Raw genomic sequence first — 113665 nt, forward strand, 5'->3', positions numbered from 1 at the left:
ACGCGTTACTCACCCGTCTGCCGCTGACGTATTGCTACGCCCGCTCGACTTGCATGTGTTAAGCCTGCCGCCAGCGTTCGCTCTGAGCCAGGATCAAACTCTCAAGTTGGACTTGAAACTTTAAACCGGCTGATCACAACGTTTGACGAGGTCCCACCATTTTTTGCCAGCCGAAGCTGACAGCCACCTGCGATTCACATCGCGGGCAACGATGGTGTAACCTTTAAAACGTGTACCGCCGAAGTCTTTCGTCCGACCCCGAAAACCTGAAAGCCGAAGCCTTCAAATATTCCGAGATCCGCAAGGACTCCGCCGTCCACGTTTCTCTTTCTTCATCTTCACTTGTCAAACAGCCCGGGGTCCGAGAACCCCTCTCCCTTGTCGGGGAGCCTCAAAGTCCGAACCCTTCCAAGGAAGCGTTCGAACATCCCCATCCGACGACGAATGACAACCGGTTGCTACCGGCTGTTGAATCACTCATCTCAGTGAGGAGCTTTGCTGGCACGAAAACCTGCTTTGGCCGTGGGCCAATGCAGCGCCGCGCTCAGTGGGCGGTTTATAGTCCCGCCCAATCGGCGTTGTCAACGCCTGATGTCAACAAATCGTCGCAACGAGTCGAGAATTTTGAGTCGGCCGCAAGCCCTGATTATTAGGGCCAAAACGCCGTACTTGAGCCACAATCCTCCGCCGTTCTGGCATACTTAGGTACTGAATCGCTTGATACCAGTGGGGGTCGAAGGCGGTGAAATACCAGCAGAGAGGCGAAGTTCACCTGTGAGCCAGTCGCCTCTTTCACGCGGACGGATGATTTCGAAGAGATTTCCACGCTATCAACAGCCGTGATGTTGGCCGCGCTTTCGGCTCTGTATCACGGACATCGGTGCGGCACCCCGCGCTCCCGTTCCCTGCTTGGGGAATGCGGATTTAAGGACGGCGCAGGACTTCGTCGAATGTCGATGGAATTTGGGGGGATGGTGGTTTGAACCACAGAACGTCACGCGGGGGCGGATACGGGCGCGACACCGGGGTCATCGACCTCGGTCACGAGCCGCCGCTTTCGGTTGACGGTTCTGAGGCTGCGGTGATCGACCGCCGCCGCGTCTCGGTACAGTGGTTTAGCGGTACCATTCTGACTGGTCTGTGCGGCGCAGCCTTGATCGGCGGCGCCGTTTTCGCTTCCCTCGACGGCGAAATGACCTTCGCCAAGGTTCCGGAACGCGTCGAGGGCGCGCTCCGCGGGGCATTCGGCGCCAACGACCGCGCGGCAACCCTACACAAGAGCGACCGCCTGCCGCCGCCCGGCGAATCCAGCGCGGCGCGCAATGTGGTGCGGGTCTCCACGGTCACGCGGGTCGGCAACCGCGACGTGATGCGGGTGCGGCCGTTCGTCCGCATCTCCGGCAACCTGTCGATGACCACCAGCGACCTCTCCGCCAAGATCCCGCCCTTCAACGCCCAGCGCATGCTGGCCGACGTCGGCACCAGCGCGCCAGCGGCTTCCGACGACCCAAGCAATTCCGACGCCGCCGAACCCGATGCCGAAGTCTCCTTCGTCACCAAGGATCTCGGGCCGATCCTGCCCAAAGCCAAGCTTGCCGCGGTCATCGCGCTTGACGAGATCATGCTGCGGGTGCGCGACGCCTCGAACTGGCACGGCAATGGCGGCGTGAAATATGCCGCACTCGCCAATGCCACCGCCGATGTCAGCGGCACCACTGGCGGCCTCAAACTGGCTTACGCCACCGAAGGCAATGTGTCCGACCCCTATGCCGGTTTTGAAACCCGGGTCGTGCCTGAAAACGTCACCCTGCTGCCGAAGACCAAGGACCAGATCACCGGCGGCAACCCGACCGGCGAGCGCGTCCATGTCGTGAAGAAGGGCGACAGCGTCACCGCGATCATGCGCGATCAGGGCGCCACGCCCGAAGAGGCCAAAGCGATCGCCACCACGCTCGGTGCCCGCGGCCGCGACGGCGGTCTGAAGGAAGGCGAGAAGCTTCGTATCCTGATGGCGCCGGCCGGTCCCGGCCAACGGCTTCAGCCCTCCCGCGTCATCGTCGCCAACGATTCCGCCGTCGAAGCCGTCGCAGCCCTGTCCGACCTCGGCAAATACGTCGCCGTCGACGTCACCAGCATCAACACCGTCACCGACACCGCCGACAGCGCCAGCAAAGACGACGATGACGATGACGACGGAACCGGCGTCCGGCTCTATCAGAGCATTTACGAGACCGCGCTGCGCAACAAGGTGCCGGCAAACGTCATCGAGGACATGATCCGCATCTATTCCTACGACGTCGACTTCCAGCGCAAGGTGCAGCCCGGCGATTCCTTCGACGTGTTCTTTGCCGGCGAAGACGAAGGCACGGCCAACAGCGAAAAACCCGAAGTGCTGTTCGCTTCCCTCACCGTCGCCGGCGAGACCAAGAAGTATTATCGATTCCAGACCCCTGACGACGCGGTGGTCGATTTCTACGACGAGACCGGCAAGAGCGCGAAGAAGTTCCTGGTCCGCAAACCCGTCAACAACGCCATCATGCGCTCCGGCTTCGGCAGCCGCCGCCATCCGATCCTCGGCTACGTCAAGATGCACACCGGCGTCGATTGGGCGACCGCCTACGGCACGCCGATCTTCGCGTCCGGCAACGGCGTGGTCGAAACCGCGGGCTGGGAAGGCGGCTACGGCAAATACGTCAAGCTCAAGCACAATAACGGCTACGAGACCGCCTACGGCCACATGTCGGCCTTCGCCAAGGGCCTGGAACCCGGCAAGCGGGTCCGCCAGGGCCAGGTCATCGGCTTCGTCGGTTCGACCGGGCAGTCGACCGGCGCCCACGTCCACTACGAAATCCTGGTCAACGGCCGCTTCGTCGACCCCATGCGCATCAAGCTGCCGCGCGGCCGCTCGCTGGAAGGCACGATGCTGACAGGATTCGAGAAAGAGCGCGACCGACTCGACGTGATGATGGCCGGCCGCGGCGCCCGCATCTCGGATGCGAGCAACGGCCCGGTGCAACTCACCAACCGCTAACTGCAACCCGAACAAAAACGGACTCGGGTTTCTGATCCGCCTCCGTTTTTTTGCTTGGTACTAAGCTCTTTGGTTGAGCATGATCTTTTCGGAAAACCGCTACACACTTTTCCGGATCATGCTCGACCTTCCGCTCAGTTCAGCTTTCGCTTCGGCACCGGCGTCTCGAACTGGGCGATCTCTGCGGTCTGGCGCGCCTTGCCGTTGAAGGTCAGGACATTGCCTTCCGCCGAGATGGCGACGTGATCGCCGTCGTGAACCTCGCCGGCCAGGATCATCTCGGCCAGCGGATCCTGCAGATTGCGCTGGATCACCCGCTTCAACGGACGCGCGCCATAGGCCGGGTCCCAGCCCTTGGCCGCGAGCCAGTCGCGCGCCGCCGCATCCAGCGTCAGCGTGATCTTGCGCTCCTCCAGAAGCCTCGACAGCCGGGTGAACTGGATCTCCACGATCCGACCCATCTCGCTCTTCTGCAGCCGATGGAACAGGATGATCTCGTCGACACGATTGAGGAATTCGGGGCGGAAATGCGCACGCACCGCGCCCATCACCAGTTCGCGAACAACCGAGGTATCCTCGCCTTCCGGCTGGTTGACCAGGAATTCCGAGCCGAGATTTGACGTCATGATGATCAGCGTGTTGCGGAAATCCACGGTGCGGCCCTGACCATCGGTCAGGCGGCCGTCATCGAGGACCTGCAACAGCACGTTGAACACATCCGGATGGGCCTTTTCGATCTCGTCGAACAGCACGACCTGATAGGGCCTTCGCCGTACCGCTTCGGTGAGCGCCCCGCCCTCGTCGTAGCCGACATAGCCGGGCGGCGCGCCGATCAGCCGCGATACCGAGTGCTTCTCCATGTATTCCGACATGTCGAGGCGCACCATCGCGGTCTCGTCGTTGAAGAGATACTCCGCCAAGGCTTTGGTCAGCTCGGTCTTGCCGACGCCTGTGGGGCCCAGGAACATGAACGAGCCCATCGGCCGGTTCGGATCCTGCAAGCCCGCACGCGACCGGCGCACGGCGGTTGCGACCGCATGCACGGCTTCGGCCTGTCCGACCACGCGCTGGCCAAGGCTCGCCTCCATCTTCAGGAGCTTGTCCTTTTCGCCTTCCAGCATCTTGTCGACGGGCACACCGGTCCAGCGCGAGACCACCTGCGCGATGTGGTTGGCGGTGACCGCCTCCTCCATCATTTCGCCGGCGTTTTCCTTGGCTTCGATATCGGTGAGCCGCTTCTCAAGCTCGGGAATCCGGCCATAGGCCAGTTCGCCCGCGCGCTGGAATTCGCCGCGGCGCTGGGCTTCGGCGAGTTCGATGCGAAGCGCGTCGAGCTCGCTCTTGAGCTTCTGCGCATTCGACAGCTTGTTCTTCTCCGCGCTCCAGCGCGAGGTCAGCGCCGCCGACTTCTCCTCGAGTTCGGCAAGCTCCTTCTCCAGCGTCTTCAGGCGGCTCTTGGAGCCGGCATCGGTTTCCTTTTTCAGGGCTTCCTGCTCGATCTTGAGCCGGATGATTTCCCGGTCCATCGAATCGAGCTCTTCCGGCTTGGAATCGACCTGCATCTTCAACCGCGCCGCCGCCTCGTCCATCAGGTCGATGGCCTTGTCGGGCAGGAAGCGGTCGGTGATGTAACGGTTCGACAGCGTGGTCGCGGCCACCAGCGCGGAATCCGTGATCCGCACGCCGTGATGCTGCTCGTATTTGTCCTTCAGGCCGCGCAAAATGGAGATCGTATCCTCGACCGTGGGCTCGGAGACGAAAATCGGCTGGAACCGCCGCGCCAGCGCGGCATCCTTCTCGACATGCTTGCGGTATTCATCGAGCGTGGTCGCGCCGATGCAATGCAATTCGCCCCGCGCCAGCGCGGGCTTCAAGAGATTGGACGCGTCCATCGCGCCATCGGCCTTGCCGGCACCGATCAGCGTGTGCATCTCGTCGATGAATAGGATGATCGAGCCTTCCGCCGAGGTGACCTCGGACAGCACGGCCTTCAACCGCTCTTCGAACTCGCCGCGGTATTTGGCGCCTGCGATCAGAGCGCCCATATCGAGCGACAACAGCTTTTTGTCCTTCAGGCTCTCCGGCACGTCGCCGTTGAGGATGCGCAGCGCCAGGCCCTCGACGATCGCGGTTTTACCGACGCCGGGCTCGCCGATCAGGACCGGATTGTTCTTGGTGCGGCGGGAGAGCACCTGGATGGTGCGGCGGATTTCCTCGTCGCGCCCGATCACGGGGTCGAGCTTGCCGTCGCGCGCTGCCTGGGTGAGATCGCGCGAATATTTCTTCAAGGCGTCATAGCCGTTCTCGGCCGTGGCGCTGTCGGCTGTGCGGCCCTTGCGCAAGGTCTCGATCGCGGTGTTGAGATTTTGCGGCGTCAGGCCGCCTTTGCGCAGGATCGTGCCCGCCTCACCTTCCTTGGTGAGCGCAAGCCCCAGCAACAGCCGCTCGACGGTGACAAAGCTGTCGCCGGCTTTGTCCGCAGCCTTCTCGGCCGCATCGAAAGCGCGCGCCAGATCCGGCGCCAGATAGACCTGGCCGGCACCGCTGCCGGAAACCTTCGGTAATTTGTTGAGCGCCTCTTCGGTCGCTTTCAGGATCGCGCGGGAGTTGCCTCCGGCACGGTCGATCAGACCGCTTGCCAGGCCTTCATTGTCGTCCAGCAGCACTTTGAGCATATGCAGGGATGAGAACTGCTGATGCCCCTCGCGCACGGCGAGCGATTGCGCCGACTGGATAAAACCCCTCGCGCGCTCGGTATATTTTTCGATATTCATGTTGTTCCCTCAGCCTGCCGGCATCGCCCCGCAGGCGCGATAGCGGCATCTTCATTGGGGTTCCGCGCGCCGCATTGACATTCCTCAACCGGGCGCAGCCGTCGCCAACGCTCGTGGGGACACTCGCGTCGGCTTGGGGCAAATGTGGGAAGGGGATTAACGAAACGGAAGAGGCGATTTCACAAATTCGTGTGCGGCGGAGGCCTCCTCGGAATCCCTGGCCCGGGCCACTTCCCATCCCTGGCCTAGGCCTCCCCGTCATTGCGAGGAGCGCAGGCGACGAAGCAATCCAGTATGCCGCGACATGGATTGCTTCGCTGCGCTCGCAATGACGTGGAGGGTGTGGTCCTCAGTTCGGCATCACATAAGCGTAGATCCGGCCGCGCGAGATCGGGGCTTCCTTGACCCGGTTGCCGTTATTGCCGGAGATCATGATCGGATTGCCGTTCGCGTCGATGCCGGTGATGATGCCGACATGGCCGCCGCCGCGCCGGCCCATCACCGCGATCGCGCCGACCTGAGGCCCGGAGATGCGCTGACCGTAGCCGGCGAACGAACTTGCCATGTCCGAACCCGTGCCGCGATGACCGGTGCGCTGGAGCACCAGGTTCATGAAACGCGCGCACCACAGGCTGCCGCGACCTGTCGGATTGCCGCCGAGGTAATGGCGCGCTTCTGAGACCAGTTCGGATGAGCCGGATGAACCGAATCCACTCTGCATCGCCGCGCCGCCGGAATCTTCATCCGGCCCAACGCTCGCATAGGCGTTCCTGAGGCGAGGCGTCCTCAGTGCAGTAACGTTGTCATCCCATCGCGACCGGCGCGCCAGGTGGCGAATGCCATGAGTGGCACGGTGATAGGCGAAGTGGCGCCGCGTGTGATGACCGGCCTCATGGGCGTGGGCCTGTCGCCGCGAGCCATGATGCGACCGTGCCGCAGCGGGCGTGACTGAGAAAGCGAAAGCCGTCGAACACAAAGCCAACGCGACTAGCGAACGTCGAAACGTAGATGAGTCAAGCATACGCAACTGATCCTTTTAGTTTTTGCCACCCCCATTAGTTCCCCACCGGCTTTAGAGCTGACCGGCATCCGGGCGCGTTATGAAAATCCAGCTGTGACGAGAGCAAGACGAGATGCGGCGGCGCGCGATCCGTTCGAAGGTGATTCCGCGTGTATTTGATGACGAAAAGAAGCGCTCTTGCCTCATTGCGGCCGCGAGCATTAACTGCGAATTTGACGCACCAGCGATGGTCCGCAGGCCATCGCGTTTTCGAGCGAAGGAAACGCGCCAAACAAAGGCCGCGCAAGAACAACAGGAGAAGGAAGCAATGCCGCACGCCCTCACCAAGGACAAAGTAAAACTCTATTTCGAGGAAGCCGGCACCGGCACGCCGATCCTGTTCCTGCATGAATTCGCGGCCGATTACACCAATTGGGAGCCGCAGATGCGCTACTTCTCGCGCGGCCATCGCGTCATCGGCTATTCGGCGCGCGGCTATACACCGTCGGACGTGCCGCCGTCAGCGGAGGACTACAGCTACAAGCATTTCTATACCGACGCACTCGCGGTGCTCGACCATCTCTCCATCGCCAAAGCGCATTTCGTCGGCCTGTCGATGGGCTCCTATTCCTCATTGCAAGTGGCGCTGAACGCGCCCGAGCGCCTGCTGTCGATGACGCTGGCCGGCGTCGGCTCGGGCTCGAGCCTCGAGAACCTGGACGCGTTCCGCAAGAACTGCGGCGACACCGCCGACCAGTTCGACAAGGTCGGCTCAGTGGAGGTGGCAAAAGTCACCCGCGAAGCGCCGGGGCGGATTCCCTTTCTGGTCAAGGACCCGCGCGGCCATGCCGATTTCTATGCCGCGCTCGCCCGGCACGACTCGAAAGGCTCGGCCAACACCATGCGCGGCTTTCAGGGCGGACGGCCCTCGATCTACACCCTGACGGAAGCGATCAGAGGCTCGACCACGCCGGCGCTGATCATCTGCGGCGACGAGGATGACGCCTGCGTCGAACCGAGTTTATTTTTGAAGAAACATCTTCCCGCATCGGGCCTGACCTTCTTTCCCAAGTCGGGCCATGTGCTCAATCTGGAAGAGCCTTCGCTGTTCAATGAAGCGGTGGAGCGCTTCATCGCCCTGGTCGAAGCCAATCGCTGGGGCAAGCGCGATCCGAGGTCGGTGTTGGCGGGGTAAATCTCTCCCGCGTCATTGCCGAATCCATTCATCCGCAGAGACCGAGACCCGATCAATTCCGGGCTCGCGCATTTTCATAAAATCAAAGGAGAGAAGCGATGGACCTGAAGGGCGCGATGGCACTGGTGACGGGCGGCAACGGTGGGCTGGGGCAGCGCATCTGCCACGCCCTCGCGAAGGAGGGCGCACATGTCGCTATCATGTACGCGCGCAGCCGCGACCAGGCGGAAAGCGTCGCCGGCGAACTGACGTCGCGTTATCACATCAAGGCTCAGGCGTTCGCCTGCGACATCACGGACGGCGCGGCTGTGGACCGGCTGGTCGGCGAAGTAACCCGGGCCTTCGGCCGCCTCGATATTCTGGTCAATGACGCCGCTTACAACCACGCGATTCCGTTCGCCGATCTCGACAACCTGACGCCGGACGTATGGAACAGGATCATGGCCACCAACCTGACGGGACCGATGCTTCTGACCAAGGCGGTAGCCCCCATCATGAAGGCTCAGGGGCGTGGCCGCATCGTCAACATCGCTTCAGTCGCAGGGCTAAGCCCTATCGGCTCTTCCATCGCTTATGCCGTATCGAAGGCGGGGCTCATTCATCTGACGCGCTGCATGGCGGTGGCGCTGGCGCCCGAGACGCTGGTCAACTGCGTGGCACCGGGTCTGCTGGACGGCACCCGCGCGACCGCTAACCTCCGGTCCGAGCAGATCCAGAATTCCGCCGCGAGTTCGCTCCTGAAGAAACCGGCCGACAAGGACGACTGCGCCGACATGGTGGTCACCATGTGCCGCACGGAAACGATGACCGGCCAGACCGTCGTCATCGACTCCGGACGCATCTTCCACTGAGACGGCGTGCGGCGGCGAAGACGATGCGAGCGTCGAACCGAGCCTGTTTCTGAAAAAGCACCTTCCGACTTCGGGCTGACATTCTTTCCGAAGTCGGGCCATGCGCTCAATCCAGTGCCCCTTAGTTTCCCGTTAACTCTCATTGAGGACGGACGCGGCCGGGCTTTAAAAAATTTTTGCGGCCCCCTTGAAATCAAAAATCGTTTTTTTTATTTTTCCGATGCCGCCGATAGGTGGTGTCCCCGATGCCTTAACGGGTCAGGGACTTAGAGCGGGCACCGGTTGTGTCCGGTGTCTCATACCCATCTTGCTCTTTGGAGGATTTGGCTATGCGCACTTATGACTTCTCTCCCCTGTTTCGATCGACCATTGGTTTCGATCGCCTGTTTGACCTTGTCGAGACAGCCCAGCGGGCCACGGACGAAGGTTATCCGCCCTATAACATCGAAAGATTGGCCGAGGACCGCTACCAAATTACGCTTGCTGTGGCAGGTTTCTCGCCCGACGAAGTCTCGGTCACGGCCGAGCATAACGTCGTCACGATCGAAGGCGGCAAGAGCGAAAAGACCGAGCGCGAGTTCCTCTACAGGGGTATCTCGACCCGTCATTTCAAGCGGCAATTCAGCCTAGCCGACTATGTTCAGGTGAAGGGCGCGACGTTTGACAACGGCTTGCTCAAGATCGAGTTGGTCCGGGAGATCCCCGAGGCCATGAAGCCGAGGCGGATCGCCATCAATGGCGCATCGGCCAGCAACGTGCATCAGCTCGAAGGCAAAGCCGCGTAGATTTAATTTCGAAAGGGACAAGCATTCCCGCCCGAGATCCGGGCGGGAATGCACCCTCTCATCCTATCTCGCGAAAACACCGGCGGTATCGGAAAGAAGGAGGACATCCGATGATCGAACATGCTGACAATATCGTTGATCTGAACGCTATTTTGCATCCCGGTTCTGTCTACGACCATCCGCGCGACGTCTTGGCGGACGAGACGATATCGACCGGTGAGAAGCGGGCGATCCTCGCATCCTGGGCGTCGGATGCGGCTGCCGTGATGTCGAACCCGGCGCTAAGGGAGCTGCCCGGATCGCGCCAAATCGTGACGATCGATGAGGTGCTCGAGGCGTTATCTGCGCTCGACCCCGGACCCAAAGAGCCGCCCGGCGGCAAACCAGCCCGCACGAAGTCGGCCGCCCGGGTCGGCATGGCTGCATAGAACCTCGGGGGACGAAATGATGATTGACGAAAAGCTTGCGCGTTTGCGAACGCACGGCAACAACATCGGCCGCTACCGTCGCTTGCTCAGCACCCAGCTGACTGATTGTGAACGCGAGTTCATCGAGAAACGGCTGTCCGAGGAGCGTTCCGCGATGGAAAGCCTTGCCGCTTCCACATTCCCTTTCACCCTCCAAACGCCGGCGCGGGGAGGTTATGCGACGCCGACGGCTGAAGCCGTTAGGTGATCGTCAGGTGGTTCGCAGGATCTTAATGTCCAGTCGATTTCCGACTTTTGAAATCGTCCTGAAGAAGGGCCGGCGAACGACGTGGCGGTGGTGCATATGCACAAGCGAAGGGACTGTCGTCATGCGTGGATCGGAAACGACTAGGCCCGAAGCCAGATACCAGGCTGGAAGAGCGCTCTTCCTCTTGTTGCTGTCCGCACCGTATCACCCCACCACTAGTCGCCGACCCGCCTTCTACGGCTAAGTCCTCGTATGCAACGTCAACCGTGCAGCTCGCCGTGACCGTACGCGGCCCATTGCCTCGACGAGGGGCATTTCGATCGTCACGGACGTTGGCCCGGGATGCGGTGGACGCGGAGTGTCGCGAGACGGGAGGCGCCGATCCGCCTTCGCTAAAGCTTCGGCGGACGGGTCGGCTAACCTACGCTGCGGGCAATACCTTTGCGTTTGCGCCAACGGCCGCGCCTATAGATGCGCCGCAGCCGCACGAATGCCGGGCCCGGGAGCAAAGATTTCTATGCTGGAAATTTCACCGAGAATCTCGAAGCGCATTGGTGGGAGCCATGCCGGGCACCTTCGGAGGGGTCAATAGCCCGGGGACCAGGATGCTCCGAGCATAACCCCAACCGCGCTCATGGATTGCTTCGCGGAGCCTGGCATCGGGCGCGCGTTCGCGCGACCCGTTGGCTCGCAATCACGGACGAAGTCCTCTTAGCCTTGCGCCAATCAGCGAATTTGTCGAACCCGATCAGGCTGATGCTACCTGTCCAGTCGTTGCTGCAAAAAAAATCCCTTCGCGTTTTGCCCAAATCAAATCCATAAACCGCGCCATCCCGCGCCCTTGAACGAGGGGCGTTTCGCGATCGTCACGAACGTTGGGCGCGGGATGCGGTGGACGCTTTCAATGCGAAAGACGAACGCATGCCGAAAGCGGACGGCGAAGTCGTAGCGTCCTGAGACCCCGATGCTGGTATCAAGTTGCGCGAACAAGTTTCGCTCGACGACGGAGACAAAAAGCCGGTCTCCGGGGAGACTACGAAGGAAACCGTTAAAACCATTCGCGTGCGGGAATGCCGGGTGATCCGGCGTGTACCTGCGGCGACTAACTCGCGTGTTTTCTATTTTCCACGCGAGGCTTCTGCGGGTGCGCTTGCCACGCGGCATTCCCCACGCCCTCTTTGGGCGAAGGATGGATCAACAACTCGGACGGAATGCGTCGCGGGGATGTGAAGGCGTGCGTTTACTCAACACTGTCGTCCCTGCGAACGCAGGGACGACAGGGGAGATCGCGTACTGGCTGTTTGAAAAGTTGAATTGATACAGCGGCGGCCGCGGTTCGCCGGGACGACTTAGTGAGCCAAACATCGTCACATCATGGACTGCGGGTCCGGCGCAGTCGTGAAGCTCAACCGCTATTTCGCCTTCTCCGCCCGGCTCAGCAGGAACACGCCCTGCTCGCCGAACATGTTCCAGAACCACCAGGGCGCGCTGAGCCGCAACGGCCGTCCGTAAAGATCGAGCGCGACCGCGCGCTCCATCTTGACGTTGATCTCGTCGCAGAGCTGCACGAAATCCTTGATCGTGCAGAAATGAATGTTCGGCGTGTCGTACCACGTCGCCGGCAGGTTCTCCGTGCGCGGCATGTGGCCGCCGATCAGAAGCTGAAGCCGCATCCGCCAGAAGCCGAAATTCGGAAACGACACGATGGCGCGGCGGCCGATCCGCAGCAGGTTTTCCAGCACCACCCTCGGCTGCCGCGTCGCCTGCAGGGTCTGCGACAGGATCACATAGTCGAAGGCATCGTCGGGGTAGTTGACGAGATCGGTGTCGGCGTCGCCCTGCACTACCGCCAGCCCCTTGGCGACACAGCGGTTGACACCCTCACGCGACAATTCGATGCCGCGGCCGTCGATGCCGCGGCCCTCCAACAGCCGCAACAGATCGCCGTCGCCGCAGCCGACATCGAGCACCTTCGAGCCCGGCTCAACCATTTCGGCGACGAGAAGATGGTCACCGCGATGACTGACGCCATCCTGGTTGATCGCCGGGTTCAGCGGCAAAACCTGCTGCTGGAGGGTCATACGTCGCCCACCCCGGAAAGCCCGCGGGCCTTCGCCGCCGATTGCAGGAAGGCGCGGGAGATGTCGAAGAATTCCGGCACGTCGAGCAGGAAGGCGTCATGCCCGCGATCGGTTTCGATTTCCGCGAAACTCACCCGCGCGCTGGAGGCATTGAGCGCATGAACGAGCGCGCGCGACTCCGAGGTCGGAAACAGCCAGTCGCTGGTGAAGGAGACCACGCAGAAGCGGGTCTCGATCCCTCGGAATGCCTGCGCGAGCACGCCATTATGGTCGGCGGCGATGTCGAAATAGTCCATCGCGCGCGTCAGATAGAGATAGCTGTTAGCATCGAACCGCTCGACAAAGGACGAGCCCTGATAGCGCAGATAGCTCTCGACCTGGAAATCCGCGTCAAAGGAAAAGGTCGGCAACTCGCGATCCTGCATCCGCCGGCCGAACTTGCGATGAAGTGCCGCGTCCGACAGGTAAGTGATGTGCGCGGCCATGCGGGCGACGCCGAGGCCGCGATGCGGCTGGGTGCCTTTTTCGAAGTAGCGGCCGTTGTGCCATTCGGGATCGGCCATCACCGCCTGGCGGCCGAGTTCGTGGAAGGCGATGTTCTGTGCCGAATGCCGCGTCGAGCAGGCGATCGCCAGCGTCGAGAACACCCGCTTCGGAAATGCCGCGGTCCATTGCAGCGCCTGCATGCCGCCCATCGAACCGCCGACCACAGAGAATAGCGTCTCGATGCCGAGGCGATCGAGCAGCATCGCCTGCGCCCGCACCATGTCCGGAATCGTGATGATCGGAAAATCCAGCCCCCACAATTGGCCGGTCGCTGGATTGGTCGAAGCCGGTCCCGTCGACCCCATGCAGCCACCGATCACGTTCGAACAGATGATGAAGTAGCGCTCGGTATCGAGCGGACGGCCGGGGCCGACAAGAGTTTCCCACCAGCCGGGCTTGCCGGTCACGGGATGGACGTTGGCGACGTGCTGATCGCCGGTCAGCGCATGACACACCAGAATGGCGTTGGAGCGCGCGGCGTTCAGTTCGCCATAGGTCTGATAGGCGATCTGAAACGGCGCGAGATCGATGCCGCAATCAAGCCGCAGCGGCTGCTCAGTGCCGAACTTGGCGACCGCTGAGCTCGGATGATCCGCTTCCTGCGAGCGTTCTTCCGTGTGGACCGCGCTAGTGCCCACTTTTCGGAGCTCGTGTTCCATTGCAGCACCCACCTTTCACGAACTCCGAAAAGTCATGGGCACTAGCAAACCTATGATTCCAGTGCCGCTTTCACATTTGAAATTCCTGAACAGAACCTGCCGCTTGTGGCGCAGGAATTTCAAATGGGCGGCGCTGGGTACTGACTGTACTTTGACCATCGTGCTACCGATCCCTCAGGGCAGCTCTTTCGAGCCTCCGGAAATCAGGCCATAAAAAATCCGGCCTGAACGATAAGTTCGGCCGGGATCCAACTGTCCCCGGCCTGTTTAGCGAGTTGTTTAACGTGGCTGCAAGCCGGCCGGCTCAAATGACCACGGAGTGACATAAAATTAGTCACTTGCCCCCGCATCGTCAAGGCAAGGCCATGGTTAACCGGCACTGACGGCCTACGGCGAGGACGCCCGTGCGCTGCCGCAATCCATGAGCCTTGCGCTGCCGCAATCCATGAGCCTTGCGCTGCCGCAATCCATGAGAGAGAACGAGCCGAGATTTCGCTGGATTTCCAAAATGTCCAAGCCGCCCCCCTCCCCGCCATCGCTCGCCAACCTGCGCCAGGAAATCGATACGATCGATGCCCAGATGCACAGCCTGCTGATGCAGCGCGGCGATATCATCGACCGCCTGATCCAGGTGAAGCAGACCCAGGAAGTAGGTTCCGCCTTCCGTCCGGCGCGCGAGGCCGACATGATGCGCCGCCTGGTGCAGCGCCATCGCGGCATCCTACCGCTCGACACCGTCGAGAGCATCTGGCGGGTCATCATCTCGACCTTCACCTATGTCCAGGCGCCGTTCTCCGTGCATGCCGACATCTCCATCGGCGAATCCTTGATGCGGGATTCGGCGCGGTTTCATTTCGGCTTCACGGTGCCTTACGTGTCGCATTTCAGTGCGCCGGCGGCCGTCGAGGCGGTCGCCAAATCCAAGGGCGATCTGGCGCTGGTATCGGCGACATCAAGCACCACGCCATGGTGGATCGCGCTGGAGGCGGAAGGCGTGCCGAAGATCATTGCGCGGCTGCCCTTTGTCGAGCGCGCCGACCATCCGGCGGCACTGCCGGTTTTTGTGGTGTCGCGGGTTGCCGACAGCGCCATGGTGACCGAGGTCGAGATGTGGAGCGTGCGCGTCTCCGGCTGGAATGCCGACATCGCGCTGGCGCTGTCGCCACTGGCGGAGATCGTCGCGGTGCCCGACACGGCTATCGACGGCGCGGCCCTTCTGGTGTCGGTCGCCGCAGGTCACCTTGAGAAAATCGAGGCGGCGCTGGTCGAGGCCGGCGCCTCGGTCCGCTCATCGGCCCTCGTCGGCAGCCACGCAACGCGCTATACGGTCCCTAGCGGGACCGCGAAATAGAGCCGTCCCGATATTCCGGAGCTAAAAATGTCCCGACCCGTGCCGAATCCCGGCATCCTCGATATTGCGCCCTACACGCCCGGCAAAAGCCCGAAGGCGGAAGCCGGCCGCAAGGTGTTCAAACTGTCGGCCAACGAGACGCCGTTCGGCCCCTCGCCGAAGGCGATCGAAGCCTACAAGAGCGTCGCCGCGCATCTGGAGGACTATCCGGAAGGTACCTCGCGGATTCTGCGCGAGGCGATCGGGCGCGCCTTCGGTCTCGACCCCGACCGCATCATCTGCGGCGCGGGTTCCGACGAGCTTCTCAACCTGCTGGCGCACGTCTATCTCGGCCGGGGTGACGAAGCGATTTCGACCACCCACGGCTTTCTGGTCTACCCGATCGCGACGATGGCAAGCGGCGCCACGATTATGGTGGCGCCCGAGACCGAATACACGGCCGATGTCGATGCTATGCTCAAGCTCGTCACGCCGCGGACCAAGCTCGTCTGGCTTGCCAATCCGAACAACCCGACCGGAACCTATCTGCCGTTCGACGAGGTGAAGCGGCTGCGCGCCGGATTGCCGTCGCATGTGCTGCTGGTGCTCGACGCGGCGTATGCAGACTATGTGTCGCGCAACGATTACGAGATGGGCATCGAACTGGTGGCGACCACCGAAAACACGGTGATGACGCACACGTTTTCGAAAATTCACGGCCTTGCGGCGTTGCGTGTGGGGTGGATGTTCGGGCCGGCACACATCGTGGACGCGGTCAATCGCATCCGCGGGCCGTTCAACGTCTCGACGCCGGCGATGTTGGCGGCGATCGCGGCGATCGAAGACACCGCACACCAGGAGATGTCGAGGACCCACACCGTTACGTGGCGCAACTGGCTCACCGAAGAACTGAGCAAGCTCGGCCTGAAGGTGACGCCGAGCGTTGCCAATTTCGTGCTGATCCATTTTCCGCTTCAAGCGGGCAAGACGGCGGCGGACGCGGACGCTTTCCTCACCAACCGCGGCCTCGTATTGCGCGGCTTGAAAAATTACAAGCTGCCGCATGCACTGCGGCTGACGATCGGCACCGAGGAAGCCAACCGGCTGGTCGTCGACTGCTTGGGCGACTTCATGGGGTCGAAGTGAGTACCACGCCGCATTTCGATCGGATCGCGCTGATCGGCTTCGGCCTGATCGGCGGCTCCATCGCGCGCGCCGCGCGTGAGCAGGGACTGGCGAAGGAGATCGTCACCACCGCGCGCTCGGCGAAGACCCGCGCCCGCGTGATGGAACTCGGCATCGTCGATCGCGTCGTCGAATCCAATGCGGAAGCAGCCAGCGGCGCCGACCTTGTGATCCTCTGTATTCCGGTCGGTGCCTGCGGTCCGGTCGCGGCCGAGATCGCAGGCCATCTCAAGCCGGGTGCGATCATCTCCGACGTCGGCTCGGTCAAGGCCGCGGTGGTCAAGGACATGGCGCCGCATCTGCCCGCAAGCGTGCATTTTGTGCCGGCGCATCCGGTGGCCGGCACCGAACATTCCGGACCTGACTCGGGCTTTGCGGAGCTCTTCATCAACCGCTGGTGCATCCTCACCCCGCCGGAGGGTACTGACGCCAGTGCAACCGAAAAACTGCGCGCGTTCTGGGCCGCGCTCGGCGCCAAGGTCGAGATCATGACGCCCGAGCATCATGACCTTGTGCTCGCGATCACGAGCCACCTGCCGCATCTGATCGCCTATACGATTGTCGGCACCGCCGATGAACTCGCGCAGGTCACTTCCTCCGAGGTGATCAAGTTCTCGGCCGGCGGCTTCCGCGACTTCACCCGCATCGCTGCGTCCGATCCCACTATGTGGCGCGACGTGTTTCTCGCCAACAAGGAGGCGGTGCTGGAAATGCTCGGCACCTTCAACGAGGACCTCTCGAAACTCACCCGCGCGATCCGGCGCAACGACGGCGAGGCGCTGTTTGAGCATTTCACCCGCACCCGCGCGATCCGGCGCGGCATTGTCGAGACCGGCCAGGATTCGGCGGCGCCCGATTTCGGCCGCCCGCACGAACAACTGACGAAGAAGCCGTGATTTTTTAAAACAGCGGCGGGACCTGGCCTACTTTCAGCGGCCCGAGATAGACCGCGCCATCGGCAAAGCGCAGCGGGAAGGTACGCGCCGGTCTACCTTCCAGCGTCGCCTGTTTGCCGAGCGCGTTGATGCCGGCGGCGACGCCGACATTCGCGTTCTGCTTGACGACCTTGCCGAGGCCGGGAATCGCCTTGTCGAGCGCTCCGAGCAGATTATTGACATCCTGCGTCTTGACGCCCGGCGCCATGCGATCGAGCGTGGACTGCGGCACGCCCTCCTCCAGCATCTTCTCGATGCCGAGCGCGGGAATGATTTTCTCGATCCCCGTCACCGTCATCTCGAGCTCGCCGTCGATACGGCCCTGCGCATTCAGCGCGAGGGTGCCCGCGGCAACCGCGATCAGATCGTCCTGTTGAATACGAGACTGAACGATTTCGACATGACCGCCGGTCGCCTGCAATTCTCGAAAACGTTCCGGCCATGGCTTTGGCGTGAGGTCCTTGAGGCCGGTCAGCTTGGCGTGGATCTCCGCGCCGAACGGCCGCGCCAACACAGGATGAATGTCCTGCACGCTGCCGGACTCGATCCGAAACACGCTTTCGATCACGGGATCTTCAAGCGTCGAACCTTCCGCCAGGCGGCCGTGCAGTTCGACATGCTTGGCGCGCGCCACCGGCACCTGCACGACATTGTTGCTGCGATCGATCGCAACGTCGTCGAACACGATCGAGGCGCGTTGTGGAACTGCGGGCAGTCCCACCACGCTTGCGCGCGCCGTGCTCCAGTTCACCTGCATCGCGGGCGCGTTCGACGATTCGGAAACGCTCGCCGGCGCCTTGAATTCCGCGATCAGCAATTTCGGATCGTAGATCTGCGCGACCGCCAGGATCTCGCCGAGATTGATCGTGACCGGCGTGGGCGCCGCAGCTGCCGTTTGCGAGGTCAGTGTAACGCGCGCGCCGTCGCAGCGGACTTCGAGGCGGAACGGATAGCCTGACATCGACTGCTTTGCGCAGTCGTAGCTTCGGCCCGATCGGGCCTCCTGCGCACGCCAGGCATCGGCCTTCACCTCGGCCTGCGAGACGGCATAAAACCAGAACGCACTCCATGCCACAGCGGCAATCAGGAGCAGGATCGGCATCACGAAGAGCGGCCAGCGCGAGCGACGGCGCGGAGTATCAGTGGGCAAGGTCATGGTGGTCATAAACGGACTATTGGCCGTCAATTTTGTCAAATATAAGCAGCCACTTGCCGGAACTATATTTGAAGAATTTACACTTCGTTTCGCAATTATGTTCTGGTAGCGATCTGGTAGATGTCTGACACAAAACCCCACACACCTGCGTCCTCTCACGAAGATCTCTGGGTCTTCGGCTATGGCTCGCTGATGTGGCGGCCGGGTTTCGAATTCATCGAACAAGTCCCGGCGCGACTGATCGGCGAACATCGTGCCTTGTGTGTCTACTCATTCGACCATCGTGGCACGCCTGAAAAGCCCGGCCTCGTGCTTGGCCTCGACCGTGGCGGCGCCTGCCGCGGCATCGCGTTCCGCGTCGCGGCAACACAACGCGACGAGGTCATCAATTATCTGCGCGGCCGCGAACAGACCACCCACGTCTATCGCGAGGTCATGCGCTCGGTCTGGCTGGAGAACGAAGCACGCGAGCGCGTCTCGGCTCTCGCCTATATTGTCGACCGCGGCCACGTCCAATATGCTGGACGACTCTCGCTGCATGAACAACTGCGTTACGTACGGCAAGGCCACGGCCGTTCCGGCAATAATCGCGACTATGTGCTCGAGACCGTAAGATCAATCGAAGCACAGGGGTTCCGCGACGCCCCGCTGCATCAGCTCGCGCTGCTGCTGCGCGATGAGGCGCCGCTGCATCGCTAAATCAGCGGCTTTACGCGTTGGCCGAGGCAGAATTCCGCGCGCGGCCGAACAACTGTTCCTGTTCCCGCCGCGCCACCTCGACGAGCCGCACCGTCGCATCCTCGATCGCGGTGGAAATACGCGTCAGAAACTCATCGCGCGCCAGACCCGGTGGTACCGGATCGAGGAACTCCACCACGAGCGTGCCGGGATAACGCATGAAGGTCCGGCGCGGCCAGAACAAGCCGGAATTGAGCGCGACCGGCAGACAGTCCACGCGGCAGCTCGCATAGAGCTGCGCGACGCCGGGCTTATATTGCGGCGGGGCACCGACCGGCCTGCGGGTTCCTTCCGGAAAGATGATCAACTGGCGGCCACCATGCCGTACTTCCTCGCTGGCCTGCCGCACCATTTTCAGAAGCGCACGACCGCCGGCGCTCCGATCAACCGAGATCATGCCGGCCTTGATCAGATACCAGCCGAAAAACGGGATCCGCGTCAGTTCGCGCTTGAGAATGTAAAGCGGCTGATCGAACCGTTGCAGCAGCGCGAAGGTTTCCCACATCGACTGATGCTTGGAGGCGACGAGCAGCGGACCTTTCGGGATTTTCTCGAGGCCGCGATATTCCACCTTCACGTTGCACACCACGCGCAACAGCCAGGTGTTTTGGCGCGACCAAAGCTGAGCGACCCTCATGATCGCCGTGCGCGGCATCAGGAAGGTGGGGACAATCGCGAGCAGCCAGCAGACCAACAGCAAATAGAACAGCACGTTGTAGATCAGCGAGCGCAGGAAAATGGAAAACATCATGGAACCGGTTAGTTCGCTTGCGCCGTTGCCGGCCGGCGCGGCGCGAGAGAATCAGAATCGGTGGTTTCGCGCATGAAATCCAGACCAGCATCCGCCAGACGCACCCGCACCTCGGCGGCAACGTATTTGACATACTCCGATAGCAGGAGCCGTACCGTTGCGCCATTGGCCCACCACGGTTCCTCGCGCCATTTGTCGCCGACCACCGCGAAGGGAATGAGGGCGATGTCGGGCATCGCGTGGGACAATTCGACGATCGCCCGCGGCATATGGTAATTCGACGTGACGACGATCAGCGATTTGAAACCGCGCTCATGCGCCCAGCGCCGCGTCTCGGCAGCGTTGCTGCGGGTGTTGACCGCCGAGCGGTCGAGATCGACGCAGCAACTCAGCAGCGATTGATTATCGGTCAGCGAGCGCGAGATGTCGCTGGCGCCGCTCGCCGGATGCACGCCGGAAATCAGAAGCCGCTGGCCATAACCATCCGCCAACAACTCCATCGCGTCGGAAACCCGCGACGATCCGCCGGTGAGCACGACGATGCCGTCGGCGCTGCGTGACGGCCTGGCCTCAGTTTCGTGCAACTGCGAAAGAAACCCGACGAAGCCGGCCGCAATCGCAACAACGACCGCGACTACGCCGACGATCACGGCACGCCCCTTCTTCCGCGGCGCGGCGGAAGCGGATGCGTTGGGTTCATGGGCAGGCGTGCGGCTCATAGCGAATGTCAAATCCGATCCAACGACCCAATTCTAAGGCATGATCCGGAAAAACGGGAACCGGTTTTCACGTCTTGGCAATATTTCGCAGCCTCATTCGATATCGTTGAGGGTGGCAAACAGCGTCCGCCGTGACGCCCAGGCCGTGATCGCGGCGATCACCACCGCCTGCACCGCCAGGATCAGGTAACCCGAAGGGCGCAGCGAAAACGTCCCCAACAAAGCGGCGAACTGATCCCCGACCGGAGTGCCTGAGAACCAGTTCGCGATCGACTCCGAAAAGCCGAAAACGAGCATCGCGATGCCACCGCCGGTCACCCCGCCTTCGAGACCAAGCCTGAGGAAATGCCGAAGGAAGCGGTTGGCGATGTAGCGGTCGCCGGCACCCACAAAATGCAGCACTTCCACGATCGGGCGGTTCGCAGCCATTGCGCCACGGGTGGCGAATGAGACCGAGATGATGGTGGCGACGATCACCAGCATCAGAATGCCGATACCCGCGACCACGGTCGCGCCGGTCATCGAACGCATCCGCTCGATCCAGGCCCGGTGGTCGTCGACGCTCGCGGTGGGCGCGGCCTGCGTCACGCGCCGGCGCAGCATTTCAAGATCGATCGTCGATCCCGGCTGGACCCGAGCGACAAGAACGCGCGGCACCGGCAAATCGTCGAGCGAAAGCCCGCTGCCGAGCCACGGCTCCAGCAATTTGGCGGACTCTTCCCGCGAAAAAGGTCTGACCTCCAAAATGCCGGACTGCGTCCGCACCGCTTCGGCCACGGCCGTTGCGTCGCGATCAACGTCACGACTGGGCGTCGGGCGAACCTGGATCGTGATCTCGCTTGCGACCTCCGACTGCCATTCAGCCGCCGATGCGCTCACGAGCAACACCGTGCCGGTCGTGATCGAGGCCAGAAAGGTCATGATGGCGACGACCGCCACCAGCGCGCTGCCGACGATCGATCCGCGCGGCACGATCGGCGACATGTTGCGCGCCCGCGCCGACACCTGCGGGCGCTCGCGCCCGAGATCAACCAACGGTCCGTGATCGGTCCTACTCATAGATGTGCAGCCGTCCCTCGTGCAGCACCAGCCGCCGGGCATCATACTGATCCATCAAGGTCATATCATGGGTGGCGATCACGACCGCGGTCCCCGACTTGTTCAATTCGATGAACAGCCGCAGCAAGCGCCGCCCGAGCGTCGGATCGACGTTGCCGGTCGGCTCGTCGGCCAACAACAAGAGTGGCCGCGAGATCACCGCGCGCGCGATCGCCGCCCGCTGCTTTTCCCCGCCCGACAAAACCGGCGGCAGGGCGTCCATGCGTTCGCCCAGGCCCACCCATTTCAGCAGATCGATGACCTCCTTGCGATAGCTCGATTCTTCCCGGCCCATCACACGGAACGGCAACGCGACGTTCTCATAGGTCGTCATGTGATCCAGCAGTCGGAAATCCTGCAACACGATTCCGATCCGCTTGCGCAGGTCCGCGACCTGATCCTTGCTGAGCAGCGAGACGTCATTGCCAAACAGGTTGACCAGGCCGCGGGTCGGCCGCAGCGAAAGGAACAACAGCCTCAGGAGCGAGGTCTTGCCGGCCCCCGAAGGGCCGGTGAGAAACTGGAATGAATGGGCCGGAATGGCGAAACTAAGGTCCCGCAAAATCTCCGGGCCGAGCCCGTAGCGCAATCCAACATTTTCGAACCGAACCAAGTTCAGCTCCGTTCGGTGAAGGGGGAGACCGGAAACCCCCGAAAACCGGCGGCCTCAGCCCACGGGCCCGGTTGTTGCCGGGAACCAAACGAAAGAAGTTTTGCTTCGTTTATGGTTTCCGATTCGTTAACGGTCGCCTTGTAGCATTCTGGGGCCCTGCTTCCGAAGTCAATTGCCCCGAGGCAGTTCCCTTCAGGCACCGACCTTGGAAAACGAGGGGCACCGGCACCCCAGACTTCCGGTACCGCTTTTTCGATTTGAGTATCCCCAAAGGGCGCAGGCACGGGCACCCCGGGGGTTCAAATCAACGGCACTGGCCAGCGCTCTTGCGGAGACCTGCTCCATGCAGATCATTTGTCCCCATTGTTCGACCTCCTACGGCATTGATCCGGCAAAGCTGGGCGAAGCCGGCCGCAGCGTGCGCTGCTCCCGCTGCAAGGAAGTATGGCTGGCACGGCCCGAAGATGCCGTCGAATTCGCGCCGACGCCGGCGATGGCGGGGGCAGGCGACGAAGCCGAAGGCCAGGACGCCGCCGCCGAATGGGACGCGCTTGCCCGTGAGGGCGAAGCGGACAGCGAAGCCCCGCATGTCGACAGTCCCTCGATCGCCGGTGGCTGGCAGAACTCCACCGACTGGCCGGCGGAGCAAAACGATGAGCACGGCGAGGAAAGCTCACGCTCCGGACGCTTCCCATGGCTCGGCAACCTCTCGAATGCCCTCCCTCGCGCGCCTCAGTTCAGGGCGCCTTTCGGCCTGCCCACGGCATGTGCGGCGATGGGGGCGTTGGTGCTGGCACTTGTGATCTGGCGCGCCGACCTGGTGCGGCTGCTGCCGCAAACGGCCGCCTTCTACAAATTGGTGGGTCTCGACGTCAATTTGCGGGGACTCCGCTTCAAGGACGTCAGGGTCTCCTCCGAAATGGTCGAAGGCAAGCCTGTGCTCATCATCGAGGGCTCGATCACCGGCGAATCCAACAAACCGCTGGAGATTCCTCGGCTGCGCTTCAGCGTGCGCGATGCACAAGGCGCCGAAATCTACGCCTGGAATTCCGTGCTGGAGCAATCGATTTTGAGGCCGGGCGAGAGAGCCCAGTTCAAGTCGCGTCTTGCCTCTCCGCCGCCAGAAGGCCGCAATATCGACGTGCGCTTCTTCAACAAGCGAGATCTTACCGGCGGCCACGCCTGAATCGCTTTCGCAGGTGGTTAAAATGTCACGTGTGCTGATCGTCGACGACGAGGAACCGATGCGCCTTCTGGTCGCGCGCGCGATCGCGATGGACGGTCACGATATCGCCACCGCTGCCGACGGCGCCGAGGCGCTCGACATCTTGCTAAGCGGCAAATACGGCTCGTTCGACCTGCTGTTGACCGATGTCCAGATGCCGGTGATGGACGGGATTGCACTCGCGCTGACGGCCGCGCGCGATTTTCCCGAATTGACGATTTTGCTAATGACCGGATTTGCCGATCAGCGCGAGCGCGCCTCCGGCCTCAATGCCATCGCCTACGATGTCATCAGCAAGCCGTTCGCGGTGGCTGACCTCCGCACCGCGGTCGCGGACGCGCTGGCGTCCAGATCCTGACATTCGTATTTTGCCTCGGAGGGTTCGTTTACGAATGTCGGGATCGAAAGGACGCCAGCAAATATAAGCTTCCAGCGCGGGTAGGATTTGACATTCGCTCTTGAGGACTCGCGGCAATACTGAAGCGAATGTCAAATCCACCGCGCTGGCTTCACGCAAGGCTATCTAGCTCAATAATCCTTCAGCAGCCGCTCGATGTAATCGAGCTCGATCTGGGGCCGTTGCGTATCACCCAGGCGCCGGCGAAGCTCTTCGAGAATCCGGCGGACCCGCTGTACATCGATCTCACCGGGAATCTTCACCGTCAGATCGTCGCCGAAATCCTTCCCATGCAACGGCCTTCCCAAGGGATCGCTCTGGGTGCCGTCGCCCGCCTGACGGCCGGCGCGGGTACCGCCGGGGCCGTTGCCCTGGCCGTCGCCGTCCTGCTGTTGCATGGCCTGGGCGAGGCTCTGCGCTCCCTTGCGCAAGGCATCCAGCGCCTTACCCTGAGAATCGACGGCGCCATCGGCGTTACCCTCGCCGAGCTTGCCGCCGGCATCGCCCATCGCATTATCGGCTGCGCCAAGCCCATCCTCGTCATCGCCGGCTTGCGGGTCGCCATCCTGTCCCGGTTGCTGGCCCTGTTGACCCTGCTGGCCGCGCTGATTCGGTCCCATGCCGCGCTTGGCCAAGTCGTCCTGCAACTTCTTCAGCCGGTCGCGCAGGCCCTGCTGGTCCTGCTGGAGATCGCCCATGGCCTGATCGCCCTGCTTGCCGCGCTGGCGATCGCGGCGCGAATCCTGGCCCTGCTTGAACGTCTTGTCGCGCAATTGCTGCTGCTTGCGGATCATGTCGCCGAGTTCGTTCAGCGCCTGCTCCATGTCGCCGTCGCCGGATTGGCCGGGCTGGGCGAGTTGCAGATTCTCAAGCATCTGCTGCAACTGGTCGAGCAACTGCTTCGCCGCGTCCTTGTCGCCGGAGCGCGACAGCCGCTCCAGGCGGTCGAGCATGTTGTTGAGATCCTGCTGACGCATGACCTTGGCGCTGGGGTCCAGCGGCCGGGCCAAGGCTTGCGGATTGTTGCGGAACTGCTCGGCAAGCTGGCGCATGAAGTTATCGAGCGCCGCGCGCAGATCCTGGGTGAGCTTCTTGATTTCCTCGTCGCTGGCGCCTCGCTCCAGGGCCTCCTTGAGCGCGTCCTGCGCCGCACGGAGCGCCTTGTCGACATCGGTGATGTTGCCATCCTCGATGGTGACCGCAAGTGCCCATAGGCTCGCCACCGCCTCGCGCATCGTGTCGTCGGTTCGCGCCAGTTCGATTTCCCGCGCCACGCTGCGCAGGCCGAGATAGTGACCCGTCTGTTCCGCCATGAACAGTTCGGGTGCAATCATCAACGCTTCCAGCGCCTCGCCGACCTGCGGACGCTGATTGGCATCAAGCGCGAGCGCACGGCGCTGCTCGATCAGCGCGCGCGCCAGGGGCTTGGTGAAGAGACGTTCGGGCAGGCGCATATCGAACGGCTCGCTGCGTCCCTCATTGCCGGCCTGGTCCTTGGCTGTCAGCGTGAGCGTGACGTCGGCGCCGGCATAGGGATCTTCGCTGAGGTCCTTGACGGTCTGACCGACGCCGTTGCGGGTCCGGACATTCGGCAGCACCAGCGGGAACTGCGGCGGATCGAACAGCGGCCGTGCCTCGGTTCCGTCGGCCGCCTTGCGGGGCGCAAACTGCGCGTGCGCTTCGGTAACGCCGTAGTCGTCCTCGATCTTGTAGGACAGTTGCAGCGAGCCGCGCGCCTGACGTTCCGGATCCTTGGCGAGCGCAATGGTCGGTGGATGGTCAGCCAACGCGCTGAAGCGCCACTGCGGCTGTCCGGACGGCGCGCGGACGTGCGCGGTGCCATCGCCGGTGATGGTGAAATGCTTTTCGCTGGTGCCCTTGGGCGCCTGCTCGGTCGGCGCCGCCTCGCTGACGCCGCCACCCACGACGACGTCGAGCGCACCGCCGCTGGAGCGCACGATCAGCTTGCTGCCAGCCGGCACCGCCAACGGCCCCGAAGGCGGAAGTGCTGCCTCCTTGCTCGCCGCCGACAGGATGATCGGCGGCTTGCCGGTATAAAGCGGCGGCGTCACCCAGGCGTCGACCCTGACATTGTCGGCCGCGAACACCCCGTTCCAGTCGAAGGCGGCGGAGATGCGAATCCTTCTTTCGTCGCCGGCCGCGATATAGGTCGCGACCATCAGCACGGCGATCAGCGCGCGAAGCGCCCAGGGATCGTGAATCGCAAGCCGCGGCGAAGGAAGCCCGGCGCGGATACGCTTGATCGAAGCCAGCGTGCGCTCACGTTGCGCCTGCCACAGCGCCAGCGCGAACGGGTCCTGCGTCGTCAGTGTATCGGTCAGAGTTGTCGCGGGGCGGTGACGGATGCCGGTGCCGCGATCAAGCCGGGTCAGCGCGTCCTGGCGGCTCGGCCAGCGAAACCGGGATAAGGGGAACAAGGCCGCGAGCGCCACGGCCAGAAAAAGGCCAAGCCCCACAGCGCGGGCGACGAAGGGGAGGACCAGCCACAGGCCGGCCCAGGACAGCACAAGAAACAGCCCGACAACGGTCAGAAATCGCGCCAGATGCGGCCAGCTTCGTTCCCAGGCGATCGCCAATTCGGCCCGGCGCAAGGCTTGCGCGATCCGCAGCTGCGAGGCCGCCTCAGGACTGCGTTCCGGCTCCGGCGAATCGGGGGTGGGTCCGCTCAACAATCTCTCCAGGTTGCCCTGCAGCATTGGTAGCACAAAAGCGGCCGTGAGACACCCTCGCAAGTCGGATATCCCACACTCCGATCAGGGCATAACACGCATAACACGAAGGCGTGACTATACGGCCACGACCGCCTAACGTCGTTTTTTAGCTACGAAATCCCAAAAAACCTGCCGGGAAACAACATGGACAAGACTACACACGACAAGGGATTGGAAATCAGAAAAGCCGTAATGGGAGAGGCCTTTGTCACCAACGCGCTGAAAAACGTCGACGACTTCAACAAGCCGTTTCAGGAACTGGTCACCGAATATTGCTGGGGCGCGATCTGGGGCCGCGAAGAACTGCCGCGCAGGACCCGCAGCATGCTCAATCTCGCGATGCTCTCGATCCTGAACCGGCCGAACGAATTGCGGGCCCATCTCAGGGGCGCGCTGACCAACGGGGTCACCCGCTCCGAAATCCGCGAAGTCCTGATGCGGGTCGCGATCTACGCCGGCGTTCCCGCAGGCGTCGACAGTTTCCGTATCGCGCGCGAAGTCTTCGCCGAACTCGACAAGGCCTAACAAACATGGGCATTGGATTTATCGGCCTCGGCAACATGGGCTTCCCGATGGCGCGGCGCCTGATTGAGGCCAAGCACCAGCTTTTCATCTTCGATCAGCGCAAGGAGGTCATGGACAAGCTGGTTGCGCTCGGCGCGAAAGCCAACTCTTCACCCAGGGATGTCGCCGATCACGCCGAAACCGTGATGGTAAGCCTGCCCTCGCTTCAGGCTTCGCTGGAGGTCGCAACCGGCAAGGACGGCGTGATCGAAGGCAAACGCGTGAAGCGCTTTGTCGATCTTTCTACTGTCGGCTCGCAAATGGCGGTGCGGATTCACGACATTCTGGCCAAACGCAACATCGTCCAGATCGACAGCCCCGTCTCCGGCGGTGTCGGTGGCGCCGAGAAAGGCACGCTGGCGGTGATGGTCTCAGGGCCGCGCGCCGATTTCGACGCGATCAAGCCGGCGCTGGACGTGATCGGCAAGGTGTTCTTCATCGGCGAAAAGCCCGGCTCCGGGCAGACCATGAAACTCGCCAATAACCTGCTATCGGCGACCGCGATGGTGGCGACGTCGGAAGCCGTGGTCATGGGCGTCAAAGCCGGCCTCGATCCGACCGTCATGGTCGACGTGCTCAATTCAGGTTCGGGCATGAACACGGCAAGCCGCGACAAGTTTCCCCGCGCGATCCTGCCGCGCAGCTTCGACTTCGGCTTTGCCACCGGGTTGATGGTCAAGGACGTGCGGCTGGCACTGGATGAGATGAAGGCGCTCGGCCTGTCGATGGAGGTCGCCGAGGCCGTCGGCCGGCTGTGGGAAGTCGTGATCCGCGAAACCGGCGCGGACTCCGACTTCACCTCGGCGATCAAACCAATCGAGAAGAAGGCCGGCGTGGTGGTCGGCGGGCCCAAGGGCGGGCTATCGGGGAAGTAATCCACAGCGTCGTCCCGGATCGCGGGGACGACAACTACTGTTGGAACTTCACAACCACGGCGCCGGTCGGTCCATCGCAATCAGGTCATCGACCTCGAGGCGCGGACGCACCACAGCGTATTGGTTGTCCTTGACGAGCACTTCCGGCACCAGCGCCCGCGTGTTGTAAAATCCGGACTGCACCGCGCCATAGGCGCCGGCGCTCATGATGGCCAACAAGTCGCCCGCCTTCGGCTCCGGCAGCTTACGGCCGAGCGCGAGATAGTCGCCGCTTTCGCAGACCGGCCCTACCACGTCAGCGGTGATCTCCGGCGCGCCTTGAAGAGATGCCCGCACCGGCAGGATGTCGTGATGGGCCTCGTACAAGGTGGGGCGGATCAGATCGTTCATCGCCGCGTCGATGATGACGAACTTCTTGGCCTCGCCCTGCTTCAAATAAATCACGCGCGTGACGAGGATCCCGGCGTTGCCGACGATCATCCGGCCCGGTTCGAACAACAGCGTACAACCGAGATTGTGCGTCACGCGCTTGACCATCGCGGCATAGGCTGACGGCAAGGGCGGCGCTTCGCCGTCCATGTGATAGGGAATGCCAAGGCCGCCGCCGAAATCGACATGCGAAATGGTGTGACCGTCGGCGCGCAGCGTCTCGACGAATTCGGCGAGCAGGCGAAAGGCGGCTTCAAGCGGCACCAGATCCGTGATCTGGCTCCCGATATGCATGTCGACGCCGGTCACGCGAATGCCTGGAAGCTTGGCCGCCCGCGCATAGACCGCGCGCGCCTGCGGCAGCGGAATGCCGAACTTGTTCTCGGACTTGCCGGTCGAGATTTTGGCATGAGATCCGGAATCGACATCCGGATTGACGCGGACCGAAATCCGCGCCGTCCTGCCTTGCCCGCTTGCGAGAGCCGACAGCAGTGCCAGTTCGGGTTCGGACTCGACGTTGAGGCAGAGGATGTCGGCGGCAAGCGCGGCGCGGATTTCGGCTTCGGTCTTGCCGACGCCGGAAAACACGATTCGCTCCGGCGGAATGCCGGCGGAGAGCGCGCGCTTCAACTCACCGCCCGAGACCACGTCGGCGCCAGCGCCGAGTTTTGCCAGCGTGCGCAGCACCGCCTGGTTGGAGTTCGCCTTCATGGCGTAGCAGACGAGCGCCTTCTCGCCGGCAAAAGCCTCGCTAAACACCCGATAGTGGCGCTCCAAAGTGGCGGTCGAATAGCAATAAAACGGCGTGCCGACCGCATCGGCGAGTTCCACCAGACTAACCGCCTCGGCGTGAAGCACGCCGTTGCGATAATCGAAGTGATTCATGGGACGCTCTAGTTGCTGTTGAGAAGCGGATCGAGGGCGAACGGCCGTTTCGGGCCCTTGCCGGCGACCGGCAATTGATCGCTGCCATAGTTTGGATTGAACAGGCTCGGCTTGCTCGCATCGGCGGTTGCCGTAGGATCGGGCTGCACGGCGGCTGCCGGCGGCTGTCCCGAGGCGGTCGGCGGCAAATCGAGCGGTCCCTTGCGGCCGCAACCGGAAAGCGCCAGCGCAGCGGCCCCCACAAGAATAAGGGCCCACCGTTGATGGTTTCGGCTGATGTCGCGAGTCACGTGAAAGTCCCCAATGCGGGCGGCACCATACAAAGATTGATGTGTTCTGGCGAGTGTCGAATTTCCGCAAATGAATCGGCGCTCAGCCTAACTTTCGCTCTTTTTCCAGCCGTTTGAGCCAGGCTTTGGCCTGCGCCGCCACATTCTTCGGCGCAGTTCCGCCAAAACTCGTGCGGCTTTTAACGGAGGCCTCGACCGACAACACCGAAAGCGCATCCTTGGTGATCTTTGGCTCGATCGCCTGCATCGCTTGCAACGGCAGTTCATGCAAGGCAACGCCATCCGCCGCTGCCTTCGCCACAATCCGTCCGGTGACATGGTGGGCGTCGCGGAACGGCATCTTCAAAGTCCGCACCAGCCAGTCCGCCAGATCAGTGGCCGTGGCATAGCCGTCGCCGGCCGCAAGCCTCATGCGCGCCTCGTCCGGCACCATGTCGAGAACCATGCCCCTCATCGCCCGGATCGCCAGTGACAGGGCAGTAAACGCTTCCATCGCGCCCTGCTTGTCTTCCTGCATGTCCTTTTGATAGGCGAGCGGCAGCCCCTTCATGACGATCAACATCGCGGTGAGCGCGCCGATCACCCGACCGGTTTTGGCGCGCACCAGTTCGGCCGCATCGGGATTGCGCTTCTGCGGCATGATCGAGGAGCCGGTGGTGAACTTGTCGGAAAGCCGCACCAGTCCCACCAGCGGCGAAGTCCAGATCACGATCTCCTCGGCAAAGCGCGACAGATGCACCGCGGCGATCGACGCCGCCGACAAGGTCTCGATGACGAAGTCGCGGTCGGACACCGCATCGAGCGAATTGGCCATCGGCCGGTCAAAACCAAGCGCTTTCGCGGTGGCCGTCCGGTCGATCGGAAACGAGGTGCCGGCAAGGGCTGCGGCGCCGAGCGGGGATTCGTTGAGACGCTTTCGCGCGTCCGCAAACCGGCCGCGATCGCGCGCCGCCATCTCGACATAAGCGAGCAGATGGTGCCCGAAGGTGACGGGCTGGGCGGTCTGCAGATGGGTAAAGCCCGGCATCACGGTTGCGGCGTGCTCCAGCGCACGCTCCGCCAACGCCTGCTGAAACAGAGCGAGCGCGTGATCCGTCTCGTCGATGGTGTCGCGGACGAACAGCCGAAAATCGGTCGCGACCTGGTCGTTGCGCGACCGCGCGGTATGCAAGCGCCCGGCGGCGGGGCCGATCAGTTCGCTTAGCCTACTCTCGACATTCATATGGATATCTTCCAGCGCGCGTTTGAAATCGAACGATCCCTTGCCGATTTCTGACAAAATCGTGTCTAGACCCTTGGCGATGTTTTTTGCATCGTTTGCGGTGATGATGCCTTGCGCGGACAGCATCGCGGCATGGGCCTTGGAGGCGGCGATATCCTGGGCGAAAAGGTGACGATCGACGTCGATGGAGACGTTGATTTCCTCCATGATCGCGTCGGGACGTTCGGTGAACCGGCCGCCCCACATCTTGTTGCTCATGACCATCCACTCATATTCGCCGCTGCGCCTGCCTACATAGCTGGTGGAGTGGATTTGACATTCGCTACCGACCTGGTCGCAAACTCGCAAAGCGAATGTCAAATCCTAGCTCCACCAGAAACCTATATTTCCCAGTGGTCCTTTGATTCTAACATTCGCAAAAGTGACCGCTGAGACGGGATGCGAATGTTAGAATCGGACCACTCGCGCAACAAAGCCTCAAATAGCCGTATCCGAACCCGAATGACAAACGATATGCCCGAAAGCCCCCAGCCAGCGCCAGCTCCGACGCGCCGTATCCCCTATGTGATCGGGGCGGTGCTGATTGGCGCTGCGATCGGATTTACCGGGGTATACGGGCTTGGCGGCCTCAAGCGCACCGCATCGGGCGATTCCGCCTGCGCCCCCGCGGTTAACCTTTCGAAGAAGATCGCGCCGCTCGCCCAAGGCGAAGTCGCCGCGCTGACCATGGCGACCGCCCCGTTGCGGCTGCCCGATCTCACCTTCGACGATGCCGACGGCAAACCGAAGAAGCTCTCGGACTGGCGCGGCCGGACCGTGCTGGTGAACCTGTGGGCGACCTGGTGCGTGCCCTGCCGCAAGGAAATGCCCGCGCTCGACCGGCTGCAGACCAGGCTCGGCGGGAAGGATTTCGAGGTGGTGGCGATCAATATCGACACCCGCAACCCTGAAAAGCCCAAGAATTTCCTGAAAGAGGCGAAGCTTTCCCGGCTCGGCTACTTTAGCGACGAGAAAGCCAAGGTCTTTCAGGATCTTAAAGCCATAGGCCGGGCACTGGGCATGCCGACTTCGGTGCTTGTCGATGGCCAGGGCTGCGAGATCGCGACCATTGCGGGACCCGCCGAATGGGACAGCGAGGACGCGGTCAAGCTGATCACCGCGGCGACGGCGACGGGCTCTTAATTCACCCCCGCGCCGGCGCGCGCTAACGGCGGCAATGCAGCTATACTTCTATACTTCGTCGGCGACCTTGTTGCGCAACAGGCCGATCCGCTCGATTTCGACTTCGACGACATCGCCCGACTTCAGCCACAACGGCGGGGTGCGGCGGGAGCCGACCCCACCCGGCGTTCCCGTGACGATCACGTCGCCCGGTTCGAGCCGCGTGAAGGCCGAACAATATTCGATCTGGCGCGGGATATCGAAAATCATCTGGTTGATGGTCGCATCCTGGACCACCTCGCCGTTGAGGCGGGTTTGCAGCCTCAATGGACCGAGATCGCCGGCCTCATCGGGCGTGACCATCCATGGACCGAACGCGCCGGTGTTCGGAAAATTCTTGCCCGGTGTGTATTGGTGGGTGTGGCGCTGATAATCGCGAACGCTGCCTTCGTTGTAGCAGGCATATCCGGCGATATGCCCCCAAGAATCCTTCTTCGAGATATAGCGGCCGGGCTTGCCGATAATGAGGGCCAATTCGCCCTCGTAATCGAGATCGGTCGAGACTTTCGGCCGGATGATGTTGGTGAGGTGACCGGTCTGGCTGTTGGCAAAACGTCCGAACACGGTCGGGTTCTCGACCTCGGTTCGGCCGGTCTCCTTGCGGTGATTCTCGTAGTTGAGACCGATGCAGAGGATCTTGTCGGGGTTCGGGATCACCGGCAGCCAGGTGAGGCTGGCGAGCGGATGCCGCGCGGCCTTGGCCGCAGCGCTTGCGGCCTCAAGCAGGGCGCCCGCGGCAATCGCGGATTTCAAATCGGGAAAACGGTCGCGCAAAACCGCGCCGAGATCGACTGCCTCATTGCCGTCGATGAGGCCCCAGGTCTTGGCGCCGTTGATCTCAAAACTTGCGAACTTCATGGGATGTCCTTGGGATAGCGTGAGGCCGGCTCCTCGCTATCGCATGCGGCGACGGCGGGCAATGCCGCTACGGCCGCGAAATTGGCACATCAGGCCAGCCCGGCGTGAGTCCGAAGCTGCTCCAAAACGGTCGGGGAGAAAGGGTCTTAGGCCGCCACGTTGACATTGCCGCCGACGCCGGCGCCGACATTGGCGAGCGAGGGCTGCGATCCGGACCCCAGGATGGTCAGGACCGAGGATCTCTCCGCGTCGATGTTCGATTTCAGGACCGAAGTCGCGATCTGCTGCTGGGTGTTGCCGGCCTGCGCCGTCAAGATACTGCTCGCCAAACTCGCTACGTCCATACGCGTGATCCCCCGCCGCGGGATCAAATTATCCAGCAACCCTTAACAAATGTTGGATGGTCAGCGCGTCGGAACCGGCTTGTCGCCGCGATAGTCGTAGAAACCGCGCTGGGTTTTGCGCCCCAGCCAGCCGGCCTCGACATATTTCACGAGCAGCGGGCACGGGCGATATTTGGAGTCGGCCAAGCCCTCATGCAGAACCTGCATGATCGAAAGACAGGTATCGAGACCGATGAAATCGGCGAGTTCCAGCGGCCCCATCGGATGATGGGCGCCAAGCTTCATCGCCGCATCGATCGCCTCGACGTTGCCGACGCCTTCATAGAGCGTATAGATCGCCTCGTTGATCATCGGCAGCAGGATGCGGTTGACGATGAAGGCCGGAAAATCTTCCGACACCGCGATGTGTTTGCCGAGCTTGGCGACGAACTCCTTGGCGGCGTCAAAGGTCGTGTCATCGGTGGCGATGCCGCGGATCAGTTCGACCAACTCCATCAGCGGCACCGGATTCATGAAGTGAATGCCGATGAAACGCTCGGGCCGGTCGGTCGAGGCCGCCAGCCGGGTGATCGAAATCGATGACGTGTTGGAAGCGACGATGGCGCTGGGTTTCAGGATTGCGCAGACGTCATGAAAGATCTTGCGCTTGACCTCTTCCTTCTCGACAGCGCTCTCGATCACGAGATCGCAATCGGAAAGACCCTCCATGGAATCGGCGAGCGCGATCCGCGCCACGGCCTGCTTGCGGGCATCCTCGGTGATGAATTTCTTGGCGACCTGCCGCGACAGGTTGCCATTGATGGTCGCCATGCCCGACTTCAGGCGGTCGGCGGTGACATCGTTGAGCACCACATCGAAACCGGCCAATGCCGCGACGTGAGCGATGCCATTGCCCATCTGGCCCGAACCGATCACGCCGACTTTTTTTATCATGACCGCCATCTCTTGCCGAAGTGACACCCTATTTCCCGAGCTTGCCGAGCGCTTCGGTCAATTCCGGAACCGCCTGATACAAATCCGCCACCAGGCCGTAATCGGCAACCTGGAAGATCGGAGCATCCTCGTCCTTGTTGATCGCCACGATCACCTTGGAATCCTTCATGCCGGCAAGATGCTGGATCGCGCCGGAAATGCCGATCGCGATATAAAGTTCGGGCGCCACTACCTTGCCGGTCTGGCCGACCTGCCAGTCGTTCGGCGCGTAGCCGGCATCGACCGCGGCACGCGAGGCGCCGACGGCTGCCCCCAGTTTATCGGCGAGCGGCTCGATATATTTGGCGAAATTCTCGCGGCTTTGCATGGCGCGGCCGCCGGACACGATGATCTTGGCCGAGGTCAGTTCGGGGCGATCGCTCTTGGCGACTTCCTCGCCGACAAAGCTGGAAAGACCGGGATCGGCCGCAGCCGTTGCGTTCTCCACCGTCGCGCTGCCGCCATCGCCGGCGGCCGCAAAGGTCGAGGTCCGCACGGTGATGACCTTCTTGGCGTCCTTCGATTTGACGGTCTGGATGGCGTTGCCGGCATAGATCGGCCGCTCGAACGTGTCGGGCGAGATCACCTTGATGATTTCCGACACCTGCATCACGTCGAGTAGCGCGGCCACGCGCGGCATCACGTTCTTGAAGCGCGAGGTCGCCGGCGCAACGAAGGCGTCATAGCTTCCGGCAAGCGAGACGATCAAAGCCGCGAGAGGCTCGGCCAGGTCATGCGCATAGGCGGCACCATCGGCGAGCAGGACCTTCTTGACGCCCGACAGTTTCGCCGCCGCATCGGCTGCCGCCTTGGCATTTTCACCGGCGACCAGCACATGCACGTCGCCGCCGAGCGCTGCGGCCGCCGTCAGCGCCTTGTTGGTGGCATCCTTGATCGATGCGTTGTCGTGTTCGGCCATCAACAGCGTGGTCATTAAAGAACCCCCGCTTCGGTCTTCAGCTTCGACACCAGCTCGGCGACGTCCTTGACCTTGACGCCGCCCTTGCGGCCCGGCGGTTCGGAGGTCTTGAGAATCTCAAGGCGCGGCGTCAGATCGACACCATAGTCGGATGCGCCCTTGTCGGCGATTGGCTTTTTCTTGGCCTTCATGATGTTCGGCAGGCTCGCATAACGCGGCTCGTTCAACCGCAGGTCGGTGGTGACGATCGCCGGGCCCTTCAGTTTCACAGTCTGCAACCCGCCATCGACCTCGCGCGTGACCTTGAAGTCGGAACCGTCGACCTCGAGCTTGGAGGCGAATGTCGCCTGCGACCACCCGAGCAGGGCCGCCAGCATCTGGCCGGTCTGATTCGAGTCGTCGTCGATCGCCTGCTTGCCGAGGATCACCAGCCCGGGCTTTTCCTCATCCGTCACGGCTTTCAGAATCTTCGCCACCGCGAGTGGTTCGACATTACCCTCGGCCTTGACCAGGATGCCGCGGTCGGCGCCCATAGCAAGACCGGTGCGGATGGTTTCGGCTGCCTGGGCAGGCCCGATCGACACCACCACGACTTCGGTTGCCTTGCCGGCCTCTTTCAGGCGCAGGGCCTCCTCGACGGCGATTTCGTCAAACGGATTCATCGACATTTTCACGTTGGACAGCTCGACGCCGGTTCCATCGCTTTTGACGCGGACCTTGACGTTGTAATCGACCACTCGCTTGACCGGCACCAGGACCTTCATCGCCCCTCTTTCGCTGGAACATCTTGGTTTTGAAGCTCAGGGCTGCGGAACCTAAAGCGCCCGCCCACCCCGGTCAACGCTAGTGGTGTGGATTTGACATTCGCGAACCACTAGGGGCCAAAAATTACCCTTTCGGGTCAGCGGTTCTGGCCGGGTACCCACAGCACGTCCCCGGCACCATTGTGATTGGCCGTGCGGCTGGCAATAAACAGGAAGTCCGACAGCCGATTCACATACTGGATGGCCGCGTCTCCCACGGGTTCGTCCGGATTTGCGGCGAGTTCCACCATGATCCGTTCCGCTCTGCGGCACACGGTGCGCGCCAGGTGCAGATGGGCGGCCCCAGGCGTGCCGCCGGGCAGTACGAACGAGTTCAAGGGGGCAAGATCCGCGTTCAAGCGGTCGATATCGCGTTCGAGGCGCTCGACCTGGCTGGACAGCACGCGCAGGCGCTCGGCCTTGCCTTCGCGCTGGGGGACTGCCAGATCGGCGCCGAGATCGAACAGATCGTTTTGAATGAGCCCTAGCATGGCATCGAGTTCCGGTGTCGCGGCCAGATGCAGCCGTGCCACGCCGATGACGGCATTGGTCTCGTCGATCGTTCCGTAGGCGGCGATCCGCAAGTCGTATTTCGGACGGCGCTCGCCGCTGCCAAGCGCCGTGGTTCCGTCATCGCCGGTTCGCGTATAGATACGGTTGAGGACGACCATGCCTTATCTCCTCTTTCTAGCGATGGCCCATCGCCCAGACCGTGATCATGATGATGACGATGGCGACGAACTGAAGCAGCACCCGCCACCGCATCAATTTCTGTGAGGTGCTCGGCGATCCGCCCCGCATCATGTTGATCAGACCGAACAGCAACACCAACGCAACCGCGGCTATCGCGATGGGAACGACGAACGTACTGAGGAATGAGGCCATCTTATCTACATAACATCACGGCTGCCGATCCGCCATCAACACGGCCGCACTGGCTTTTGGCAGGATAATGTCCGAAGGTAACCTCGATCAAAAGTTCGACTCGCCTAAGCTTCATATCAGGGTCCGCTGTGCGGCAGATTCGCTACATCTTTCACGTTGGCCTCGACGCCTTCTACACGTTTCTGGCGGACGACGGCTGGGCGATCGCGAGCCATATCGCGCTGTCGACCCTGATGGCGCTGTTTCCATTTCTGATCGTGCTGACCTCGCTTGCCGGCTTCTTCGGCTCAAAGGAACTTGCCGATCAGGCCGCAAGCCTTCTGCTTCAGATCTGGCCCAGGCAAGTCTCCGATTCGCTGTCGGTCGACATCCACGACGTCCTGACCACGACCCGCGGCGACATCCTGACCATCGGCGCGGTGCTTGCGGTCTATTTCGCCTCGAACGGCGTCGAGGCGTTGCGTGTCGCGCTCAACCGCGCTTATTCGGTGATCGAACCTCGACGGTGGTATTGGCTGCGGCTGGAGTCGATAGGTTACACGCTGCTTGCCGCCTTCACATCGCTGGCGATGGCCTTCCTGATCGTGCTCGGCCCGCTGATGCTTGAAGCGGCCCGGCGCCATATTCCGCTGATCGTCGACAGCAACGAGAATTTGCTCAACATCGCGCGATACAGCATCACGGTCCTGGCGATGGTCGTTGCGCTGTTTGTCCTGCATGCATGGCTTCCTTCGGGGCGCAGGGGTTTCTTGCAGATCCTGCCGGGCATCGTCTTTACCCTGCTGGCTTCGCTGATCTCGGGCACCGTGTTCGGACAATATCTGGCGCGTTTCGCCAATAATTACGTGACGATGTATGCCGGTCTGGCGTCGGTGATCATCGCGCTGGTGTTTCTTTATTTCCTGGCGGCGATCTTCGTCTATGGCGGGGAACTCAATGCGGCGATCATCAAGTCGCGGCTGCCACACGGCGTGTCGCTTCAAGCAGCACAATCGCTAAAGCCCTCGGGGACACAGGCTTGACCAGGAAGGCGTCGGCGCCCGCGCCGCGCGCGGCCGCCTCGTCATCGCTGCGGCCGGATACGCCGATGATCGCGATGGCGCCGAACGGCGGGCCAAGCGCGCGAATCCGCTTGATCGCTTCGATGCCGTCGATGCCCGGAAGCACCATGTCCATCAACACCGCATCGAAGCCGCCTTGCAGGATACGGTCGGCTGCGTCTTCGCCCCGGCCAACGAATTCGGCCTGATGACCGAGTTCGGTCAGGACCGTGTTGAGTACGACACGGCCGAACGGATTGTCCTCGACGCTGAGAACGCGCAAGCCTCGCGCGTGATCCTGCGGGTAATCGTCCTGACCTGAACCTTCCGGAGAAGCCTCGGCGCGGTCCAGCACCACCGTCAGCGTGAACGTCGTTCCGCCGCCGCGACGCGGCGTCACCGCGATATCGCCGCCCATCGCACGGGCGAGTTGTTTCACCGACGACAGTCCGAGGCCGGCGCCGCCGAAGCGGGCGGCAATCTTTACATTGGCCTGCGAAAACGGGCGGAACAGCCGTCTGATCTCCTGCAGCGTGAGGCCGATGCCGCTGTCCGAAACCGCGAAGGCGACGCCGACCTTGCCTTTACCGGTGCCTTTGCCCTTTGCTTCACCGGTCGGCCGCACGGTCAGCGCGACGCCGCCCTGTTCGGTGAACTTGGTGGCGTTGTCGATCAGGTTCTCGAGCGCCGCCCGCAGACGAACGGGGTCGCCGGTAACGAAGCCGGGCAATTTCTCGGAAATCTCGACCCTCGACTGCAGGCCTTTGGCGGTGGCCCTGCCGGCCAGCGAATCACCGACACTGTGGGCGAGCGTACGCAGATCGAAGAAGTCGTGCCGGATGCCAAAGCCGGAGCGGCCGCTTCGGGCGGCGTCGACGAACAAGGTCGCAAGGCTCGCCAGATGTTCGGCGCCAGCCTTGATGGTATCGACCCAGCGGCGCTCCCGTTCGTCGAGGTCGGACGTCGCCAGGAGGTCGCTGATCGCGAGAATGCCGGTCAGCGGCGTGCGCACCTCATGCGCAAAGGTGGCGAGCACCGTCTCGACAATGCCGGGAGCAACCGCCTTGCTGGGCGTTTTGCCGGCAGCCTTGTTGGTGGCAGCCTTTTTAGCGGCAGCCTTGTTAGTCGCAGCCTTGTTAGTCGCGGCCTTTTTAACGGCAGCCTTGCGCGGCTTTCCGGCTGCGACACCTGCTCTACGCTTTTTCGGCGGTGTTTTTTTCAGCCGCCGCTGACTGCGCCGTGGGCGCGGACTCGACGCCATGATTCCCCCAATCCTGGCCAAATCCACAATGGCACGTCCGGGAGGACAGAGTCACGCCGAAGCGCGATCGGATCGCGAACAGAATGTTGGCAACTTCAGGCGAGGCCGACGCGACGGCGGACCTCGGCCGGGGTCACGCCCGCTGCCCTTAATTCGCGAAGGCCTGTGGCGTCGGCCGATTTCGACAGCTTTTGCCCGGCGGCGTCGCGAACCAGACGGTGATGCCGGTAGGCGGGCTGCGGAAGGCCGAGAAGCTGCTGCAACAGCCGATGGACGCTCGTCGACCAGAAAAGGTCCTGGCCCCGCACCACCTCGGTGACGCCTTGCAACGCGTCGTCGACCACCACCGCGAGGTGATAACTGGTCGGCGTCTCCTTGCGCGCAATGATGACGTCACCCCAGGCGGCAGGGTTGGCGGCGACCGGTCCGGTTTCGCCTTGCGGGCCCTCCCCGCGCTCGACCCAGTTCAATTGGCCGACGCGCGCGCAGGCGGCGGCCATGTCGAGCCGCAGCGCATAAGGCGCGCCGGATTGCGTTGGTCGCGTCCGCTCCTCAGGCGAAAGTGCGCACGCCGTACCGGGATAAAGCGGCGCACCATCGGGATCGCGCGGCCACGGCGCCTGTTTTTTTTGCTCCGCGATAAGACGGGCAATCTTGGCGCGGCTTTCGAACGCGGGATAGACCAGCCCGAGCGCCGTGAGCTTTTCCAGCGCCGCGCGATATTCCGTAAAATGCTCGGATTGGCGGCGCACCGGTTTTTCCCAGCAAAGGCCAAGCCAGATGAGATCATCACCGATGGCGTCTTCGAACTCGCTCCGGCACCGGGTCGGATCGATATCCTCGATGCGCAGCAGGAAACGGCCGCCCGTCTCACGCGCAAGGTCGGAGTTGAGCATCGCCGAAAAAGCGTGACCAAGATGCAGGTAGCCGTTCGGCGACGGCGCAAAGCGGAAAACGGGTGGCGGCATTAGCTAAATCTCGTCATGGCCGGGCTTGTCCCGGCCATCCACGTCTTAGAAAAGAACGCTTGAAAAACATCCCGATGAGAAGGTGAACCAAGGTCGATCGCATCTTGTATGTTGTCATATCCGAAATCCCGTTCGATACCCAAAGGAAGGCGTGGATGGCCGGGACAAGCCCGGCCATGACGAAGAACGATCATATGACCCTCCATCTCAACAGTCAGGCCGATCTCGAAGCCGCGATGCACGCGCTTCTGAAACAGGATCCGAGACTTCAGCCGGCATTTGCGGTGGCCGGCATGCCGGCGCTGCGGCGGCGTGAGCCTGGATTCGCAGGCTTGGCGCATATCGTCTGCGGCCAGCAGCTCTCCACCGCCAGCGCCTCGGCGATCTGGGCCCGACTGAGCGCGGCCTTGGATCCGTTCGATCATGATGCGATCCGCCGCGCCCGCGCCGATCGACTCGGCCGGCTCGGCCTTTCGGCCGCAAAGATCAAGACCTTGAAGAATCTGGCGCGCGAGATCGCCGCCGAACGAGTTAATCTCGATGTGCTCGCCAACGAAGACGCCGATACCGCCCACCACACGCTGGTTTCGCTGCACGGCATCGGTCCCTGGACCGCCGACGTCTATCTGCTGTTTTGCCTCGGCCATGGCGATGCCTGGCCGGCCGGCGATCTCGCCGTGCAGGAAGCGGTGAAGATCGGACTGGGACTGAAAACGCGCCCTACCGTCAAGGAGATGGCGGCGCTCGCGGAACCCTGGCGACCGATGCGGGGCGCCGCGGCGCATTTGTGGTGGTCGTATTACCGCGCGATCAAGAAACGCGAAGGCGTGATCGGGGAAGCCGAAAAAGCGAACGCCGTTTCAAACAATGTCCCTGTTGCCAAACGTTCGTGAGCGGACACTAAGATGACGGCAACCCAACTGCGGGGGGTCGCGCCATGAACTCAACCGACTTCATCGTTGCACGTGACGCCTTTCAAGAATGCAAATTCATCGAAACGAACTTGGCTGAGGCGAATTCGCTTCCCGATGAAGCACTTTTGATCAAGGTCGATCGCTTCGCTTTCACGGCGAACAACATCACCTACGCCACGCTTGGCGAGCAATTGAAATACTGGCAGTTGTTTCCGGCGCCGGAAGTTTTCGGCAACATTCCGGTATGGGGATTTGGCGAAGTCATTGCGTCACGCCATCCGTCCATCGAAATCGGCGAGCGGCTGTTCGGCTATTTTCCGATGGCGACCCATCTCGTTATCGAAGCGGCCGACGTGAGCAAACGCGGCTTGCGCGACGCAGCGGCACACCGCCAGGGCGTCGCGCCGGTCTATAACGCCTATGCGCGCGTCAGCGGCAATGCCGCCTTCGAAGGCCTCAACGGTGACTATCAGGCGCTGCTGCGGCCGCTGTTCATGCTGTCGTTTCTGGTCGACGACTTTCTTCGCGAGCATGATTTCTTCGGAGCGCGCTCCGTTGTGCTGTCCAGCGCCTCCAGCAAAACCGCATTTGGCCTCGCGCACCTTCTGCATTCCCATCCCGAGCCGACCCATGTGACCGGTCTGACGTCGGCCGCCAACGCCGACTTTGTTCGGTCGCTCGGCTGCTACGACGATGTCGTGACCTACGACCGCATCGAAGCGTTACCGAAGGACGCGCCGGTTGCGTTTGTCGACATGGCCGGCAGCAGCGCGCTGAGGGCGCGGCTGCATCACCATGTCAATGACGCTGTGAAATATTCCGGCCAGATCGGGCTCACGCACCGGGGTTTTTCGCCAAACGAGCCGGAACTGCCGGGCGCAAAGCCTGCCTGGTTTTTTGCCCCCGACCAGATTCGAAAGCGCGCCAGGGAATGGGGACCGGGCGGCATCGATCAGCGATTTGGCGCCGCGTGGTCTGCGTTTGCGCCCACACTGCCGAAGCGGCTGACGGTCATCCAAGGCCGCGGCCCCGCGGCGGTCAGGCAGATCTACCTCGATACGCTCAACGGGCGCATTCCACCGGCGCAGGGCCATATGCTGTCACTTTGGGATTGAAGCGCTTTTGGCTTGGTCTCAAACCGTATAGCCTCGGGATCAGGAAACGTCGCCAAGACGGCCCAACGAGGCCAATACATGCTCGACCGAACCGACGATATCGCGGCGTCAGCGGAAAATTGGCTGACGGAATTCGGACGCGCGCTCGGAAGTTCTGATGGCAGTGCACTTCATCCCCTCTTTCTCCCCGAGAGCTATTGGCGCGACGCGCTGGCGCTGAGCTGGAACCTGCAGACCCTCAACGGCGCCGATGCGATCGTACAAGAGCTTGCCGTTCTTGCCGCCCGTAGCGCGCCGTCTGGTTTCAAGATCGATCCCGAGCGTGCACCGCCGCGCCGTGTGAGACGCGCCGGCACCGAGACCCTCGAGGCAATCTTCAAGTTCGAAACGGCTCAAGGCCGCGACCATGGCATGATCCGGCTGATCCCGGACGCTGCCGACAACAATCGGCTCAAGGCCTGGACGCTGTTCACTGCCCTGGAAGAGTTGAAGGGGTTCGAGGAGACGATCGGGTCGGCGCGGCCGCGCGGCCAATCCTATTCGCGCGATTTTCGCGGACCCAACTGGCTCGACCAGCGCCAGGCGTCCATCTCCTACGCCGACCGCGATCCTACCGTGCTCGTGATCGGCGGCGGACAGGCCGGGCTCTCGATCGCCGCGCGGCTGAAACAGCTCGGCGTCGACACGCTGATCGTCGACCGGGAGAAGCGCATCGGTGACAACTGGCGCAAGCGCTACCACGCGCTGACGCTGCATAATCAAGTGCAGGTCAATCACCTGCCTTACATGCCGTTCCCACTGAGCTGGCCGGTCTATATCCCCAAGGACAAGCTTGCCAACTGGTTCGAATCCTACGTCGATGCCATGGAGCTGAACTTCTGGACCGATACGGCCTTGGAGCACGGCGACTACGATGCCGCGGAGGGGCACTGGTCTGTCGTTCTGCGCCGTGGCGACGGCACGACGCGGACCATGCATCCTCGCCATGTCGTGATGGCGACCGGCGTCAGCGGCATTGCGAACCTGCCGGATATCCCGACGCTGAAGAATTTTTCCGGCAACGTGCTGCATTCCAGCCAATATCACGATGGCGAGGCGTGGGCCGGCAAACGCACTGTGGTGATCGGCACCGGCAACAGCGGCCACGACATCGCACAGGACCTTTATTCGAGCGGAGCTAGAGTGACGCTGGTTCAGCGCAGCCCAACCTTGATCACCAATATCGAACCGTCGGCGCAGCTTGCTTATGCGACCTACAACGAAGGCACGCTGGAGGATAACGACCTGATCGCGGCCTCGATGCCGCTGCGGCTGGCGAAGCGTACCCATCAGATGATCACCGAGCAGTCCAAACGGCTCGACAAGGCATTGCTAGTTGGCCTAGAGGCGGTCGGGTTCAAGCTCGACTATGGCGAGGACGATACCGGCTGGCAGTTCAAATACCTCACCCGGGGCGGCGGCTATTATTTCAATGTCGGCTGTTCGGATCTGGTCGCGCGTCGCGAGATCGCGCTTCGGCAATTTTCCGATATCGAATCCTTTGTCCCTGAAGGCGCGCGAATGAAGAACGGCGAGACACTTGCCGCCGACCTCATCGTGCTTGCCACCGGCTACCAGCCGCAGGAAGTGCTGGTGACGCGACTATTCGGAGTGCAAGTTGCGGCGCGTGTCGGCCCGATCTGGGGATTCGGCGACGGGCAGGAACTGCGCAACATGTATATGCGCACCGGCCAGGACGGGCTGTGGTTCATCGCCGGCAGTCTGGCGCAATGCCGCATCAACTCGAAATTCTTAAGTCTGCAGATCAAGGCGATCGAGGAAGGGCTTCTGCCGCGAACCCGCTGACCGCCGCCTACCCATATTCACCAAGGGAGAAAAACACATGGCCGCCACTCTCGGCTCGGGTGAACACCGCTACCGCGTGGTGGAGAACTGGGCAAAACTGCCGGACGGCTGGACGTTGACAGACGTCGCCTCCGTCGCGGTCGACAGCAATGACCGCGTCTACGTGTTCAATCGGGGCGCCCACCCGATGATCGTGTTCGATCGTGACGGCAATTTCATCAGGAGCTGGGGCGAAGGCCTGTTCGGGCGCGCGCACGGGCTGCACATCGACGCGCATGATAATTTGTATTGCACCGACGACGGCGACCATACGGTGCGCAAATGCTCGGTCGACGGCAAGGTGCTGCTGACCATCGGCATCCCGAACAAGCCGGCGCCATTCATGAGCGGCGAGCCGTTTCATCGCTGCACCCACACCGCGCTGTCGCCCAAAGGCGAAATCTATGTGTCGGACGGCTACGGCAATGCCCGTGTGCACAAATACACTCCCGACGGCAAATTGCTCAAAAGCTGGGGCGAGCCGGGCAGCGATCCCGGCCAGTTCAATATCGTTCACAACATTTCAACAGATGTGGATGGCTGGGTTTATGTCGCTGACCGCGAGAACCACCGCGTCCAGGTGTTCGACGGCAACGGGAAGTACGAGGCGCAGTGGAACAATCTGCATCGGCCGTGCGCCTTGCATTGCTGCGGTGGTCAATCGCCCAATTTCATTATCGGCGAATTAGGCCCGGGTCTTGCGGTCAATCGGGGAGCGCCCAATCTCGGCCCTCGCCTGACCATCGTCGATTCAAAAGGCAAGCGCGTCGCACGGCTCGGCGGCGAGAACGGCCCCGGTCTCGAGGCCGGGAAGTTTCTCGCCCCGCACGGCGTGGCGCTGGATTCGAACGGCGACATCTATGTCGGTGAGGTCGGCGTCACCAATTGGAAGACCAGCTTTGGGGACACACCGATGCCGGCGGAGGTCGGCCGGGCACGGTGCCTGCAGAAGCTGGAGAAGATTGAGTAGCGTCTCATTGCGCCCAAGGGGTTTGAGGCCTTCGAGTTCGCCGCGCTAGCCGTCGCCGACCACCTCGCGCCGCCGACGTTCGGATTCTTCGGCATAGCGCCGCATCGCGTGCGCCTCGGTCAAAATTCCGATCGGCCGCTGATCGCCGGTTTCGACCACGGTAAGCGATTCAGCCTCCGTCACGTCAAAGGCCGCGATGGCTTCACGGATGTTCATGCCGGGATGCAATACGACGCGGGGATAATGCAGGATGCTGTTCAACGGCTTTTTCGTATCAAGATCCGCGGCATGCGCATCCGACACAAACACCATCCCCGCATAGTGTCCGGCATCGTCAACCGCGACCACCTGCGTCTTCGACCCCGGCGGGAATTTCGCGCGGAATTCGCCGATCAGCGTGGCGGCATTGACGGTCATCACATCCGGCCGCATCAGCCGCCGCACGGTGAGATCGCGAATCCAGCCGATATCGGCGGCGCTGCGGATCGTTTCGCCGCGCAGGTGCAATCGCCAGGTGGCAAAGGAGTAGCCGAACAATTCGCGCGTGATCTGGGTCGAGATGATGACCGAGACCAGCACCGCGGTTGTCAGCCAGAGGTCGCCGGTCGATTCCAGCGCGATGAACGACATGGTCAGCGGGCCGCCGATGACGGAGGCCGACAGCGCACTCATGCCGATGATGGCGTAGATATTGGATTCAAGGCCCAGGCCAGGCCAGATGCTGTCAACGCTGTACGCGAAAAGACGCCCGCCGATCGCGCCCAGAAACAGCGTGGCGAAAAACAAGCCGCCGCGAAAACCTGAACCGAGCGAAATCACCGACGCGGCCGTCTTCAAGATAAAAACCATGCCGATGAACGCGAGCGGCATGGTGACGATCCCGTTGAAATGCAAGGCGCCGTGCCCCGATGACAGCACCTGCGGCGTCTCCAGCGCCAACAATCCGACCGCGAGACCGCCCAGCGCAGGGCGCAGCGGCGGCCACGGCACGATCTTCGACAACAGCGCTTCGCAAAGCCCGGCGCCGCGCATGATCGCGATCCCGAACAGCGCGGCGAAAACGCCAAGCAATGCCGCGACCGCAAGATCGCGTCCAACGACAATACCGACCGCCGGACCGCTGGCGACGCCGAGCGACAGCGGCGTGAATGCATGCGCCACGAAATAGCCGACGACAGACGCAACCCCGACCGGCGTAAGACTTGCGGGCGTATAACCCCCGAGCACGAGCTCAAAGGCGTAGAATGCACCCGCCAGCGGCGCGCTGAAAGCGCCTGCGATCGCAGCCGCGGTGCCGCACCCCACCATCAGCCGCTGGTCGGCGCGGCGCAGATGAAATCCGCGGCCGAGCGAGGCGCCGAGCCCGCTTGAAAGCTGGGTATATCCAGCCTCGAGCCCAACCGATGCGCCGACCCCGCTGGACCAGATCGTCTCCAGCGCCACGATCAGGCTACCGCGAAACGACATGCGGCCGCCATGCAATGCATTGGCCTCGATCGGATCGATCTCGCGCGCCGGCCGCCAACGTGCCAGCAGCATGAAAGCAATGCCGAGGAGGAGCCCGCCGAGACTTGGAACCAGAAGCGCGCGCAGAGGATCGATCGCAGCCTGGCTTGAAAGGCGGTCACCGGCCCTGAGATCGAACAGCACCATGTGAAGTAGATCGACGGCGGCGCTCATGGCGGCCACCACCAATCCGCCGACGACGCCAACGATCGCCGCCAGAATCACCAGGCTGGCCTCGTGGGCCCGCACAAAGGCCCGGAGCCGCGGGGGCGCCTCGAGATAGGGGGACTTGGTGATCATTTTGCCGTGTCCATCCGCGGCCCCCCATGCCGTTCGCTTCGTTTAACGGCCTTCCGACGGCCTTGTAGCGTCTTGTAGCGGTCTTGTAGCTGTCTTGTAGCTGTCTTGGCGATGCCCTCGTATCCGTGACCAGCGGAGCCGGGCCAGGCGGATAAGGCCGCCTACGCTCTTCACAATCCCGTCACGCTGCATGTAGTATGTCAACTCAGGCTGCTTCGCAGCTGCATGGAGGCCAGGAGCGTTACTTGAACGCACATGTCTCGCAAGGCGGTTGGCCGGTATTGGTGTTGAACGCGGATTTCCGGCCGCTGAGTTATTATCCGCTGTCACTGTGGTCGTGGCAGGACGCGATCAAGGCCGTGTTCCTCGATCGCGTCAACATCGTCGAGCACTACGACCGCGCGGTCCGCAGCCCGACATTCGAAATTCAATTGCCCAGCGTCGTGTCGCTGAAGTCCTTCGTCAAGCCGACCACGCATCCCGCCTTCACCCGTTTCAACGTCTTCCTGCGCGATCGCTTCATCTGCCAATATTGCCTGTCCGCCGACGACCTCACCTTCGACCACATCATTCCGCGCAGCAAAGGTGGCCAGACCACTTGGGAAAACGTGGTGGCGGCGTGCTCGCCCTGTAACTTGCGCAAGGGCAATCTGACGCCACAGCAGGCGCGGATGTTTCCGAAACAACATCCGTTTGCACCGACGGTGCATCAGCTTCACCGCAACGGCCGGCTGTTCCCGCCGAACTATCTGCACGATAGCTGGCTCGATTATCTCTATTGGGATACCGAACTCGATCCGTAGCCATCGGCGCTTGCCTTATCTGGCGCGGACCCGGCTGACGACCGCGACGGCGATCGCGACCATCATGAGAACCGCGGCGACGGCAAAGGTGACGCGCATGCCATTGGCAACGGCTTCGGCGCGCGCGGTTGTGATATCGATGCTCGCTGTTGCGAACGAAAACACCGCGCCCATGGCCGCCGCTCCGGTGATGAGCCCGAGATTGCGCGCCAGATTGAGCATGCCGGAAACGACGCCCCGCTCGCTTGCGCTGACATCCACCATGACCGCGGTGTTGTTGGCCGCCTGAAACAGCTGGTAGCCGGGGCTCAAGACGGCGACGGCGGCGATGTAGCCCGCAATGCCGAATAGTGCTGGAATCAGCGCCAGCGCCAGAGAGCCGGCCACCATAAGCATGAGCCCAACGACGACAATGAATGACGCGCTCCATCGATCGACCATACGACCGGCAAGCACCCCGCTCAGCGCGGAGATCATCGGGCCAACCGACATGACGGCGCCAATGGCGGCCTCGTTCAGCCCCAACCCACGCGAAAGATAGAACGGGCCAACCACAAGCGTTGCCATCATCACCGTCGAGACCATCGCGTTCAGGACAAGGCCCGTACTCAAGACGGCGTCGCGGAACATGGTCAACCGGATCAGGGGGGACGTTGCCTTCGTCTCGGCCACGACAAAGAGGCCGAGACCGACCGCAGCCGCGAGCAGCAGGGCGATATTGAGCCAACTGAAATGGCCGCGCCCGATCGTCATGGCGAGCGCATAGGCCGCGAGTGTCAGAACCAGCAACAGCGTGCCGAGTTTGTCGAAGCCGCCCAGGTCAGCCGACGCCGCGCGACGATCGACGGGCAGATAGCGCCGCGCCAGAAGCAGCGCGAGACATCCGAGCGGCACGTTGACGAAAAATATCGCCGGCCATCCAAGGCGCGAAATCAATACGCCGCCGAGCGACGGCCCGAGCGCGGTGCCGATCGCAGACATGGTCCCGAGCAGTCCCATGGCGCTGCCGGTCTTTTCCTTCGGCACCGTCTCGCCGACGAAAGCCATCGAGAGCGCCATCATGATGGCCGCGCCGAGACCCTGCACCACCCGGGCAGCAATCAACAGCGAGAGCGTCGGAGCCACGCCGCAAAGAAGCGAGGCCGCCGTGAACAGGACAATACCGATCAGGAACAACCGCCGGCGGCCCGCAATATCGCTGAGCCGTCCGACGCTGACGATCAGGGTGGTGATGGCGAGCAGATAGGCAAGGACGATCCACTGCACCTGCCCGAAGGAGGCATCGAACGCTCGGGCCAGATTGGGCAAACCGACATTGGCGATGCTGGTGCCAAGCGACGACAGCAACATCGACAGCGAAAGGCCGGCGAGCCCCCATCGGACCGACGGTGTCCGCACCGCGCTTGCGGAGATCGCCTCCTGTTCATCAACATGAACCAAGTTTTCCGACGGCTCCCGTAATCCGGGCTTGGTCACGCTACCGCCTTGTCGGTCCAGATCCCGTCCTGCTCGACATATCTCGTCACCTTGCCGTCTTCCTTGTCCTCCTTCTTCAGATCGCGCTCGGTAAACCGAAACAGCCGTGCCGGGCCGCTCACGCACCGCGTATCGTGAATGTCTCCGGGCAGGAACACCTTGACCTGCCCCGCGCGAACCAGAGTGGCGTCTCGCTTCACGAGCCTTACGTTGCCGTCCGGGTCCTGTATTCGGACATAGGTTGCCATCTCGATTTCACCCTGCTGCACCGCATAGATCACCCGGCCCCTGCCGTGATCGTGCGGCGGCCTGTAGAGGCCTGCGTATTCGGCGTGCGCCAACAGCACGAAGCCATGCGAGGGATCTCGATAGAGTTCCTGATTTGCGGGGACGTCTCTGATCAGCGCCGCCAGCCACTCCTCAATGGACGGCGCCGTCAGAAGCTCTTCCGAATATCGGCGGCAGCTTTCGACCAGTTCGGAGCTGAGCGGCCCCCAGGTCAGCCTTACCTTTTCGATGAACGTCTCCAGTGAATCCTTGCTCATTTTCTTTTCCTTTCAGTTCGATCGCGAAAGGATAAGCCGCCGGTAGATATGGCGGTAGGCGCATCGTTTGCACTCTATTCGTGCGTTTGACGCCATACCTCGATCAAATCGTGCTATGGTCGCTGCATGTCGAAACCCGATCTCAACCTCCTCGTCACCCTTGATGTGCTGCTGGCCGAAGGCAGCGTTGCCCGCGCCGCCCGGCGGTTGCGGCTGAGCCCGTCGGCGATGAGCCGGGCACTGGCGCGGTTGCGCCAGGCGACGGGCGATCCGCTATTGGCACGGGCCGGACGGGGTCTGGTTGCCTCGCCGCGGGCGGTCGAACTCCGGGACCAAGTCAGCCAGCTTGTTCAGGAAGCCGAAGCGGTGCTTCGTCCGGCCGAGAGGCTCGATCTTGCGAGCCTTGTGCGGACATTCACGCTGCGAACCAGCGAGGGATTCGTCGAGAATTTCGGGCCGGGCTTGATCGCGCGGGTCAACAAGCAAGCCCCCGGCGTGCGGCTGCGCTTCGTGCCGAAGCCCGACAAGGACAGCGCGCTACTGCGCGAGGGGACGGTCGATCTGGAAACCGGTGTTGTCGGCAAGACGACGGCGCCTGAAGTGCGCACCCAGGCGTTGTTCCGCGACCGTTTTATCGGCGTGGTTCGAAACGACCACCCGCTGAGCAAGGGCAAGATCACGCCGGCCCGCTATGCGAATGGCCGGCACATCCTCGTCTCTCGGCGGGGTCTCGAGGAGGGACCGATCGACGAGGCACTCGCATCGCTCAGGCTCGAGCGGGAAATCATGACGATCGTTGGCGGCTTTTCGGTCGCGTTGGCTCTGGCCCGGGCCTCCGACCTGATTGCCAGTGTTCCGGAGCGGCACACCGGCAACCTGCGGGCGGCAATGCACTGGTTTCCTCTCCCGCTCGCCGTGCCGGAGTTCACGATTTCGATGCTCTGGCATCCGCGGCTGGACGCCGATCCGGCGCATCGCTGGTTGCGCGGGATCGTTCAGGAGGTTTGTGCTGAAGAGCTTCGCAGGTCATCGGCGCGCGGAAAACGCCGCTGATATCGGCTGGAAAGCCCCAGAATCCTGGATCGACGCAAGTCAATTCGGCACGAGAGGCGGTGCCCACGCGCCGAAATGAACCGTTCAAGCGTATTGAGGTTCGATCAGAAGAAGCCAGGGCTCATATCGAGGCCGCTTGTCGCCATGCAGGCGAACACGATCAGAGCGAGACCGCACATCACCGCCATCACGTTGACGAGGTTGGTGTCCGTCGACGGAACGGCATTGTCGGAAATTTTCGCAGCACTATCCATTTTTGCCCCCTGAAAAAAAACTTGCATGAAATTCCGGGGCGAAAGCTAGTTGCGAACTCTTTATGCAAGCTTTCGGTACATCGTTAACCCAGCGAAAGCTTAACAAGGCAATACGTTGATGCCTTGCCGCTGAATTTCCATTCACGGCCCGATAGATGTGAATACCGGTTGCGACCGGCAATCCAGCCGCGCAAGGCCTTTCCCGAAGAAAATTTGCGGCATAATATCCTTACCAATTCTTTGCAGACTCCAAATCGCCGCCCAGGCGAAGCTGCGGAAGCCGTTTGGGAGATTTTCCATGCCAGCCCTCACAGAATGGAAGGTGCCGCCTGCCAACCAACCCCGCAGCGCCGATTACGCCTTCGACCTCGACCATGCACTTGCCTCGATCGTCGGTGTGCATTCTATCATTCCGCCCGATGCATTCACCGCCGACACGCTCGGCACCGAACGCGCAGGCAACGGTGTCATCATCGATGACGGCCTGGTACTGACAATCGGATATCTCATCACCGAGGCCGAGGCCGTCTGGCTGCATATGGGCGACGGCCGCGTGGTGCAGGGCCATGCACTCGGATTCGATGCAGTGACGGGTTTTGGACTGGTGCAAGCGCTCGGCCGCCTCGATCTCGATCCCCTGCCGATCGGCTCGTCCGCGATCGCCACCGTCGGCGATCGTGTCGTGCTGGGAGGCGTCGGCGGCCGCACGCGGTCGGTGGCGAGCCAGATCGTCGCCAAACAGGAGTTTGCCGGCTATTGGGAATACATGCTGGATGAAGCGATCTTCACCCTCCCCGCCCATCCCAATTGGGGCGGCACCGGGCTGATTTCGGCGCGCGGCGAACTCATCGGCATCGGTTCGCTTCAGCTCGAGCGCGAGCGCGACAACAAACCCGAACACGTCAACATGGTGGTGCCCATCGATCTCCTGAAGCCTGTACTCGACGACCTGCGCAAATTCGGCCGCGTCAACAAGCCGGAACGCCCATGGCTTGGGATGTACACGACCGAGATCGACAACCGCGTCGTCATCGTGGGCGTTTCCGGAAAAGGCCCCGCGGCGCGCGCCGAACTCAAGTCGGGTGATGTGATCCTTGCCATCAATGGCGATAAGATTACCAGCCAGGCGGGCTTCTACCGCAAGCTCTGGGCACTCGGGGCCGCCGGTGTCGATGTGCCGCTGACGGTGCACCATGAGGGCGTCACCTTTGATGTCGTGCTGGCATCGACCGACCGGGCGCGGCTCCTGAAGGCGCCGCGTCTTCATTAAGTCCGGCGCAGATGAGCGAGGCCGTGATCGATGATGTCGTGGCCGTGTTGCCGCCACTCTTGCAATCGCTTGAAGCGCTCGGTTTCGTCGCGCGGCATTTTCATCCGCCCTCCTTCGACCGCGTGATGCAAGCCGCCGGCCAGCCGGACGAAGATTTGAGCGCGGTCCGTCCGAGGTTGGCCAATTGGCCTGCGGAGTTTGCCAACCTGAAGCGTTCGCTTGAAACCGCAAGCGACGCGGCGCTCGCTGCATTCGGGGGGCTACGTGCGGTGCAGGCCGGCCAGGGCGACATCACGCTCGCCTTTCGCGCGCTGCGTCAGTTGCCCCGTGCCGAGGAGGCGCTCTATCCGCTCGCGGCAAAATTTCCGCCTGTGAGCCGTTTTTTCCTCAATCCCGAACTTTGCGAGGACGCCGACCTGTTGGCGCGCCTCGCCGGGCCCGCCGTTGAGGCGACCGGCATCCTGCATGACCATAACGAGCCGAAAAGCCGCGGCGGCTTTTCGCTTTACGTGCCGGAATATTACACGGCTGATTGCACCTGGCCGCTGGTGATGGCGTTGCATGGCGGCAGCGGCAATGGCCACGGCTTTCTGTGGCGCTGGCTGCGCGACGCCCGGAGCTTAGGCGCGATCCTGGTCACGCCGACGGCGATGGGAAGCACCTGGGCATTGATGGGCGAAGACGCCGATACACAGAATCTCTCGCGTATTCTGGATTCCGTGCGCAGCCGCTTCAACATCGATTCCAAACGATTGCTGCTGACGGGGATGAGCGACGGCGGTACCTTCAGCTACGTCACTGGGCTCGAGCGAGACTCGCCCTTTACCCATCTGGCGCCGGTCGCGGCGACGTTTCATCCGCTGATGGCCGAAATCGCCGACGCCGACAGACTGCGCGGCCTGCCGATCCACATCGTGCACGGCGCGCTCGACTGGATGTTTCCGGTGCAGACGGCGCGCCAAACCCGCGACCTGCTGACCGCAGCCGGCGCCGACGTCACCTACCGCGAAATCGACAATCTCAGCCATTGCTACCCGCGCGAGATGAACGCGGAGATTCTTCAGTGGCTCGCCGCGAGCGGCTAGCCACTACACCAGGCCGCCATTGGCACGCAGCACCTGGCCGTTGACCCATCTGCCGTCAGGACCTGCGAGAAAGGACACGACGGAAGCGATGTCGTCCGTGGTGCCGAGCCGCTCCAGCGGCGGCATCTTCGTCATGCGCTCGAGCAGTTCCGGCGATTTGCCGGTGAGGAAAAGCTCGGTCGAAACCGGGCCCGGCGCCACCGCATTGACCGTGATATGACGGCCGCGCAGTTCTTTCGAAAGAATGGCGGTCATCGTCTCCACCGCGGCCTTGGTCGCGGCGTAGACGCTGTAGGTCTCGAGCTTGGTGCCAACGACGCTGGTCGAGAAATTGATGATGCGGCCGCCGTCGCGCAGGCGCCTTGCGGCCTCCCGCATACCGTTGAAGGTGCCTTTGAGATTGATCGCGATTTGCTCATCGAACGCGGCGTCATCGCAATCGGCGACTTTCGCAAGCTTCATGATGCCGGCATTGTTGACGAGCACGTCGACGCCGCCAAAGGCCTTTTCAGCCGCCTCGAACAACCCGCGCACCGCGCCGGCATCGCTCACATCGGCCTTGGCAGCGAGTGCCGTTTGCCCGCGCGCCTCGATGGCGCGAACGAGAGTTTCGGCAGGTCCGGCACTTGCCGCATAATTGACAACGACGGCAAAACCGTCAGCAGCAAGGCGCTCGGCCACGGTTGCGCCGATGCCGCGTGAAGCTCCCGTGACAATCGCGACCTTCCTGGTTTTCTCGGTCATATTGTCTCCCCATAATCGCGCACATGCACCCAAAAACCTGACGCAAAGATAGGTGAGGAAGCACCGGGAACCAATCCCGACGCGGCCCGTTGTCGCGCCAGCAAAGTGGGAGCAAAGCAATGCGGGTTTTTCTAGGGATGATATTGGGTGCGGCGCTGCTTGTCGCCGGCGTCTATGTCTATGATTCGCAATCGACTTCGACCGTCGCCAACGGTCAGAGCGCGTCCGTCAGCCGGACCATCGTCAACTGGGATGTCGCCTCTGCCGACTGGAACGCGGTGAAGATACGCGCCCATGAAGACTGGATCCGTTTGTCGTCGAAGTAACACCGCTCAACGACAACGGGCGGCGCGCGGCGTTACTTCTTTGCCGCGGTCGCCTTTCGTGCGTCGGCAATGACCTGGGTGAACTGGGTCATGGTCAGGACGCCCGGCACGCGGAATTTTCCAACGATGAAAGCAGGCGTACCGCGGAATTCGAACGCGGTCGCCTGATCGTTGTTGCGGGCCAGCGTGGTGCTGATGGCGCTTTCGTTGCTCGCGAGATCGCGATCGAGGCGGTCGATATCGACGCCGCCGCCCGAAAGTGCCTCGCGAATTTTAGACTCGGTGAGCTTGGCGTTGATCGCGATCAGCGCATCGTGGGCTTCAACGAATTTATCCTGGTATTTGCTCGCCTGCGCCATCCGCGCCGCTGTCACCGACATCGGCCCCAGGATCGGCCAGTCTTTCCAGACCAGCCTGACCTTGCCGTCCTCATGGACCACCTGTCGCAATTCCGGTTCGACCTTGCGGCAATACGGACATTGATAGTCGAAATATTCGACGATCGAGATATTGCCGCCGGCATTCCCCGCCACCGGAATATCCGGATCGCGCAACACCAGCGCTTCGGTCAAAACATCATCGCCCTCGGCGAGCGCCGGCACAGACAACGCACTCAAGCCAAGCGCGGAAACGCCAAGCGAGCCCAACAGGCGTCGCCGGTTCAGCCGGATCATATCCATCGCGTCGCTCATTTACAGTCTCCGGCTGCCTTTTGTCATTTCATTGCCTGATCTACGATCAGAACGCGAATAAGTTACGCGTGAGCATATAGAGCGCTACCACAATAATGACAGTGGCGAACACGATATTGAGCGCGCCACGCTGGGCCGATAGTGATCGCGCCAGACGGGTGCCGATCAGGCCGCCAACCAATCCGCCGGCAATGAATAATCCCGCCAGTTCCCAGGAAATCAGCCCAGACCAGGCGTAGCTTGCAGCCGTCGACAGGCCGAATGCCGTCACTGCGACCAGCGAAGATGAGACCGCATTGATGATCGGCATTCCCGTCGCCAGCATCAAAGCCGGCACGATCAGGAAGCCGCCCCCGATGCCGAAGAAACCGGACAGCGTACCCGTTGCAAGGCCAAGCCCGAGAATGGCGGGCATGTTGTCCCAGTCCATACGTACGTCTGGCAAACCGGCGCGCGCCCGCGTCTTGAGCATCAGCACCGCGATTACCAGCATCAGCAGCGCAAACAACTCCAGCAGTTTTCGGCCATCGAGCAGCTTGCCGAAAACCGTGCCGACCAATGCGCCGGCGATTCCGGCAGCTGCAAAGGGGAGCGCACACGACCATCGCACCGTGCCGCCGCGGGCGTGATTCCACAGGTTGATGGCGGCGTTGACCGCGACCGCAATGGCGCTGGTTCCGATCGCGATATGGGCGTCCGTGACACCGACGACATAAACCATCAGCGGCACCGCCATAATCGAGCCGCCGCCGCCAATCAGGCCCAGCGAAAATCCAACGAGTGCTCCCGATGCGATCCCGAGGCCTGCTTGCATCGCGGAGATTATCAAAAAGCCAGCTCCCTATTGGCCTCTCAACGGGCCTTGAATGGCAACCCTGTTACCGCAGCAGGAACGTAACAGCCAGCGGCACCAAAAGCGACGTGACAAGCGCGTTGAGACTCATCGCGATGCCGGCAAACACGCCCGCGACCGCATCGACCTGAAAGGCGCGCGCGGTGCCGATCCCATGCGCCGCGATGCCGACGGCAAAGCCGCGGGCGCGGTAATCCGTAATGCCCATCCGGTTCATCAGCGGCGTCACGGTAATCGCGCCCATGATCCCGGTCAGGATCACGGCAACCGCCGTTAGCGACGGATCGGCATGCAAGGATTCGCTGATCCCCATTGCAACGCCCGCGGTGACGGACTTCGGCGCCATCGACAACACGACCTCGCGCGGCAGGCCCGCGGCTTCTGCGAGCAGTACCACGGAGGCGACCGCCGTCACCGAACCGGCGGCCAGCGCCACCAGCATCGGAAGAATGGCCGAGGCCACGACTTTGCGGTTTTCGTAGAGCGGCACGGCGAGCGCGACGGTCGCGGGCCCCAGCAGGAAATGCACGAACTGCGCGCCGCCGAAATAGGTGGTGTAGGAGGTATTCGTCAGCTTCAGGAACGCGCCGATGATCCACATCGAATGCAGCACGGGATTGGCGAGTGGGTGCCGATGGGTCCAGATCGAGATCGCGTCCGCGATCGCATAGACCAATAACGTCACCGTCAGCCACAAAAGCGGCGACTGCGAGAGATAGACCCAGAGCGAGAACGGGTCGCCGCTCATGACTCGCCCCCTCCGCGCGTCATCAGCCGGCTCGCGACAATAAATGTTGCCACCGTCACCAGCAGCGTAACCAGTACCGAAATCGCCAGCACGCCGAGAAAGGCGATGCCGTGATCGACAATGAGATCGAGTTTTTGGACGACGCCAACGCCCGCTGGCACAAACAGCAACGACAGGTGGGCAAGGAGACCGCGGCTGGTCGATTCGACGCCGCCGCCTTCATCGCCTCGCAGCGGCCCGCGCGCCAGCACCGCAAAGCGATCGCGCAGCAGAAGCAGCAACAGAAGCAGCATCAAACCGATGACCGGCCCCGGCATCGGTACGCCGATCCCGCGCACCAAGGCCTCGCCGGCCAGTTGACACAGCAGGATCAGACTGAGACTCGCGATCATGGAAATTCACAAGCCATGCGGCCGCGCCCGGCTGAACTCATCCTTTGAGACGGATGACGCACTCGGCGTAATAGCCGCCGTCCTTTTCAACCCAGACAAGGCCGCCATTGGCGTTGGCCGCCTTGTTGGCCGTGAACTGATCGGCGCATGTTTTGGTGCGGGCCTTGTCGAGATCTTTTTCGCTCTCGTATTTCGGCGAGATCGCCGTCGGGAACACGGCCGTGGTCTCGCGCTTGCCGCACTCGTCGCGGCGGAAGTCGACCCATTTGCGCCCCTGCAACTTGCCCGAGACCTTTGCTTCCAGATATTTCACCCCACACGCCGGCGTCGATAGCGCCGACTTCTCGGCGGGAGCGACGACCGTTGTCGGCGCGATGGTCATGGCCGACGGCTGAGCCGGCGCTGGCGTCGGAGCCGCGGCGGACGGGGCCTTGGTCTCTGCTTGGGCGATCACCAGCGGCGAGGCCGGCCCCGCGATCGCCGAAGAAAGCATAGGAGACAAAAGCATCAGCGCCGTGATCGCGGCCGTTTCAGATCTTCTCATACCTTCTCCCGCAAACATGCGGCCGAGACCTTATCACGTCATTCACATGGACAAACCGGATAGGGCGAGGCCCGAGCCGATACGGCCCGGGCCTTGTGATCAATCAAGCCGGCCCCTTCAGGCGCTTGTTGCATTCGCTGTAGTAGCCGCCGCCCTTCTGGATCCACTTCAGGCCTCCGTTACCATTGGTTTCCTTGTTGGCGTTGTACTGGTCAACGCAGGTATGCATGCGAGCCTTGCCGGCGCTTTCCTGAGCATATTTCGGATTGATCGCCATCGGGAAGTTCGCAGGCCCGCTCGGCAGTGCCGGTGCCGCCATCGGGGGCGCAGCCTTCGGCTTGGCTTCGGCGACGGGCGGAGGCGGAGCGGCGGGCGCAACGGCCGGTGCGGCCATCGGCGTCGCATCCGCGCCGCACTGGGCCTTGCGGAAATCGTTCCACTTCATGCCGTTGAGGGTGTTGGCGGACTTGGCGGCCTGATACTTCGCGCTGCACTCCTGCGAGGTCAGGGCCTGCGCGGGCGCGGTTGCTGCAAACGCGGCAAAAGCCGACGCTGCGGCGGCACACAACAATTTGGCTTTAATGGTCATCCTTGCTCTCCTTGGGGGATGGCTGGTCTGAGGTTCCCATCCTAACGTAGCCAAGGCATGTGACAACGGCCACCCTGACTTGCGCAAAAATATCGCGCCGCGAAAACGCGACCTGTACAATCATTCATGCGCGGTTCAGCATCACGGCGCAACCGTGGCCGCCCATTCAACCCGAGGGACTTCTCATGACGATTTCTTCCCGCTTGGCCGCCGCACTCGGCGCGTCGCTCCTGCTTCTCGCCACTCCCGTTTTCGCCCAGTCCACGGCAGCGCCGGCCGCCAAGTCGGATACGGCTGCGCCGATGGCCAAGCCCGCGAAGGTCCACAGCCCCGAATCGATCGAGTGCTCCAAGGAAGCCGACGCCAAGGGCTTGCATGGCAAGGAGCGCAAGAAATTCCGCTCCGAGTGCAAGAAGGCCGCCAAGGACAAGAAGTAATAACGTCATTTCGATCGATCCCACCCTCCTGGTTGCCAGCGAGGGTGGGGTACCGCTCTCTTCGCCTATCTCGGTCAGGCCGACCAACCCGCCGATTCGATCTCTGCCTGACCTTGCATCAAGTTGCATTGCAGCGATCATCTCCGCGCATTTGTCCCGCGATCACGGATTTGCCATAAGGCGCCGTGAGCCAGATCCCTCCATGGTTGGCGGACGCCCTCCCCACCCGTACCAAGACCCTCCAACACCTCGAAACGCTTGCGATCGGCACGATCGGCGGCCTGTTGTTTCTCGTCACGGGATTGCCCGGCGGCCTGATCACGGGCGCCATGCTGGCGGTCGGCTCCGCCGCGATGCTCGGCCGGTCGATGGCGGTGCCTGCTCATTTGACCCAGGCGGTGCTGGTGCTGCTCGGTATTTCGCTGGGTTCGCTGATGTCGCGACAACTGCTGCAACATGTCGGTGCCTATCCCCTGACCATCGGCCTTCTGGCGCTCGCGACCTTCTGCACGACTTTCGGCTCCAGCTACTATCTCCAGCGTATGCACGGCTGGGATCGCACCTCGGCGTTTCTGGCCGCAAGCCCCGGCGCCTTGTCGCAGATCGCCCTGCTGGCGATCGAGAAGGGCGCCGACATGCCGGCGATTGCCGTGGTGCAGACGCTCCGCGTGATCATCCTCACCGCCGCTTTGCCGCTGATCCTGGTCGCAACCGGACTGACCTCCTCTTCCGCGCCGGCGCTGACGATGACGGTGGCCTCGCCGCTCGGGCTGGTCGGCCTGATCGGAGCTTCAGTGGCGGTCTCGCTCGTGCTCAGGATGATGAATTTCCCGGCGAGCTGGCTGTTCGGCGCCATGATCGGCTCGAGCGTACTGCATGGCGCTGGCCTGATCGACGGCGGCCTGCCACCGCTGGTGCGAGGCATCGCCCTGATCGGCATCGGCACGCTGATCGGTTCGCGCTTCTCGCGCATGCGGACGAGCACGCTGTTGCGCCACCTCACCGCCGGCCTCGGCTCGTTTGCGATTGCCATTGTGATTTCGGCCGCGTTCGTCACGCTCGTCGCGTGGACCACCAACGTGCGCTTCGCCGACGTTCTGGTGGCTTATGCGCCCGGCGCCATGGACGCGATGCTGGCGCTGGCGCTGACGCTGCACATCGATCCGATCTTTGTCGGCGCGCATCATCTGTCGCGCTTCATCTTCGTCACGATCGCCACGCCCGGCATCGTCCATCTGTTTGGACGCCCGCAGGAAGATGTGGACGATTAGCCCTGCCGGACCGACCGCCCGACGCCCCACACCGCAATCGCCGCCATCAACAGCGAGATCAGCGCGTTGTAACCGGCAAGCGAGATGCCGAGAAAACTCCACTGGATCTCGTCGCACATGACCACCTTGACCGAATCGAGCCGGTCCAGGAGCGTGCCCGCATTGCCGAGATTGCCGACCGGACCCGTGCAATCCGAGGGCCCCGGCCAGAACTTCCATTCCACGCCGGCGTGATAGGCGCCGAACACCGCATTGCCGAGCGCGGCAAGGGCGAGAATGACCAGCCCGCAAATGAGCAGCCCGCGCGGGGCATGAAGTCCTGCGGCGAGCGCCGTAAGCGCAGCGAGCGGAATCGCGAGGTAATAGGCATAGCGCTGCTCGAGGCACATCGGACAGGGCTGAAGACCAAGCACCAGCTGGAAGTACCAGGCGCCGGCGATGGTTGCCGCCGCAATGACCAGAACCGCAAGGGCTGCAACCAGCGCCGGCGAACCCGTGCGGCCCATCGGGGACACTGCTGTCATATTTGCCATCGCAATGAGCCTCCCGGTTACTTGAATGGCTCGTATCGCGGGATGGAAGCCCTGTCGAGGCATCCTTCTTCACAGCGGGTTGACCGGCACTGGCCGGCCGCTATATTCCGCCGGCTTCGCGAGGCTGGCTTTGGCCGACCGAAGGCCCCTGTGGCGGAACTGGTAGACGCGCTCGACTCAAAATCGAGTTCCGCAAGGAGTGCTGGTTCGATTCCGGCCAGGGGCACCAAGCTTTGGTTTGATTCCAGATTTTCAAGGAATATTTTCGTGGCGCGTTGAAAGCACACGTAAAAATTCACAGCGGCTGTCCGGTTTGTTGGCATTTTTGTTGGTATCGGGAGAACCAGCGTTCACGGCAACTTTCGCTATTCCGAACGAGGCGTTCGAGGTCGGCGCTCGCCTTAGATTGTCGTTGTGCGGGGCCTGCTTTTATCGGGTAAACGTCCGGCCGTCAGCAAATCCCTGCCTGCGAGTATCGATGATCCTGAAGTCATGTCCGTTGAAAGCTGCGACCCGGCTCAGCGCCTATGCTTTCAATGACGATCCTCTCACAGCAGCGGGCAACAAGGTTGCCTTGGTGCTGGCAGGCAATACTCCATTTTATCCGATCTACGTTGTCAGCCTCGCCGGAAGCGAGGGTATGCCGGCGCTGCTCATGACGCTATTCGCATTTCCGGTTTTCGGACTCGTCCCTGCGATCGCGCGTCGTCATCCCTTGCTTGGCCGGGCAACACTATCTGTAGCCGGATCGATCAACACGGTGTTCTGCACCTGGCTGCTTGGCGAAAGATCAGGCACGGAGTTATTTCTGATCCCCTGTATTACCCTGGCCAGTCTCCTGTTCGGCGTAGGCGAGCGTTTCTGGATGCTTCTCTTGGCTGCGCTTCCGCTGGGTGCCTATATCCTTTTGCACGGACAATATGGAAAGCCACCGCATATTTATCCAGATGACGCCTATGCCGCCCTGTTCTCGATGAACGCCATTAGCGTTGGCACACTATCGATCTTCCTTGGTATCGTTTTTTCAGGGCTCTACGCTAAGCCGTCGAAGCGCACGAACTAACCAAGTCATGTGGAGCGGCTTCGATCGGCAACGTGGCCCGATTTCGGCAAAAACCTGAAGCACTTATAGACCGGTCACTTCCGTTAGATCGTCGACCGCAAGAAGCGCAGCCGAGAAATCGTCGTCTCGAAAATAGCCGCTGCGTGAGATCAGCACTGGAATTCCAGCGCATGACGCCGCAGCCAGACCGATGCCGGAATCCTCAATCCCGAGGCACTCCGAAGCGGCCAGGTTCAATCGAGAAAGAACTTTGAAATAGACGTCCGGAGCGGGCTTCTTATTCGGTACTTCGTCGCCGGCAACAATCGCCGCAAACGAGTCTGCCCAGTCGTTACCTAGCGCGGACGCAAGCAACGCATCGATATTGCCGCGAGAGGTCGTCGTCGCAATAGCTAAACGTTGACCGCGTCTCAGCGCTGAAGTCAACAGAGCCTCGACACCCGGGCGAAGCGGACACCCACCACTTGCGATCAACTCGGCGTAAATCGTGGTTTTGATCCGGTGTAATTCAACGATCTCGGCTTCCGATAGCCCTGACGATCCTCCTCGCAGGCGATCGAAGGCGCGGATCCGTTCCTTGCCGCCCGCGACCCGAAGCAGGTCCTTGTAGGCAGCAGGTCCCCAGCACCAATCGAGCTTGGCCTTGACGAAGGCGGCGTTGAAAGCCTGGCGGTGAACCTCCTCTGTTTCGGCCAACGTACCATCGACATCGAAGATCAGGGCACGCGACCGAATGAGCAGGTCCTTTAAGCGATCAAGACGCAAGCGCGATGTCGCGAGCACGTCACTCATACGTCCTCCGAAAAAGTTGCGCCGAAACTTCTCGCCGGAAGTTGTAACAAGTGACGCTTCGAAACAATCGGCCGCGATCCGAAATTTCTAGATTTTCGATGGTTCAATTCGACCGAACGGCCGATTCATTCGCACGATCGCCAGATTGAGGAAGGCGGCAAACGCCACCCAAAGCAGATAGGGCAAAAGCAGCCAGCTTGCCAATGCGGAGAATGGCGCCAGGCCGAACATGAGCGCTACGATCGAAAGCCAGAGAAACGGCACTTCTATCAGAGCCCAGTCCGGCCGCTTCAAATTGAAGAACAGCGGACTCCACAGCATGTGCAGCACGATGTTGATGCCGAACAGGGTTATGATCGGAAGCTGCTGCGAATTGCCGGAAGCATGCGTCCAGCCGTCATCCAGCCGCCGATGCCAAGAACGAAGCAAGGTGATCACGACGGCAACGATGATGGGAAGAGTCAAAATTCGATCTCCGTCATGGATTGACGCTTCACGCACAAAAATGCGCGTTGAAACAGATAACTTCATCCATATAAGTTCGCTGTCGTGTTGCGCGACCGCTATTTCGGGAAAAAATCGGTGACCTAGCTGGATCGATAACCGGCTTTGCTCGGTTATAAGTTTTTTCTATGGGGGACCATAGTATCTTATATTTTTTCAATTTCATCGGGAGTGCTATGCATTCCCATGCCTCCGGTGATCAAACCCCAGAATCCTTCAGATGGTCGATAGCTCACCACACGGCCTCGTCGGTGGTAGCGCAGGCGAGAAGCCCGCATTCGTTTTTAACAATGCTCAATCCACAAAATGGCCGGACGGTCCGCATGTTCAAGTGCAGTGGGGCAAACTTGGTTTGAGGATGACAAGAGGTAAAGCCGCCGCCTCGCGTACAACGCCAAGAACCAAGGTCAGAAATCTGACCATGACCATGCGTTCAATCGCAGTCCGGCTTGCTCAATCCAGATGCAGCTTGCTCACAAACTCGAAAGCTATCTGCGTCGAGCCGAGGTCCCATATTGAGCAAGGTATCGTAGGCAACCTTGCACGAGATGGCCTTCTTGTAAGAGCGGCGTTCAATGAGCGCACCAAATATATCCGAGATGGTGACTATACGAACCAAATCAGTAATTTGGTCAGCATTTAGCCCGTGAGGATAACCCGTATCGAAAACGTCCCTCAGCTGAGTGCGAATTGCATCCAGGTTTGAAGTTGCGTCAACGACGACCGCGAGCCGGTTCATTTCAACCGTCTGCTTTTCTAGCGGACAAACCTATCGATGCAGGCACAGTGTCATTTGACGTGATAACCAATGGTTGATCTAACTGTCCGTACAATTACGGGAGGTTGATAAATCGCAAAAACTCGCCCGCAATAGTGCGTATCATTGCTCCCATCGGTTGGACTGAGCGCCAGTCGCCCGTCCTCTCCGTAGGAGCGAAAATGCAATGAGTTTGGGAAAGATTTTCGCTTTAGAAGATGATGCGGCGGATCGAGGGGCGATTTCGCTGATTTTGATGAACGCAGGTTATCAACCGGTATGCTTCGCGGATGGAGATACGCTGCTGGTGAACCTCCGGCAAAGACATCCGGTTTGCATCCTCCTCGACCTGCAACTTCCTGGAAAATCTGGACTAGACATCTTGAGCGAACTGCGGGACCGGAATTACCCGGCTCCGATCCTGATAATTTCGGGCTATGGAAACATTGAGCTAGCGGTACGCGTTCTCAAGTTGGGGGCTGCCGATTTCATTGAGAAGCCGTTTGATGCTGATGAACTGATTAGACGGATCAAAAGCACGTTGCAGGTTGCGCCACCGGGAAACTCAAGTGCGGAATTGCCGACGAAACGAGATGGATGGTGCGGACTGACAAAACGTGAAGTGGACATCCTCTCTCAAATCTCGCTGGAAAAAACGGCGAAAGAAATTTCTCGCCAACTTGGATTAAGCCCCCGCACGGTCGAGGACCATCTTGCCAACATGATGAAGAAAGCGGACGTTAAATCGACGACCAAATTGTTGCTGAAGTTCTTGCAGTCACAATAGGCGAGTTAATCGGTTTCATCATCAGGTTATCTCCGCCGCTGCCCGCCCATGCGATGGCATCGAGAGGCCGAGCGAATCCCAACCGGAGAACGTCGCCAATGCGCACTCGAGCGGATCATAGAGCCCGAGGAAACGACCGAGCCACTCCCGGTAATCAGCGCGGGTGCTAATGCCTCCCGGCAGTCGAAGCAACGCCTCAATCTGCTTATGTAGGGGCGCAGTTTTTTCCCGGAGCAGGGCCGACAATGGCGGTATCGCGTCCGCTGGGGTCGGTTCGTTGCTGATTAGCTGCGACGCCGTCGGTTCAACGAAGGTTCCGGTGTTCTCGAGAATGACCATCTGTTCATCAGTTAACTGTGTCCGGCACGAGTTTGCAGCCGCCGCCTCGCGGTTCTGACGCTTCAACCCGCCTACCCTCTAGCAATGACAGATGAGAACATGCCGGTCGGTTAATTTGGCACTGCGTGAAACTACCGGTTAGACTCACGCTCCGTTCGTGCTGGATTTCCGCCAGTGTAAATTTCGCAGGTAGAATCTATTTGACTCTGAGCTTAGAAATCTCGGGGAACCCCGATGGCGCTCTATCCGTGGCAAACGATAGCTCGGTTGTTCTTCCATCAGGTGATCGATCAGAATAGCGTTCCATCGAAGGCCTTCGCTAAGAACACGCAACACGTTGACCGCGTCGATATGGTATCGCGAACGACTCTCATCGCCGGAACCGACGCACCGAGTTTTGGAGACCTTCGTAAAGAAACATGTTTGATAGCAAATGTGCTTCTAGACTGCGTCGTCTGACCATGTTGGACGACGTTTCATATCCCATAAGCATCGCGCCCCTGGCAGTGCCGTGACCCCACTCAGCGGTTTGAAAACGGCTTTCTCGCTCTCGCAATAGGCGCCATACCCGTCGAGCTTTTCGAAATTTCGATAGATGGTCAGCATTATTCCCGACGCGGCGTTCGATTGCGCGCTCTAGTTTCTTAATTGTTCGATCACTATTATGGAGCCGCGCAAGTGAGCGCGGGAACGGCAGGCTACGAGCTTGCCACAGTGCTTCCAGTACTTCCGATTTGCACTCTACAGCGCGCAGGAGTTGCCGGCGGCATCAAAGAGCCTTTTGCTCGGCACCGTAGGCGACATAGATCAACGCATCCCTGGCGATTGGGCTACGCGCGGATGGCGTCGAAACAGATCAGCACGAACCTCGTCAGCTACCACAAGAGCAGCGCCTTCTTGGTAAGCCCGCGTCGACACCAGGGTCGCGCCAGGGAAATGCCCATCTCGCTCAGCGGGGCTTGGTCCGATGGTGGCGGAGATCCGCGGGCCGTCGCAAACAATGAAGGAATATTAACGAATTGTGCCTACAGCGGAGGAGCATCTGACTCCCTTCCATTAGGGCTCTTCATGTCCGTTTCGTCCATTGATCGGGATAGCGACGCCGAAATGTTCGATCTGGCGCCGGTTTCGCTCTGGATCGAGGACTATAGTGGGGTTCGGGCGCTATTCGACGAATGGCGCGCGGAAAACGTCACCGACATCAAGGCGTACTTGACGGCAAATCCGGATCGGGTCCGGCGCTGCTCCGAGTGCATCCGTGTCCTGAAGGTCAATCCCAAGACCTTGGAGCTGTACGGCGCCCGCGACCTCGATCATTTGATGGCCAATCTCGGCCAGGTGCTGCGCGACGATACGTTCAAGAGCCATGTCGAGGAACTCGCCCAGCTCTGGTACGGGCAGACCAGCTTCTCCAGCAATACGGTCAATTACACGCTGACCGGCAAGCGTCTCGATATCCAGCTCTCGGGCAGGGTCCTTCCCGGCCACGAACAGAGCTGGGACCGCGTCATGGTGTCGATCGAGGACGTCACCGAGCGGGAGAGCGTCCGGCGCGACCTGCTCGATAGCCAGAATTACGCCTTTGGCCTGTTCGCCCACTCGCCGGTATCGCTGTGGGTGGAGGATTTCAGCGCCGTGAAGCGGCTGGTCGACGACCTACGCGCCCGCGGCATCGAGGACTTCCGCGTCTTCACCGATGTCCACGAAGAGTTCGTCTCGCGTTGCATGAGCGAAATCCACGTCATCGATGTCAACAGCCGCACGCTGCAACTGTTCGGTGCGGCCGACAAGAAAACGCTATTGCACAATCTCCCCAGGATTTTCCGGGACGAAATGGGACCGCCCTTTCGCGAGCAGCTGATCGATCTGTGGGACGGCAAGCTGTTCCAGCAGCGCGAAGTGGTGAACTATGCGCTCGACGGCACCAAGCTGCATCTGCTGCTGCAATTCTCGGTGCTGCCGAGCCACGAACACGACTGGTCGCAGGTACAGGTCGCGTTGACCGACATCACCGCCCGCAAGAAAGCCGAGACCTATCTCGAATTTCTCGGCACCCATGACGTGCTGACACGCACCATGAACCGCTCGTTTTATGCCGACGAACTCAATCGGCTGGAACGCAAGGGACCGCTGCCGGTCACGGTCATCGTTGCCGATCTTAACGGACTCAAGGCGGCGAACGATGAACTCGGCCACGCGGCCGGCGACACACTGTTGCGCCGGGCGGGCGAAGTGTTCGAATCGCTGATCGAAAAGCCGGCTTCGGTCTCGCGTATCGGCGGCGATGAATTTGCCGTGCTGCTGCCCGGCACCGACGCCGTGGTCGGCGAGGCGGTTCTCGCTTCGCTGAAGGAACTCATCGAGATCAACAACCAGTTTTATCCTGACGTTCCGCTCAGCATCTCGACTGGAATGGCCACCAGCCGGCCAGGGGACCGGCTGGAACAGGTGGTCAAGCGCGCCGACATGAAGATGCTGCACGCCAAGCGCATGTACCATCTTCGCTCCAGCGGCAATCGCCGCAAGACTGGCGCTGCGTAAAACAAGGCGCGAGCAATGGCTCAGTCGAGCCGATCCATTTTCTGATTCAATTGTCAAACAACCATTTGCTCGTCATTCCGGGGTGGTGCGTTAGCACCAGACCTCAGATGCGCGCTTGCGCATCGGGGAATCTGGAGATTCTCCGATGTGCAATTGCACATCGAGGCATCAAGACCACACGACTTCGCCGTCCGCTCTCGCTGCGTTCGTCTCACGCACCAACAGCGTCCATCGCATCCCGCGCTCCACGTCCGTGACGATCGCGATACGCCCCTCTTGCGAGGCGGGACGCGGAATCATTAATGCTGTGTCTAGCAATCGCGAAGTGAATTATTTTTGGCGAGAGGGCTGGACTGGTTTCAACTGATTTGCCCGACAGGCAAATCAGTTGGGGCACGACGGCCGTTTTTACCAGCTCGAAGCAGGTCAACGATGTCCGTTCGCAACGCAATCGGCCTCCAAACAAATTGGAGGCCGATTTACAGTCCCGTCGAAGCGCCAGGCGATAACCTAAGGACACATCGGTGTCATTTAGCTTCCGGAGGGGTGGAGCGCCGGATCCCATCCGCCCACTCTCGACCGATCCCTTCCACTGAAGCCGAAGTTCTCGATATTGCGACCCGCCTGCGTCGACGGGATGTCGTAGGAAGGCTCGCTCAACTGATTGTAAGCCCCGCGATACCGTTCAAGGGCGCGGCCGTGTTCTTTGGCGAACACCGGCGTCGCAACGGCGGCGGAAAAAATCAGCACAGCGGCAAGTGTTTTGATGTTGGTCATTTGTCTTCTCCGTTCCTTCGTGTGGGCGCGAATGCGTCCGCAACGATCTGGGTTCGCGACCTGCCGACACCGTTAAATTGAATCTCATTCGGCCCGGTTCGCGTCCTCAATTTGGCTCTGTACGCGCTGCGGATAAGGCGGAGATATTCAAACAGACTATTCAAGGATGCCGAATAATCGAGGGGGGCGGGCGATGCGCCAGCAGCTAGGTTTTCATCGCAGCGGATCGCGGTTTCGTGAGCCCGCCGGGACGCGGCCATAGGCCATGGGTGCTTTTTATCCGCGACCGCGACCGGGCGCGTTGCCTTTTCGCTTCGGCGCGAGGTGCGGATCGCTCGAGGAGGCCGCTTGTATGACAGGGCTATTCGAACGCTCTTCATCGGGTGCACAGGGATCGCGATCGATCTGACGCAAATCGTCAACCAGGAGATCGATGAACGTGCGTACCTTTGCAGGCAGGTGCGCACGGTGCGGATAAAATGCGTCAATCGAGAATTGCTTTGGCAAAAAATCACTCAGAATTGATACAAGAGCGCCGGATTTCAGATCGTCAAACACGAGCGGCGCCGGCGTCATGATGATTCCCTGGCCCAGGAGCGCTGCGCGACGAAATGCAATCGCGCTGTTGGTTTCGAGATTTCCCGTCACCCTTAATGAAAACTCGCCATCGGGCCCGGTGAAATGCCATTCCCTGCCGTCTCTGCCTAAAGTGGGGGAGTCGTAGAAAATCACGCAATCGTGCTCGGTCAGTTCTGACGGATGTTCGGGCCGGCCATGCCTGGCGAGGTATTCCGGGGAAGCGCAAGCAACCAGGCGATAGTCGGCGAGGCGGCGAACGATCAGGCCCGGATCCGGCCTCGCAGCGTACCAGATCGCCAGATCGTATCCCTCCTCCACGAGATCCAGCATGCGGCTCGTCGCGGCCATGTGGATCGTCACATCCGGATAACGGAGGCCATATTCGGCAATCGACCGGGCGATCAGCGCCGGAATGCCCGGAGACGTGTTGAGCCGCAGAATACCTTTCGGCTTCGATTGCAGCACTTGAGCTGCTTCTTCCGCATGTTCGATCTCCGAAAGAATCTGGACGCAGCGGTCATAATAGGCTCGTCCCGCCTCGGTGAGGCTGACACTGCGCGTCGTACGATTCAGCAGGCGTACACCAAGCCGTTCTTCGATCGATTTTACACGGGTGGTGACCACGCTGGCCGACAGGTTGAGTTGTCGCGCCGCCGACCCGAAGCCGCCGGTGTCGACCACTTTGACGAACGACAGCATCGATGAGACCCGGTCCATGACTTGCCCATGCATCTACCTTCGCGGCCTGATTGTATCGGGTTGCACTATGCATTCAAGCTGTCAGCCCTCGACGGCCATTTTGGGATCGGCCGGTCCACTCGTCCTCTTGAAAATGAAGAGCAGCAGAAACAGGGCAAGCGTAGCGATCAGCAACAGCTTGTAATCATCCATATAAGCAACGACCTGCGCCTGCTGCGTAACCAGGGCATCGAGGGCGGCTCGGCCGGCCGCGGTCAACGGGCTCATGAACTGCGCGACGGCGAGATTCTCGAAGGCACGATTGACCGGGGTGACATAGGCGGAGATGTTGGCATGATTGATTTGTGTATTGGTGGTCAGCAGCGCACTGAACGTTGAAATACCCACGCTTGACCCGATGCTGCGCGAGAGGCTGAAGACGCTGGCCCCATCCGCGCGATCCTCCGGCGCGAGCGTCGATAGCGTGACGGCGCTCATGGGGACGAAGAGAGTGCCGAAGCCTGCTCCCTGTATCAATCCCGTTACGACAATCTCGCCCTCCGACACGTCCGGCGTCCAGCCGATCATGACGTAGAAGGCCCAGGCAGAGAAGCCGAGGCCAATTGCCAGAAGCAGGCGTGTGTCGATCTTTCCGACAAACCGGCCGACGAGCATGGTGGCCACCATGGTCCCCACCCCACGGGGTCCCATGACCAAACCGGCAGTGAAGACCGGATAGTTCATGAGGTCTTGCAGATACGGCGGCTGCAGCGCGAGCGAAGCATAAAGCGTGATGAACGCGACCAGGCTAAAGATCACGCCGGCGGAAAGATTGCGATCGCGGAACAGAGCGGGCCGCATGAAAGGCCGCTCGGCGGTAAAGGTGTGAACCAGAAAAAGATAAAAGGCCGAGCCGGCAACGAGCGCTTCGATGACGATTTCGCTCGAACCGAACCAGTCCTTGATCTCGCCGCGATCCAGCAGGACCTGAAACGCACCGATGGCGAGGCTGAGAGTGCCGAAGCCAAACCAGTCAAATTTCTGGACCGGGGTGCGCGGGCTCTGCGGCAGAAACATCATCATGCCAAGAAAGGCGATAATTCCCAGCGGCCCGTTGATATAGAACACATAACGCCAAGTGTAGTCCTGAGTGAGCCATCCGCCGAGCACCGGGCCGAGCACGGGACCGACCACAACACCGAGACCGAACAGCGCCATCGCGAATCCATGGCGCTCTTTCGGGTAAATCGACAGCAAGACCGTCTGGGACAGCGGGATCATCGCCGCCCCAAAGGCGCCCTGCAGAATTCGAAAGGCCACGATCTGGGTCAGTGACTCAGCCAGGCCACAAAGCATTGACGCAAGCGTGAAGCCGAGAGTCGATACGATGAACAGGCGCTTGAGGCCGAAACGAGCGACCAGAAAGCCGGTCGGCGGCGTCATGATCGCAGCCGCGGTGATGTAGGCGGTCAGCACCCAGTCGATTTGATCCGGGCTTGTCGCCACGCTTCCCTGAACATAGGGCAACGCGACATTGACGATCGTCGTGTCGAGCGTCTGCATCATCGCTGCGAGCAGCACCAGGATGGTAATCGTGCCGCGACGGCTTCCAGTTTCGGCGGCATCCTCCGTCATGAGGCACTCCCACGGCGCTCGAACAGGGTGGTCAGGAAGTGCGGCAGGCCGCGTGTGTGGCCGGTGTCGACATCGATCTCGACGCTCATTCCGGATCGCAGCGGTGGCATGCCGGCGCCGCTCGTGTCGATACGTACGCGCATCGGGATGCGCTGGACGACCTTGACCCAGTTGCCGCTGGTGTTTTGCGCCGGCAGCAGCTGAAATTCCTGCGCGCCGGCCGGGCTGATGCTCTCGACGGTGCCGTGCCACTGGACGTCAGGGTAGGTATCGACTGTCACCGCGACCGACTGGCCGAGCCGCACGTTGGTCATCTCCGTTTCTTTGGGATTGGCCTCGACCCAGGCGTGATCCGTCGCCACCAGATTGAAGGCTGTGACCGAAGCGGCAAGATACTTGCCGGGCGCGATCGAGGGCACGTTGGTAACTATCCCTGCGAAGGGCGCCCTCACCACCGTATGGTCGAGCTCGCGCTGCGCTTCGTCGACCTGCGCCTTGGCTTGCAGGTATTGCGGATGCAGCGTCGTCTCGATCTCGGGATTGCCGGCAAGCCGCGCCAACTGCGTGGCCGCCTGCTGCTGCAGCGACTGAAGCTTGCTCTTGCTGTTGAGCAGATTGTAATTCGCAGAATCGTATGTAGACTGTGACACCGCGCCGGAACGCACCAGCGTGCTGGCGCGATTGTAATTGATCTGGTTGAGATCGAGCTGCGCCTGCTCGGCCGCAGCGTCGCTTAGCATCCGCGTGTAATCCTGCTTCATCGCATCGATCGTGAGCGCGGTCTGCGCAAGATTTGCCTTCGCGTTGTCGAGCGCGATCTGGAATTGACGGGGGTCGAGCCGGTAAAGGATCTGCCCCGAAGACACATACTGGTTGTCGCGGACATCGATGTCATTGACGATACCGGAAACGTCGGTCGAGATGCCTACCTTGTCGGCCTGAACATAGGCATCGTCGGTCGACATGATCTGGCCCCCGGTGACGTACCAGTAGGCGCCGGCGACGGCCGCGATCGGCAGCAGCGCGAACAGCGTCGGCCGGATCCTTTGATGGCGCGCGGGAGGCTGCTTCTGGTCTTTGGCCGCGGCCGCATCGAGCCGCTTCGCCGGATCAACCGGCGCGATCGACGGCACCTCGCGCGGTTCGGAGCGCAATTCGGAAACCTTGTGAGCAAGGGTCAAGCCGTCTCGTGAAAAGACATCCCCCCGCAGCTCATCCGCTTCAGTGCGGTTGGTCTTTTCACGGATAAGCATGGTGATGTCCTTGATTGTTGGCCGGCTGCTTCGAAAGCTGGCCACTGGTTCGGCTGGATGCGGGTTCTTGGCGGTGCCGATCGCGCGACGGCTGCGATAGCGAGGCGGCACGGGCTGCCTTAAGGAGCATCCCGACGATGACAGCGCCGACACTGGCCGCTGTCGCGCCATCGACGCCGGCCAAGATGATGGTAAGCCACCAACCGCTTTGCTTTATCGTGTTCAGCATAACGAGCCTCGCGATGGTTCTTTCGCAAAGCGAACATGCGGTCGCCACGGGGATTTTTCTATTCGACGGAACCGAAACGCGTTATTCGCCAATCCAGAACAATCGCCCAAGGTGGCAATCTCACCGAGCCGATGGACTTCCTGATTTGGATGTCAAACAATCGGACGGGCTTTCGCCTTCTCGCGGCCCATCTTAAATCGTCGGACGCGACGGACCTTGCGCCAGCGCCAATAGCGCAGCGGCGAGCGCCACCGGCGCCTTTTCCGGCCGCTTCTTTTCGTAGATCGCAAACTCCAGATCAGGCAGGCGCGGCAGGCCGTGCTCCGGCCCGAGAACGCGCAAGCCCGCGATGATCGCGCTCGCCGGCAGCGGCGTGATCGCAAGCCCAGCGAGCGCCGCGGCACGCACGCCGGTCAGGCTCGGGCTGGTGTAGACGATCTCCCAGGCAAGATCGCCCTCGCCGAGCGCGGCAAGCGCCGCCTCGCGCGAGACGGACTTTTCCCGGTACAACGCGAGCGGCAGCACGGCGCCCGGCACGAGATCGAAAGTATCGGCCGCGGCCCAGACCAGCGGCTCGCGCCACACCAGCCGCCCGCGCGAGGTGCCGAGCGGGCGCTTGGCGAACACCACATCGAGCCGTCCCGCATTGAGTTGCTCGATCAATTCTGCGCTGACGCCGATCTGCACCTCGAGCTTGACGCCGGGATGCAAGCTCGCGAAACGGCCGAGCGCCGACGGCAGCGAGCCGCCCGCGACCTCCTCGACCACGCCGAGACGCACCATGCCTGACAGCCGCGGCGCCGACAGGCGATGACGCGTAGCCTCTTCGAGTTGCAGCAGGCGACGGGCATCGCCGAGCAGCATCTCACCGTCGTCGGTCAGCGCGACACTGCGGGTCGTGCGCCGGAACAGCGCACGTTTGGTCTCGAGCTCAAGCCGCTTGATCTGCTGGCTGATGGTCGACTGCGTAAGGTTGAGCCGCTCGGCGGCGCGGTGGAATCCACCATGATCGGCAACGGCGACGAAGGCGCGCAACAGTTCGAAATCGAGCATGGAATTGATCTCATTTCATAATCAATTATATTATAAAATATCGTTTTTATAATCAATCGGTCAAACCTACTTTCCGCTGTGAAGAGATCACCACGCGAAGGAGGCCATCATGTCCAACACGTCACGACAGGGAACGGACCGCGCCACCCGGCTGGCACGCGCCGCCAAGGTCAGCGGCAACAGCGGAAAGCTGGTTTCGCCCGACCGCGCCACCGCGCTGCTCGAATCGATCATCGAACCCGGCGACCGCGTCACCATCGAAGGCGACAACCAGAAGCAGGCCGATTTCCTGGCCAAAGCGCTGGCAAAGGCCGATCCCGCGCGGCTGCATGACCTGCACATGGTGCAGTCGGTGCTGGCGCTGCCCGATCATCTCGCCGTCTTCGAGCGCGGCATTGCCAACCGGCTGGATTTCGCGTTTGCCGGTCCGCAGAGCCGCAAGCTCGCCGAGCTCGTCAGCAACGGCACGGTGAAGATCGGCGCGATCCACACCTATCTCGAACTCTACGCGCGCATGCTGGTGGATCTGTCGCCGCGCGTGGCGCTGATCGTTGCCGACAAGGCCGACCGCGACGGCAACCTCTATACGGGTCCTAACACCGAGGACACGCCAACCATTGCGGAAGCCGCAGCCTTCCGCGGCGGCATTGTCGTGGCGCAGGTCAACGAGGTCGTCGACGGGTTGCCTCGCGTCGATATCCCCGGCGACTGGGTCGATTTCGTCGTGCCGGGTCCGAAGCCTTACGCCATCGAGCCTCTGTTTACGCGCGATCCGGCCAAGGTCAGGGACGAGAACGTGCTGATGGCGATGATGGCGATCGCGGCCGTCTATGAACCCTATCAGGTGCGCAGGCTCAACCACGGCATCGGTTACGCGACCGCGGCGATCGAATTGCTGCTGCCGACCTTCGCCGCGCAGCGCGGCTTGAAGGGCAAGGTCGCGAACCATTTCGTGCTCAACCCGCACCCGACCCTGATCCCCGCGATCGAAGCCGGCTTTGTCGATAACGTCTATTGCTTCGGCTCCGAACTCGGAATGGAGCAGTACTTGGCGAAGCGCGCCGGAGTGTTTCCGGTCGGCGCCGACGGCAGCCTGCGGTCGAACCGAGCGCTGGCCCAGGTCGCCGGACAATATGCCTGCGACATGTTTGTCGGGGCGACGTTGCAGATCGATCCGCAAGGCAACAGCTCGACGGCCACCAAAGGACGCATCACCGGATTTGGCGGCGCGCCGAACATGGGCGCCGACGCGCGCGGCCGCCGCCACGACAGTCCGACCTGGCTGTGCGCCGGTGAGGAGGCCGGCGATGCCTTACGCGGACGCAAGCTCGTGGTGCAGATGGTGCAAACCCATCAGCCGAACGGCGCGCCGAGCTTCGTCGAGCGGCTGGACGCCTACGACCTCGCTTCGTCAGCGGGCTTCGCGCGGCCGCCGATCATGATCTATGGCGACGACGTGACCCACGTGATCACCGAGAAAGGCGTCGCCAATCTGTTGCGCTGCCGAACGCCACAAGAACGGGAAACGGCGTTGCGCGCGGTCGCCGGCGACACCGAATTCGGCCAACGGCAATCGACCGATGCCAGCGAAGGCCTGCGCCGCCGCGGCATCGTGATGCTGCCTTCCGATCTCGGCATCGATGTCAAAACTGCGACGCGCGATCTCCTCGCCGCCAGGACGATCGACGATCTCGTGACGGCGTCAGGCGGACTTTATGCACCGCCGGCCAAATTCCGCTCATCTACCGCCCAGGCATGAGGAGGCGACCATGAACCCGATCACCCAAAGCCTGAGCGATCAGCGCAACGGGCAGCCCGCTTCACTCGATCACGCGAAACAGCTTGCCGCCAAGCTGTTGTCGGAACGCGGCGAAGCCTCCGGCGCGCTGGTCTCGCGCGAACTGAACGACGTGCTGCGCGCGCTCGATGGCAACGATCGATATGACTTCCAGCGCTATCTGGCCACCACCTTTCAACCCGACAGCAATGCGCTGCGCGCCGCGGCGGAACGCTACCTCAACGATGCGACGGCCGAAACTGCTGCCGCAGTCGCACAAGCTGCCGATCCGCCGCGACAGGAGTTGCTGCGGCGAATCAACATGGCGCCCGGCGGCACGGCTGCGTTGATCGCCATGCGCCGAGAAATCACCGCGCATCTGCGCGATGAACCGGAGTTGAAGCTGCTTGATGCCGATCTCAAGCATCTGTTGGCGTCGTGGTTCAACCGCGGCTTCCTCGAACTGCGCCGGATCGACTGGCAGTCGCCGGCCGCGGTGCTGGAGAAGCTGATCGCCTATGAGGCGGTGCATGAGATCAAGGGCTGGGACGATTTGCGGCGCCGTCTCGCGCCCGACCGGCGCTGCTTCGCCTTCTTCCATCCGGCACTTCCCGGCGAGCCGCTGATCTTCGTTGAGGTCGCGCTGGTGCAGGGACTGGCGACCTCGATACCGCCGCTGTTGTCGCAGGATGTGGACGAAGACGCGGCGCGGGCGCAAGCAGCGAAGGCAGACACCGCGATCTTCTATTCGATCTCCAACTGCCAGGAGGGCCTGCGCGGCGTATCGTTCGGCAATTTCCTCATCAAGCAGGTGGTCGAGGAGTTACAGGCGGAGTTTCCGCGGTTGAAGCAGTTCTCGACGCTGTCGCCGGTGCCCGGCTTTCGGCGCTGGTTGACGCAGCGGCTTGCGGACGGAAGCGCGCCGGATGCCGCGCTGTCGTCACAGATCGCTCATGACGGCTGGTGGAACGAGTTGCGGCAGAGCGAGACGCTGCGGGCGGACCTGATGCGGCTTTGCGCGACTTATTTGACGCTGCGCCCTTTGCCCGGAAACCGCATCGATCCGGTGGCGCGTTTTCATCTCGGCAACGGCGCGCGGCTCGAGCGCATCAACTGGCTCGGCAATACCGTGCCGCGCGGAGTGCAGGAATCCTTCGGCATCATGGTCAACTATCTCTACGACCACGACAGCATCGAGGCTAACCACGAAGCCTTCGTGCACGACGGCACCATTGCCCGCTCGGCGGATGTCGACGCTCTGCTGCCAAAATCAGATTGAGCCGGCGCGGCTTGCCGCGCTGATCCATTTACCCCAACCGTCCCCAACCACCTAGGAGAGACCATGATGAACAGACGCGATTTTTCAGCCGCCCTGCTTGCCGGTGTGGCGGCCTCGACGATCTCCAGCCGCGGGATCGCCGCCAACGCAACGCCGCCGAAGGTCCGCAACGTCGTGCTGGTGCACGGCCTGTTCGCCGACGGCTCCTGCTGGACCGAGGTCATTGCGCGATTACAGGCGGCGGGGCTGAACGCGACCTCGGTGCAGAACCCCTTGACCACATTGCCTGAGGCGGTCGCCTCTGCCGAACGCGTGCTGGCACGACAGGATGGCCCAACGGTCCTGGTCGGCCACTCCTTCTCCGGCATGATCGTCACCGAAGCCGGCGTGCATCCGAATGTCTCGGCGCTGGTCTACGTGGCCGCGCGTGCGCCGGATGCGGGCGAGGACTACACCGCGCTTGCCAAGACCTATCCGACGCCGCCAGCGTCGGCCGGCATCGTGTTCGACGGCGATGAGGGGCGTCTTTCCGAAGAGGCCTTCCTGCGCGATTTCGCGGGCGACCTGCCGGAGGCAAAGGCGAAAGTGCTCTATGCCGTGCAGGAGCCGTTCCAAAAGGCGCTGCTCACCGGCAAGACCACGAACGCGGCCTGGCGCTCCAAGCCCAGCTATTATGCCGTCTCGACGGAAGACCGCACCATCAATCCCGACCTTGAACGCTTCATGGCCAAACGGATGGGCGCCAAGACCATCGAAGTGAAAGCCAGCCATCTCTCGCTGATCTCCCATCCCAGGGAAATCACGCGGCTGATCCTTGAGGCTGCCGGACATTAGCCTGCCTCACGCCCGGCTTCGCCTGCTAGACCAGAGCGATGATCCACGCGTCAACAGCGACAGGCCTCGACATTGTCGCGGCCTGTCGGCGGCGGGATCGTCTGGAAACATCTCGAACAGCTGCCCGCCCGTGAATGCCGCGTTCGACCCACACGCTCACCGATGCTTAGGTATTGAAGCGCTTCGCGCCTGTGATAGCGATGTGGAATCCGGGCAACGGCTACGACAGGCCGCTCGACCGCCTAATTTCTAGGCAGGATACCCGTCGCGCCATCCTCTCTGGCTTAGCTGCTTAACTCTCCCGCATACAATTCGCGAAATCTGCCGCCATTTTAGTCAGCGCCGAAACGGCGCGATTTTCGCCAGAACTATTTTCACTAGTTAAAACAAATAGATACGCCCCGCGACATTCTGGCACGAAGCTTGCGAAAGCGGTTTTCGGCCCCGCAAACCGGCGCGGCCGCGAGATGGGAGCGGGAATTTATCCGCCACGGGGAGTAATCAATGGATTTTAGCAGCATTTCACGACGGCGCCTGTTGCAGGGAAGCGCGGCGCTGACACTGGGCACCGCGCTCGGTGCCCGCACCGCCGCCGCCGCCGACACCACGATCGGCTTCATCTATGTCGGCTCGCGCGACGACTACGGCTACAACCAGGCGCATGCGCAAGCCGCCGCCGCGTTGAAGAAGATGCCGGGCATCAAGATCGTCGAAGAAGAGAAGGTGCCCGAGACCGACGCCGTCGAAAAGACGATGGAGTCGATGATCAATCTCGACGGTGCGAGCCTCGTGTTCCCGACCTCGTTCGGCTACTTCAACCCGCACATGATCAAGATGGCGACCAAGTATCCGAAGGTGCGCTTCGAACATTGCGGCGGCCTGTGGACCGACAAGGATCCGAAGAACGCCGGCAGCTATTTCGGCTATATCGACGAAGCGCAATACATCTCCGGCATCGTCGCCGGCTATACCAGCAAGACCGGCAAGCTCGGCTTCGTCGCCGCCAAGCCGATCCCGCAGGTGCTGCGCAACATCAATGCCTTCACGTTAGGAGCCAAGCTCGCCAACCCGAAGGCCACCACGCAGGTGATCTTCACCGGCGACTGGTCGATGCCGGTCAAAGAAGCCGAAGCCACCAACAGCCTGATCGACCAGGGCGTTGACGTCCTGACCTGCCACGTCGACGGTCCGAAGACGATGGTGGAAAACGCCGCCCGCCGCGGCGCCATGGTGTGCGGCTATCACGTCAACCAGTCGCCGCTCGCGCCCGAGGCCTATCTCACCGGCGCGGAATGGAACTGGGAAGCGCTCTATCCGAAGTTCCTGAAGATGATGGCCACCGCCGAAGGCATTCCGAACTTCTACCGCGGCGGTTTGCAGGAAGAGATCGTCAAGGTCTCGCCCTATGGCCCGAAGGTGTCGGAGCAGGCGCGCAAGCACGCCGACGAGGTCAAGGCGACCTTCATGTCGAAGGGGCTCGCATTCTTCAAGGGCCCGCTGATGGACAACAAGGGAAAGACCGTCATCGCAGCCGGCGTCGAGCGCGGCCAGAAGGATCCCGAACTCGAGAAGATGGACTATCTGGTCGAGGGCGTGATCGGCGCGACTTCCTGACATCAGGCGTGATGGGAGCGGCTTCGTGACCTCAGAAGTAGCTGATCCGGCAGAGGCGGTGGCGGTTGCGCCATCCGCCGACCCCGGATTTCTCCAGCGCCACGGCGCTACCATCGAATACATCCTGATCCCGGGCGCGGCGCTTGCCGGCGCGCTCGTGGTCTTCGGCATTTTTGTCGCGCTGTTCGGCAAGAATCCGCTCGACCTGTATTTCTACATGTATCAAGGCGCGTTCGGCACCTGGTTCTCCTGGCAGAACACGCTGACCCGCGCCGCGCCCTTGATCCTGACCGCACTGTGCACGGCATTGCCGGCGCAGCTCGGCATGGTGATCATCGGCGGCGAAGGCGCGCTGTTGATCGGCGCGTTGTCGGCGACATCGATCGCGCTGACCGTGCAGTGGGCCCCGCCGCTCGCGGTCCAACTGGCGATGGCGGCGGCTGGCATGGTCGGCGGCGGACTTTGGATATTGCTGTCGGGCGGCTTGCGGCAATATCGCGGCGTCAACGAAACGATATCGAGCCTGTTGCTCGTTTATATCGCGCTCGCGATCCTCAACCATCTCGTCGAAGGCGCGATGCGCGACCCGGCCAGCCTCAACAAACCGTCGACCTACGAGATCGGCGCGGCCAACATGATCGGCTCCATCCCCGGCACCGACGTGCATTGGGGACTGGTGTTCGGGCTGGTCGCCGCGATCGCCTCCTACATTTTGATCTATCACACTACTTTCGGCTTTGCGGCGCGCGTCGCCGGCGGCAACGTCCGCGCCGCCAAGATCGTCGGCCTTTCCGTCGGCAAATTGATCCTCACCATCTGCTTCCTCGCGGGCGCCTGCGCCGGGCTTGCCGGAATGGTCGAGGTCGCCGCGGTTCAGGGCCGTACCAACGCCAACCTCGCCGCCGGTTACGGCTTCACCGGAATCCTGGTCGCGTTCCTGTCGCGGCAGAATCCGCTCGCGATCATTCCGGTCGCGATCCTGCTCGGCGGCATCAGCGCCTCCGGCGGGCTGTTGCAGCGAAGGCTCGGCCTGCCCGACGCCTCGGTGCAGGTGTTGCAGGGAATCATCTTTGTGTTCGTGCTGGCAAGCGACGCGGTCTACGGACGGATCGGTTTTCTCAAGGGCAAGTCTTGAAAGTGACGTTGCAGATGACCTCGAAAGTAACGTTGCAAGTGAGATCGAAAGGCAAGCGATATGGCGGCTGACGGAACGATCGGGCTCTGGACCGTGCCGCTCGCGGTGTTCGGCGGCGCCATCCGCGTCTCCACGCCGTTCCTGTTCGTGAGCCTCGGCGAGTGCATTACCGAGCGAAGCGGCCGCATCAATCTCGGCCTAGAGGGCACGCTGGTGATGGGTGCGATGAGCGCCTACGGCATCTCCTATCTCACGGGATCGCCATGGCTCGGGGTCCTCGCCGCGGGCTTCGCAGGCGCGGGGTTGGGCGCGCTGCATGCCGGCATTTGCTCGTTGCCGCGAGTCAACGACATCGCGGTGGGTATCGCACTCATGTTGTTCGGAACGGGTCTGGCCTTCTATCTCGGCAAGCCGCTGATCGAGCCAACCGCAGCAAGGCTTCCCGCGATCGACTTCGGCTGGTGGAGCGACATCGCGCAGCTCCGCGCGGCGCTGCGCATCAATGTCTTGTTTTTGTTTGGCGTGGCGCTGGCGCCGATTCTCTATTGGGCGTTCCGGACCACGCGCTGGGGCCTCCTGGTCCGCACCGCCGGCGAAAGCTCGGACGCCGCGCGCGCCATGGGCCATTCGGTGCTGTTGATCCGCCTGCGTGCCACCATGGTCGGCGGCTTCCTTGCCGGTATCGGTGGCTCGTTCCTGTCGCTGTTCTATCCCGGAAGCTGGAACGAGGGGCTCTCAAGCGGACAGGGCGTGACGGCCGTGGCGCTCGTCATCTTCGCGCGCTGGGACCCGATGCTGTGCATGTGGGCTTCGCTGGCCTTCGGCGGTGCTGCGGCGCTCGGGCCGGCCTTGCAATCGGTCGGCGTCACCTCCGGCTATCATCTCTTCAACGCCGCGCCCTACATCCTGACGCTCGCGATCATGATCATCACCTGCTCGCCGAAGCGCACGCTGACCGGCGCGCCCGCCGAACTGTCGATCACAAAGTAAACGAGGCCAACCATGCCCGAGCGCTATACCAAGTCCGAGCCCTATGCGTGGCCCTATAATGGCGACCTTCGCCCCGCCAACACCGCGTTGATCATTATCGATATGCAGACCGATTTCTGCGGTCCCGGCGGTTACGTCGACAAGATGGGTTATGACCTCTCGCTAACCCGCGCGCCGATAGAGCCGATCAAGAAATTGCTCGCGGCAATGCGCGCCAAAGGCTACCACATCATCCACACCCGCGAGGGACATCGGCCCGATCTCGCTGATTTGCCGGCCAACAAGCGCTGGCGCTCACGCCAGATCGGCGCCGGGATCGGCGATCCCGGCCCGTGCGGGCGTATCCTTGTGCGTGGCGAAGCCGGTTGGGAAATCATTCCCGATCTCGCGCCGCTGCCGGGCGAGCCGATCATCGACAAGCCCGGCAAGGGATCGTTCTGCGCCACGGACCTGGAATTGCTGTTGCGCGTGCGCGGGATCGAGAACATCGTCCTGACCGGCATCACCACCGACGTCTGCGTTCACACCACCATGCGCGAGGCCAACGATCGCGGCTTCGAATGCGTGCTGGTCGAGGATTGCTGTGCCGCGACCGACAAGAGCAACCACGATGCCGCGTTGCAGATGATCAAGATGCAGGGCGGCGTGTTCGGCGCGGTCGCCAAATCCACCGACCTGATCGGAGCGATTTCGTGAAGATTGGCGAATATCCCGCGCCGACCGGCGCGTTCGGCATCGACGCCATAGCGATGACCATGCGGTTCGGCGATTTCGTCGCGCTCGACAATGTCGAACTGAAGGTTCGGCCCGGCACGCTGCACGCTCTGCTCGGCGAGAACGGTGCCGGCAAGAGTACGCTCGTGAAATGCATCATGGGCTATTACCACGCCACGCAAGGCGACATCCTGGTCGGCGACCGCGAACAGGCGATCGCCAATCCAAAGGACGCGCACGCGCTGGGCTTGGGCATGGTGTACCAGCATTTCACGCTGGTGCCGGCGATGACAGTGGCCGAAAACCTGGTGCTGGCGCGGGACGATGTTCCAGTAATCGTCGACTGGGCCAAGGAAAAGAAAGAACTCGAAACCTTCCTGTCGCAGATGCCGTTCAAGGTGCCACTGAACGCCCGCGTCGCGGACATTTCGGCCGGCGAGCGGCAGAAGTGCGAAATCCTCAAGCAGCTCTATTTGAAGCGGCGGTTTTTGATCCTCGACGAGCCGACCTCGGTGCTGACACCGGGCGAAGCCGACGAGGTGCTCGGCATGCTGCGCGCCATGGTGCAGAACGGCGAGCTGACCATCCTGATGATCACGCATAAATTCCGCGAGGTGATGGCGTTCGCCGACGAGGTGACCATCCTGCGCCGCGGCAAGCTCGCCGGCAAAGGCCTCGTCAAGGAATTGACGCCGGATGCGATGGCACGCGCGATGATCGGCGCCGAGGAATTGACCATCCAGCCGCCGCGCTCGGGCGAGGCCGGCGGCGTGCGGCTTGAACTCAGCAAGGTCTGCGCGCTCGATGACGCCGGCGCGATCGCGGTGAAGGACGCCTCGCTCTCGGTGCGGGGCGGCGAGATCGTCGGCATCGCAGGCGTCTCCGGCAACGGCCAGCGCCAGCTCGTCGAAGTCCTCGCCGGTCAGCGCGAGGCCGAAAGCGGTGAAGTCCGCGTCGCCGGCGACGTATATCACGCCAACCGCGAGGAAATGCGCCGGCACAAGATGTCGCTGTTGCCGGAGGAGCCGTTGAAAAACGCCTGCGTCGCCGGCATGAGCGTCGCCGACAACCTCGCGTTCCGCGAATTCGACCGCGCGCCGTTCGCCAAGGGCGGCTGGTGGCTCAACGGCGCCGCCTTCCGCAGCGATGCCGAACGGAAGATCGGCCTCTACAAGATCAAGACCCGCACCCCGGATACGCCGATTTCGGCGCTGTCCGGCGGCAACGTCCAACGTGCGGTATTGGCGCGCGAACTCGGCGGCGATGTCGAAGTGCTGATCGCCGCCAATCCCTGCTTCGGGCTTGATTTCGCGGCGGTGGCCCAGATCCACGCCGAGATCATGGCGGCGCGCAACCGCGGCGCGGCGGTGCTTCTGGTCAGCGAGGACCTCGACGAATTGCTCGAATTGTCGGATCGTCTAGTGGTGATGTTTCACGGCCAGTTCGTCTATGAGGCCCGCGCGAGCGAAGCCGACCTGACGGAAGTTGGCCGCCATATGGCGGGACACTAAAAAGCGTTTTCAAGCGAAGTGGACACCGGTTCGCGTAAAGAAAACGCGTCAAACAGGAAGCTGACGGAACACCGATGACTAACGTCGAAGGCCTGACGCAGGATCAATCGGACGAACACTTCCTGCGGCATTCCTTCGACGTCGCCCGACGCTCGATGACGAGCGGCAACCATCCCTTCGGCGCCATACTGGTCGATCGAAGCCGCAAGGTCCTGATCGAGACCCAGAACGGCTACATGCCTGCCCACGACGGCACCGCGCATGCCGAGCGCCTCTTGGCGACCGAAGCCTGTCGCACGCTCAAAGCCGACGTCCTCACGGATGCCACCATCTATTCTTCAGCCGAGCCTTGCGCGATGTGTGCGGGCGCCATCTATTGGGCCGGCATTGGCCGCCTGGTCTATGGCCTCAGCGAAGCCAGACTGCGCGACATCACCGGCAATCATCCTGAAAATCCGACCCTCGACCTGCCCTGCCGCGCGGTATTGGCGAGCGGCCAGCGGGCAACCGACGTCGTGGGCCCGCTCCTGGAAGATGAAGCGGCGGCGCTTCACGCCGGCGTCTGGAACAAATAGGTACTCGCCTTGGAACGCAGTCCTTTATAGGTCGTCCTCGCGACTCGTCTGCGCCAAGGCTTCGCCGGGGATAACGGTCTTGGGCCGCCGAAGCTGTAAGCGAAGGCGGCACGCAAGGACCCATAACCACAGGCCATTTCGTTCAAGCGACGATTGTCGACCACCAAAACCTACGTTGAGATTCCGCGGTAGGGGTCCCTGCGTGCGCAGGGACGACAGCGGGAGTCTTGGCGAGTGCAGAGCACCAGCATCGTTGAAAAAAAATGGCGCCGCGAACAAGTCGCGGCGCCATCGTTGTCAGATATTTTCAGGCGATCAGAACTTCACAGTGATACCGGCGGAGGCCGACTGTTCAGTACAGCTGTGAGTGCTGACAATCTGGCCGCTAGGCAACGCTGCGTTACAGATACCGTTAACGGCGCTGTCGTGATCGAGGCCGAACTTGTTCTGCCAGTAGCGGTAGGCGACCCAGACGTCGACGAAGTGGGTATACTTCGGACCCCAGAACGCCTTGGAGGCGTCGAAGGTCAGACGGATCGGTTCTGAGTTGATTTCTGTCTTGGACGGCATGATGCCCGTAAGCGGCTGGTTCGAGTCACCCTTCGGACCATAGAAGCCGGCACGGCCGCTGATCGAGAAGAACTGGAAGTTCTCCGGCAGGAAGCCGAGGTCCATGTAGTAGTTGATCTCAACTGCCCATGTGGTTTTGAAGCTGGTGTTGCCGTCCGAGAGACAGGTTACACCAGGAGTACCGGGTGTCTGAAAGATGCTGGCGCAGGAGTCGAACGTGTTGTGGTTGATTTCCTTGTAGACCAAGGGCGCGACGTTGAAGAAGCCCTTGTAAGGCAGGTCGAAGGCGAATTGCAGACCGCCGACGATGTCGCGCTTGGCCGGCGCGAGATAAGTGTTTTCGTTTTCGACGTCACCACCGATTTCGAACGAAATGTTATGCAGCGGCCCCATGCTGAACATCTTGGTGCCGAAGATTTCGTTCCAGCCGAAGGTCGAGCGGAACAAACCGTACACTTCGGTTGCGCCAGCGCAAACCGTGTTGCCACCGTTAACCGACGCGGAATTCTGAGTCGAGTTGGCCGTGAAGCCAACACACGGTGAGGCCGGATCGTTGTGGTCCGACTTGAACATCGAGATGGTGAAGAAGTTGGTGCCGTAGCCCCACACGTCGAAGTGGGTGAACGAGTAGACCTGCTTCGCCGTGTTACCGTTGAAAGCGCCGCCGCCCTGCTTGAGGCTGAAAGCGCCCGGATCGGTTGCCGTGAACTGATAGGAATAGGTGAGACGGTCGTCGATCACCAGGAAGAAGGGCAGATCCGCCACCTTCTTTACGGCCTTGACCGGAAGGTCCGCAGCGCGTGCGACACCGGCTGATGCAAGCGCGGCCAATGACAGAGCCGCGGTTGCGAAGATTGTTTTTCTAAACGACATTAGTACCCCCAATTGCAGAGCGAACCATCACAGGCCCTGACGGAACAGTTACGCCGTTCGTTGGAGGTGAGAAGCCTCAACTTTTTCCATTGCCTGCTGCGAGATTAATCAAAAATAGCCAAACCATCCGCGATTTGGAGGGCTTATGACGCTTGATGGCGATATCGACGGGGTCTGCGAGACGCGGCCGAACGCCGTATCCTTATTGTTTTTATTGATTTTTTTGAGTAACCTTGGGTTGATAATGAGGTTTCCCGCACCGCAGACCGAACGCCGGCGATCTTCGGAGGACGGTCAAATCACGATGCTCACGTCCGAAGCACCGCCCGGTTCCCGATGACGAATTGCAACAGACCGTCACAATTATGCAACAGGGTAATGCACGCTAGCGGGCATTGAGGGTATCAGATTAGGGCGCCTTGGGAGGCTCAGGTGGTATGCCCGAGAATCACTCTCCAGTTTCGAACTGCTGAAGGCTTGGGCAATGACTGGCGCTTTTTCGCTACTTACGTTGGCGCGGAAAGTAGCACAGTATTCAGGCAGTCTTCTCGGAACCGTAAACACGAATGTCAGATTCGACGCCTGCGAGCCCCCACCCCGGCGAAACGCCGCTTTTGCAGACCGTCGGGCTGACCAAGCGCTACGGCACATTCCTCGCCAATGATTCCATCGACATCGATATCTGGCCGAACGAAATCCATGCCCTGCTGGGCGAAAACGGCGCGGGCAAGTCGACCTTGGTCAAAACCATCTACGGCCTGATCCAGCCCAGCGAAGGCGAGATGCGCTGGCAGGGCAAGAAGATGGTCCTGGCCGGACCGTCGGAAGCGCGTTCCCGCGGCATCGGCATGGTGTTCCAGCATTTCTCTTTGTTCGACAACCTGACCGTCGCCGAGAATGTTGCGCTCGGACTCGACGGCAAAGAGTCTTTCAAGGACATGTCGGCGCGGCTCGAACAAGTAGCGAGTACTTACGGGCTCCCGCTCGATCCGCGCCGCGAGGTCTGGCAGCTCTCGGTCGGCGAGCGGCAGCGCATCGAGATTGTGCGCGTCCTGATGCAGGACCCGAAATTTTTGATCCTCGACGAACCGACGGCGGTCCTGACCCCGCAGGAAGCCGACCAGCTCTTCGTCGTATTGAATCGGCTGAAGTCCGAAGGCCGCGCCATCCTCTACATCAGCCACAAGCTCGATGAGGTAAAGCGGCTTTGTGACACCGCAACGATCCTGCGCGGCGGCAAGAAGATCTCGACCTGCAATCCCAAGGCGGAGACCGCGGCCTCGCTGGCGCGGATGATGGTGGGCACCGAGATCAAGGAAGTCAAAGCGGCGGCCACGCGACAAATCACGGTGCCCCGCCTCGTTGTCAACAGTCTCTCGCTTGAGCCCGACGATCCCCACGGCGTGCGGCTGGAAAACATCTCGCTCGAACTTCGCGGCGGCGAAATCCTCGGCATCGCAGGCGTCGCCGGCAACGGCCAGGACGAACTGTTCTCGGCGCTGTCGGGCGAGCGGCCCTCCAATGACCCCGGCACGGTCGTGATCGAAGGTATCGCCGCCGGCCATCTGTCGATCACCAAGCGCCGCAAGCTCGGCGCGGCCTTCGTACCCGAAGAACGGCTCGGCCATGGCACCGCGCCGCGCATGAAATTATCGGAGAACGCACTGCTCACGGGGCATGCCGCCAGCGGCATGGTCAGGTACGGCTTCGTCAATACGCCCGCGACATTGTCGACCGTCGACCGCACCACGCAGGCCTTTGATGTGCGCAAGGCCAAGCGTGATCCGGAAGCCGCTTCCCTTTCCGGCGGCAACTTGCAGAAGTTCGTGGTCGGGCGCGAAATCCTGCGCAATCCGGCGGTGCTGGTGGTGAGCCAGCCGACCTGGGGCGTGGATGCGGGCGCGGCCGCGGTGATCCGCCAGGCGCTGCTCGACTTGGCGGCTTCCGGCGCGGCCGTTCTGGTCACGAGCCAGGACCTCGACGAACTCGCTGAAATCACCGACCGGATCGCCGTGATGTTTCACGGGCGGCTGTCGCAGGCTTTGCCGACCGCCGAAGCCACGCGCGAGAAGCTCGGGCTGTTGATGGGCGGAAGCGGCCTCGATCAGAAGGATGTGGCGCATGCAGCTGGTGCTTGAAAAGCGCGCCGAGCGATCGAACACGATCGCACTCGTCTCCCCGCTGATCGCGATCGGCATGACGATCGTGACCATGGTTATCCTGTTCGCGATCCTCGGCAAGAATCCGGCTCTCGCGCTCTGGGTCTATTTCATCGATCCTTTGACCGACAGCTATTCGCTGCAGGAAATCGCGGTCAAGGCGACGCCGCTGGTGATGATCGCGATCGGACTGTCGCTCTGTTATCTCGCCAATGTCTGGAATATCGGCGCCGAAGGACAATTCCTGATCGGCGCTGTCGCCGGCTCCTGGATCGCCGTGAAAACCCAAGGCACCGACGCCGGGCCCTGGGTCTTGCCGGCGATGCTGGTGATGGGGGCTGCCGCAGGCGCGCTCTACGCGCTGATCCCGGCGATCTGCAAGGTGAAGTTCGGCGCCAGCGAAATCCTGACCAGCCTAATGCTGGTCTATGTCGCCGACCTCTTCCTCGATTATCTGGTGCGCGGCCCGTGGCGCGATCCGAACGGCTTCAACTTTCCAACCACCGCCGAATTCGATCCGGTCGCCACGGTGCCGCTTCTGGTCGACGGCGGCCGTTTGCATCTCGGCGCGATCTTCGCCGTGCTCGTCGTCGGAGCGGCCGCGATCCTGCTCGGCCGAATGATCAAGGGTTTTGAAATCCGCGTGGTGGGCGCAGCACCACGCGCCGCGCGTTTCGGCGGCTTCAATTCCAAACAACTGATCCTCTTGACCTTCGCCATTTCCGGCGCGCTCGCAGGGCTTGCCGGGATCATCGAGGTCGCAGGCCCCGTCGGCCATCTTCAGCCGGGCTTTTCACCCGGCTACGGGTTCACCGCCATCATCGTCGCCTTCCTCGGCCGATTGAACCCGGTTGGAATATTAATTGCAGGGCTTTTCCTGGCGCTTACGTTCATCGGCGGAGAACAGGCCCAGATCGCAATGAAGATACCCCTCGACGTAACCAAGGTTTTTCAGGGCATTCTGCTGTTCTACGTGCTCGCCTGCGATTCCCTTATTCTCTACCGGATCCGGTTGGTTTCCACCTCGCAGGTGCCAAGTGGAACTGCTTGAAGCCATCATCCTATCGGTCCTGGCGGCGTCGACACCTCTGTTGATCGCAGCCACGGGCGAACTCGTGACCGAACGCTCCGGCGTCCTCAATCTTGGCGTCGAGGGCATGATGATCGTGGGCGCGGCCTGCGGCTTTGGTGGCGCCTGGCTCACGGGTTCGATCATCGTGGGCGCGATCTGCGGAATCGTTGCGGGCGCATTGATGTCGCTGATCTTCGCGCTGATGACGCTTGGGCTGGCGGTCAACCAGGTCGCGACCGGGCTTGCCTTGACCATCCTCGGGGTCGGCCTTTCCGGCCTGATCGGCGCCGGCTTCGTCGGCGAGCGGATTACGCCGGCACCGCATCTTTACATTCCGGGCCTCACCGACATCCCCTTCGCCGGAAGAATCCTGTTTGGCGAAGACCCCTTCGTCTATCTCTCGCTCGTTCTTTTGATCGCCGTCTGGCTGTTTCTCTATCGCACGCGCGCCGGATTGGTGCTGCGCGCCGCCGGCGACAATCACATCTCATCCCATGCGCTCGGCTATCCCGTGCTTCGCATCCGCTTGTACGCCGTGTTGTTCGGCGGCGCCTGCGCGGGACTTGCGGGCGCCTATCTGCCGCTCGCCTACACGCCGTTCTTCATTCCCGGAATGACCGCGGGCCGCGGCTGGATCGCGCTGGCGCTGGTGGTGTTCGCATCCTGGCGTCCGGGCCGGCTCATCATCGGCGCCTACCTGTTCGGCGCCGTGACCATCCTGCAATTGCATGCCCAGGCGTTCAGCCTCGGAATCCCCTCGCAATTCATGTCGTCCCTGCCATACTTGGCAACCGTTATTGTACTGGTTTTGATTTCGCGGGCGAGAACAGGCGGCTCGACCGCGCCGGCCGCGCTGGGCACGGTGTTCGTGCCCGATCGCTGATTTCGCGTTTCAGGACGCGACTGAAGGGGGGCAGCGCGTTTTGAATGTAGATTTTACCCCAAGAGTGTGGAGATTGATAATGAGGAAAAAACTGCTTGCGGCTGCGGCCGCAGTTCTGCTGGCCGGAAGCCTGAGTGCTTCGGCCGCCGACAAGTTGAAGGTCGGGTTCATTTACCTGGGCCCGGTTGGAGATTTCGGCTGGACCTACCAGCATGAAGTCGCACGCCAAGCGCTGGCGAAGGAATTCGGCGACAAGATCGAGACGACCTATCTCGAAAACGTCAGCGAAGGCCCCGACGCCGAACGTTCGATCGAACAGCTCGTGCGCGCCGGCAACAAGCTGATCTTCACGACGTCCTTCGGTTACATGGACCCGACGCTGAAGGTCGCCAAGAAATATCCGAACGTGCATTTCGAGCACGCCACCGGATTCAAGCACGACAAGAACATGGGCATCTACAACGGCCGGTTCTATGAAGGCCGCTACATCCAGGGCGTCATCGCCGGCAAAATGTCGAAGGCGGGCGTGCTCGGCTACATCGCCTCGTTCCCGATTCCCGAAGTCATCATGGGCATCAACGCCACGATCCTCGGTGCGCAGACGGTCAACCCGAACATCAAGGTCAAGATCATCTGGGCCAACACCTGGTTCGATCCGGGCAAGGAAGCCGACGCCGCCAAGGCGCTACTCGATCAGGGCGCCGACGTCATCATGCAGCACACCGACTCTCCGGCCGCGATGCAGATCGCTTCCGAGCGCGGCAAGCTGGCATTCGGCCAGGACTCCGACATGATCAAGTTCGGACCGAAGACGCAGCTGACCTCGATCATCGACAACTGGGCGCCCTACTACATCTCCCGCGTCAAGGCCGAGATGGACGGCAAGTGGGCAACGGACAACGACTGGGACGGCCTGAAGGCCAAGATGGTCGTGATGGCGCCGTACACCAACATGCCCGACGACGTGAAGAAGCTGGCGATGGATACCGAGGCCGCGATCACCGCCGGCAAGCTCTTTCCGTTCAAGTGTCCGATCGTCGATCAGGACGGCAAGACGGTTGAGTGCAAGGGCGGCGACCATCTCGACGATGGCCAGGTGCTCGGCATGAACTTCTACGTCAAGGGTATCGACGACAAGATTCCGGGCAAGTAAGCCCCCTAACTTCCAAGCCAAAGGCCGGGCGGAAACGCCCGGCCCTTTTTTTGTTGGCTCGCTTGCCAAAGCACGATCTCAGGGCTCCCTTCCCCTAAAAGGGGGAGGGTTGGTGTGGGGTGGGGGTCAATTCAATGATGCAAGGCGCTCAGGAAAGCTCTCGGAACGAAAAAAGACCCCCTCCCGGCTGGCTTCAGCTCGCCGGCCTCCCCCTTTCAGGGGGAGGCGAAGAAGCTTTCTAACCCGCCTGAAGAGCGCGCGCCGCCGCGCTGTGGCGGCGGATCAGATCGGCGACATCAAGCCCGGGAATGGTGCCGTCGACGACGGTCCACTTGCCCGCCACCATGACGCGATCAGCGCGATGCGCGCCGCACAGCACCAGCGCGGCAATCGGATCGCCGTGGCCGGAGAAGCGCAGCTCGTCGAGCTTGAACAGCGCGAGATCGGCCGCCTTGCCGACCGCGATCTCGCCGAGTTCGGGACGGCCGACACAGGCGGCCGAGCCTTTGGTGGCCCAGCGCAGCGCGTCCTTGTGGCTCACCTTGCCGACGCCATAGCGTACGCGTTGCAAGAGAAACGCGGCGCGAACTTCCTGCATCAGATTGGACTCGTCGTTCGACGCCGAGCCATCGACGCCGAGCCCGATGCCGACGCCGGCCTCTTCCATCTCGCAGACCGGACAGAACCCTGACGCCAGAATCTGGTTGCTGCAGGCGCAGTGGCTGATGGTGGTTTTGGCTTTGCCGAGCCGCTTCATTTCGGTTGCGTTGAAAAAGATGCCGTGCGCCAGCCAGGTCCGCGCATTGAGCCAGCCGCAATCCTCGAGATAATCGAGCGGCCGGCACTGATAGAGCTGTTCGCAAAACCGGTTTTCGTCCTCGGTCTCGGCCAGATGGGTGTGCATGCGGACGTCGAGCTTTTCGGCCAGTGCCGCGGTCTTCTTCATCAGCGACGTCGTCACCGAAAACGGCGAACAGGGCGCAAGCGCGATCTGCACCATCGCGTCCTCGCCGCGCTGATGATACTTGCCGACGACGCGTTCGCTGTCGGCAAGGATGGTATCTTCGTCCTGCACCACGCTGTCCGGCGGCAGGCCGCCATCGCGTTGCGACAGATTCATCGAACCGCGGGTCAGGAGCACGCGCAGGCCGAGGCGCTGCGCCACGGCAACCTCGATATCGACGGACTGCTCGAGCCCCGCCGGAAAAACATAATGGTGATCCGTCGTGGTGGTGCATCCGGAGAGCATCAGCTCCGACATCGCCACGGTGACGCCGAGTTCGAGCGATTTCGGCGTCAATCCCGCCCATACCGGATAGAGCGCCTGCAGCCACGGGAACAGCTCGCGGTCCATCGCCGCCGGCACCGCCCGCGTTAGCGTCTGGTAAAAATGGTGATGGGTGTTGATCAGCCCGGGCAGCACCACATGCGCCGAGGCATCGAATACCGCAGCGTCCGTCTTGGGTGTCGCTCCGGCCGGCACCATCTCGACGATCCGGCCGCCGTCAACGACGATACCGCCGCCCGCGGTCTCGGCAAAAATGGCTTGCGGGTTCTTGATCCAGATCGCCTGCGGCTGCGCCATGTTAACGCCTTTCCTCTTGAATCTTCCTTGCAATTCAAAGACCAGCCCCCGTCCCGGTTGGCGCTGGTCTTGCAAGACCGTTACAGAAAGAGTGTTGGCGTTGAAAGTATCAGACGGCGCATGGACCTGAATACGATCACGGCGGTGGCGCGTCCGACAACTCGCTCCGAGCTGCCCGCTTGGACGGCAGGCGATGCCTGGCTCGCGGGCGGCACCTGGCTATTTTCGGAACCGCAGGCCGACCTGCACCGCCTGATCGACCTGGCCGCGCTTGGCTGGCCGGCGCTGACCATCGATACGAACGGACTATCGATCGCGGCGACCTGCAGCGTCGCTGAACTCGACGCGGTCGCCTGTCCGCCGGACTGGCTCGCGGCACCTTTGATCAATCAATGCTGCCGGGCTTTTCTGGCCTCCTTCAAGATCTGGAAGACGGCGACCGTCGGCGGCAATATCTGCATGTCGCTGCCGGCGGGACCAATGATCTCGCTGACCTCGGCGCTCGATGGCATCTGCACGATCTGGCAGCCGGATGGTGGCGAGCGAACCGTTGCCATGCTCGATTTCGTCACCGGCAACCACGCCAACCTGCTCAAGGGCGGCGAGCTGTTGCGGCAGATCGATATTCCCCTCGCCGCGTTGAAGCGACGCTCGGCTTTCCGCCAGATTTCGCTGACGCCGGTGGGACGTTCGGCCGCGCTTGTGATCGGCACCCTCGGCCTTGACGGCGCTGTCGCGCTGACGGTGACGGCTTCGACCAAGCGGCCGATCAGACTTTCCTTCAAGAAAGTGCCCGACTCGTCCGAACTTCGCGAGGCGATCGGGCAGGCCATCCCCGATGACCTCTATCACGACGACATTCACGGCAAGCCGTTCTGGCGCAAACACATGACGCTGCGACTGGCTCGAGAAATCTGCGAAGAACTGGAGTAGATTTGAGCTTCGAGATCAATGGCAAGAGTTTCGAACAGCAGCCGCGCGCCGGGCAATGCCTGCGCACGTTCCTGCGCGAGCTCGGTCATTTCGGCGTCAAGAAAGGCTGCGACGCCGGCGATTGCGGCGCCTGCACCGTGCTGCTCGACAACGAGCCGGTGCATAGCTGTCTGATTCCGGCGTTCCGCGCCGAAGGCCACGCGGTCACCACCATCGAAGGCTTTGCCGGAGATGCCGCCATTCATCCGATGCAGCAGGCGTTTCTGGATGCGCAGGGATTTCAATGCGGGTTCTGCACCGCGGGCATGATCCTGACCTGCGCCTCTTTGAACCAGGCGCAACGCGCCGATCTCGGCGCAGCGCTCAAGGGCAACATCTGCCGGTGCACCGGGTATCGCTCGATCGAGGACGCGCTCAACGGCAAGACCAACGTGGAAAAAGCCGACGCCGGCGATGCGTTCGGCCGCAGCCTGCCCGCGCCAGCAGGGCCGCTCGTGGTACGGGGCGCCGAGCGCTACACCTTCGATACCAAGATCGAAGGCCTGCTGCACATCAAGATGCTTCGCTCGCCGCATCCGCACGCCAGGATCATTTCGGTCGACAGAAGTGCTGCGCTCGCCGTGCCCGGCGTTCATGCCGTGTTGACTCATGAGGATGCGCCACGGAAATTGTTTTCGACCGCACGGCACGAGAAGGAGTGGATGGATCCGGACGATACCCGCGTGCTCGACGATGTCGTGCGGTTCATCGGACAAAAAGTAGCCGCCGTGGTGGCGACCAGCGAAGGCGCCGCCGAAGAAGGCTGCCGGCTTCTCAAGGTGACCTACGAAATACTGCCGCATGTGGTCGATCCGGAAGCCGCAATCGCCGAGGGCGCGCCGGCGATCCATGCGGGCAAGACCACTGAAAGCCGCATCGCCAATGCGGAGCGCAATATCGCAGCCGAAACGCATGGCGAATTTGGCGACGTCGCAGCCGCTCTGGCTGCCGCCGCCGTCACTTACGAAGGCACGTTCACGACGCAGCGTGTGCAGCACGCGGCTCTCGAAACTCATGGCGGCATTGCCTTTGTCGATGACGAAGGTGTCCTCACCGTGCGCTCGTCGACCCAGGTGCCGTTCCTGACCCGGCGGACGCTCGCCGACCTGTTTGATCTCCCCGCCGAGAAGGTGCGCGTGTTCTGCAAGCGCGTCGGCGGCGGCTTCGGCGGCAAGCAGGAGATGTTCGTCGAGGATATTCTGGCGCTCGCCGCGCTCAAAACGGGGCGCCCGGTCAAACTCGAACTGACGCGGGAAGAGCAATTCATTTCCACCTCGACGCGCCATCCGATGCGGGTCCACATCAAGGCCGGCGCCGACAAGAACGGCAAGCTCACCGCTTTGAAAATCGACGTGCTCTCCAACACCGGCGCCTACGGCAATCACGGCGGGCCGGTGCTGTTTCACGCCGTCAGCGAATGCATCAGCGTCTATAATTGCCCGAACAAGAAGGTCGACGGGGTGGCCGCCTATACCAACACGCTGCCGGCCGGCGCTTTCCGCGGCTACGGCCTGCCGCAGACGCAGTTTGCGGTGGAATCCGCGATCGACGAACTGGCGAGGCAGCTTCGCATCAGCCCGTTCGAGATGCGCCGCCGCAACGTCGTCAAGCCCGGTGATCCGATGCTGGCGCCACCGGGGTCGGAATATCACGACGTGGAATACGGCTCCTACGGGCTCGATCAGTGCCTCGATCTGGTCGAGCGCGCGATGGCCGCCGACACCTCGAGGCCGCAGTTGTCCGACGACTGGCTGATCGGCGACGGTATCGCGCTCACCATGATCGACACCGTGCCGCCTGCCGGTCACATCGCGGACTGCTATATTTCCTTGCGCGACGACGGCGGATTCGAGTTGACGGTCGGCACCGCCGAGTTCGGCAACGGCACCGCCACGGTGCATCGTCAGATCGCGGCAACGGCGCTCGCGACCACCGTCGATCAGATATCACTCAAGCAATCCGACACCGCCAATGGCGGCCACGACACCGGCGCCTACGGCTCGGCCGGCACGTTTGTGGCGGGGCTCGCCACCAAAGTCGCGGCGGAAAATCTCGCCGCCGAGATCAAGGCCTTTGCCGCGCGCGCGATGGGCGCGGATGCCGCCACCAGCGTGCTCGCTCGCGATCACCTCGTCAGCGGCAACACACGTCTGCCGTTTGCAAAGATCGCCGAGATGGCACGCACGAAAGCAATGCGCTTGTCAGCCCACGGCAATTCCAGCGGCACGCCGCGCTCGGTCGCCTTCAATGTGCAGGGCTTTCGGGTCGCCGTGAACAAGGGCAGCGGCGAGTTGAAGATCCTCAAGAGCGTGCAGGCCGCGGATGCCGGCCGTGTCGCCAATCCCATGCAGTGCCGCGGCCAGGTCGAGGGCGGCGTCGCGCAATCGCTCGGGGCCACGCTTTACGAGGAACTGGTGATCGAGGACAGCGGCAGCATCCTCAATCCACGCTTTCGCGACTACCACCTGCCGTCCTTTGCCGACGTGCCGCGCACCGAGGTCTACTTCGCCGATACTTACGACAAGATCGGGCCGATGGGCGCCAAGTCGATGAGCGAAAGCCCGTATAATCCCGTGGCGCCCGCGATGGGCAATGCGATCGCCAGCGCCACCGGCATTCGCTTCACCTCGACGCCGTTCAAGCCTGACCGGCTGTTTCCGGCGCTGAAGGAAAAGTTCGGAAGCTGAGCCGCGCCCGATGCGCATTGCCATGCGGCAGCGCGAGAGAGCCATCTGGCACAGGGTTTGAATTGCTGCAATCATATGACAGCGGCAGGGCATCATACTGGCGTCCGTTGGGGGGTAACCATGAGCACCGAGATTCATCCAGTCGACGAAGTCCTGCCGGTCCCGCGGCTGCTGGCGCTGGGCCTGCAACATGTGCTGGTGATGTATGCCGGCGCGGTCGCCGTTCCCCTGATTATCGGGCGGGCGTTGAAACTGTCGCCGGAAGACGTCGCCTTTCTGATCAGCGCCGATCTGTTCGCCTGCGGCCTTGCCACGCTGGTTCAGTGTATCGGATTTCCCGGGGTCGGTATCCGGCTGCCGGTGATGATGGGCGTTACGTTCGCATCCGTTGGCCCAATGATGTCGATGGCGCTTTCTCCCGATATCGGCCTGCTCGGTATCTACGGCTCCGTCATCGCTGCCGGAATCTTCGGCATACTTGCCGCGCCTTTCATCAGCCGGCTGCTGCCGCTGTTTCCACCTGTCGTCACCGGCACCATCATCATGGTGATCGGCATTTCGCTGATGCGGGTCGGCATCAACTGGGCCGGCGGCGGCCTGCCGACGTTGACCAAGGTGGTCGATGGCGTTCCCGGCGCCTTTCCCAACCCGGCTTACGGTCAATTGCAGGGGCTCGGCATCTCGCTGTTCGTGCTGCTCTTCATCCTCGGCCTGATCCGGTGGGGAACCGGCTTCCTTGCCAACGTGTCGGTGCTGCTCGGAATTATCGCCGGCGCCGTTCTCGCCAGCGTGCTCGGCGTCATGCATTTCGAGAAGGTTGTCGCCGCGTCCTGGGGCGACATCGTCATCCCCTTCCGTTTCGGCGTGCCGCAGTTTCACCTCGTGCCGATCCTGACCATGTGCATCGTGATGATCGTGGTGATGATCGAATCGCTCGGCATGTTTCTGGCGCTCGGCGAGATGACCGGGAGAACCATCGATCGTGACGCGTTGTCGCGCGGCCTGCGCGCCGACGGCGTCGGCACGCTGATCGGCGGCATCTTCAACACCTTCCCCTATACGTCGTTCTCGCAGAACGTCGGCCTGGTCAGCGTCACCGGCGTCCGGTCGCGCTGGGTCACCATCACCGGCGGCGCCATCATGCTATTGCTCGGCCTGTTGCCGAAGCTTGCGGCGCTGGTCGAAGCGGTGCCGCTGGTGGTGCTTGGCGGCGCGGGACTGGTGATGTTCGGCATGGTGGCTGCGACCGGCGCACGGATTTTGACCAACGTCGACTTCAAGAACAACCGCTTCAACCTGTTCGTGGTCGCGATCTCCGTCGGCTTCGGCATGATCCCCCTCGCCGCACCCGGCTTCTTCCGCAACCTGCCGCATGACCTGCAGCCGCTGCTGGAATCCGGCATCCTGCTTTGCGCGGTGACAGCCGTGATCCTGAACGCATTCTTCAACGGATTGGGCAGCAGCTCCAGCGCGAAAGCCGACGCCGCGGCGATGGCCTCATCGGCGCAGCACGTTTGAGGGAGCGGTCAGCTACCGCGATAGGTCGCATAGCTCCAGGGCGTGACCAGGAGGGGCACATGCAGGTGCCCCTCGGGATCGCTGACCGCGAAGCGCAACGCGATATCGTCGAGGAACGGCGGGTCGGAAAGCGGCACGTTTCGTTCCTTGAAATAACTTCCGACGCTGAAGATCAATTCATAGCGGCCGATCGGCACCGGCCGGCCGCCGATCAACGGCTGATCGGTGCGGCCGTCCGAATTGGTCACAGCGCGCGCTATAACGCGGCTCGCGCCAAGCGCTGAACGTTCGATGAGTTCGACCGTGATTCCTTCCGCGGGTTTGCCGCTATTGTTATCGAGCACATGGGTCGAAAGCCGCCCGTAAACGGGGAGCCGGTCACTGGAAATCACGAGCTGATCGAGCCGCAGCGCCGCGATCCGGCAAATCTCCGCAAGCGAGGTCGCTGTTTCGGTCGCGACATCGTTCGGCAGCCGCTGCTCGAAATTGCTGAGGATCGAATCCTTGGTGTGGCGGCGAACGCAGACGATATACGGAAAGCCGAATTTCGAACGATAGGCATTGTTGACGCGTTCGAAGGCCTCGTATTCGGCGTCCGACAGCCGGTCGAGCCCGACGCTGTTCTGCTCGGCGCTGGATTCCGCCGTGAGCCCCGCGGCGCGCTGGGTCTTGTCGGCCAGATCAGGGTGCGACTTGATCAGCGCGAGCCGTAACCCTTCGGGAGCCCGCTCGACCGCCGTCTTCATCGCCGCAAACAGCGCATTGACGCCGGCAAAGGGCCGCGCCGCAAAGGCCTGTTCGGCGACCCAGGGCGAATATTCAAAGATGTTGGCAAGCGCCGCGACGAAGTCGCCTTGCGCGGAGGCGTTCAACTCTTCAAGCGGCTTCTGCAACACTTAATCCCCGCTCACATCCGCCCGGTCATGGGGTTCTGCCCTGGCCGCCCGAGGTGGCTCCGCCGACGTCGAAGGACATGCCGAACAGGCCGCCGCGCCGAACTTCGGCTTCCGGGGCAGGGGCCGACTGAAGTTCGGCCTGTGGCGGCGGAGGAGGCGGCGCCGGAAGGTTGGTACAGCTCATCGAGTAGATCAGCTCGCGGCTGGCGGTTTGGCCGATCGGCGCGCAGGGATCGGCGCGCCCGGCTCTCGCCGCCGGCTTTGTTTGCGACCAGGCCGGCGTTGCCGCCGCGACCAGCATCGTGCACAGGAGAAGCTTCTTCATTGTCTTAACCTCGAAATCGGCCCCCGCTTCATTTACCCGGTTTGGGGCGGCCAAGTCCACATGCCGCATTTTTGGGCACTCATAGTCTGATTCCAAGATTCGCATCCCGTTGCAGCATACAGTTTTGCGAATGTTGGAATCGAGGACCACTAGCAAATTCAAGATTCTAGTGGCGTTTGGGATTTTGACATTCGCTTTTTCGAATTTGCGGCCGCCTGCGTGGCGAATGTCAAATCCACGCCACTGACTGCCAACCGGAAGCGCTGGAAAATCATCGCGATAGATGTCACACAGAATTGGGGCATCCGGCCGGGGTTGGCCGGACGAGACGCGCGGGACCGTCGCCGCAAACGCCGCGCGAGGGATGGAGCCGGCGATGTGGGCATCGATACTGTCGGAATGGGCCAGTCTGATTTTTCGCTGGCTGCACGTGATCGCGGCCGTCGGCTGGATCGGAAGTTCGTTTTACTTCATTCACCTCGACCTTGAACTCAAGCCGCGCAGCGGCCTGCCGGAAGGCGCCCATGGCGAGGCCTGGCAGGTGCACGGCGGCGGCTTCTACCACATCATCAAGTTCCTGGTCGCGCCGTCGCAGATGCCGAGCGAACTGACCTGGTTCAAATGGGAGGCCTACACCACATGGCTGTCGGGCTTCGTGCTGATGGTCATCGTCTACTACCTCGATGCCGAGCTGTTTCTGGTCGACAAGTCGGTACTTGACCTGACGCCGCTGCAGGCGGGGCTGTTCAGCTTCGTCAGCCTCGCGCTGGCCTGGCTGCTCTATGAAGCCGCCTGCCGCAGTGGTCTGTCCAGTCACGAACTGCCGTTCGCGATCGGCGGCTATATTTTCCTGGTCGTCCTTACCTATGCGTTCACCCATGTGCTGAGCGGGCGCGGCGCCTTCAACCAGATCGGCGCAATCATCGGCACCATCATGGTCGCCAACGTCTTCGCGCTGATCATCCCGAACCAGAAGAAGGTCGTGGCAGCGCTACTCGCCGGCCAGACGCCCGACCCGAAATACGGCAAGCAGAGCAAGGAACGCTCGGTCCACAACAATTACCTGACCTTGCCGGTCGTGTTCCTGATGATCAGCAATCATTACCCGCTGATCTTCGGCACCCGCTTCAACTGGCTGATCGCGGCGATCGTGCTGGCGCTCGGTCCCGTGATCCGTCACTTCTTCAACGAGCGCCACGCGGGGCGCAAATCGCCGTGGTGGGTGTGGGGCGTGGCGGCGCTCGGCATGATCGCGATCGCGTTCCTCTCGACCGCTGGTCCGCGGGACGCCAAGGTGAGCGCGGTGGTGCCCAAGCACGACTTTGCGGCGGCCCAGGACATCGTGCTGTCCCGTTGCAGCATGTGCCACGCCGCCGAGCCGGTGTTTGATGGAATTACCGCGGCGCCAAAGGGCGTCCGCCTCGACGATCCGGAAGCGATCCTGCGCAACAGCCGCCTGATCGGACGAAACGCAGCCTGGTCCAGCGCCATGCCGCCCGGCAATATCACCGAAATCACCCCCGACGAGCGCGCGGTGCTCGCGGCCTGGCTCGCCGATTCCTCGCGCTGACGTCGAGCGCCTCGCAACGACGGCTCTTATCCCTTCGGCGGGATCAGGGGTTGCACGAATTCCCTGAACACCTGCATCGCCTCGCAACGCGAGGCGTGATCCGCCAACGCGGGATGGCGCACGTCGTCAAATACGCCGGCATGGGCTTCGCCGGTGAACCTCAGAGCGCAGGCGACAGCGACGTCGGCATGGCCAATACGCGTCCCGAACCAGAACGGTGAGGCGATAGCTGCACGCTCCTTTTCAAGCGCATCGAGCACTGCGCCGATCTGCGCCTCACAGCGCTCGACCCAAATCTGCGACGGATGGTCTTTCCGCAGCACGCGCTCGTAAAGTAGACTGACCGCCTTGTCGGCGAGCCCCGTCGCCAGCGCGCAGCTCTTCAGGCACTGACGGCGCTGCGGTCCACGAGCGGCGATCAATGCCTTCTCCGGGCCGGCCAGTTCATCGAGATAGTCGAGAATCATGGCGCTTTCGATCAACGTTTCGCCGTTGTCGAGCACCAGCGTCGGCACCCGCCGCAGCGGATTATAGGCCGCGATCAGTTCGGCGTCGCCGAAGGTTGACCACGGTCTGTGCTGGAAGTTGAAACCGTAGAGCCGCAGCGCAATCGCGACGCGGCGGACAAAGGGGGAATCATATTGGCCGATCAGGATCATGGAAGTGCACCCTGGTATTCAAACCTTATCGTGAATGACGCGCTTGACGGAGGCAATGGCGTCTTCATCCCGCTTGTACATCGTCCATTGCTTGATGCGTTTGGCCCTGACCAGTTTGGCCGCGATCAGGACGCGCATGTGTTCGCTCAAGGTCGGCGCGCTGACGCCGAGCTTTTCCGCAATCAGGAGCCCGCAGACGCCGTCTTCCACAAGATCGCCGTCCTCCTGGGCGCGGAAATGCTTCTTCGGGTCGCGAAGCCAGTCCAGGATCAGCAAACGGCGCTCGTTGGCCAAAGCGCGCAACGCGATTGCAATTTTCATTTAGCCACTTTGCTAATTACCTAAGCCGTATCAAGATCGGGGAAGTGATAACAGGCTCACAAGCGCATGCCGCGACGCGTCACGCTCACCTTCGACAACGGTCCGACGCCGGGGATCACCGAACGCGTGCTCGAGATCTTGGAGCGCCAGGGTCTCCGCAGCACTTTTTTCGTGATCGGCCGCAATCTGGTCGACCCCGAGGCCGCGTCTCTGGCAAGGCAGTGCCATGCTGCCGGCCACTGGATCGGCAATCACACGTTCTCGCACTCAGTTGCTTTTGGAGATCGCCCCGAGGCGGATTTCGCCGAGCACGAAATCGCCACGACCCAGCGCGCGATCGGCGAACTGTCTCACCCGAACAAACTGTTCCGGCCGTATGGAAACTCCGGTCTGATCGGCCATCATCTTCTGAGCCGCGCAGCCATTGCCTACCTGCAGGCGAACCGGTTTCAGAGCGTGCTCTGGAACAGCGTCCCCGGCGACTGGAGGGATGCCGCGGGGTGGGTCGAGACGTGCATCGCGCAGGTGCTTGAAAACGAATGGAGCGTCGTCGTCCTGCACGACATCGAAAGCGGCTGTTTGCCCCACCTGCCCGAATTGCTTCAACGCCTGAACGACCTCGGTGCGGTCTATGAGCAGGACTTTCCGGAGAGCGTCATTCTCACACGCGACGGCCAGACCGTGAATCTCTCACCGGAATATGTAAGCGACTAGAGCAGACCCATGACCGAGACGAACCCGATCACACGCGAGCGCATCACGGCCACGGAGGCTGTGATCCGCCCCTTTGTGCGGCGAACGCCGCTTGTCAAAGCCGACATGGCCGACTTCGGCCTTCCGCCTGGCCCCCTCACCTTCAAGCTCGAACTGTTGCAGCATTCCGGCTCGTTCAAGGTACGCGGCGCGTTCGCCAACCTCCTGCTGCGAAAGCCGCCCCCTGCGGGCGTTGTGGCGGCATCAGGCGGCAATCACGGCGTAGCGGTCGCCTATGCCGCGCATCGATTGGGCGTGCCCGTTACGATTTTCTTGCCGGATGTCGCCTCGCCGGCCAAGCAGGAGCGCATCAAGGCCTATGGCGCGCAGCTCATGATCGCGGGCTCACTCTATGCCGATGCGCTCAAGGCCAGCCAAAGCCACATCGAGCGAACCGGCGCGATGCCGATCCATGCCTTCGACCAGGCGGAGACGCTGCTCGGCCAGGGCTCGGTGGGGCTGGAGCTGGAGCAGGACGCGCCCGAGATCGATACGCTTCTGGTTGCGGTCGGCGGCGGCGGGCTGATCGGCGGCATCGCGGCGTGGTATGGGCGCAAGATTCGCATCGTTGCGGTCGAGCCTGAAGCGGCGCCGACCCTCCACACCGCGCTCAAGGCGGGCCGGCCGGTGGATGCGCCCGCCGGCGGCGTCGCCGCCGACAGCCTCGCGCCGCGGCGCGTGGGCGAACTGAATTTTCCGATTGCGCGCGACAATGTCGCCGACGTCGTCCTCGTCACCGATGATGCGATCCGGCAGGCCCAGGAAGCGCTGTGGTCCAATTTGCGCCTGGTGACAGAACCCGGCGGAGCCGCGGCCTTCGCCGCGCTGCTTTCGGGGCGTTACAAGCCTCAAGCCGGAGAACGCGTGGCAATCCTGCTCTGCGGGGCGAACACGACGGCGGTGAATTTCGGAAGTTAGCGCGGCAATCTCCGAAACCTCCCCTTGAAAAAGGGAGGTCGCTTTGCTCCTCTTCAGAGCAAAGCGGGAGGGGATCACTGGCAAGATGCGAAATGTAGTTTGACCCCCCTCCCCAACCTTCAGGGGAAGGGAGCGGAAGAACGTCAATTCAACCAAACATCCTTCGCATCCATCCGATAAAGCCCCCTCACCTCGGCGTCAGCGTGATCGCTTCCGCCGTCGCGGCTTCCACCGCGGCGCGGCTATAGAGCAGCGGCACGTATTGGCCGGTCGCCCACAGCGGCGCGAGATCGCGGTAATGTCCGCTGAAGGGATCGCCCGACTGGCCCGGCGTGTTGACGGCGCGGCTGGCATCCCAATTGCCGACGTCGAGCACCATGCGGAACGAAGCACCGGCGGTGAGATGATAATCCGAGCGACGGTAGGTCGCCGCGCGCGGCACGTTGGCGGCGCCGCCATAGGCGAGCGGCCCGACCGTGAGTTGCGCGGCGGTCGCCTTTTCGGCGAGCGGCATCAGCGCGTGATCGAACGTCGCGACATGCAACCGACCCCAGCGCCACATCGAGGAATCCGCGCCCAACTTGTCGCTGACCTCGGCGACCGCGCTCGCAAGACTTTCGCGCAGGATGCGGTCTCGCGCCACCAGCGGATCGGCGCCGAGTTTTTCGTCCGGCGATTCGAGATAGGCCACGATGGGCGAAATGCTGGAAGCTGCCGGGGCAATGAGGTCAGCGGCCTTGGGCTCGACGGCCTTGAGCAGCGCCGCGCCGAGGTGATTTGATATCCACACCTCGAACACCGCCGCCGCCGCGCTGCCGGCGCCATCGCGCGCGTCCCAATCTTTAAGAAGCTCCAGCCCCTTTTTTCCGTTGGCGTCGTCGGACTCAAGCGGCTTCAGCAATTTGATCAGACGCCGCGCCAGCATCGAGGTGTCGTCGTTCTGCAAATCCATCGCGTCCGCCAATGTCAGCTTTGGTTTTGACTGCAATATTTCGACGATGCGCTGCCAGCGCGCCGGATCCGACCATTCAAAGCCGATTTTGCGTTCAGCAATTGGGTAGCCATTCGGCAGGTTCATCTGATTAGCGGTGGCAAAAAAGCCCTGTTCGGGGCGATAGACCCGCGGCAGTTGATCGGCGTCGATAAAACCCTGCCATTCGTAGCGGCCGTCGCCGGGCACCGGCATCAGCCCGTCATAGTTGACGCGCCGCGGCGTCTTCGCGCCGGGGATCCAGCCGATATTGCCTTTGACGTCGGCATAGACCTGGTTCTCCGACGGCGCGCCCCAGCGCCGCATCGCGGCGACAAAACCGTTCCAGTCTTTGGCCGTCATATAGTCGGAGGAGCCGAAATAGGCCGAGGTGCCCGGCTCGAACCAGATCGAGCGGATGGCAAAGGCGCGCTTGTTAGCCTCATCGACATAAACGACGGGCCCGTGCCGGGTGAATTTCAGCTCGACGTCGCGGGCCCCCTCGCCTTTGACCTCGACGCGCTCATGCACGATCCGCATCGGTTCCCAACCGTCGCGATAGCGATATTGATTGGGATCGGCGGGATTGAGTTCGTAGACGTAGAGGTCTTCCTGGTCGACATTGAAGATGGTCAGCCCGAACGCGATCGTGCCGTTATGGCCGATCGAAATTCCCGGCAGCGCCGGCTCGCCCGCGCCAATCACCGAAAGGCCGGGCGCATTGAGGCCGACGATATAACGCAGCGACGGCACGCTGTGCTCGCGATGCGGATCGTTGGCGAGGATCGCGCGGCCGGTCGCGGTACGCGACGGCGCGACCACCCAGTTGTTGGAGCCGACGGTGTCGCGCTGCCCGTCAGCCTCGCCAAGGAAACGATCCGGATCATGCGTCAGCATCGCCTTGCGATCTTCGGCCTTGGCAAAGGCGACCGGGCGCGTCGCCAGATCGTAGGCCGCGAGCACGCCCTTTGGGATACTGCAAGGATCAAGCTCTTCGGGGATCTTCGTGGTCCAGGCCGGTTCTAGTTTTACGCGAAACCGATCGGCTTCGAGTCCGGCCGCGCAGGCGACCAGCGAACGCTTCACCTCGGAAGCAACGTTGCGCGTCAGGCCATGGCTTCTGATCCGCACCACATCCTCAGGAGTCCAGAGATCGGGCGTGGTGCCGGCGATGCGAAATTCGATCGGCAGCGGTTTGCGGCCGGCCTGCACGTCCGCCACGTAGGCGTTGATGCCGGCGACGAAACTTTCCGCATAGGACTTCGCCTTGGGGCCGTAAGAAATCCATTCCGCATTCATGTCGCCGCGATAGAGAAAGAGCCGCAGTGCCTTGTCCTGCTCGACATAGGCCGGACCGAAATCCCTCGCGAGCAGGCCGAGGCCGCGCTTGCGCCAGAGATCGATCTGCCACAGCCGGTCGCGCGCCACGTTGAAACCTTGCAGAAAGAACAGGTCATGTTCGTTTTCGGCATAGATGTGCGGAATGCCCCAGACATCGATCAGGATTTTTCCGGGCGCCTGAAGGCCCGGCGCCTGCATCGTCGAAAGGCGTGCGGCGGACAGCGCGTTGTCGTTGTCGCGGGCGGATGAGGCTGACGTCACGGCTATCGCGACCAGTGCGGGCACGAGGAGGCAAATCGTCTTTTTCATCTTTTATTTTGTCCCTCGTTGAATGCCGCCCCATCCGTCATACCCCGCGCATGCCGGGTATCCAGTACGCCGCGGCTTCTCGGCTTTATCACAACCGCCTCGGAATACTGGATCACCCGCTTTCGCGGGTGATGACGGGCGTCGGTGCTATGGGTCCTCATCGCTCGCAAGCACACCCTTCACGGCTCGCGCCCAGCCTTTCAATTTCCGTTCGCGCGTCGCCGCGCTCATGTTGGGCTTAAAACGGCGCTCAAGCCGCCAGTGATCGGCGAATTTGGCAGGCGCCGGATAAACGCCGGCTTCAAGTCCGGCAAGATAGGCCGCGCCGAGCGCCGTGGTCTCCTGAATGACCGGGCGATCCACGGGCGCGTCGAGCAAATCCGCCAGCCGCTGCATCGTCCAGTCCGATGCGGTCATGCCGCCATCGACGCGCAGCACGATATTGGCCGCTTTCGCCTCCGGCCAATCCGCGCGCATCGCATCCCGGAGATCGAAGGTCTGATAGCAGACGCTCTCGAGCGCGGCATGCGCGAGCTCCGCAGGACCAGTGTTACGCGTCAACCCGAACAGCGCGCCGCGCACCCGCGGATTCCAGTACGGCGCGCCGAGACCGACGAAGGCCGGCACCAGATAAACGCTTTGCGCTGGATCGGACTTTGCCGCGAACGGCCCGGTCTCGGCCGCCTGCTTGATGACGCCGAGCCCGTCGCGCAGCCATTGCACCGCGGAGCCCGCCACAAAGATCGAGCCTTCGAGCGCGTAGGTGCGCTTGCCGGCGAGCTGATAGGCAATCGTCGTCAGCAGCTTGTTTTTCGACGCAACCGGCGTCGTACCGGTATTGAGCAGCGCGAAGCAGCCGGTGCCGTAAGTGGACTTGATCATGCCTGGCGTGAAGCACGCTTGTCCGATCGTCGCCGCCTGCTGATCGCCGGCAATGCCGCAAACCGCGATTGCACCATCGAACAGATCGGGCACGGTATCGCCAAAGCGATGCGAGGAATCCTTGACCTCCGGCAACATCGCGCGCGGCACGCGGATCAGCTTGAGGAGATCGTCGTCCCAGCCGCCCTCGTGAATATTGAAAAGCAGGGTGCGCGAGGCATTGGTGGCGTCGCTCGCATGCACCTTGCCGCCGGTCAGGCGCCACAATAGGTAACAATCGACGGTGCCGAACAGCAATTCGCCGCGCACGGCGCGCTCGCGCGCACCGGGGACGTTATCGAGAATCCAGGCGACTTTAGTTCCGGAGAAATAAGGATCGATGATCAGGCCGGTCTTGGCCGTGATCGTTGGTTCGTGGCCTTCGTCCTTCAGCTTCGCGCAGATGTCGGCGGTGCGGCGATCCTGCCAGACGATGGCGCGGTGAATGGCCTTGCCGGTGGACCGATCCCAGACAATGGTCGTCTCGCGCTGGTTGGTGATGCCGATCGCCGCGATATCCTTGGCGGCGAGGTTGGCTTTTTTGAGCGCGTCGCGGCAAGTTGCAATGGTCGAATTCCAGATGTCTTCCGGGTCATGCTCGACCCAGCCCGAAGATGGAAAATGCTGCGGAAACTCCTGCTGCGCGACGCCGGCGACGGAAAGATCGGCGCGAAACACCATGGCGCGCGAGGACGTGGTGCCCTGATCGATGGCCAATACGAAGGACATGAACGTTTCCCGGCGTTATCATTTTGCGTAAGGCAAGCGGATTGGAAAGCGGACGTCAAGTTGGTCATACCGCCCACCAAACACGCAAGCGTCGTCCCCGCGAAGGCGGGGACCCATAACCACAGGTCATCGTTGTTACGGTCGCCGGGGCTAAAGCCTTCATAACAACATCAGCTTGTGGTTATGGGTCCCGGATCGCACTCGGCTTCGCCTCGCTTGTCCGGGACGACGTGAAGAGAGACACGAGAATGCACCCTCTCCCACAAGGCAGGGAAAGAAAGAGATCCTACACCCCCGCCGTGGTCACGCCGCCATCGACCACGATGGTCTGCCCGGTCATGAAGCTGGAGGCGTCGGAACCGAGATAGGCGACGGCACCGGCGATCTCATCGGGCTCGCCGATCCTCCGCAACGGCGTGGTGGCGCAGCGGCGCTTCAGCCGCTCTTCGTCCTCCCACAGCGCGCGGGCGAAATCGGTTTTCACCAGGCCAGGCGCGACGCAGTTGACGCGCACGCCTTTCGGGCCCCATTCGCCGGCGAGGCTGCGGCACAGCGCGAAATCCGCCGCCTTCGAGATGCCGTAGGCACCGATCACGGTCGAGCCGCGCAATCCGCCGATCGAGGAAATGATCACCACCGAGCCCTTGCTGCGCTCGGCCATTGGTGGGATCGCAAGCGCGCAGAGCCAGAGGTTGCTCTTGACGTTCGAGGCCATGATCTTGTCAAAGGCGTCGTCCTTGATGTCGAGCAGCGGGCCGTAATAGGGATTGACCGCGGCATTGCAGACGAGAATGTCGATCTTGCCGTAGTGCTTGATGCTGCCTGCCACCAGCGCCTCGACCTCTTCGCGGCGCGAGATGTTGCAGGCGATGACATGCGCGTCGCCGCCGGCTTTGCGGATGCCTTGCGCCACTTCCTCGCAGGCCCCAGCCTTGCGCGAGGAGATCACGACCTTGGCGCCAAGCTTCGCCAGCAGTTCGGCCGACGAGCGGCCGATGCCGCGGCTGGAGCCGGTGATGACGGCGACCTGGCCGGTGAGATCGAAGGGGGTGGATTTCATAGGGTGTCTCCATAGACGTTAGACGTCATTCCGGGATGCGCCGTCGCGACAAAAAAATAGCGAAGTTATTTGCGCGGATGGCGCAGGCCCGGAATCCATTGCGCCACGAGAGTGCCCGGAGAGATGGATTCTCAGGTGCGCAATTGCGCACCATAGTTCGATGCTGCGCATCGCCCCGGAATGACGAGGATAGGCCTTACACCAGCCCGCCGCCGGCGCTGACGCGGCGCAGGTGATATTCGGTATCGCCAAAGGTGTTTTCGATCATGGTCAGACGCTTGAAGTAATGACCGATCTTCGCCTCCATGGTCATGCCGATGCCGCCGTGCAACTGGATCGACTGCTGGCCGACGAATTTGCCAGACTTGCCGATCTGCACCTTGGCGGCGGCGACCGCCGTGGCGCGCTCTTTCGCGTCCTCGAAATCGCAGGCCATGGTTGCAAACATCGACATCGAGCGCGCCTGTTCGAGCGCGACGAACATATCGGCAGCACGGTGTTGTAGGGTCTGGAAACTGCCGATCGGCACGCCGAACTGCTTGCGCGTCTTCAGGTACTCGACGGTAGCCTTCAAGGATTCGTCCATCAGCCCGACGGCCTCAGAGCACAGCGCGGTGCGGGCCTCGTCCACCACCCGCTCGATCAGCGGCAAAGCATTTTCGGGATCGCCGATCACGGCGTCGCTGCCGACCTCGACGCCGGTGAAGGTGATGTCGGCGGCGTGCAGGCCGTCCTGGGTCGGATAGGCTTTCTTGGTGACGCCTTTGGCATTAGCCGGCGCCAGGAACACGCCGATGCCGCCCGCGTCACGCTGGCCGCCTTTGGTGCGCGCGGTCACAATCAAAGTATCAGCAGCCTCGCCGTTGAGCACGACGAATTTCTCGCCGTCGATCACCCAACCCTCGCCCTTCTTCTTGGCCGAGGTCGCAACGTCAGCCAAATCGTAGCGTGAATTCTTTTCGAGCTGCGCGAAGGCAAAGGTCTTGGACCCATCGATGATGGAGGGGATATGCGCCTCTTTCTGCGCGCTCGAGCCGCCATGGCGCAACAGGCCGCCGCCGATCACCACCGTCGCCAGATAAGGCTCGATCACGAGCGCGCGGCCCAGCGCCTCCATCACAATCATGGTCTCGACCGCGCCGGCGCCGAAACCGCCGTCGTCTTCGGCGAACGGCAGGCCAAGCAGGCCCTGCTCGGCGAAGCGGCCCCAGATCGACTTGCTCCAGCCGCCCGGCTCTTTCATGTATTTCTTGCGTGAATCGAAATCATAGGCGTCGCCGAGCAACCCATCGACGCTTTCCTTGAGAAGCCGCTGCTCCTCGGACAAATCGAAATCCATTTTTCTACTCTCTCTAAATCGGCGGGCGAGCCCGCCGCCCCTGCCCTCGCCTATTTTTCCACCGTCATCCCCGCGAAAGCGGGGATCCAGTAACTACAGCCGCTTCCCGTAAGCCCCACCCTCGCGGCGTACTGGGTCCCCGCCTACGCGGGGGACGACATCTTGGTTTTGACGCTACAATCCCAGCACCGCCTTGGTGATGATGTTGCGCTGGATCTCGTTCGAGCCGCCATAGATCGAAACCTTGCGGTTGTTGAAATAGCTCGGCGCGATCTGCGCGGTCCAATCCATGGCCTCGTTCGAACCGTCGTCGCCATGCTCGTCGAAGGGCGCGGCGAACGGGCCGATCACTTCCATCAGAAGTTCGGTGGTCGCCTGCTGGATTTCCGAACCCTTGATCTTGAGCACCGATGACGCCGGGTTCGGCTTGCCTTTGCCGTGTTTGCCTTCGTCGGCAACGACGCGGAGTTGCGTGAGCTCGAGCGCCTTCAGCTCGATCTCGACCGCGGCGAGCTTTTCGCGGAAACCCTGATCTTCCATCACCGGCCGGCCGCCGGATTCGACCTTCGAGGCCAGGTCCTTGATGCGGCGGATGCGTTCCTTGGAAACGCCGACCCGCGCGATGCCGGTGCGCTCGTTGCCGAGCAGGAATTTGGCGTAGTCCCAGCCTTTGTTTTCCTCACCGACGAGATTTTCGACGGGCACCTCGACATCGTCGAAGAAGACCTCGTTGACCTCGTGGCCGCTGTCGATGGTCTGGATCGGGCGCACCGTGATGCCCTTCGACTTCATGTCCATGAGAATGAAGGAAATGCCGGACTGCTTCTTGGCCCCGGGATCCGTGCGGCACAGATTGAAGATCATGTCGGCGTGCTGGGCGAGCGTGGTCCAGGTCTTCTGGCCGTTGATGATGTATTTGTCGCCCTTGCGCTCGGCCTTGGTCTTCAGCGAGGCGAGGTCGGAACCGGAGCCGGGCTCGGAAAAGCCCTGGCACCACCAGTCGTCAACATTGGCGATGCGCGGCAGATAATGCTTCTTCTGCGCCTCGTTGCCGAAGGTATAGAGCACGGGACCGACCATGCTAACGCCGAAAGCGAGCGGCGCCGGCGCCGGATGGGCCTGGAGCTCTTCGTTGAAGATATATTGCTGCACCGAGGTCCAGCCGGTGCCGCCATATTCCTTCGGCCAGTGCGACACGCCCCAGCCCTTCTTGTTCAGGATGCGCCACCAGGTGACCATCTCGTCCTTGGTGAGATGGCGGCCTTCGACCATCTTCTGCCGCGTCGCGGGCGGCACATTGTCCTTGAAGAACGCACGCACCTCGTCACGAAACGCGATTTCTTCTTTGGTGAAAGCGAGATCCATCGGATTCTCCTGTGAGCGAATAAATTACCCTGTCTCTCGTCGTCCCCGCGAAAGCGGGGACCCATAACCACCAGTGCCCGTTGGCGGCAAAGCCGGCTGCCACCATACCTTGACCGACAGGCCACGGCGTATGGGTCTAGGCTCAAGGCCGGGACGACCAAAAATCAATGCACCACTTCGAACAGGCCGGCGGCGCCCATGCCGCCGCCGACGCACATTGTTACCACCGCGAATTTCGCCTTGCGGCGGCGGCCTTCGATCAGGGCGTGACCGGTCAGCCGCGCGCCTGACATGCCGTAGGGGTGTCCGACCGCGATCGCGCCGCCATCGACATTGATCTTTTCAGGGTCGATGCCGAGCTTGTCGCGGCAATAAAGCACCTGCACGGCAAACGCCTCGTTCAGTTCCCAGAGATCGATGTCGTCGACCTTCAGGCCGTGACGCTTCAACAGCCGCGGCACCGCGAATACCGGCCCGATGCCCATCTCGTCCGGCTCGCAGCCGGCGGCGACAAAACCGCGGAAGATGCCGAGCGGTTTCAAACCGCGCTTTGAGGCTTCCTTGTCGCTCATGATGACCGAGGCGCTGGCGCCATCCGACAACTGGCTGGCATTGCCGGCGGTGATGGTGAAGCCGTCGCCCCGCACCGGCTTCAGCGAAGCGAGGCCCTCAGCAGATGTGTCCGGCCGCGGGCCTTCGTCCTTTGAAAGCGTCACTTCCTTGAACGAGATTTCGCCGGTCGCCTTGTCGGCAACGCCCATCATGGTGGTGATCGGCGCGAGCTCGTCGTTGAATTTGCCGCCCTGCTGCGCGGCCGCGACGCGCCGCTGGCTCTCCAGCGAATATTCGTCCTGCCGCTCGCGCGAGATGCCGTAGCGCTTGGCGACGACCTCGGCGGTGTCGATCATCGGCATGTAGACCTCGCCCTTGATCTTGAGCAGCGCCGGGTCCTGGGTGTGAAACTTGTTGGCGTGATCGTTCTGCACCAGGCTGATGGATTCGCCGCCGCCGCCAACCGCGATCTCGACGCCGTCGAAAATCACCGAACGCGCGGCGAGCGCTATCGCTTGCAAGCCCGAGGCGCATTGCCGGTCGATCGTGGTGCCGCCGACAGTTACCGGCAAACCGGCACGCAACAGCGCCTTGCGGGCGATGTTACCGCCGGTCGTGCCCTGCTGCAGTGCTGCGCCCATCACCACGTCCTCAACCTCCTTCGGGTCGACCTTGGCGCGGGCGACCGCCTCGCCGATGGCGTGACCGAGCAGGGTCGCGCCTTCGGTGGCGTTGAGCGCACCGCGATAGGCCTTGCCGATCGGGGTGCGGGCGGTGGAAACGATGACGGCGTCGGTCATGAATGACCTCCTGTTGCGAGTTGCGGTGTTTTCAATGGCGCGGGGCGGCTTGCGGATTGCTGGCGTAATTCGTGACGCGAGAGCTTGCCGACCGGAGTGCGCGGCAATTCATCGACAAACTCAAGCGCGGCCGGAATCTCATGCTTGCCGAGCTTGCCAGTGAGAAACGCCTTGAGGTCGTCGAGCGAGAAGGCGTTGGCACCGGCGCGGAGCTTGATGAAAGCTTTCGCCGCCTCGCCGCGGTATTCGTCCGGGATACCGATTACGATCACTTCCTGCACGCTCGTGTGCTCGTAGATCGCCTGCTCGATCATCTGCGGATAGACGTTGAATCCGCCGGAGATGATCATGTCCTTCTTGCGATCGACCAGATAGAAATAGCCGTCCGTATCCATGTAGCCGATATCGCCGGTGAGGAAGCGGCCGTCGGCAAAGGCTTCTTCGGTTTCCTTCGCCCGGTTCCAGTAGCCTTTCGTGACGTTCGGCCCCTTGATGCGGACTTCACCGATTTCGCCAGGCGGCAATATCTTTTTGGGATCCTCAAGCGCCACCACGTCCATCTCGATGCCGGGCAGCATCAGCCCGATCGAGCCGGGCTTATCGGGTCCCTCTTGCGGATGGCCGGTGCCGGGCGAGCAGGTCTCGGTCATGCCCCAGCCGCTCTTCAGCTTCATGTTGGTCTTGCGCTCGAAAATCTTGGCGACCTCGACCGGCAACGGCGCACCGCCCGATCCGCACGCGACCAGCGACGACATATCGCGCTTGTCGAGATCGGGAAGGCTTGCGATCGCGATCCACATAGTCGGAACGCCGGGAAATTGAGTGGCGCGCCTGACCTCGATGTCATGCATCACGGCCTGGACATCGAAGCGCTGGTGCAGCGAGATCACATTGCCGTACCGGATCGATGACAACAGCACCACGGTCAGCGCATAAATATGAAACAGCGGCAGCACGCAGATCACGCGTTCGATCGCATTGCGCTCCAGGCGCGCCGGCCTGCCCCACACCTCATAGATAGAGACCGCCGACGTCAGATTGCCGTGGCTGAGCATCGCGCCTTTCGGCAATCCCGTGGTGCCGCCGGTATATTGCAACAGCGCGACATCATCGGGCGAGATTTCAGGCCACTGTGACGGCTTGGTCGCGCCTTCGGCGAATTTCGCAAAGGTTACGATGGAGGGGTTATCCGGAATTGGCGCATGCGGATTACCGACCGCGCCCCAATGATCGTCCTCGCAAACGATCAGACGGTCGACCAACCCCTTGTCGAGGAATTTCAGCGCCGTCGGCAACAGCGTCGCCAGATTGGAGGTGACGAGAATGCGCGCACCGCTATCGCTCAATTTATGGGACAGCGCGCGCTCGCCATCCAGCGGGGAGAGATGCGCGATACGGGCGCCGGCTTTCAACGCTCCAAAGAAATTGACGGGGTGGTCGGGCGAGTTGCCGAGAAACAGCGCCACCGTCGTGCCCTTGCCGAAGCCGGCGCGCAGGAACGCGGCAGCCGCCGTCTCGGCCAGATTTTCCAGCTCAGAAAAGCTGATGGCGCGGTCGCGATATTCGATCGCTGTCCGCGTACCGAATTGGGCGACAGCCGTCGACAACAACCCGGGCAGACTTCCGCGTTCGA

107 protein-coding genes, 1 tRNA gene, 1 rRNA gene, 1 pseudogene and 1 riboswitch (1 of these 111 cut by a window edge) are annotated in these 113665 nt (G+C 62.0%); of the genes and pseudogenes, 52 read left to right on the forward strand and 58 right to left on the reverse strand.

Going from position 1 to position 113665, the window contains the following annotated elements; genetic code table 11:
• A 16S ribosomal RNA gene (locus ABSE61_RS13725) occupies positions 1 to 109 on the reverse strand; the annotation flags it as partial.
• 870 nt (positions 110 to 979) lie between these two features.
• On the opposite strand from ABSE61_RS13725, the gene ABSE61_RS13730 reads away from it, so the two are divergent.
• Positions 980 to 3031, forward strand: a complete 2052-nt coding sequence (locus ABSE61_RS13730) for a peptidoglycan DD-metalloendopeptidase family protein (RefSeq protein WP_423871666.1) — start codon at positions 980 to 982, stop codon at positions 3029 to 3031.
• A 134-nt stretch (positions 3032 to 3165) separates the two neighbouring features.
• Here ABSE61_RS13730 and clpB read toward each other — a convergent pair whose 3' ends face one another.
• A complete protein-coding gene (gene clpB, locus ABSE61_RS13735) occupies positions 3166 to 5805 on the reverse strand; it encodes an ATP-dependent chaperone ClpB (RefSeq protein WP_423871667.1) in 2640 nt (879 codons plus the stop codon).
• Between the two features lie 349 nt (positions 5806 to 6154).
• Positions 6155 to 6826 carry a TIGR02594 family protein gene (locus ABSE61_RS13740; RefSeq protein WP_423871668.1) on the reverse strand — a complete coding sequence of 224 codons (672 nt, stop codon included), beginning with the start codon at positions 6824 to 6826 and terminating at the stop codon, positions 6155 to 6157.
• A gap of 307 nt (positions 6827 to 7133) precedes the next feature.
• Between ABSE61_RS13740 and ABSE61_RS13745 the strand changes: the two genes are divergently transcribed.
• From ABSE61_RS13745 to ABSE61_RS13770, 6 genes and pseudogenes are all read left to right on the forward strand, one after another.
• Positions 7134 to 8000, forward strand: a complete 867-nt coding sequence (locus ABSE61_RS13745) for an alpha/beta fold hydrolase (RefSeq protein WP_423871669.1) — start codon at positions 7134 to 7136, stop codon at positions 7998 to 8000.
• 98 nt (positions 8001 to 8098) lie between these two features.
• Positions 8099 to 8851 carry an SDR family NAD(P)-dependent oxidoreductase gene (locus ABSE61_RS13750; RefSeq protein ID WP_423871670.1) on the forward strand — a complete coding sequence of 251 codons (753 nt, stop codon included), beginning with the start codon at positions 8099 to 8101 and terminating at the stop codon, positions 8849 to 8851.
• A 7-nt stretch (positions 8852 to 8858) separates the two neighbouring features.
• Positions 8859 to 9121 (forward strand): annotated as a pseudogene (locus ABSE61_RS13755) (hypothetical protein); the annotation flags it as partial.
• A 59-nt stretch (positions 9122 to 9180) separates the two neighbouring features.
• Positions 9181 to 9636, forward strand: coding sequence for a small heat shock protein HspD (gene hspD / locus ABSE61_RS13760; RefSeq protein ID WP_423871671.1), 456 nt, complete (start codon positions 9181 to 9183; stop codon positions 9634 to 9636).
• A gap of 110 nt (positions 9637 to 9746) precedes the next feature.
• Positions 9747 to 10064 (forward strand): hypothetical protein, encoded by a 318-nt coding sequence (locus ABSE61_RS13765; RefSeq protein ID WP_423871672.1) that lies wholly within the window; start codon positions 9747 to 9749, stop codon positions 10062 to 10064.
• Positions 10065 to 10083: 19 nt separating this feature from the next.
• Positions 10084 to 10311, forward strand: coding sequence for a hypothetical protein (locus ABSE61_RS13770; RefSeq protein ID WP_423871821.1), 228 nt, complete (start codon positions 10084 to 10086; stop codon positions 10309 to 10311).
• Positions 10312 to 11121: 810 nt separating this feature from the next.
• Here ABSE61_RS13770 and ABSE61_RS13775 read toward each other — a convergent pair.
• The 3 genes from ABSE61_RS13775 to metX all read right to left on the reverse strand — a co-directional run bounded on the left by ABSE61_RS13775 (position 11122) and on the right by metX (position 13597).
• On the reverse strand, positions 11122 to 11475 hold the full coding sequence (locus ABSE61_RS13775; RefSeq protein ID WP_423871673.1) for a hypothetical protein: 354 nt from the start codon (positions 11473 to 11475) through the stop codon (positions 11122 to 11124).
• Positions 11476 to 11723: 248 nt separating this feature from the next.
• Positions 11724 to 12392, reverse strand: a complete 669-nt coding sequence (gene metW / locus ABSE61_RS13780) for a methionine biosynthesis protein MetW (RefSeq protein ID WP_423871674.1) — start codon at positions 12390 to 12392, stop codon at positions 11724 to 11726.
• Complete coding sequence (metX, locus tag ABSE61_RS13785; protein ID WP_423871675.1) at positions 12389 to 13597, reverse strand: homoserine O-acetyltransferase MetX; 1209 nt, start codon at positions 13595 to 13597, stop codon at positions 12389 to 12391. The genes metW and metX overlap by 4 nt, the downstream gene beginning before the upstream one ends.
• Before the next feature lie 246 nt (positions 13598 to 13843).
• Positions 13844 to 13923, reverse strand: a riboswitch (SAM riboswitch).
• 182 nt (positions 13924 to 14105) lie between these two features.
• Here metX and ABSE61_RS13790 point away from each other — a divergent pair.
• The 3 genes from ABSE61_RS13790 to ABSE61_RS13800 are packed head-to-tail and all read left to right on the forward strand — an operon-like array spanning position 14106 to position 17008.
• A complete protein-coding gene (locus tag ABSE61_RS13790) occupies positions 14106 to 14948 on the forward strand; it encodes a chorismate mutase (RefSeq protein WP_423871676.1) in 843 nt (280 codons plus the stop codon).
• A gap of 27 nt (positions 14949 to 14975) precedes the next feature.
• Positions 14976 to 16073, forward strand: a complete 1098-nt coding sequence (locus ABSE61_RS13795; RefSeq protein WP_423871677.1) for a pyridoxal phosphate-dependent aminotransferase — start codon at positions 14976 to 14978, stop codon at positions 16071 to 16073.
• Positions 16070 to 17008 (forward strand): prephenate/arogenate dehydrogenase family protein, encoded by a 939-nt coding sequence (locus tag ABSE61_RS13800; protein WP_423871678.1) that lies wholly within the window; start codon positions 16070 to 16072, stop codon positions 17006 to 17008. The genes ABSE61_RS13795 and ABSE61_RS13800 overlap by 4 nt, the downstream gene beginning before the upstream one ends.
• A 4-nt stretch (positions 17009 to 17012) precedes the next feature.
• Here ABSE61_RS13800 and ABSE61_RS13805 read toward each other — a convergent pair whose 3' ends face one another.
• Positions 17013 to 18212 (reverse strand): DUF2125 domain-containing protein, encoded by a 1200-nt coding sequence (locus ABSE61_RS13805; RefSeq protein ID WP_423871679.1) that lies wholly within the window; start codon positions 18210 to 18212, stop codon positions 17013 to 17015.
• 111 nt (positions 18213 to 18323) lie between these two features.
• Between ABSE61_RS13805 and ABSE61_RS13810 the strand changes: the two genes are divergently transcribed.
• Positions 18324 to 18902 carry a gamma-glutamylcyclotransferase gene (locus tag ABSE61_RS13810; RefSeq protein WP_423871680.1) on the forward strand — a complete coding sequence of 193 codons (579 nt, stop codon included), beginning with the start codon at positions 18324 to 18326 and terminating at the stop codon, positions 18900 to 18902.
• 10 nt (positions 18903 to 18912) lie between these two features.
• Here ABSE61_RS13810 and ABSE61_RS13815 read toward each other — a convergent pair whose 3' ends face one another.
• The 4 genes from ABSE61_RS13815 to ftsE all read right to left on the reverse strand — a co-directional run bounded on the left by ABSE61_RS13815 (position 18913) and on the right by ftsE (position 22122).
• Entirely contained in the window at positions 18913 to 19689 is a 777-nt protein-coding gene (locus tag ABSE61_RS13815) for a lysophospholipid acyltransferase family protein (protein WP_423871822.1), read from the reverse strand.
• An 11-nt stretch (positions 19690 to 19700) separates the two neighbouring features.
• Complete coding sequence (locus ABSE61_RS13820; RefSeq protein WP_423871681.1) at positions 19701 to 20411, reverse strand: YdcF family protein; 711 nt, start codon at positions 20409 to 20411, stop codon at positions 19701 to 19703.
• A gap of 93 nt (positions 20412 to 20504) precedes the next feature.
• Positions 20505 to 21470 (reverse strand): cell division protein FtsX, encoded by a 966-nt coding sequence (locus ABSE61_RS13825; protein ID WP_423871682.1) that lies wholly within the window; start codon positions 21468 to 21470, stop codon positions 20505 to 20507.
• Positions 21463 to 22122 carry a cell division ATP-binding protein FtsE gene (ftsE, locus tag ABSE61_RS13830; RefSeq protein ID WP_423871683.1) on the reverse strand — a complete coding sequence of 220 codons (660 nt, stop codon included), beginning with the start codon at positions 22120 to 22122 and terminating at the stop codon, positions 21463 to 21465. Before ftsE ends, ABSE61_RS13825 begins: the two co-directional genes overlap by 8 nt.
• 343 nt (positions 22123 to 22465) lie before the next feature.
• Between ftsE and ABSE61_RS13835 the strand changes: the two genes are divergently transcribed.
• Together ABSE61_RS13835 and ABSE61_RS13840 are read left to right on the forward strand one after the other, a co-directional pair.
• Positions 22466 to 23308, forward strand: a complete 843-nt coding sequence (locus ABSE61_RS13835) for a zinc-ribbon domain-containing protein (RefSeq protein WP_423871684.1) — start codon at positions 22466 to 22468, stop codon at positions 23306 to 23308.
• 22 nt (positions 23309 to 23330) lie between these two features.
• Positions 23331 to 23705 (forward strand): response regulator, encoded by a 375-nt coding sequence (locus ABSE61_RS13840; RefSeq protein ID WP_423871685.1) that lies wholly within the window; start codon positions 23331 to 23333, stop codon positions 23703 to 23705.
• A 170-nt stretch (positions 23706 to 23875) separates the two neighbouring features.
• Here the strand turns inward: ABSE61_RS13840 and ABSE61_RS13845 are convergent, their stop codons facing one another.
• The gene (locus ABSE61_RS13845; protein ID WP_423871686.1) at positions 23876 to 26434 is read right to left on the reverse strand and encodes a TIGR02302 family protein; all 2559 of its coding nucleotides are present in this window, start codon (positions 26432 to 26434) and stop codon (positions 23876 to 23878) included.
• Positions 26435 to 26620: 186 nt separating this feature from the next.
• On the opposite strand from ABSE61_RS13845, the gene ABSE61_RS13850 reads away from it, so the two are divergent.
• The gene (locus ABSE61_RS13850; protein ID WP_423871687.1) at positions 26621 to 27001 is read left to right on the forward strand and encodes a carboxymuconolactone decarboxylase family protein; all 381 of its coding nucleotides are present in this window, start codon (positions 26621 to 26623) and stop codon (positions 26999 to 27001) included.
• A 5-nt stretch (positions 27002 to 27006) separates the two neighbouring features.
• A complete protein-coding gene (locus ABSE61_RS13855; RefSeq protein WP_423871688.1) occupies positions 27007 to 27915 on the forward strand; it encodes an NAD(P)-dependent oxidoreductase in 909 nt (302 codons plus the stop codon).
• 48 nt (positions 27916 to 27963) lie between these two features.
• Here the strand turns inward: ABSE61_RS13855 and lysA are convergent, their stop codons facing one another.
• The 3 genes from lysA to argH form a co-directional block, all read right to left on the reverse strand.
• A complete protein-coding gene (lysA, locus tag ABSE61_RS13860) occupies positions 27964 to 29229 on the reverse strand; it encodes a diaminopimelate decarboxylase (protein WP_423871689.1) in 1266 nt (421 codons plus the stop codon).
• An 8-nt stretch (positions 29230 to 29237) separates the two neighbouring features.
• Positions 29238 to 29519: an LPS translocon maturation chaperone LptM gene (gene lptM, locus ABSE61_RS13865; protein ID WP_423871690.1), complete on the reverse strand. Its 282-nt coding sequence runs from the start codon at positions 29517 to 29519 to the stop codon at positions 29238 to 29240.
• An 82-nt stretch (positions 29520 to 29601) separates the two neighbouring features.
• Positions 29602 to 30999: an argininosuccinate lyase gene (gene argH / locus ABSE61_RS13870; protein WP_423871691.1), complete on the reverse strand. Its 1398-nt coding sequence runs from the start codon at positions 30997 to 30999 to the stop codon at positions 29602 to 29604.
• A 243-nt stretch (positions 31000 to 31242) separates the two neighbouring features.
• On the opposite strand from argH, the gene tlpA reads away from it, so the two are divergent.
• Positions 31243 to 31923: a thiol:disulfide interchange protein TlpA gene (gene tlpA / locus ABSE61_RS13875; RefSeq protein ID WP_423871692.1), complete on the forward strand. Its 681-nt coding sequence runs from the start codon at positions 31243 to 31245 to the stop codon at positions 31921 to 31923.
• A gap of 48 nt (positions 31924 to 31971) precedes the next feature.
• On the opposite strand, the gene ABSE61_RS13880 is transcribed toward tlpA, so the two are convergent.
• The 7 genes from ABSE61_RS13880 to ABSE61_RS13910 all read right to left on the reverse strand — a co-directional run bounded on the left by ABSE61_RS13880 (position 31972) and on the right by ABSE61_RS13910 (position 36743).
• Positions 31972 to 32820 carry a fumarylacetoacetate hydrolase family protein gene (locus tag ABSE61_RS13880; RefSeq protein ID WP_423871693.1) on the reverse strand — a complete coding sequence of 283 codons (849 nt, stop codon included), beginning with the start codon at positions 32818 to 32820 and terminating at the stop codon, positions 31972 to 31974.
• A gap of 146 nt (positions 32821 to 32966) precedes the next feature.
• Entirely contained in the window at positions 32967 to 33164 is a 198-nt protein-coding gene (locus ABSE61_RS13885) for a putative motility protein (RefSeq protein WP_423871694.1), read from the reverse strand.
• A 60-nt stretch (positions 33165 to 33224) separates the two neighbouring features.
• Positions 33225 to 34106 carry a 3-hydroxybutyryl-CoA dehydrogenase gene (locus ABSE61_RS13890; RefSeq protein WP_423871823.1) on the reverse strand — a complete coding sequence of 294 codons (882 nt, stop codon included), beginning with the start codon at positions 34104 to 34106 and terminating at the stop codon, positions 33225 to 33227.
• Between the two features lie 19 nt (positions 34107 to 34125).
• A complete protein-coding gene (locus ABSE61_RS13895) occupies positions 34126 to 35070 on the reverse strand; it encodes an electron transfer flavoprotein subunit alpha/FixB family protein (RefSeq protein ID WP_423871695.1) in 945 nt (314 codons plus the stop codon).
• A complete protein-coding gene (locus ABSE61_RS13900; protein ID WP_423871696.1) occupies positions 35070 to 35819 on the reverse strand; it encodes an electron transfer flavoprotein subunit beta/FixA family protein in 750 nt (249 codons plus the stop codon). The genes ABSE61_RS13895 and ABSE61_RS13900 overlap by 1 nt, the downstream gene beginning before the upstream one ends.
• Before the next feature lie 137 nt (positions 35820 to 35956).
• The gene (locus tag ABSE61_RS13905; protein WP_423871697.1) at positions 35957 to 36529 is read right to left on the reverse strand and encodes a cob(I)yrinic acid a,c-diamide adenosyltransferase; all 573 of its coding nucleotides are present in this window, start codon (positions 36527 to 36529) and stop codon (positions 35957 to 35959) included.
• 16 nt (positions 36530 to 36545) lie between these two features.
• Positions 36546 to 36743, reverse strand: a complete 198-nt coding sequence (locus ABSE61_RS13910) for a twin transmembrane helix small protein (RefSeq protein WP_423871698.1) — start codon at positions 36741 to 36743, stop codon at positions 36546 to 36548.
• Positions 36744 to 36871: 128 nt separating this feature from the next.
• Here ABSE61_RS13910 and ABSE61_RS13915 point away from each other — a divergent pair, with 128 nt between their 5' ends.
• Positions 36872 to 37765, forward strand: coding sequence for a YihY/virulence factor BrkB family protein (locus ABSE61_RS13915; RefSeq protein WP_423871699.1), 894 nt, complete (start codon positions 36872 to 36874; stop codon positions 37763 to 37765).
• Here ABSE61_RS13915 and ABSE61_RS13920 read toward each other — a convergent pair.
• Positions 37692 to 39044: an ATP-binding protein gene (locus ABSE61_RS13920; protein WP_423871701.1), complete on the reverse strand. Its 1353-nt coding sequence runs from the start codon at positions 39042 to 39044 to the stop codon at positions 37692 to 37694. The genes ABSE61_RS13915 and ABSE61_RS13920 overlap by 74 nt on opposite strands.
• Positions 39045 to 39139: 95 nt before the next feature.
• Complete coding sequence (gene gluQRS, locus ABSE61_RS13925) at positions 39140 to 40012, reverse strand: tRNA glutamyl-Q(34) synthetase GluQRS (RefSeq protein ID WP_423871702.1); 873 nt, start codon at positions 40010 to 40012, stop codon at positions 39140 to 39142.
• 194 nt (positions 40013 to 40206) lie between these two features.
• Between gluQRS and ABSE61_RS13930 the strand changes: the two genes are divergently transcribed.
• The 4 genes from ABSE61_RS13930 to ABSE61_RS13945 all read left to right on the forward strand — a co-directional run bounded on the left by ABSE61_RS13930 (position 40207) and on the right by ABSE61_RS13945 (position 44895).
• Entirely contained in the window at positions 40207 to 40905 is a 699-nt protein-coding gene (locus tag ABSE61_RS13930; RefSeq protein WP_423871824.1) for a DNA-3-methyladenine glycosylase family protein, read from the forward strand.
• Between the two features lie 44 nt (positions 40906 to 40949).
• Positions 40950 to 42041: a DUF2855 family protein gene (locus ABSE61_RS13935; RefSeq protein ID WP_423871703.1), complete on the forward strand. Its 1092-nt coding sequence runs from the start codon at positions 40950 to 40952 to the stop codon at positions 42039 to 42041.
• Between the two features lie 78 nt (positions 42042 to 42119).
• Positions 42120 to 43886, forward strand: a complete 1767-nt coding sequence (locus ABSE61_RS13940) for a flavin-containing monooxygenase (protein WP_423871704.1) — start codon at positions 42120 to 42122, stop codon at positions 43884 to 43886.
• 37 nt (positions 43887 to 43923) lie between these two features.
• The gene (locus tag ABSE61_RS13945; protein WP_423871705.1) at positions 43924 to 44895 is read left to right on the forward strand and encodes a peptidyl-alpha-hydroxyglycine alpha-amidating lyase family protein; all 972 of its coding nucleotides are present in this window, start codon (positions 43924 to 43926) and stop codon (positions 44893 to 44895) included.
• A gap of 45 nt (positions 44896 to 44940) precedes the next feature.
• Here the strand turns inward: ABSE61_RS13945 and ABSE61_RS13950 are convergent, their stop codons facing one another.
• Complete coding sequence (locus tag ABSE61_RS13950; RefSeq protein ID WP_423871706.1) at positions 44941 to 46701, reverse strand: chloride channel protein; 1761 nt, start codon at positions 46699 to 46701, stop codon at positions 44941 to 44943.
• Between the two features lie 245 nt (positions 46702 to 46946).
• Here ABSE61_RS13950 and ABSE61_RS13955 point away from each other — a divergent pair, with 245 nt between their 5' ends.
• On the forward strand, positions 46947 to 47504 hold the full coding sequence (locus tag ABSE61_RS13955; RefSeq protein WP_423871707.1) for an HNH endonuclease: 558 nt from the start codon (positions 46947 to 46949) through the stop codon (positions 47502 to 47504).
• Between the two features lie 15 nt (positions 47505 to 47519).
• On the opposite strand, the gene ABSE61_RS13960 is transcribed toward ABSE61_RS13955, so the two are convergent.
• Positions 47520 to 48944 carry an MFS transporter gene (locus ABSE61_RS13960; protein ID WP_423871708.1) on the reverse strand — a complete coding sequence of 475 codons (1425 nt, stop codon included), beginning with the start codon at positions 48942 to 48944 and terminating at the stop codon, positions 47520 to 47522.
• A gap of 32 nt (positions 48945 to 48976) precedes the next feature.
• Positions 48977 to 49525: a hypothetical protein gene (locus ABSE61_RS13965; protein ID WP_423871709.1), complete on the reverse strand. Its 549-nt coding sequence runs from the start codon at positions 49523 to 49525 to the stop codon at positions 48977 to 48979.
• Between the two features lie 126 nt (positions 49526 to 49651).
• Between ABSE61_RS13965 and ABSE61_RS13970 the strand changes: the two genes are divergently transcribed.
• Positions 49652 to 50578, forward strand: a complete 927-nt coding sequence (locus ABSE61_RS13970; RefSeq protein WP_423871710.1) for a LysR family transcriptional regulator — start codon at positions 49652 to 49654, stop codon at positions 50576 to 50578.
• Between the two features lie 104 nt (positions 50579 to 50682).
• Here ABSE61_RS13970 and ABSE61_RS13975 read toward each other — a convergent pair whose 3' ends face one another.
• Positions 50683 to 50832: a hypothetical protein gene (locus tag ABSE61_RS13975; RefSeq protein WP_423871711.1), complete on the reverse strand. Its 150-nt coding sequence runs from the start codon at positions 50830 to 50832 to the stop codon at positions 50683 to 50685.
• Positions 50833 to 51130: 298 nt separating this feature from the next.
• Between ABSE61_RS13975 and ABSE61_RS13980 the strand changes: the two genes are divergently transcribed.
• Both ABSE61_RS13980 and ABSE61_RS13985 read left to right on the forward strand, forming a co-directional pair.
• Entirely contained in the window at positions 51131 to 52102 is a 972-nt protein-coding gene (locus ABSE61_RS13980) for a S1C family serine protease (RefSeq protein WP_423871712.1), read from the forward strand.
• Positions 52103 to 52113: 11 nt separating this feature from the next.
• Entirely contained in the window at positions 52114 to 53187 is a 1074-nt protein-coding gene (locus ABSE61_RS13985) for a carboxylesterase family protein (RefSeq protein ID WP_423871713.1), read from the forward strand.
• A gap of 3 nt (positions 53188 to 53190) precedes the next feature.
• Here the strand turns inward: ABSE61_RS13985 and ABSE61_RS13990 are convergent, their stop codons facing one another.
• Positions 53191 to 53931, reverse strand: coding sequence for an SDR family oxidoreductase (locus tag ABSE61_RS13990; RefSeq protein ID WP_423871714.1), 741 nt, complete (start codon positions 53929 to 53931; stop codon positions 53191 to 53193).
• A gap of 119 nt (positions 53932 to 54050) precedes the next feature.
• Between ABSE61_RS13990 and ABSE61_RS13995 the strand changes: the two genes are divergently transcribed.
• Entirely contained in the window at positions 54051 to 54257 is a 207-nt protein-coding gene (locus ABSE61_RS13995) for a hypothetical protein (RefSeq protein WP_423871715.1), read from the forward strand.
• A 32-nt stretch (positions 54258 to 54289) separates the two neighbouring features.
• Here ABSE61_RS13995 and ABSE61_RS14000 read toward each other — a convergent pair whose 3' ends face one another.
• The 6 genes from ABSE61_RS14000 to ABSE61_RS14025 all read right to left on the reverse strand — a co-directional run bounded on the left by ABSE61_RS14000 (position 54290) and on the right by ABSE61_RS14025 (position 58075).
• Positions 54290 to 54949 carry a DsbA family protein gene (locus tag ABSE61_RS14000; RefSeq protein ID WP_423871716.1) on the reverse strand — a complete coding sequence of 220 codons (660 nt, stop codon included), beginning with the start codon at positions 54947 to 54949 and terminating at the stop codon, positions 54290 to 54292.
• A 46-nt stretch (positions 54950 to 54995) separates the two neighbouring features.
• The gene (locus ABSE61_RS14005; RefSeq protein ID WP_423871825.1) at positions 54996 to 55775 is read right to left on the reverse strand and encodes a sulfite exporter TauE/SafE family protein; all 780 of its coding nucleotides are present in this window, start codon (positions 55773 to 55775) and stop codon (positions 54996 to 54998) included.
• Between the two features lie 52 nt (positions 55776 to 55827).
• On the reverse strand, positions 55828 to 56550 hold the full coding sequence (locus tag ABSE61_RS14010; RefSeq protein WP_423871717.1) for an LrgB family protein: 723 nt from the start codon (positions 56548 to 56550) through the stop codon (positions 55828 to 55830).
• Entirely contained in the window at positions 56547 to 56942 is a 396-nt protein-coding gene (locus ABSE61_RS14015) for a CidA/LrgA family protein (RefSeq protein ID WP_423871718.1), read from the reverse strand. Before ABSE61_RS14015 ends, ABSE61_RS14010 begins: the two co-directional genes overlap by 4 nt.
• Before the next feature lie 37 nt (positions 56943 to 56979).
• Positions 56980 to 57486, reverse strand: coding sequence for a hypothetical protein (locus ABSE61_RS14020; protein ID WP_423871719.1), 507 nt, complete (start codon positions 57484 to 57486; stop codon positions 56980 to 56982).
• A 103-nt stretch (positions 57487 to 57589) separates the two neighbouring features.
• Positions 57590 to 58075, reverse strand: a complete 486-nt coding sequence (locus ABSE61_RS14025) for a hypothetical protein (RefSeq protein ID WP_423871720.1) — start codon at positions 58073 to 58075, stop codon at positions 57590 to 57592.
• Positions 58076 to 58260: 185 nt separating this feature from the next.
• On the opposite strand from ABSE61_RS14025, the gene ABSE61_RS14030 reads away from it, so the two are divergent.
• Together ABSE61_RS14030 and ABSE61_RS14035 are read left to right on the forward strand one after the other, a co-directional pair.
• Positions 58261 to 58512, forward strand: a complete 252-nt coding sequence (locus ABSE61_RS14030) for a PsiF family protein (RefSeq protein ID WP_423871721.1) — start codon at positions 58261 to 58263, stop codon at positions 58510 to 58512.
• A gap of 185 nt (positions 58513 to 58697) precedes the next feature.
• Positions 58698 to 59783, forward strand: a complete 1086-nt coding sequence (locus tag ABSE61_RS14035; protein WP_423871722.1) for an AbrB family transcriptional regulator — start codon at positions 58698 to 58700, stop codon at positions 59781 to 59783.
• Here ABSE61_RS14035 and ABSE61_RS14040 read toward each other — a convergent pair.
• Positions 59780 to 60307, reverse strand: a complete 528-nt coding sequence (locus ABSE61_RS14040) for a disulfide bond formation protein B (protein WP_423871826.1) — start codon at positions 60305 to 60307, stop codon at positions 59780 to 59782. The genes ABSE61_RS14035 and ABSE61_RS14040 overlap by 4 nt on opposite strands.
• A 153-nt stretch (positions 60308 to 60460) precedes the next feature.
• Here ABSE61_RS14040 and ABSE61_RS14045 point away from each other — a divergent pair.
• Positions 60461 to 60545 (forward strand) — tRNA-Leu (locus ABSE61_RS14045).
• A gap of 249 nt (positions 60546 to 60794) precedes the next feature.
• A complete protein-coding gene (locus ABSE61_RS14050) occupies positions 60795 to 61379 on the forward strand; it encodes a hypothetical protein (RefSeq protein WP_423871723.1) in 585 nt (194 codons plus the stop codon).
• A 63-nt stretch (positions 61380 to 61442) separates the two neighbouring features.
• On the opposite strand, the gene ABSE61_RS14055 is transcribed toward ABSE61_RS14050, so the two are convergent.
• From ABSE61_RS14055 to ABSE61_RS14065, 3 genes are all read right to left on the reverse strand, one after another.
• Positions 61443 to 62171: an HAD-IA family hydrolase gene (locus tag ABSE61_RS14055; protein ID WP_423871724.1), complete on the reverse strand. Its 729-nt coding sequence runs from the start codon at positions 62169 to 62171 to the stop codon at positions 61443 to 61445.
• An 87-nt stretch (positions 62172 to 62258) separates the two neighbouring features.
• Entirely contained in the window at positions 62259 to 62636 is a 378-nt protein-coding gene (locus ABSE61_RS14060; RefSeq protein WP_423871725.1) for a TspO/MBR family protein, read from the reverse strand.
• 472 nt (positions 62637 to 63108) lie between these two features.
• Positions 63109 to 63414, reverse strand: coding sequence for an HD domain-containing phosphohydrolase (locus ABSE61_RS14065; RefSeq protein WP_423871726.1), 306 nt, complete (start codon positions 63412 to 63414; stop codon positions 63109 to 63111).
• 205 nt (positions 63415 to 63619) lie between these two features.
• Between ABSE61_RS14065 and ABSE61_RS14070 the strand changes: the two genes are divergently transcribed.
• Positions 63620 to 64219, forward strand: coding sequence for a response regulator transcription factor (locus tag ABSE61_RS14070; RefSeq protein ID WP_423871727.1), 600 nt, complete (start codon positions 63620 to 63622; stop codon positions 64217 to 64219).
• 21 nt (positions 64220 to 64240) lie between these two features.
• Here the strand turns inward: ABSE61_RS14070 and ABSE61_RS14075 are convergent, their stop codons facing one another.
• Complete coding sequence (locus ABSE61_RS14075) at positions 64241 to 64624, reverse strand: hypothetical protein (protein WP_423871728.1); 384 nt, start codon at positions 64622 to 64624, stop codon at positions 64241 to 64243.
• 1002 nt (positions 64625 to 65626) lie between these two features.
• On the opposite strand from ABSE61_RS14075, the gene ABSE61_RS14080 reads away from it, so the two are divergent.
• Positions 65627 to 67099 carry a sensor domain-containing diguanylate cyclase gene (locus ABSE61_RS14080; protein WP_423871729.1) on the forward strand — a complete coding sequence of 491 codons (1473 nt, stop codon included), beginning with the start codon at positions 65627 to 65629 and terminating at the stop codon, positions 67097 to 67099.
• A 531-nt stretch (positions 67100 to 67630) separates the two neighbouring features.
• On the opposite strand, the gene ABSE61_RS14085 is transcribed toward ABSE61_RS14080, so the two are convergent.
• The 4 genes from ABSE61_RS14085 to ABSE61_RS14100 all read right to left on the reverse strand — a co-directional run bounded on the left by ABSE61_RS14085 (position 67631) and on the right by ABSE61_RS14100 (position 72021).
• Positions 67631 to 67876, reverse strand: coding sequence for a hypothetical protein (locus ABSE61_RS14085; RefSeq protein ID WP_423871730.1), 246 nt, complete (start codon positions 67874 to 67876; stop codon positions 67631 to 67633).
• Between the two features lie 276 nt (positions 67877 to 68152).
• Positions 68153 to 69172 carry a LysR family transcriptional regulator gene (locus tag ABSE61_RS14090; protein ID WP_423871731.1) on the reverse strand — a complete coding sequence of 340 codons (1020 nt, stop codon included), beginning with the start codon at positions 69170 to 69172 and terminating at the stop codon, positions 68153 to 68155.
• 63 nt (positions 69173 to 69235) lie between these two features.
• Positions 69236 to 70768, reverse strand: a complete 1533-nt coding sequence (locus ABSE61_RS14095) for a DHA2 family efflux MFS transporter permease subunit (RefSeq protein WP_423871732.1) — start codon at positions 70766 to 70768, stop codon at positions 69236 to 69238.
• Entirely contained in the window at positions 70765 to 72021 is a 1257-nt protein-coding gene (locus tag ABSE61_RS14100) for an HlyD family secretion protein (RefSeq protein WP_423871733.1), read from the reverse strand. The genes ABSE61_RS14095 and ABSE61_RS14100 overlap by 4 nt, the downstream gene beginning before the upstream one ends.
• A 137-nt stretch (positions 72022 to 72158) precedes the next feature.
• On the opposite strand from ABSE61_RS14100, the gene ABSE61_RS14105 reads away from it, so the two are divergent.
• Positions 72159 to 72446: a hypothetical protein gene (locus tag ABSE61_RS14105; RefSeq protein ID WP_423871734.1), complete on the forward strand. Its 288-nt coding sequence runs from the start codon at positions 72159 to 72161 to the stop codon at positions 72444 to 72446.
• Here ABSE61_RS14105 and ABSE61_RS14110 read toward each other — a convergent pair.
• A complete protein-coding gene (locus tag ABSE61_RS14110; protein ID WP_423871735.1) occupies positions 72443 to 73303 on the reverse strand; it encodes a LysR substrate-binding domain-containing protein in 861 nt (286 codons plus the stop codon). The two genes, ABSE61_RS14105 and ABSE61_RS14110, sit on opposite strands and share 4 nt — an antisense overlap.
• A gap of 109 nt (positions 73304 to 73412) precedes the next feature.
• On the opposite strand from ABSE61_RS14110, the gene mdcA reads away from it, so the two are divergent.
• The 9 genes from mdcA to ABSE61_RS14155 all read left to right on the forward strand — a co-directional run bounded on the left by mdcA (position 73413) and on the right by ABSE61_RS14155 (position 83732).
• Positions 73413 to 75062 (forward strand): malonate decarboxylase subunit alpha, encoded by a 1650-nt coding sequence (gene mdcA / locus ABSE61_RS14115; protein WP_423871736.1) that lies wholly within the window; start codon positions 73413 to 73415, stop codon positions 75060 to 75062.
• 10 nt (positions 75063 to 75072) lie between these two features.
• The gene (locus ABSE61_RS14120) at positions 75073 to 76359 is read left to right on the forward strand and encodes a malonyl-CoA decarboxylase (protein WP_423871737.1); all 1287 of its coding nucleotides are present in this window, start codon (positions 75073 to 75075) and stop codon (positions 76357 to 76359) included.
• A gap of 63 nt (positions 76360 to 76422) precedes the next feature.
• The gene (locus ABSE61_RS14125) at positions 76423 to 77193 is read left to right on the forward strand and encodes an alpha/beta fold hydrolase (protein WP_423871738.1); all 771 of its coding nucleotides are present in this window, start codon (positions 76423 to 76425) and stop codon (positions 77191 to 77193) included.
• A 504-nt stretch (positions 77194 to 77697) separates the two neighbouring features.
• On the forward strand, positions 77698 to 78807 hold the full coding sequence (locus ABSE61_RS14130; protein WP_423871739.1) for a BMP family ABC transporter substrate-binding protein: 1110 nt from the start codon (positions 77698 to 77700) through the stop codon (positions 78805 to 78807).
• Between the two features lie 25 nt (positions 78808 to 78832).
• Positions 78833 to 79942 (forward strand): ABC transporter permease, encoded by a 1110-nt coding sequence (locus ABSE61_RS14135; RefSeq protein ID WP_423871740.1) that lies wholly within the window; start codon positions 78833 to 78835, stop codon positions 79940 to 79942.
• Positions 79943 to 80002: 60 nt separating this feature from the next.
• On the forward strand, positions 80003 to 80932 hold the full coding sequence (locus ABSE61_RS14140; protein ID WP_423871741.1) for an ABC transporter permease: 930 nt from the start codon (positions 80003 to 80005) through the stop codon (positions 80930 to 80932).
• Positions 80933 to 80944: 12 nt separating this feature from the next.
• Positions 80945 to 81628, forward strand: a complete 684-nt coding sequence (gene biuH, locus ABSE61_RS14145; RefSeq protein WP_423871742.1) for a biuret amidohydrolase — start codon at positions 80945 to 80947, stop codon at positions 81626 to 81628.
• Between the two features lie 53 nt (positions 81629 to 81681).
• On the forward strand, positions 81682 to 83157 hold the full coding sequence (locus ABSE61_RS14150) for an ABC transporter ATP-binding protein (RefSeq protein WP_423871828.1): 1476 nt from the start codon (positions 81682 to 81684) through the stop codon (positions 83155 to 83157).
• Positions 83158 to 83231: 74 nt separating this feature from the next.
• Complete coding sequence (locus ABSE61_RS14155; protein ID WP_423871743.1) at positions 83232 to 83732, forward strand: nucleoside deaminase; 501 nt, start codon at positions 83232 to 83234, stop codon at positions 83730 to 83732.
• A gap of 315 nt (positions 83733 to 84047) precedes the next feature.
• Here ABSE61_RS14155 and ABSE61_RS14160 read toward each other — a convergent pair whose 3' ends face one another.
• On the reverse strand, positions 84048 to 85175 hold the full coding sequence (locus tag ABSE61_RS14160) for a hypothetical protein (RefSeq protein ID WP_423871744.1): 1128 nt from the start codon (positions 85173 to 85175) through the stop codon (positions 84048 to 84050).
• A 566-nt stretch (positions 85176 to 85741) separates the two neighbouring features.
• Here ABSE61_RS14160 and ABSE61_RS14165 point away from each other — a divergent pair.
• From ABSE61_RS14165 to ABSE61_RS14180, 4 genes are all read left to right on the forward strand, one after another.
• The gene (locus ABSE61_RS14165) at positions 85742 to 87313 is read left to right on the forward strand and encodes an ABC transporter ATP-binding protein (protein WP_423871745.1); all 1572 of its coding nucleotides are present in this window, start codon (positions 85742 to 85744) and stop codon (positions 87311 to 87313) included.
• The gene (locus tag ABSE61_RS14170) at positions 87297 to 88385 is read left to right on the forward strand and encodes an ABC transporter permease (RefSeq protein WP_423871746.1); all 1089 of its coding nucleotides are present in this window, start codon (positions 87297 to 87299) and stop codon (positions 88383 to 88385) included. Before ABSE61_RS14165 ends, ABSE61_RS14170 begins: the two co-directional genes overlap by 17 nt.
• Positions 88372 to 89289, forward strand: coding sequence for an ABC transporter permease (locus tag ABSE61_RS14175; RefSeq protein WP_423871747.1), 918 nt, complete (start codon positions 88372 to 88374; stop codon positions 89287 to 89289). The genes ABSE61_RS14170 and ABSE61_RS14175 overlap by 14 nt, the downstream gene beginning before the upstream one ends.
• A 79-nt stretch (positions 89290 to 89368) precedes the next feature.
• Positions 89369 to 90442, forward strand: coding sequence for a BMP family ABC transporter substrate-binding protein (locus ABSE61_RS14180; protein ID WP_423871748.1), 1074 nt, complete (start codon positions 89369 to 89371; stop codon positions 90440 to 90442).
• Between the two features lie 238 nt (positions 90443 to 90680).
• On the opposite strand, the gene ABSE61_RS14185 is transcribed toward ABSE61_RS14180, so the two are convergent.
• Complete coding sequence (locus ABSE61_RS14185; protein ID WP_423871749.1) at positions 90681 to 92027, reverse strand: 8-oxoguanine deaminase; 1347 nt, start codon at positions 92025 to 92027, stop codon at positions 90681 to 90683.
• A 120-nt stretch (positions 92028 to 92147) separates the two neighbouring features.
• Here ABSE61_RS14185 and ABSE61_RS14190 point away from each other — a divergent pair, with 120 nt between their 5' ends.
• The 3 genes from ABSE61_RS14190 to ABSE61_RS14200 all read left to right on the forward strand — a co-directional run bounded on the left by ABSE61_RS14190 (position 92148) and on the right by ABSE61_RS14200 (position 97204).
• A complete protein-coding gene (locus tag ABSE61_RS14190) occupies positions 92148 to 92960 on the forward strand; it encodes an FAD binding domain-containing protein (protein ID WP_423871750.1) in 813 nt (270 codons plus the stop codon).
• A gap of 2 nt (positions 92961 to 92962) precedes the next feature.
• The gene (locus ABSE61_RS14195; RefSeq protein WP_423871751.1) at positions 92963 to 95686 is read left to right on the forward strand and encodes a molybdopterin-dependent oxidoreductase; all 2724 of its coding nucleotides are present in this window, start codon (positions 92963 to 92965) and stop codon (positions 95684 to 95686) included.
• A gap of 120 nt (positions 95687 to 95806) precedes the next feature.
• The gene (locus tag ABSE61_RS14200; RefSeq protein ID WP_423871752.1) at positions 95807 to 97204 is read left to right on the forward strand and encodes a nucleobase:cation symporter-2 family protein; all 1398 of its coding nucleotides are present in this window, start codon (positions 95807 to 95809) and stop codon (positions 97202 to 97204) included.
• An 8-nt stretch (positions 97205 to 97212) separates the two neighbouring features.
• Here ABSE61_RS14200 and uraD read toward each other — a convergent pair whose 3' ends face one another.
• Both uraD and ABSE61_RS14210 read right to left on the reverse strand, forming a co-directional pair.
• Positions 97213 to 98097 carry a 2-oxo-4-hydroxy-4-carboxy-5-ureidoimidazoline decarboxylase gene (gene uraD / locus ABSE61_RS14205; protein WP_423871753.1) on the reverse strand — a complete coding sequence of 295 codons (885 nt, stop codon included), beginning with the start codon at positions 98095 to 98097 and terminating at the stop codon, positions 97213 to 97215.
• A gap of 28 nt (positions 98098 to 98125) precedes the next feature.
• Complete coding sequence (locus tag ABSE61_RS14210; protein WP_423871754.1) at positions 98126 to 98425, reverse strand: hypothetical protein; 300 nt, start codon at positions 98423 to 98425, stop codon at positions 98126 to 98128.
• Between the two features lie 376 nt (positions 98426 to 98801).
• Here ABSE61_RS14210 and ABSE61_RS14215 point away from each other — a divergent pair, with 376 nt between their 5' ends.
• Complete coding sequence (locus ABSE61_RS14215; protein ID WP_423871755.1) at positions 98802 to 99995, forward strand: urate hydroxylase PuuD; 1194 nt, start codon at positions 98802 to 98804, stop codon at positions 99993 to 99995.
• Between the two features lie 26 nt (positions 99996 to 100021).
• Here the strand turns inward: ABSE61_RS14215 and ABSE61_RS14220 are convergent, their stop codons facing one another.
• Positions 100022 to 100654, reverse strand: coding sequence for a glutathione S-transferase family protein (locus tag ABSE61_RS14220; protein ID WP_423871756.1), 633 nt, complete (start codon positions 100652 to 100654; stop codon positions 100022 to 100024).
• An 18-nt stretch (positions 100655 to 100672) separates the two neighbouring features.
• The gene (locus tag ABSE61_RS14225; RefSeq protein WP_423871757.1) at positions 100673 to 100975 is read right to left on the reverse strand and encodes an ArsR/SmtB family transcription factor; all 303 of its coding nucleotides are present in this window, start codon (positions 100973 to 100975) and stop codon (positions 100673 to 100675) included.
• 66 nt (positions 100976 to 101041) lie between these two features.
• Between ABSE61_RS14225 and ABSE61_RS14230 the strand changes: the two genes are divergently transcribed.
• Complete coding sequence (locus ABSE61_RS14230; protein WP_423871758.1) at positions 101042 to 101689, forward strand: polysaccharide deacetylase family protein; 648 nt, start codon at positions 101042 to 101044, stop codon at positions 101687 to 101689.
• A 9-nt stretch (positions 101690 to 101698) separates the two neighbouring features.
• A complete protein-coding gene (locus ABSE61_RS14235) occupies positions 101699 to 102646 on the forward strand; it encodes a threonine/serine dehydratase (RefSeq protein WP_423871759.1) in 948 nt (315 codons plus the stop codon).
• A gap of 187 nt (positions 102647 to 102833) precedes the next feature.
• Here the strand turns inward: ABSE61_RS14235 and ABSE61_RS14240 are convergent, their stop codons facing one another.
• The 7 genes from ABSE61_RS14240 to pimA all read right to left on the reverse strand — a co-directional run.
• The gene (locus ABSE61_RS14240; RefSeq protein ID WP_423871760.1) at positions 102834 to 105266 is read right to left on the reverse strand and encodes a penicillin acylase family protein; all 2433 of its coding nucleotides are present in this window, start codon (positions 105264 to 105266) and stop codon (positions 102834 to 102836) included.
• Between the two features lie 147 nt (positions 105267 to 105413).
• A complete protein-coding gene (gene glpK / locus ABSE61_RS14245; protein ID WP_423871761.1) occupies positions 105414 to 106916 on the reverse strand; it encodes a glycerol kinase GlpK in 1503 nt (500 codons plus the stop codon).
• A gap of 286 nt (positions 106917 to 107202) precedes the next feature.
• Complete coding sequence (locus tag ABSE61_RS14250) at positions 107203 to 107976, reverse strand: SDR family NAD(P)-dependent oxidoreductase (protein WP_423871762.1); 774 nt, start codon at positions 107974 to 107976, stop codon at positions 107203 to 107205.
• Positions 107977 to 108172: 196 nt separating this feature from the next.
• Positions 108173 to 109315 (reverse strand): pimeloyl-CoA dehydrogenase small subunit, encoded by a 1143-nt coding sequence (pimD, locus tag ABSE61_RS14255; protein ID WP_423871763.1) that lies wholly within the window; start codon positions 109313 to 109315, stop codon positions 108173 to 108175.
• 174 nt (positions 109316 to 109489) lie between these two features.
• Positions 109490 to 110680: a pimeloyl-CoA dehydrogenase large subunit gene (pimC, locus tag ABSE61_RS14260; RefSeq protein WP_423871764.1), complete on the reverse strand. Its 1191-nt coding sequence runs from the start codon at positions 110678 to 110680 to the stop codon at positions 109490 to 109492.
• 164 nt (positions 110681 to 110844) lie between these two features.
• Positions 110845 to 112032 carry an acetyl-CoA C-acyltransferase gene (locus tag ABSE61_RS14265; RefSeq protein WP_423871765.1) on the reverse strand — a complete coding sequence of 396 codons (1188 nt, stop codon included), beginning with the start codon at positions 112030 to 112032 and terminating at the stop codon, positions 110845 to 110847.
• A protein-coding gene (pimA, locus tag ABSE61_RS14270; protein ID WP_423871766.1) for a dicarboxylate--CoA ligase PimA crosses the window boundary here: on the reverse strand, positions 112029 to 113665 show its 3' portion. 55 nt of this gene lie beyond the right edge of the window; 1637 of the gene's 1692 nt are visible here — the last part of the coding sequence; the start codon falls outside the window, past its right edge — the gene reads right to left on this strand; it ends in the stop codon at positions 112029 to 112031. Before pimA ends, ABSE61_RS14265 begins: the two co-directional genes overlap by 4 nt.

This window comes from Bradyrhizobium sp. (assembly GCF_049519115.1).
Classification (GTDB): Bacteria; Pseudomonadota; Alphaproteobacteria; order Rhizobiales; family Xanthobacteraceae; genus Bradyrhizobium.

Bases quoted from the DNA above. Each gene is read 5' to 3' on its own strand.
- ABSE61_RS13965 (WP_423871709.1), bottom strand. From the start codon at position 49,525: ATGAGCAAGGATTCACTGGAGACGTTCATCGAAAAGGTAAGGCTGACC.
- hspD (WP_423871671.1), top strand. From the start codon at position 9,181: ATGCGCACTTATGACTTCTCTCCCCTGTTTCGATCGACCATTGGTTTC.
- ABSE61_RS13930 (WP_423871824.1), top strand. From the start codon at position 40,207: ATGACCCTCCATCTCAACAGTCAGGCCGATCTCGAAGCCGCGATGCAC.
- argH (WP_423871691.1), bottom strand. From the start codon at position 30,999: ATGAGCAACAAGATGTGGGGCGGCCGGTTCACCGAACGTCCCGACGCG.
- ABSE61_RS13810 (WP_423871680.1), top strand. From the start codon at position 18,324: ATGTCTGACACAAAACCCCACACACCTGCGTCCTCTCACGAAGATCTC.
- ABSE61_RS13945 (WP_423871705.1), top strand. From the start codon at position 43,924: ATGGCCGCCACTCTCGGCTCGGGTGAACACCGCTACCGCGTGGTGGAG.
- ABSE61_RS13885 (WP_423871694.1), bottom strand. From the start codon at position 33,164: ATGGACGTAGCGAGTTTGGCGAGCAGTATCTTGACGGCGCAGGCCGGC.
- ABSE61_RS14105 (WP_423871734.1), top strand. From the start codon at position 72,159: ATGACAGCGCCGACACTGGCCGCTGTCGCGCCATCGACGCCGGCCAAG.
- ABSE61_RS14025 (WP_423871720.1), bottom strand. From the start codon at position 58,075: ATGACCATTAAAGCCAAATTGTTGTGTGCCGCCGCAGCGTCGGCTTTT.
- ABSE61_RS14170 (WP_423871746.1), top strand. From the start codon at position 87,297: ATGCAGCTGGTGCTTGAAAAGCGCGCCGAGCGATCGAACACGATCGCA.
- metW (WP_423871674.1), bottom strand. From the start codon at position 12,392: ATGACCCTCCAGCAGCAGGTTTTGCCGCTGAACCCGGCGATCAACCAG.
- ABSE61_RS13975 (WP_423871711.1), bottom strand. From the start codon at position 50,832: ATGGATAGTGCTGCGAAAATTTCCGACAATGCCGTTCCGTCGACGGAC.
- ABSE61_RS14085 (WP_423871730.1), bottom strand. From the start codon at position 67,876: ATGACCAACATCAAAACACTTGCCGCTGTGCTGATTTTTTCCGCCGCC.
- ABSE61_RS13740 (WP_423871668.1), bottom strand. From the start codon at position 6,826: ATGCTTGACTCATCTACGTTTCGACGTTCGCTAGTCGCGTTGGCTTTG.
- ABSE61_RS13855 (WP_423871688.1), top strand. From the start codon at position 27,007: ATGGGCATTGGATTTATCGGCCTCGGCAACATGGGCTTCCCGATGGCG.
- gluQRS (WP_423871702.1), bottom strand. From the start codon at position 40,012: ATGCCGCCACCCGTTTTCCGCTTTGCGCCGTCGCCGAACGGCTACCTG.
- ABSE61_RS14230 (WP_423871758.1), top strand. From the start codon at position 101,042: ATGCCGCGACGCGTCACGCTCACCTTCGACAACGGTCCGACGCCGGGG.
- ABSE61_RS14055 (WP_423871724.1), bottom strand. From the start codon at position 62,171: ATGAGTGACGTGCTCGCGACATCGCGCTTGCGTCTTGATCGCTTAAAG.
- ABSE61_RS13940 (WP_423871704.1), top strand. From the start codon at position 42,120: ATGCTCGACCGAACCGACGATATCGCGGCGTCAGCGGAAAATTGGCTG.
- ABSE61_RS14190 (WP_423871750.1), top strand. From the start codon at position 92,148: ATGGACCTGAATACGATCACGGCGGTGGCGCGTCCGACAACTCGCTCC.
- ABSE61_RS14220 (WP_423871756.1), bottom strand. From the start codon at position 100,654: ATGATCCTGATCGGCCAATATGATTCCCCCTTTGTCCGCCGCGTCGCG.
- ABSE61_RS13745 (WP_423871669.1), top strand. From the start codon at position 7,134: ATGCCGCACGCCCTCACCAAGGACAAAGTAAAACTCTATTTCGAGGAA.
- ABSE61_RS14225 (WP_423871757.1), bottom strand. From the start codon at position 100,975: ATGAAAATTGCAATCGCGTTGCGCGCTTTGGCCAACGAGCGCCGTTTG.
- ABSE61_RS13770 (WP_423871821.1), top strand. From the start codon at position 10,084: ATGATTGACGAAAAGCTTGCGCGTTTGCGAACGCACGGCAACAACATC.
- ABSE61_RS14155 (WP_423871743.1), top strand. From the start codon at position 83,232: ATGACTAACGTCGAAGGCCTGACGCAGGATCAATCGGACGAACACTTC.
- ABSE61_RS13880 (WP_423871693.1), bottom strand. From the start codon at position 32,820: ATGAAGTTCGCAAGTTTTGAGATCAACGGCGCCAAGACCTGGGGCCTC.
- ABSE61_RS14020 (WP_423871719.1), bottom strand. From the start codon at position 57,486: ATGAGAAGATCTGAAACGGCCGCGATCACGGCGCTGATGCTTTTGTCT.
- pimD (WP_423871763.1), bottom strand. From the start codon at position 109,315: ATGGATTTCGATTTGTCCGAGGAGCAGCGGCTTCTCAAGGAAAGCGTC.
- ABSE61_RS13750 (WP_423871670.1), top strand. From the start codon at position 8,099: ATGGACCTGAAGGGCGCGATGGCACTGGTGACGGGCGGCAACGGTGGG.
- ABSE61_RS14140 (WP_423871741.1), top strand. From the start codon at position 80,003: ATGGCGGCTGACGGAACGATCGGGCTCTGGACCGTGCCGCTCGCGGTG.
- ABSE61_RS14125 (WP_423871738.1), top strand. From the start codon at position 76,423: ATGATGAACAGACGCGATTTTTCAGCCGCCCTGCTTGCCGGTGTGGCG.
- ABSE61_RS14210 (WP_423871754.1), bottom strand. From the start codon at position 98,425: ATGAAGAAGCTTCTCCTGTGCACGATGCTGGTCGCGGCGGCAACGCCG.
- ABSE61_RS14215 (WP_423871755.1), top strand. From the start codon at position 98,802: ATGTGGGCATCGATACTGTCGGAATGGGCCAGTCTGATTTTTCGCTGG.
- tlpA (WP_423871692.1), top strand. From the start codon at position 31,243: ATGACAAACGATATGCCCGAAAGCCCCCAGCCAGCGCCAGCTCCGACG.
- ABSE61_RS14235 (WP_423871759.1), top strand. From the start codon at position 101,699: ATGACCGAGACGAACCCGATCACACGCGAGCGCATCACGGCCACGGAG.
- ABSE61_RS13980 (WP_423871712.1), top strand. From the start codon at position 51,131: ATGCCAGCCCTCACAGAATGGAAGGTGCCGCCTGCCAACCAACCCCGC.
- ABSE61_RS13920 (WP_423871701.1), bottom strand. From the start codon at position 39,044: ATGGCGTCGAGTCCGCGCCCACGGCGCAGTCAGCGGCGGCTGAAAAAA.
- ABSE61_RS13970 (WP_423871710.1), top strand. From the start codon at position 49,652: ATGTCGAAACCCGATCTCAACCTCCTCGTCACCCTTGATGTGCTGCTG.
- ABSE61_RS13815 (WP_423871822.1), bottom strand. From the start codon at position 19,689: ATGTTTTCCATTTTCCTGCGCTCGCTGATCTACAACGTGCTGTTCTAT.
- mdcA (WP_423871736.1), top strand. From the start codon at position 73,413: ATGTCCAACACGTCACGACAGGGAACGGACCGCGCCACCCGGCTGGCA.
- ABSE61_RS14250 (WP_423871762.1), bottom strand. From the start codon at position 107,976: ATGAAATCCACCCCCTTCGATCTCACCGGCCAGGTCGCCGTCATCACC.
- ABSE61_RS13890 (WP_423871823.1), bottom strand. From the start codon at position 34,106: ATGGCGGTCATGATAAAAAAAGTCGGCGTGATCGGTTCGGGCCAGATG.
- ABSE61_RS13825 (WP_423871682.1), bottom strand. From the start codon at position 21,470: ATGAGTAGGACCGATCACGGACCGTTGGTTGATCTCGGGCGCGAGCGC.
- ABSE61_RS13995 (WP_423871715.1), top strand. From the start codon at position 54,051: ATGCGGGTTTTTCTAGGGATGATATTGGGTGCGGCGCTGCTTGTCGCC.
- metX (WP_423871675.1), bottom strand. From the start codon at position 13,597: ATGGAACACGAGCTCCGAAAAGTGGGCACTAGCGCGGTCCACACGGAA.
- ABSE61_RS13795 (WP_423871677.1), top strand. From the start codon at position 14,976: ATGTCCCGACCCGTGCCGAATCCCGGCATCCTCGATATTGCGCCCTAC.
- ABSE61_RS14065 (WP_423871726.1), bottom strand. From the start codon at position 63,414: ATGAACCGGCTCGCGGTCGTCGTTGACGCAACTTCAAACCTGGATGCA.
- lysA (WP_423871689.1), bottom strand. From the start codon at position 29,229: ATGAATCACTTCGATTATCGCAACGGCGTGCTTCACGCCGAGGCGGTT.
- pimC (WP_423871764.1), bottom strand. From the start codon at position 110,680: ATGGATCTCGCTTTCACCAAAGAAGAAATCGCGTTTCGTGACGAGGTG.
- ABSE61_RS13895 (WP_423871695.1), bottom strand. From the start codon at position 35,070: ATGACCACGCTGTTGATGGCCGAACACGACAACGCATCGATCAAGGAT.
- ABSE61_RS13850 (WP_423871687.1), top strand. From the start codon at position 26,621: ATGGACAAGACTACACACGACAAGGGATTGGAAATCAGAAAAGCCGTA.
- glpK (WP_423871761.1), bottom strand. From the start codon at position 106,916: ATGTCCTTCGTATTGGCCATCGATCAGGGCACCACGTCCTCGCGCGCC.
- ABSE61_RS14015 (WP_423871718.1), bottom strand. From the start codon at position 56,942: ATGATCGCGAGTCTCAGTCTGATCCTGCTGTGTCAACTGGCCGGCGAG.
- ABSE61_RS14180 (WP_423871748.1), top strand. From the start codon at position 89,369: ATGAGGAAAAAACTGCTTGCGGCTGCGGCCGCAGTTCTGCTGGCCGGA.
- ABSE61_RS14000 (WP_423871716.1), bottom strand. From the start codon at position 54,949: ATGAGCGACGCGATGGATATGATCCGGCTGAACCGGCGACGCCTGTTG.
- ABSE61_RS14090 (WP_423871731.1), bottom strand. From the start codon at position 69,172: ATGGACCGGGTCTCATCGATGCTGTCGTTCGTCAAAGTGGTCGACACC.
- ABSE61_RS14165 (WP_423871745.1), top strand. From the start codon at position 85,742: ATGTCAGATTCGACGCCTGCGAGCCCCCACCCCGGCGAAACGCCGCTT.
- ABSE61_RS13835 (WP_423871684.1), top strand. From the start codon at position 22,466: ATGCAGATCATTTGTCCCCATTGTTCGACCTCCTACGGCATTGATCCG.
- biuH (WP_423871742.1), top strand. From the start codon at position 80,945: ATGCCCGAGCGCTATACCAAGTCCGAGCCCTATGCGTGGCCCTATAAT.
- ABSE61_RS13950 (WP_423871706.1), bottom strand. From the start codon at position 46,701: ATGATCACCAAGTCCCCCTATCTCGAGGCGCCCCCGCGGCTCCGGGCC.
- ABSE61_RS14080 (WP_423871729.1), top strand. From the start codon at position 65,627: ATGTCCGTTTCGTCCATTGATCGGGATAGCGACGCCGAAATGTTCGAT.
- ABSE61_RS14100 (WP_423871733.1), bottom strand. From the start codon at position 72,021: ATGCTTATCCGTGAAAAGACCAACCGCACTGAAGCGGATGAGCTGCGG.
- ABSE61_RS14070 (WP_423871727.1), top strand. From the start codon at position 63,620: ATGAGTTTGGGAAAGATTTTCGCTTTAGAAGATGATGCGGCGGATCGA.
- ABSE61_RS14130 (WP_423871739.1), top strand. From the start codon at position 77,698: ATGGATTTTAGCAGCATTTCACGACGGCGCCTGTTGCAGGGAAGCGCG.
- ABSE61_RS14120 (WP_423871737.1), top strand. From the start codon at position 75,073: ATGAACCCGATCACCCAAAGCCTGAGCGATCAGCGCAACGGGCAGCCC.
- ABSE61_RS14185 (WP_423871749.1), bottom strand. From the start codon at position 92,027: ATGGCGCAGCCGCAGGCGATCTGGATCAAGAACCCGCAAGCCATTTTT.
- ABSE61_RS13905 (WP_423871697.1), bottom strand. From the start codon at position 36,529: ATGGTCGTCCTCAACCGTATCTATACGCGAACCGGCGATGACGGAACC.
- ABSE61_RS14150 (WP_423871828.1), top strand. From the start codon at position 81,682: ATGACCATGCGGTTCGGCGATTTCGTCGCGCTCGACAATGTCGAACTG.
- ABSE61_RS14200 (WP_423871752.1), top strand. From the start codon at position 95,807: ATGAGCACCGAGATTCATCCAGTCGACGAAGTCCTGCCGGTCCCGCGG.
- ABSE61_RS14160 (WP_423871744.1), bottom strand. From the start codon at position 85,175: ATGTCGTTTAGAAAAACAATCTTCGCAACCGCGGCTCTGTCATTGGCC.
- ABSE61_RS14010 (WP_423871717.1), bottom strand. From the start codon at position 56,550: ATGAGCGGCGACCCGTTCTCGCTCTGGGTCTATCTCTCGCAGTCGCCG.
- ABSE61_RS13935 (WP_423871703.1), top strand. From the start codon at position 40,950: ATGAACTCAACCGACTTCATCGTTGCACGTGACGCCTTTCAAGAATGC.
- ABSE61_RS13805 (WP_423871679.1), bottom strand. From the start codon at position 18,212: ATGACCACCATGACCTTGCCCACTGATACTCCGCGCCGTCGCTCGCGC.
- ABSE61_RS13775 (WP_423871673.1), bottom strand. From the start codon at position 11,475: ATGCCGCGTGGCAAGCGCACCCGCAGAAGCCTCGCGTGGAAAATAGAA.
- ABSE61_RS13900 (WP_423871696.1), bottom strand. From the start codon at position 35,819: ATGAAGGTCCTGGTGCCGGTCAAGCGAGTGGTCGATTACAACGTCAAG.
- ABSE61_RS13985 (WP_423871713.1), top strand. From the start codon at position 52,114: ATGAGCGAGGCCGTGATCGATGATGTCGTGGCCGTGTTGCCGCCACTC.
- ABSE61_RS13765 (WP_423871672.1), top strand. From the start codon at position 9,747: ATGATCGAACATGCTGACAATATCGTTGATCTGAACGCTATTTTGCAT.
- ABSE61_RS14240 (WP_423871760.1), bottom strand. From the start codon at position 105,266: ATGAAAAAGACGATTTGCCTCCTCGTGCCCGCACTGGTCGCGATAGCC.
- ABSE61_RS14110 (WP_423871735.1), bottom strand. From the start codon at position 73,303: ATGCTCGATTTCGAACTGTTGCGCGCCTTCGTCGCCGTTGCCGATCAT.
- ABSE61_RS14030 (WP_423871721.1), top strand. From the start codon at position 58,261: ATGACGATTTCTTCCCGCTTGGCCGCCGCACTCGGCGCGTCGCTCCTG.
- clpB (WP_423871667.1), bottom strand. From the start codon at position 5,805: ATGAATATCGAAAAATATACCGAGCGCGCGAGGGGTTTTATCCAGTCG.
- ABSE61_RS13840 (WP_423871685.1), top strand. From the start codon at position 23,331: ATGTCACGTGTGCTGATCGTCGACGACGAGGAACCGATGCGCCTTCTG.
- ABSE61_RS14265 (WP_423871765.1), bottom strand. From the start codon at position 112,032: ATGACCGACGCCGTCATCGTTTCCACCGCCCGCACCCCGATCGGCAAG.
- ABSE61_RS14095 (WP_423871732.1), bottom strand. From the start codon at position 70,768: ATGACGGAGGATGCCGCCGAAACTGGAAGCCGTCGCGGCACGATTACC.
- ABSE61_RS14040 (WP_423871826.1), bottom strand. From the start codon at position 60,307: ATGACAGCAGTGTCCCCGATGGGCCGCACGGGTTCGCCGGCGCTGGTT.
- ABSE61_RS13910 (WP_423871698.1), bottom strand. From the start codon at position 36,743: ATGGCCTCATTCCTCAGTACGTTCGTCGTTCCCATCGCGATAGCCGCG.
- ABSE61_RS13990 (WP_423871714.1), bottom strand. From the start codon at position 53,931: ATGACCGAGAAAACCAGGAAGGTCGCGATTGTCACGGGAGCTTCACGC.
- ABSE61_RS13790 (WP_423871676.1), top strand. From the start codon at position 14,106: ATGTCCAAGCCGCCCCCCTCCCCGCCATCGCTCGCCAACCTGCGCCAG.
- ABSE61_RS13820 (WP_423871681.1), bottom strand. From the start codon at position 20,411: ATGAGCCGCACGCCTGCCCATGAACCCAACGCATCCGCTTCCGCCGCG.
- ABSE61_RS14050 (WP_423871723.1), top strand. From the start codon at position 60,795: ATGATCCTGAAGTCATGTCCGTTGAAAGCTGCGACCCGGCTCAGCGCC.